This window comes from Paenilisteria rustica, assembly GCF_013820765.1.
GTDB classification, from domain to species: Bacteria; Bacillota; Bacilli; order Lactobacillales; family Listeriaceae; genus Listeria_A; species Listeria_A rustica.
Window position 1 is genome coordinate 115,344 of sequence record NZ_JABJVM010000005.1, and the last position, 111,295, is coordinate 226,638.

Annotated in this window: 103 protein-coding genes, 1 tRNA gene, 2 pseudogenes and 1 riboswitch (1 of these 107 running past the window's edge); of the genes and pseudogenes, 36 read left to right on the forward strand and 70 right to left on the reverse strand. The window is 42.2% G+C overall.

What is annotated here, in order from left to right; genetic code table 11:
- From HPK16_RS06750 to HPK16_RS06780, 7 genes are all read right to left on the reverse strand, one after another.
- On the reverse strand, positions 1-1,397 hold the 5' portion of the coding sequence (locus HPK16_RS06750; RefSeq protein ID WP_181676246.1) for a glycosyltransferase family protein. 754 nt of this gene lie to the left of the window's left edge; only the first 1,397 of its 2,151 coding nucleotides appear in the window; the start codon lies at positions 1,395-1,397; its stop codon lies off the left edge, out of view.
- Entirely contained in the window at positions 1,394-2,524 is a 1,131-nt protein-coding gene (locus HPK16_RS06755; RefSeq protein WP_181676247.1) for a phage tail tape measure protein, read from the reverse strand. Before HPK16_RS06755 ends, HPK16_RS06750 begins: the two co-directional genes overlap by 4 nt.
- On the reverse strand, positions 2,521-3,816 hold the full coding sequence (locus HPK16_RS06760) for a glycosyltransferase (RefSeq protein WP_181676248.1): 1,296 nt from the start codon (positions 3,814-3,816) through the stop codon (positions 2,521-2,523). Before HPK16_RS06760 ends, HPK16_RS06755 begins: the two co-directional genes overlap by 4 nt.
- A gap of 10 nt (positions 3,817-3,826) precedes the next feature.
- The gene (locus HPK16_RS06765) at positions 3,827-5,026 is read right to left on the reverse strand and encodes a glycosyltransferase family 4 protein (RefSeq protein WP_181676249.1); all 1,200 of its coding nucleotides are present in this window, start codon (positions 5,024-5,026) and stop codon (positions 3,827-3,829) included.
- 51 nt (positions 5,027-5,077) lie between these two features.
- Positions 5,078-6,361 (reverse strand): nucleotide sugar dehydrogenase, encoded by a 1,284-nt coding sequence (locus HPK16_RS06770; protein ID WP_181676250.1) that lies wholly within the window; start codon positions 6,359-6,361, stop codon positions 5,078-5,080.
- A 36-nt stretch (positions 6,362-6,397) separates the two neighbouring features.
- The gene (locus HPK16_RS06775) at positions 6,398-6,868 is read right to left on the reverse strand and encodes a DUF4352 domain-containing protein (RefSeq protein ID WP_181676251.1); all 471 of its coding nucleotides are present in this window, start codon (positions 6,866-6,868) and stop codon (positions 6,398-6,400) included.
- A gap of 91 nt (positions 6,869-6,959) precedes the next feature.
- Positions 6,960-12,062, reverse strand: a complete 5,103-nt coding sequence (locus HPK16_RS06780; protein ID WP_181676252.1) for an immunoglobulin-like domain-containing protein — start codon at positions 12,060-12,062, stop codon at positions 6,960-6,962.
- A gap of 1,185 nt (positions 12,063-13,247) precedes the next feature.
- Here HPK16_RS06780 and HPK16_RS06785 point away from each other — a divergent pair.
- The gene (locus HPK16_RS06785) at positions 13,248-14,717 is read left to right on the forward strand and encodes an AcpB/EbpR/MafR family transcriptional regulator (RefSeq protein ID WP_181676253.1); all 1,470 of its coding nucleotides are present in this window, start codon (positions 13,248-13,250) and stop codon (positions 14,715-14,717) included.
- Between the two features lie 90 nt (positions 14,718-14,807).
- Here HPK16_RS06785 and HPK16_RS06790 read toward each other — a convergent pair whose 3' ends face one another.
- Positions 14,808-15,539, reverse strand: a complete 732-nt coding sequence (locus tag HPK16_RS06790) for a WxL domain-containing protein (RefSeq protein ID WP_181676254.1) — start codon at positions 15,537-15,539, stop codon at positions 14,808-14,810.
- A gap of 120 nt (positions 15,540-15,659) precedes the next feature.
- Entirely contained in the window at positions 15,660-16,523 is an 864-nt protein-coding gene (locus HPK16_RS06795; protein ID WP_181676255.1) for a GRP family sugar transporter, read from the reverse strand.
- A gap of 353 nt (positions 16,524-16,876) precedes the next feature.
- Between HPK16_RS06795 and HPK16_RS06800 the strand changes: the two genes are divergently transcribed.
- Both HPK16_RS06800 and HPK16_RS06805 read left to right on the forward strand, forming a co-directional pair.
- Positions 16,877-18,598 carry an ABC transporter ATP-binding protein gene (locus HPK16_RS06800; protein WP_181676256.1) on the forward strand — a complete coding sequence of 574 codons (1,722 nt, stop codon included), beginning with the start codon at positions 16,877-16,879 and terminating at the stop codon, positions 18,596-18,598.
- Positions 18,598-20,370 carry an ABC transporter ATP-binding protein gene (locus HPK16_RS06805; protein ID WP_181676257.1) on the forward strand — a complete coding sequence of 591 codons (1,773 nt, stop codon included), beginning with the start codon at positions 18,598-18,600 and terminating at the stop codon, positions 20,368-20,370. Before HPK16_RS06800 ends, HPK16_RS06805 begins: the two co-directional genes overlap by 1 nt.
- A gap of 42 nt (positions 20,371-20,412) precedes the next feature.
- Here the strand turns inward: HPK16_RS06805 and HPK16_RS06810 are convergent, their stop codons facing one another.
- A complete protein-coding gene (locus tag HPK16_RS06810) occupies positions 20,413-21,405 on the reverse strand; it encodes a YeiH family protein (RefSeq protein WP_181676258.1) in 993 nt (330 codons plus the stop codon).
- A 79-nt stretch (positions 21,406-21,484) separates the two neighbouring features.
- On the opposite strand from HPK16_RS06810, the gene HPK16_RS06815 reads away from it, so the two are divergent.
- From HPK16_RS06815 to HPK16_RS06835, 5 genes are all read left to right on the forward strand, one after another.
- Positions 21,485-22,303 (forward strand): LysR family transcriptional regulator, encoded by an 819-nt coding sequence (locus tag HPK16_RS06815; RefSeq protein ID WP_181676259.1) that lies wholly within the window; start codon positions 21,485-21,487, stop codon positions 22,301-22,303.
- A 98-nt stretch (positions 22,304-22,401) separates the two neighbouring features.
- Complete coding sequence (locus HPK16_RS06820; protein WP_181676260.1) at positions 22,402-22,656, forward strand: hypothetical protein; 255 nt, start codon at positions 22,402-22,404, stop codon at positions 22,654-22,656.
- A gap of 19 nt (positions 22,657-22,675) precedes the next feature.
- Positions 22,676-23,119, forward strand: a complete 444-nt coding sequence (locus HPK16_RS06825) for a DUF4240 domain-containing protein (protein ID WP_343064805.1) — start codon at positions 22,676-22,678, stop codon at positions 23,117-23,119.
- A 2-nt stretch (positions 23,120-23,121) separates the two neighbouring features.
- Complete coding sequence (locus HPK16_RS06830) at positions 23,122-23,451, forward strand: hypothetical protein (protein WP_181676262.1); 330 nt, start codon at positions 23,122-23,124, stop codon at positions 23,449-23,451.
- Between the two features lie 206 nt (positions 23,452-23,657).
- Complete coding sequence (locus HPK16_RS06835; RefSeq protein ID WP_181676263.1) at positions 23,658-24,677, forward strand: DUF4236 domain-containing protein; 1,020 nt, start codon at positions 23,658-23,660, stop codon at positions 24,675-24,677.
- Positions 24,678-24,774: 97 nt separating this feature from the next.
- On the opposite strand, the gene HPK16_RS06840 is transcribed toward HPK16_RS06835, so the two are convergent.
- The 6 genes from HPK16_RS06840 to HPK16_RS06865 form a co-directional block, all read right to left on the reverse strand.
- On the reverse strand, positions 24,775-25,245 hold the full coding sequence (locus HPK16_RS06840; RefSeq protein ID WP_181676264.1) for an SMI1/KNR4 family protein: 471 nt from the start codon (positions 25,243-25,245) through the stop codon (positions 24,775-24,777).
- 12 nt (positions 25,246-25,257) lie between these two features.
- A complete protein-coding gene (locus tag HPK16_RS06845; RefSeq protein WP_181676265.1) occupies positions 25,258-25,599 on the reverse strand; it encodes an SMI1/KNR4 family protein in 342 nt (113 codons plus the stop codon).
- A complete protein-coding gene (locus tag HPK16_RS06850) occupies positions 25,600-26,046 on the reverse strand; it encodes an SMI1/KNR4 family protein (protein WP_181676266.1) in 447 nt (148 codons plus the stop codon). It lies immediately after the preceding gene.
- An 18-nt stretch (positions 26,047-26,064) separates the two neighbouring features.
- Complete coding sequence (locus HPK16_RS06855) at positions 26,065-27,534, reverse strand: T7SS effector LXG polymorphic toxin (RefSeq protein WP_181676267.1); 1,470 nt, start codon at positions 27,532-27,534, stop codon at positions 26,065-26,067.
- A gap of 65 nt (positions 27,535-27,599) precedes the next feature.
- The gene (locus HPK16_RS06860) at positions 27,600-27,833 is read right to left on the reverse strand and encodes a hypothetical protein (protein ID WP_181676268.1); all 234 of its coding nucleotides are present in this window, start codon (positions 27,831-27,833) and stop codon (positions 27,600-27,602) included.
- A gap of 19 nt (positions 27,834-27,852) precedes the next feature.
- Entirely contained in the window at positions 27,853-28,149 is a 297-nt protein-coding gene (locus HPK16_RS06865; protein WP_181676269.1) for a DUF3130 family protein, read from the reverse strand.
- A gap of 134 nt (positions 28,150-28,283) precedes the next feature.
- On the opposite strand from HPK16_RS06865, the pseudogene HPK16_RS17090 reads away from it, so the two are divergent.
- Positions 28,284-28,463 (forward strand): annotated as a pseudogene (locus HPK16_RS17090) (site-specific integrase); the annotation flags it as partial.
- A 136-nt stretch (positions 28,464-28,599) separates the two neighbouring features.
- Here the strand turns inward: HPK16_RS17090 and HPK16_RS06870 are convergent.
- Together HPK16_RS06870 and HPK16_RS06875 are read right to left on the reverse strand one after the other, a co-directional pair.
- Positions 28,600-28,689: transfer RNA gene (locus HPK16_RS06870), tRNA-Ser, on the reverse strand.
- 108 nt (positions 28,690-28,797) lie between these two features.
- A complete protein-coding gene (locus HPK16_RS06875; RefSeq protein ID WP_181676270.1) occupies positions 28,798-29,961 on the reverse strand; it encodes a GNAT family N-acetyltransferase in 1,164 nt (387 codons plus the stop codon).
- A gap of 173 nt (positions 29,962-30,134) precedes the next feature.
- Here HPK16_RS06875 and HPK16_RS06880 point away from each other — a divergent pair, with 173 nt between their 5' ends.
- The gene (locus tag HPK16_RS06880; protein ID WP_181676271.1) at positions 30,135-30,761 is read left to right on the forward strand and encodes an FMN-dependent NADH-azoreductase; all 627 of its coding nucleotides are present in this window, start codon (positions 30,135-30,137) and stop codon (positions 30,759-30,761) included.
- A gap of 56 nt (positions 30,762-30,817) precedes the next feature.
- On the opposite strand, the gene HPK16_RS06885 is transcribed toward HPK16_RS06880, so the two are convergent.
- Both HPK16_RS06885 and HPK16_RS06890 read right to left on the reverse strand, forming a co-directional pair.
- Positions 30,818-31,276 carry an SRPBCC family protein gene (locus HPK16_RS06885; RefSeq protein ID WP_181676272.1) on the reverse strand — a complete coding sequence of 153 codons (459 nt, stop codon included), beginning with the start codon at positions 31,274-31,276 and terminating at the stop codon, positions 30,818-30,820.
- Between the two features lie 3 nt (positions 31,277-31,279).
- The gene (locus HPK16_RS06890; protein ID WP_181676273.1) at positions 31,280-31,612 is read right to left on the reverse strand and encodes a MerR family transcriptional regulator; all 333 of its coding nucleotides are present in this window, start codon (positions 31,610-31,612) and stop codon (positions 31,280-31,282) included.
- Positions 31,613-31,776: 164 nt separating this feature from the next.
- Between HPK16_RS06890 and HPK16_RS06895 the strand changes: the two genes are divergently transcribed.
- The 6 genes from HPK16_RS06895 to HPK16_RS06920 all read left to right on the forward strand — a co-directional run bounded on the left by HPK16_RS06895 (position 31,777) and on the right by HPK16_RS06920 (position 35,601).
- On the forward strand, positions 31,777-32,082 hold the full coding sequence (locus HPK16_RS06895) for an NfeD family protein (protein WP_036059156.1): 306 nt from the start codon (positions 31,777-31,779) through the stop codon (positions 32,080-32,082).
- Complete coding sequence (gene floA / locus HPK16_RS06900; RefSeq protein ID WP_036059155.1) at positions 32,079-33,014, forward strand: flotillin-like protein FloA; 936 nt, start codon at positions 32,079-32,081, stop codon at positions 33,012-33,014. Before HPK16_RS06895 ends, floA begins: the two co-directional genes overlap by 4 nt.
- A gap of 123 nt (positions 33,015-33,137) precedes the next feature.
- Positions 33,138-33,515, forward strand: a complete 378-nt coding sequence (locus tag HPK16_RS06905) for a hypothetical protein (RefSeq protein ID WP_181676274.1) — start codon at positions 33,138-33,140, stop codon at positions 33,513-33,515.
- A gap of 227 nt (positions 33,516-33,742) precedes the next feature.
- Positions 33,743-33,952: a LapA family protein gene (locus HPK16_RS06910; protein ID WP_051492796.1), complete on the forward strand. Its 210-nt coding sequence runs from the start codon at positions 33,743-33,745 to the stop codon at positions 33,950-33,952.
- Between the two features lie 26 nt (positions 33,953-33,978).
- Positions 33,979-35,196, forward strand: a complete 1,218-nt coding sequence (locus tag HPK16_RS06915; RefSeq protein ID WP_181676275.1) for a chloride channel protein — start codon at positions 33,979-33,981, stop codon at positions 35,194-35,196.
- A 24-nt stretch (positions 35,197-35,220) separates the two neighbouring features.
- Positions 35,221-35,601: a PH domain-containing protein gene (locus tag HPK16_RS06920; protein ID WP_036059151.1), complete on the forward strand. Its 381-nt coding sequence runs from the start codon at positions 35,221-35,223 to the stop codon at positions 35,599-35,601.
- A 64-nt stretch (positions 35,602-35,665) separates the two neighbouring features.
- Here the strand turns inward: HPK16_RS06920 and HPK16_RS06925 are convergent, their stop codons facing one another.
- The 8 genes from HPK16_RS06925 to HPK16_RS06960 form a co-directional block, all read right to left on the reverse strand.
- Positions 35,666-36,316 carry a MarR family winged helix-turn-helix transcriptional regulator gene (locus HPK16_RS06925; RefSeq protein ID WP_181676276.1) on the reverse strand — a complete coding sequence of 217 codons (651 nt, stop codon included), beginning with the start codon at positions 36,314-36,316 and terminating at the stop codon, positions 35,666-35,668.
- A gap of 99 nt (positions 36,317-36,415) precedes the next feature.
- Positions 36,416-38,056, reverse strand: coding sequence for a M6 family metalloprotease domain-containing protein (locus HPK16_RS06930; RefSeq protein ID WP_181676277.1), 1,641 nt, complete (start codon positions 38,054-38,056; stop codon positions 36,416-36,418).
- A gap of 136 nt (positions 38,057-38,192) precedes the next feature.
- Complete coding sequence (locus HPK16_RS06935) at positions 38,193-38,873, reverse strand: L,D-transpeptidase family protein (protein ID WP_181676278.1); 681 nt, start codon at positions 38,871-38,873, stop codon at positions 38,193-38,195.
- 245 nt (positions 38,874-39,118) lie between these two features.
- Positions 39,119-39,655, reverse strand: coding sequence for an AAA family ATPase (locus HPK16_RS06940; RefSeq protein ID WP_181676335.1), 537 nt, complete (start codon positions 39,653-39,655; stop codon positions 39,119-39,121).
- Between the two features lie 436 nt (positions 39,656-40,091).
- Positions 40,092-41,933: an ABC transporter ATP-binding protein gene (locus HPK16_RS06945; RefSeq protein ID WP_181676279.1), complete on the reverse strand. Its 1,842-nt coding sequence runs from the start codon at positions 41,931-41,933 to the stop codon at positions 40,092-40,094.
- Positions 41,930-43,654, reverse strand: coding sequence for an ABC transporter ATP-binding protein (locus tag HPK16_RS06950; protein ID WP_181676280.1), 1,725 nt, complete (start codon positions 43,652-43,654; stop codon positions 41,930-41,932). Before HPK16_RS06950 ends, HPK16_RS06945 begins: the two co-directional genes overlap by 4 nt.
- An 8-nt stretch (positions 43,655-43,662) precedes the next feature.
- Positions 43,663-44,130: a MarR family transcriptional regulator gene (locus HPK16_RS06955; protein WP_181676281.1), complete on the reverse strand. Its 468-nt coding sequence runs from the start codon at positions 44,128-44,130 to the stop codon at positions 43,663-43,665.
- A gap of 127 nt (positions 44,131-44,257) precedes the next feature.
- Positions 44,258-45,019: an SDR family oxidoreductase gene (locus tag HPK16_RS06960; protein WP_181676282.1), complete on the reverse strand. Its 762-nt coding sequence runs from the start codon at positions 45,017-45,019 to the stop codon at positions 44,258-44,260.
- A gap of 169 nt (positions 45,020-45,188) precedes the next feature.
- Here HPK16_RS06960 and HPK16_RS06965 point away from each other — a divergent pair, with 169 nt between their 5' ends.
- From HPK16_RS06965 to HPK16_RS06985, 5 genes are all read left to right on the forward strand, one after another.
- Complete coding sequence (locus HPK16_RS06965) at positions 45,189-45,767, forward strand: TetR/AcrR family transcriptional regulator (protein ID WP_181676283.1); 579 nt, start codon at positions 45,189-45,191, stop codon at positions 45,765-45,767.
- Positions 45,768-45,900: 133 nt separating this feature from the next.
- Entirely contained in the window at positions 45,901-47,241 is a 1,341-nt protein-coding gene (locus HPK16_RS06970; protein ID WP_181676284.1) for an MATE family efflux transporter, read from the forward strand.
- A 565-nt stretch (positions 47,242-47,806) separates the two neighbouring features.
- On the forward strand, positions 47,807-48,157 hold the full coding sequence (locus tag HPK16_RS06975) for a magnetosome magnetite crystal formation protein family (RefSeq protein WP_181676285.1): 351 nt from the start codon (positions 47,807-47,809) through the stop codon (positions 48,155-48,157).
- A 78-nt stretch (positions 48,158-48,235) separates the two neighbouring features.
- On the forward strand, positions 48,236-48,637 hold the full coding sequence (locus HPK16_RS06980) for a hypothetical protein (protein ID WP_181676286.1): 402 nt from the start codon (positions 48,236-48,238) through the stop codon (positions 48,635-48,637).
- Between the two features lie 124 nt (positions 48,638-48,761).
- On the forward strand, positions 48,762-49,448 hold the full coding sequence (locus tag HPK16_RS06985) for a Crp/Fnr family transcriptional regulator (RefSeq protein ID WP_181676287.1): 687 nt from the start codon (positions 48,762-48,764) through the stop codon (positions 49,446-49,448).
- Between the two features lie 108 nt (positions 49,449-49,556).
- Here HPK16_RS06985 and HPK16_RS06990 read toward each other — a convergent pair whose 3' ends face one another.
- The 5 genes from HPK16_RS06990 to HPK16_RS07010 all read right to left on the reverse strand — a co-directional run bounded on the left by HPK16_RS06990 (position 49,557) and on the right by HPK16_RS07010 (position 52,668).
- Entirely contained in the window at positions 49,557-50,057 is a 501-nt protein-coding gene (locus tag HPK16_RS06990) for a GNAT family N-acetyltransferase (RefSeq protein ID WP_181676288.1), read from the reverse strand.
- A 70-nt stretch (positions 50,058-50,127) separates the two neighbouring features.
- A complete protein-coding gene (locus tag HPK16_RS06995; protein WP_181676289.1) occupies positions 50,128-50,691 on the reverse strand; it encodes a hypothetical protein in 564 nt (187 codons plus the stop codon).
- A gap of 52 nt (positions 50,692-50,743) precedes the next feature.
- A complete protein-coding gene (locus HPK16_RS07000; RefSeq protein ID WP_181676290.1) occupies positions 50,744-51,772 on the reverse strand; it encodes a DUF4097 family beta strand repeat-containing protein in 1,029 nt (342 codons plus the stop codon).
- Entirely contained in the window at positions 51,765-52,343 is a 579-nt protein-coding gene (locus HPK16_RS07005) for a DUF1700 domain-containing protein (protein WP_181676291.1), read from the reverse strand. The genes HPK16_RS07000 and HPK16_RS07005 overlap by 8 nt, the downstream gene beginning before the upstream one ends.
- Positions 52,336-52,668, reverse strand: a complete 333-nt coding sequence (locus HPK16_RS07010; protein WP_036066286.1) for a PadR family transcriptional regulator — start codon at positions 52,666-52,668, stop codon at positions 52,336-52,338. Before HPK16_RS07010 ends, HPK16_RS07005 begins: the two co-directional genes overlap by 8 nt.
- Positions 52,669-52,846: 178 nt before the next feature.
- Between HPK16_RS07010 and HPK16_RS07015 the strand changes: the two genes are divergently transcribed.
- The 3 genes from HPK16_RS07015 to HPK16_RS07025 all read left to right on the forward strand — a co-directional run bounded on the left by HPK16_RS07015 (position 52,847) and on the right by HPK16_RS07025 (position 55,738).
- Positions 52,847-53,386 carry a biotin transporter BioY gene (locus tag HPK16_RS07015; RefSeq protein WP_181676292.1) on the forward strand — a complete coding sequence of 180 codons (540 nt, stop codon included), beginning with the start codon at positions 52,847-52,849 and terminating at the stop codon, positions 53,384-53,386.
- 88 nt (positions 53,387-53,474) lie between these two features.
- Positions 53,475-54,200, forward strand: a complete 726-nt coding sequence (locus HPK16_RS07020; RefSeq protein ID WP_181676293.1) for a Crp/Fnr family transcriptional regulator — start codon at positions 53,475-53,477, stop codon at positions 54,198-54,200.
- 161 nt (positions 54,201-54,361) lie between these two features.
- A complete protein-coding gene (locus HPK16_RS07025) occupies positions 54,362-55,738 on the forward strand; it encodes an Ig-like domain-containing protein (protein ID WP_181676336.1) in 1,377 nt (458 codons plus the stop codon).
- Positions 55,739-55,799: 61 nt separating this feature from the next.
- On the opposite strand, the gene HPK16_RS07030 is transcribed toward HPK16_RS07025, so the two are convergent.
- Entirely contained in the window at positions 55,800-56,327 is a 528-nt protein-coding gene (locus HPK16_RS07030) for an HdeD family acid-resistance protein (RefSeq protein WP_181676294.1), read from the reverse strand.
- Between the two features lie 310 nt (positions 56,328-56,637).
- Positions 56,638-56,738: riboswitch (SAM riboswitch) on the forward strand.
- Positions 56,739-56,858: 120 nt separating this feature from the next.
- Between HPK16_RS07030 and metX the strand changes: the two genes are divergently transcribed.
- On the forward strand, positions 56,859-57,968 hold the full coding sequence (gene metX / locus HPK16_RS07035; protein WP_181676295.1) for a homoserine O-acetyltransferase MetX: 1,110 nt from the start codon (positions 56,859-56,861) through the stop codon (positions 57,966-57,968).
- 16 nt (positions 57,969-57,984) lie between these two features.
- Here the strand turns inward: metX and HPK16_RS07040 are convergent, their stop codons facing one another.
- The 3 genes from HPK16_RS07040 to HPK16_RS07050 form a co-directional block, all read right to left on the reverse strand.
- Positions 57,985-58,473 (reverse strand): GyrI-like domain-containing protein, encoded by a 489-nt coding sequence (locus HPK16_RS07040; RefSeq protein WP_181676296.1) that lies wholly within the window; start codon positions 58,471-58,473, stop codon positions 57,985-57,987.
- Positions 58,474-58,603: 130 nt separating this feature from the next.
- Positions 58,604-59,404 carry a formate/nitrite transporter family protein gene (locus HPK16_RS07045; protein ID WP_181676297.1) on the reverse strand — a complete coding sequence of 267 codons (801 nt, stop codon included), beginning with the start codon at positions 59,402-59,404 and terminating at the stop codon, positions 58,604-58,606.
- A gap of 441 nt (positions 59,405-59,845) precedes the next feature.
- Positions 59,846-60,778, reverse strand: a complete 933-nt coding sequence (locus tag HPK16_RS07050) for a helix-turn-helix transcriptional regulator (RefSeq protein WP_181676298.1) — start codon at positions 60,776-60,778, stop codon at positions 59,846-59,848.
- Positions 60,779-60,815: 37 nt separating this feature from the next.
- Between HPK16_RS07050 and HPK16_RS07055 the strand changes: the two genes are divergently transcribed.
- A complete protein-coding gene (locus HPK16_RS07055; RefSeq protein WP_220132271.1) occupies positions 60,816-62,288 on the forward strand; it encodes a sugar porter family MFS transporter in 1,473 nt (490 codons plus the stop codon).
- Positions 62,289-62,377: 89 nt separating this feature from the next.
- Here the strand turns inward: HPK16_RS07055 and arcC are convergent, their stop codons facing one another.
- The 9 genes and pseudogenes from arcC to allC all read right to left on the reverse strand — a co-directional run bounded on the left by arcC (position 62,378) and on the right by allC (position 72,734).
- On the reverse strand, positions 62,378-63,337 hold the full coding sequence (gene arcC, locus HPK16_RS16770) for a carbamate kinase (protein ID WP_246369320.1): 960 nt from the start codon (positions 63,335-63,337) through the stop codon (positions 62,378-62,380).
- 30 nt (positions 63,338-63,367) lie between these two features.
- A pseudogene (locus HPK16_RS16775) lies at positions 63,368-64,138 on the reverse strand (oxamate carbamoyltransferase subunit AllH family protein); the annotation flags it as partial.
- Positions 64,139-64,155: 17 nt separating this feature from the next.
- Entirely contained in the window at positions 64,156-65,424 is a 1,269-nt protein-coding gene (locus HPK16_RS07065) for a YlbE family protein (protein ID WP_181676300.1), read from the reverse strand.
- Positions 65,425-65,446: 22 nt separating this feature from the next.
- Positions 65,447-67,219 carry an acyl-CoA synthetase FdrA gene (gene fdrA / locus HPK16_RS07070; protein WP_181676301.1) on the reverse strand — a complete coding sequence of 591 codons (1,773 nt, stop codon included), beginning with the start codon at positions 67,217-67,219 and terminating at the stop codon, positions 65,447-65,449.
- A gap of 15 nt (positions 67,220-67,234) precedes the next feature.
- Positions 67,235-68,284 carry an ureidoglycolate dehydrogenase gene (allD, locus tag HPK16_RS07075; protein WP_181676302.1) on the reverse strand — a complete coding sequence of 350 codons (1,050 nt, stop codon included), beginning with the start codon at positions 68,282-68,284 and terminating at the stop codon, positions 67,235-67,237.
- Between the two features lie 15 nt (positions 68,285-68,299).
- Complete coding sequence (allD, locus tag HPK16_RS07080) at positions 68,300-69,355, reverse strand: ureidoglycolate dehydrogenase (RefSeq protein WP_181676338.1); 1,056 nt, start codon at positions 69,353-69,355, stop codon at positions 68,300-68,302.
- 35 nt (positions 69,356-69,390) lie between these two features.
- Complete coding sequence (gene allE, locus HPK16_RS07085; protein WP_181676303.1) at positions 69,391-70,179, reverse strand: (S)-ureidoglycine aminohydrolase; 789 nt, start codon at positions 70,177-70,179, stop codon at positions 69,391-69,393.
- Between the two features lie 68 nt (positions 70,180-70,247).
- Positions 70,248-71,486, reverse strand: coding sequence for an MFS transporter (locus HPK16_RS07090; RefSeq protein WP_181676304.1), 1,239 nt, complete (start codon positions 71,484-71,486; stop codon positions 70,248-70,250).
- Between the two features lie 18 nt (positions 71,487-71,504).
- Positions 71,505-72,734 carry an allantoate deiminase gene (gene allC / locus HPK16_RS07095; protein WP_181676339.1) on the reverse strand — a complete coding sequence of 410 codons (1,230 nt, stop codon included), beginning with the start codon at positions 72,732-72,734 and terminating at the stop codon, positions 71,505-71,507.
- A gap of 252 nt (positions 72,735-72,986) precedes the next feature.
- On the opposite strand from allC, the gene HPK16_RS07100 reads away from it, so the two are divergent.
- Positions 72,987-73,832, forward strand: coding sequence for an alpha/beta hydrolase (locus tag HPK16_RS07100; protein WP_181676305.1), 846 nt, complete (start codon positions 72,987-72,989; stop codon positions 73,830-73,832).
- 51 nt (positions 73,833-73,883) lie between these two features.
- Here HPK16_RS07100 and HPK16_RS07105 read toward each other — a convergent pair whose 3' ends face one another.
- Both HPK16_RS07105 and HPK16_RS07110 read right to left on the reverse strand, forming a co-directional pair.
- The gene (locus tag HPK16_RS07105; RefSeq protein ID WP_181676306.1) at positions 73,884-74,303 is read right to left on the reverse strand and encodes a universal stress protein; all 420 of its coding nucleotides are present in this window, start codon (positions 74,301-74,303) and stop codon (positions 73,884-73,886) included.
- Between the two features lie 13 nt (positions 74,304-74,316).
- On the reverse strand, positions 74,317-75,516 hold the full coding sequence (locus HPK16_RS07110; RefSeq protein ID WP_181676307.1) for an MFS transporter: 1,200 nt from the start codon (positions 75,514-75,516) through the stop codon (positions 74,317-74,319).
- Positions 75,517-75,666: 150 nt separating this feature from the next.
- Here HPK16_RS07110 and HPK16_RS07115 point away from each other — a divergent pair, with 150 nt between their 5' ends.
- Positions 75,667-76,212 carry a PadR family transcriptional regulator gene (locus tag HPK16_RS07115; RefSeq protein ID WP_181676308.1) on the forward strand — a complete coding sequence of 182 codons (546 nt, stop codon included), beginning with the start codon at positions 75,667-75,669 and terminating at the stop codon, positions 76,210-76,212.
- 294 nt (positions 76,213-76,506) lie between these two features.
- Here the strand turns inward: HPK16_RS07115 and HPK16_RS07120 are convergent, their stop codons facing one another.
- From HPK16_RS07120 to HPK16_RS07155, 8 genes are all read right to left on the reverse strand, one after another.
- The gene (locus HPK16_RS07120) at positions 76,507-76,830 is read right to left on the reverse strand and encodes an Imm59 family immunity protein (RefSeq protein ID WP_181676309.1); all 324 of its coding nucleotides are present in this window, start codon (positions 76,828-76,830) and stop codon (positions 76,507-76,509) included.
- Between the two features lies 1 nt (position 76,831).
- Positions 76,832-78,340 carry a TNT domain-containing protein gene (locus HPK16_RS16780; RefSeq protein WP_246369303.1) on the reverse strand — a complete coding sequence of 503 codons (1,509 nt, stop codon included), beginning with the start codon at positions 78,338-78,340 and terminating at the stop codon, positions 76,832-76,834.
- Positions 78,340-78,630 (reverse strand): hypothetical protein, encoded by a 291-nt coding sequence (locus tag HPK16_RS07130; protein ID WP_181676310.1) that lies wholly within the window; start codon positions 78,628-78,630, stop codon positions 78,340-78,342. The genes HPK16_RS16780 and HPK16_RS07130 overlap by 1 nt, the downstream gene beginning before the upstream one ends.
- Before the next feature lie 380 nt (positions 78,631-79,010).
- Positions 79,011-79,553 carry a hypothetical protein gene (locus HPK16_RS07135; protein ID WP_181676311.1) on the reverse strand — a complete coding sequence of 181 codons (543 nt, stop codon included), beginning with the start codon at positions 79,551-79,553 and terminating at the stop codon, positions 79,011-79,013.
- 24 nt (positions 79,554-79,577) lie between these two features.
- Positions 79,578-80,567 (reverse strand): Kiwa anti-phage protein KwaB-like domain-containing protein, encoded by a 990-nt coding sequence (locus HPK16_RS07140; protein WP_181676312.1) that lies wholly within the window; start codon positions 80,565-80,567, stop codon positions 79,578-79,580.
- 121 nt (positions 80,568-80,688) lie between these two features.
- Positions 80,689-82,080, reverse strand: a complete 1,392-nt coding sequence (bcaP, locus tag HPK16_RS07145) for a branched-chain amino acid transporter BcaP (RefSeq protein WP_181676313.1) — start codon at positions 82,078-82,080, stop codon at positions 80,689-80,691.
- A gap of 101 nt (positions 82,081-82,181) precedes the next feature.
- Positions 82,182-82,508, reverse strand: coding sequence for a hypothetical protein (locus HPK16_RS07150; protein WP_181676314.1), 327 nt, complete (start codon positions 82,506-82,508; stop codon positions 82,182-82,184).
- Between the two features lie 31 nt (positions 82,509-82,539).
- Complete coding sequence (locus HPK16_RS07155) at positions 82,540-83,577, reverse strand: hypothetical protein (RefSeq protein WP_181676315.1); 1,038 nt, start codon at positions 83,575-83,577, stop codon at positions 82,540-82,542.
- A 137-nt stretch (positions 83,578-83,714) separates the two neighbouring features.
- On the opposite strand from HPK16_RS07155, the gene HPK16_RS07160 reads away from it, so the two are divergent.
- The gene (locus tag HPK16_RS07160) at positions 83,715-85,448 is read left to right on the forward strand and encodes a pyruvate oxidase (RefSeq protein WP_181676316.1); all 1,734 of its coding nucleotides are present in this window, start codon (positions 83,715-83,717) and stop codon (positions 85,446-85,448) included.
- A gap of 110 nt (positions 85,449-85,558) precedes the next feature.
- Here HPK16_RS07160 and HPK16_RS07165 read toward each other — a convergent pair whose 3' ends face one another.
- From HPK16_RS07165 to HPK16_RS07175, 3 genes are all read right to left on the reverse strand, one after another.
- On the reverse strand, positions 85,559-86,038 hold the full coding sequence (locus HPK16_RS07165; RefSeq protein ID WP_181676317.1) for a DUF2716 domain-containing protein: 480 nt from the start codon (positions 86,036-86,038) through the stop codon (positions 85,559-85,561).
- A gap of 14 nt (positions 86,039-86,052) precedes the next feature.
- Entirely contained in the window at positions 86,053-86,307 is a 255-nt protein-coding gene (locus HPK16_RS07170) for a hypothetical protein (protein WP_181676318.1), read from the reverse strand.
- A gap of 70 nt (positions 86,308-86,377) precedes the next feature.
- Positions 86,378-91,645: an FN3 associated domain-containing protein gene (locus HPK16_RS07175; RefSeq protein ID WP_181676319.1), complete on the reverse strand. Its 5,268-nt coding sequence runs from the start codon at positions 91,643-91,645 to the stop codon at positions 86,378-86,380.
- Positions 91,646-92,119: 474 nt separating this feature from the next.
- Between HPK16_RS07175 and HPK16_RS16785 the strand changes: the two genes are divergently transcribed.
- Both HPK16_RS16785 and HPK16_RS17095 read left to right on the forward strand, forming a co-directional pair.
- The gene (locus HPK16_RS16785; RefSeq protein ID WP_246369305.1) at positions 92,120-92,308 is read left to right on the forward strand and encodes a maltose acetyltransferase domain-containing protein; all 189 of its coding nucleotides are present in this window, start codon (positions 92,120-92,122) and stop codon (positions 92,306-92,308) included.
- The gene (locus HPK16_RS17095) at positions 92,305-92,727 is read left to right on the forward strand and encodes a sugar O-acetyltransferase (RefSeq protein ID WP_343064803.1); all 423 of its coding nucleotides are present in this window, start codon (positions 92,305-92,307) and stop codon (positions 92,725-92,727) included. Before HPK16_RS16785 ends, HPK16_RS17095 begins: the two co-directional genes overlap by 4 nt.
- 255 nt (positions 92,728-92,982) lie before the next feature.
- Here HPK16_RS17095 and HPK16_RS07185 read toward each other — a convergent pair whose 3' ends face one another.
- On the reverse strand, positions 92,983-94,149 hold the full coding sequence (locus HPK16_RS07185; protein WP_181676320.1) for an AI-2E family transporter: 1,167 nt from the start codon (positions 94,147-94,149) through the stop codon (positions 92,983-92,985).
- 82 nt (positions 94,150-94,231) lie between these two features.
- On the reverse strand, positions 94,232-96,550 hold the full coding sequence (secA2, locus tag HPK16_RS07190; protein ID WP_181676321.1) for an accessory Sec system translocase SecA2: 2,319 nt from the start codon (positions 96,548-96,550) through the stop codon (positions 94,232-94,234).
- A 429-nt stretch (positions 96,551-96,979) separates the two neighbouring features.
- Between secA2 and HPK16_RS07195 the strand changes: the two genes are divergently transcribed.
- Positions 96,980-98,800 (forward strand): LysM peptidoglycan-binding domain-containing protein, encoded by a 1,821-nt coding sequence (locus HPK16_RS07195; RefSeq protein WP_181676322.1) that lies wholly within the window; start codon positions 96,980-96,982, stop codon positions 98,798-98,800.
- A 78-nt stretch (positions 98,801-98,878) separates the two neighbouring features.
- Here HPK16_RS07195 and HPK16_RS07200 read toward each other — a convergent pair whose 3' ends face one another.
- The gene (locus HPK16_RS07200; RefSeq protein WP_181676323.1) at positions 98,879-101,329 is read right to left on the reverse strand and encodes a right-handed parallel beta-helix repeat-containing protein; all 2,451 of its coding nucleotides are present in this window, start codon (positions 101,327-101,329) and stop codon (positions 98,879-98,881) included.
- A 229-nt stretch (positions 101,330-101,558) separates the two neighbouring features.
- Between HPK16_RS07200 and HPK16_RS07205 the strand changes: the two genes are divergently transcribed.
- Positions 101,559-102,749 (forward strand): class I SAM-dependent methyltransferase, encoded by a 1,191-nt coding sequence (locus tag HPK16_RS07205; RefSeq protein ID WP_181676341.1) that lies wholly within the window; start codon positions 101,559-101,561, stop codon positions 102,747-102,749.
- 53 nt (positions 102,750-102,802) lie between these two features.
- Here HPK16_RS07205 and HPK16_RS07210 read toward each other — a convergent pair whose 3' ends face one another.
- Positions 102,803-103,195: a hypothetical protein gene (locus HPK16_RS07210; RefSeq protein WP_181676324.1), complete on the reverse strand. Its 393-nt coding sequence runs from the start codon at positions 103,193-103,195 to the stop codon at positions 102,803-102,805.
- Between the two features lie 166 nt (positions 103,196-103,361).
- Complete coding sequence (locus HPK16_RS07215; protein ID WP_181676325.1) at positions 103,362-104,138, reverse strand: hypothetical protein; 777 nt, start codon at positions 104,136-104,138, stop codon at positions 103,362-103,364.
- 284 nt (positions 104,139-104,422) lie between these two features.
- On the opposite strand from HPK16_RS07215, the gene HPK16_RS07220 reads away from it, so the two are divergent.
- Positions 104,423-105,673, forward strand: a complete 1,251-nt coding sequence (locus HPK16_RS07220) for a hypothetical protein (RefSeq protein WP_181676326.1) — start codon at positions 104,423-104,425, stop codon at positions 105,671-105,673.
- A 9-nt stretch (positions 105,674-105,682) separates the two neighbouring features.
- Here HPK16_RS07220 and HPK16_RS07225 read toward each other — a convergent pair whose 3' ends face one another.
- Positions 105,683-106,717 carry an SDR family oxidoreductase gene (locus tag HPK16_RS07225; protein WP_181676327.1) on the reverse strand — a complete coding sequence of 345 codons (1,035 nt, stop codon included), beginning with the start codon at positions 106,715-106,717 and terminating at the stop codon, positions 105,683-105,685.
- A 125-nt stretch (positions 106,718-106,842) separates the two neighbouring features.
- Here HPK16_RS07225 and HPK16_RS07230 point away from each other — a divergent pair, with 125 nt between their 5' ends.
- Positions 106,843-107,277: a MerR family transcriptional regulator gene (locus HPK16_RS07230; RefSeq protein WP_181676328.1), complete on the forward strand. Its 435-nt coding sequence runs from the start codon at positions 106,843-106,845 to the stop codon at positions 107,275-107,277.
- Positions 107,278-107,340: 63 nt separating this feature from the next.
- Here HPK16_RS07230 and HPK16_RS07235 read toward each other — a convergent pair whose 3' ends face one another.
- The 5 genes from HPK16_RS07235 to HPK16_RS07255 are packed head-to-tail and all read right to left on the reverse strand — an operon-like array spanning position 107,341 to position 109,980.
- On the reverse strand, positions 107,341-107,751 hold the full coding sequence (locus tag HPK16_RS07235; RefSeq protein WP_181676329.1) for a VOC family protein: 411 nt from the start codon (positions 107,749-107,751) through the stop codon (positions 107,341-107,343).
- A 16-nt stretch (positions 107,752-107,767) separates the two neighbouring features.
- On the reverse strand, positions 107,768-108,082 hold the full coding sequence (locus HPK16_RS07240; protein WP_181676330.1) for a hypothetical protein: 315 nt from the start codon (positions 108,080-108,082) through the stop codon (positions 107,768-107,770).
- A gap of 59 nt (positions 108,083-108,141) precedes the next feature.
- Positions 108,142-109,068: an NADP-dependent oxidoreductase gene (locus tag HPK16_RS07245; RefSeq protein WP_181676331.1), complete on the reverse strand. Its 927-nt coding sequence runs from the start codon at positions 109,066-109,068 to the stop codon at positions 108,142-108,144.
- A gap of 22 nt (positions 109,069-109,090) precedes the next feature.
- Entirely contained in the window at positions 109,091-109,756 is a 666-nt protein-coding gene (locus HPK16_RS07250) for an alpha/beta hydrolase (protein ID WP_181676332.1), read from the reverse strand.
- 14 nt (positions 109,757-109,770) lie between these two features.
- A complete protein-coding gene (locus HPK16_RS07255) occupies positions 109,771-109,980 on the reverse strand; it encodes a YdbC family protein (RefSeq protein ID WP_036060774.1) in 210 nt (69 codons plus the stop codon).
- A 170-nt stretch (positions 109,981-110,150) separates the two neighbouring features.
- On the opposite strand from HPK16_RS07255, the gene HPK16_RS07260 reads away from it, so the two are divergent.
- Positions 110,151-110,903 carry a threonine/serine exporter family protein gene (locus tag HPK16_RS07260; protein WP_181676333.1) on the forward strand — a complete coding sequence of 251 codons (753 nt, stop codon included), beginning with the start codon at positions 110,151-110,153 and terminating at the stop codon, positions 110,901-110,903.
- Positions 110,904-111,295 lie beyond the last annotated feature (392 nt).

Consider the following 111,295-nt stretch of genomic DNA (forward strand, 5'->3'; position numbering starts at 1 on the left):
GCATCTTCTGTTTCCGCAATCAGCACCAGGTCCCCAAACATTCGCTTGATTCCCTTCGAATAACTACTGATAATCGGCGTTCCACAAGCCAAACCTTCAAACACACGGCGTGAAAACATCGTCGGTGATTCCTTAATACTGTTAATATTCAACATATATTTGTAACCTTTATAAGCAATATCCATATCGTTGTACGCCAAACTTCCAAGCACACTCGGCAAAAACCGCTCTGGAAACTGGAAATCTGGGGAGTGACGATCAAAGTTTCGATCATAAATCGCTAATCCATACTGCTGCGTTACATCTAAAATTTGATCCATATCCCGGCGACGATCCTCATGTCGATTCGCATAATACGAACCAGCAAAACACATCTTGTCAATCCGCTTCTTATACAATTTAATCGGATTATGCATCTCCGGCTGTACTGCAAAACTTTGTGCAAATACATTCTCATGCCCTGCTGCCTTCTTGTACTTCGGAATCATGTCCGCGTCCGTTGTGTAAATATAGTTAAACAATTTCGCCGTATCAATAAATTTGTCGTAATGAATTGGATCCTCTTTATTCCAGAAAATTGTCGGTACATCGTTCTGCTTACACCATTCAAGAAGTCCCAATAACGCGCTTCTATCCTGGTTCGCATACCGACCAATCTTATATTCCCAGGCCTTATGATTCCCGTGCCATGCCGACTCCACCATTAAAATATGTGGTTGCTCACGTTCCAGCACCTCTTGCCAATTCTCTGGTGTAAATGTAATCAAGTTTACTTCCTTGTCGTAACATGTTCGTGTAAACTCATCAAAAATGCAGGCCACACGTAAATCTGACGTCTTCTTAATTGCTTTCAATCCAGCTCTTACTTCCGATACCGTCGTCGCGTTTTTCGTCACTTTTGCTGCATCAAATGTTCGCACAAATTCGCAACCTTTAATCGTGATGACACTCTTGCTCGGCACCCGTAAAGCGATACGTAGACGCGTTGTTTCTTGCCCTACCTTAAGATGATTCTTCTTGTTCGGATCAACCAATGTTGATTTCAGTTGTTTCTTGTTACCGTACTCGATAATGGCAATTTTACATTCTTGTTTTCCAATCATTTCAATATCGAACTGGAACTCGAACTTTTCTCCTGGAACCGTTTCGATGATATGCATCGGATAACGGCTAAACAAAAGGTTCGTCTCCAAGTAGGAAAAGTAAATATATTTATCGCTGCTATTTGTAGCCATGACCGCTTCGCCTTGTTGCTCGAATGCCAAATCATCATTTGAACTATGCCAATTCTCTGCGTTTGTGAAATCCTTCGAAGCAATCACTTCAGGCTGAATATTGCTTAAAATCTTCTTTTGTAAATACTCAATTTCATGATATAAATTCTCAATCTTTTTCACGTTTCATTCCTCAATCTTTGGCTTTTTTTTAGCTTCCAATACTTCCGCATCATCCGAATAACTTTCGTGCTGTTCAAACGGTCGTATTTCTCCGTCATTTGGCTTAATTTTCTAGTTAAAGTCGCATTCTCTTTCTTCAAGCTTTTGATTTCTTTCGCTTGCTGCGCATCTCGTTTTTTCATTGTCAGCAATACAGGTTTCTCATCTTCCAGTAAGCTGAAAATATGTTTATTAAGATCGGTATTAACTGCTCTTTCTGCATTCAAGGCGTCCGACATTTGCTGTACAAGTTGTTTCGCCTCATTTGTAGTTTGTTGGTGTTGTCTCACCTTCTCGGTTTGTTCCTTACCTTGTTGCACCCATGTTTCTTCGATGGCGCGATATTTCTCTTCCAAAACGATCACTTTCTTGTCTTGTTTGGCTTGGATAAGAGCGAGTTCTTCATCGTATTCCTGCTTCATTCGTTCGATTTGGCGCTTATACGTATCCAGTCGTTCTAATATTTTTTCTTCAATCTCGTGATCCTCTACAGGTTCTGGCGCAGCTTCTTGGAAAGTATACACTGCGTTATTCCCATTTTGTTGTCTTAGCTGATATTGCGTTTTCTCTAAAAGTAAAGCTATTTCTGCAAAATTCGCACTATCCGTTTCTAACCAAAGAATCGGCTTCACTTCTTGTAACTGTTTTGTTAACCATTCCAATACACCCGCTTCAAGCACTCGCGCAGTTGCATGAATAACGTGTGGCGCAATCATATCTGCTTGGACAGACTTGCCTTTTTCTACCCTCACAAAACGATCTCTACTCCAATCAGGTTTCAAACATTCAATCTGTGGAAACTTGTTCCGTGTTGCATCATTTCGCGCATCTCGCAATTTCGCCGCGTTACTCTCAAAAAAGTAAACCTTGCTTGCATCACGATACTTCGAAAAGTAAATCGCATGACTCACCAATCGGCTATCCATCTCATAGATGACCGCTCTCATTGGGATAAATGCCGCAAATTCCGCTAAGATAGCTTTTTGATAGTAGTCTTTTGTTTGTACCATCTCTGCTGTGACCGCATCATTATTCTTATTCAATTTCACATTATCACTTAGTTTCAAAAGGGCATTATTCTTTGTCATGTTCCATCCTCTAATTCCTTATAGATTTCTAGAAAAATCGCTTTTTCACGTTCCCAATTATATATTTCTCTTGCCTGAAAACAGTTTTGGCGTAGTGTTTCATGCAATTCCAGATTAGCAAGTAACGTATTCACACCTGCTGCAATCGACGCTGGATCGTGCGAATCAACCACAATTCCAACTTGCTCTCCTTGTACAATCTTCCGTATCTCCGGAAAATCACTGCCAATCACTGGTACACCGCTCATCACATACTCGAACAACTTATTCGACGATGCGGAGTAATGATTAAAACAAACATTATTCAAAATTTGAAATCCTAGATAGGCATTTTTCGTGTAAGCCAGTAAATCCTGCAACGGCACTTTCGGTAAAAACTTGATTTTTTGTTCCAAATTTTCACTTGCAACACGTGCTTGTAATTCAGCTTTGATCCGACCGTCACCGATAATTACGACCACACCTCGATCAAAAAGCGCTGTTGCTTCGACAAGTTTATCCAATCCGCGTCCAGTTTGAACGCCACCCTGATAGAGTAAAATCGGTTCGGCTTCTGGAATGTCTAGCAAAGCATGCAAGTCCTTACCAGCTTTTTTCTCTGGGTATACTTTATTTGGGTAATTGTGTACCACTTTTGGATAGAAATGATACCTTTTTTCAATATAAGCGGCTCGCGTATCATTTTCATGGATGCAGATGTCGGTGAAGTGGAGCAGGAATTTCTCACTGATGCCATACATCGGATTGTTGTAACCTGTTCTACTTGTTTGTACTTCGTGGGAGTCATAAACGAGTCTTTTTTTGCGAAATACTTTGGCACAAATAGTGGCTTGTGGCAATGTATTCAAGTCGTTAGCGTGGTAGATATCGTAGCGTTTAGCAAGTCCTTGACGCACCATTCTTGCAAAAATCAGGCTGCGTCGGACGACTGTCTGCACTTTTTTGAGGAAAACAAGGGCTACCATCAGACTAACGATAAGCGTTGGGAGGGGGAAAAACAGGAGTAATAATAGAAAGATAAAGCCTATAAGTAGCAGGCTTGGTTTGCTTCGTTTCATAAATCGGATGCCGTTCATAAGCGGCTTTAGAAAATCGGGATAACCCGTCTTCACACGATAAATGGTAAAATTTTCAGCGGGGGATTCTTTTAGAGGAAGTTCTGGTTGTTTGACATCATGGATAGCAATTAGGTCAACATGATACCCCGCTTCTTGTAAGGCGGTGCATTCTCGCATCACCCGTGCATCATTTGTAAAGTAATTCCATACGAACACAGCGATTTTTTTTGACATGCTTCCTACCTCATTCAAATTCGGATATCAACGTTTCGATCCGTTTAAAATTTTCTTGCCAATTGTAGTTTGCTTTTGCATACTGTAAGCCGTTTTGTCTCAACTTACCTCGAAGTTCGTGGTCTTGAATCAAGTGCTTTAAACCACTGTACATTGCTTGTTCTTCATCATGCCCGTAAATAAAGCCTGTATTAGAAGCATAAATAACATCTTTACAGTAGCCCGAAACCATACCGATAATTGGTAATCCAATGCCCATGTAGTCAACGATTTTACCAGGAATGACCGTTTCAAAAACAGGATGTGGCACGAGGCTAACGAAAGCAACGTCTGCTGCGGCTAGCTTTATGAGTACATTACTCCGTGTATCTGGTGGGTTCACGATGATGTTAGCTAGTTCCTGTTCTTTCACCGAATCAATCAGTTTTTGATAATTCGCGCCATAACCAATCATTTTGAATTGAACACCTGTGTCCTTTTCAAAATAGGCGGCCATGCGGATAAAGCTTGCTAATTCTTGTGCCAGACCGATATTCCCAGTGTAAATAACTGTGATAGGTTCATTTATAATCGGTCGTTTGGTGCTTCCTAACTCCAATTCTTCCGGTGTTAGAGCGTTTGGAACGAAGGTAATCTTCTTTGGATCAATGCCTTTCTCCGTGATGTAGTCTGCAAATCGTTCACTGTTGACGACAATTTGATCCGCCTGCTTATAAATCCGATTTTCAAATTTATAAGCAATCCATAGAATGATTGGTGAATTGAATTTCCCTACTCCTTTGAGCGATTCTGGCCATAAGTCGCGAATATCGACAATCAGTTTTGCTTTAAATTTCCGTTTCGCTATTAGCCCTGCGAGTGCAATTGAAATAGGTGGACTCGATACATAGACAACATCAAAAGATTCTTTAGCTCTTAAAATTTTCAAAATAAAGCGGCACAGTGTTTCCAAATAGAGAAGAAAGCGAAAAATCATCTTCGTTTCATATTTGCTTGTCCGCGTTTTTACACGCACAATTTTTTCCTCAGTGAGGTCTGCATCCCAAAATTTTTCCTGCTCGTAAATGTCGCGGTTCGGATATTGCGGTTCTGTCGTATACAAGGTTGTATCGTAGCTTTTTCCGAACAGTCGAAAGAGTTGCTTCATTCGATTCGCGGCACTTCCGATTTCAGGATAGAAATTTTGCGATATTAAAAGTATCTTTTTCATTCATCATCCACATTTCTAATTTTGATCACATGCTTTTAGCGAATTGTTGTATTAAACAGTTACGCCAACTTCTTTTAGTTCACCAATTTTCGAAAGAGTTCCAAGATTGAAATACTTATCCATATCTGCACATTGTGTCGCAATATTTTTCGCATCTAGAACGGCTATTTCGCGCATGTTTTTCAAGCTTTGAGGCGTAATGTCACGGAATTCCGAATGGTCCACTAACACTAATACAAGATCAGCATCTGCTGTTGCAACCGCCATGTCATGTTCTACAAATCCAGCATCTACGTGCGGATCATATGCTACCACATCGTATTGTCCCATTGCTTCCAATTCATGATAGATTTCTAAGGCTGGGCTTTCGCGAATGTCATCGATGTCACCTTTATATGTCAGTCCGAAAACCGCGATTTTTCTGCCTTGCAATTTGTTCATTAAAGCTACTGTGTTTTCTACAATGAAGTTTGGCATCGTCGAGTTGATGTGACGTGAGCGCTGAATTAAGTGGGATTCTGTTGGTGCTGCTGCTGCGATGAAGTAAGGATCAACTGCTAAACAGTGTCCGCCAACGCCTGGACCTGGTTGATGTAAGTTTACGCGTGGGTGTTTGTTTGCCATACTGATGACGTCGAGTGCATTGATACCAAGTTTTGCTGAGATGTGTACGAGTTCGTTTGCTAGTGCGATATTCACGTCGCGGTATGTGTTTTCCATTAGTTTGGACATTTCAGCTGTTGATGCCGCTGATTCGATTAATTCACCTTGTACAAAAACGCTGTAGATTTTCTTTCCAGCTTCGGTACATGCTGGTGTTACGCCGCCAATGATGCGGTTGTTGTAGATTAACTCATGAATAATTTGGCCTGGTAAAACGCGCTCCGGGCAATGAACGAGGAATACATCTTCACCTACTATTAAGCCAGTACTTTCAACGAGTGGTAGAATGTGATCTTCGGTGGAGCGGGGAGCGATAGTGGATTCAATAATGATGGTGTTTCCTTTTTCAAGGACTGGTAAAATGTTTGTTACTGCGGATAAAACGTAGCTTAGATCACATGATTTTAAGGCGTCATTTTTGTTTGGTGTAGGAACAGATACGATGAATGCATCTGCCTGCTCTACAACCAAACCTGCCTTAAATTTATTATTTTGGATAGCTCTATCAAGTTCCGCTTGCAATCCTGGCTCTTCGATGTGAATCTTACCCGTATTTAATTCTTTAATGACTTTCTCGTTCACATCGATTCCTAGTACATCTTGGTCGTGATTGGCGAACATGATTGCGGTTGGAAGTCCAATATATCCTAATCCCATAACAACTAATTTCAATTTATGACAACCCTTTCTGGTTTGGTTTTTAATTTCTTACTTAGCTTCTGGAATAGTGATAGACCAGCTTGCTTGTTCTTTGCCCATTGGTGCGTATACAAGTGTGCCTTTTTTAACGCTTGTTGGTAATTCGAAATAAGCTTTTCCTTCTAGTTTTTCGTTTGGTTTGAACTCATCACCAAAGTTATTTCCTTGTGGGAAAACTTCATACGTTTTGTCGCCTGATTTAATTTTGAAATCGCCTGCGCCCACGCCTACTGGTGCGTTATCATTGTTTAAGAATGACATTGCGATGCTGACCATGTTTTTGTCTTTTTTCGTGCTTTCTGTTGTCTTGATTTCACCGATTTTCATGTCGATGTTGTTGACTGTTTTTGTTTTGAATTCTTGTTTTGCGGTTTGCTCTGTTTTAGTTGTTTTGTCTTTGTCATTGTCTGCTGTATTGCCACATGCGCCTAAAAATACAAGTGTTAGGGCTGTTATTCCTGCGATTAAAACTTTTTTCATTTGTTTAGTACACCTCATTCATTTAATACATAAAGGGGAATAGTCTTATTCCCCTTTATGCTTTGTTACACCTTTTAGTGCTTCTGTTATATTATTGTGTGATTGTTACTGGAGTTGTATTGATTTGTCCACCACGGTTATCAAGTCCGATTACTTCTACAACGTCTGTTGGTTGTAGGTTAAGGGCTTTGATGTAGTATTTGTAAGTTCCGTCTGGTTGAACAAAGGCAACACTTGTTTGAACTGTTCCGTTTACGCTTAGCGTTACTTTGTAAACGTCACCTGTAGCTGTTCCGTAAAGGTAGCCATCGCCAACTTTTACTGCGTCAGCGACAACTGTTCCTGTTGCTACGTTGATTGTTACTGGTTTGCTGTCTAGTAATTTACCTGCTGCGTCATATACGTTTACTTTTACAACGTCTGCTCCGTCAGCGATTAGAGATCCTGCATAGTAACGAATTGCGCCACCAGTTGCTGGGATTGGGCTGTATTCTGTGCCATTTACTTCTAATGCTACTTTTGCAACGTCGCCAGTGTAAGATCCTTCAACGTATGTGTTTGTTCCAATTTTGTAAGCATTTGGTGTTACAGTTCCTTTTGTTACGTTAGCTGCTGGTTTGCTTACTTGTACAGTAGCTGTGTTAAGAACTGCACCAGTTGCTTCATACGCAATAACTTCTACTACGTCTGTGTCTGCAGTGATTAGAGCTTTTGCATAGTATTGGTATGATCCTGCTGTTGCTGGAATAGCTGCTTTAACTACGCCATTCACTTTAAGAGCGACTTTCGTTACGTCACCAGTTAGTGTTCCTGTTACATAAGCATCTGTTCCGATAACGAATGGATTAGCTGTTACAGTACCATCAGTTGTGCTGATTACTACTGTTTTTGAGCTAACTAATACGCCTGCTGAGTTGTAACCGTTAAGTTTTACTACATCTGTTGCAGAAAGGATCTGTGGTTTCGCATAATATTTCACTGTTCCACCAGTTACATTGATTTTTTGTAGCTCAGTTCCATTAACTTCTAGAGCAACTTTCACTACGTCACCAGTGTATGAACCTGTTACATAGCTGTCTTTACCAAGTTTGTAGCTGTCAGCAAGTACTGTTCCTGCTTGACCTTTATCTGTTGTTACGGTTACTGTTTTCGTGTCTAAAACTTTACCTGTCGCATCATATGCTGTTACTGTTACGATATCTGTAACGTTCTTGATGTTAGCTTTTGCGTAGTATTGGAATGGTGATGTTGGTGTGTTGATTGTTTGGTAAACTGTTCCGTTAACTGTTAGGCTAACTTTTGCTACATCGCCAGTGAATGTTCCTTTTACATACGTGTCTGTTCCTAGAACAAATTTATCTGGTGTGATTGTCCCTGCTGTTACTGTTGCTGCTTTTACGTTTACTTGTGTTCTTTGTAGGACTTTACCTGTTGCGTCATAACCAATGATATAAACTTGATCTGTTGGTTTCGTGATGTTGTTTTTAGCGTAGTATTGGTACGTGCTACCTGATACGTTGATTGTTGTTAATTGCGTACCGTTAACTTCTAATGCTGCTCTTGTTACGTCGCCTGTTAGAGCTCCTTTAACGTAGTTGTCTTTACCGATTGTGAAGTCATCTGCTGAGATTGTTCCTGCTGTTGCTGCAATAACGTTTACTTTTGTTCTTTGTAGTTCTTTACCTGTTGCGTCATAACCAATGATGTAAACATCGTCTGTTGCTTTTGTAATATTGTTTTTAGCGTAGTATTGGTATGAAGAACCTGATACGTTAATTGTTGTTAATTTAGTTCCGTTAACTTCTAGTGCTGCTCTTGTTACGTCACCTGTTAGGGCGCCTTTCACATAGCTGTCTGCACCAATTGTGAAGTCATTAGCTGTGATTGTTCCTGCTGTTGCTTTTGCGTTCACTTTTACTTCTGTTTTTTGTAGTACTTTACCGTTTGCATCAAGTGCTACGATGAATACTTTGTCTGCTGGATCTAAGATGTTGTTTTTAGCGTAGTATTGGTATGAAGAACCTGCTACGTTGATTGTTGTTAACTGTGTTCCGTTAACTTCCAAGTATGCTTTAGCAACGTCGCCTGTTAAAGCGCCTTTAACGTAGTTGTCTGTACCAATTGTGAATTCGCCAGCTGTGATTGTTCCTGCTGTTGCTGCGATAACTTTGATTGATACGGATAATTCTGTTGTGTTACCGTCTTTGTCTGTTACTGTATAAACGACTGTGTAGTTACCTACTTTAGTCATGTCTACGTTGCTGCTCTTCACTTTTACGTCTGCTGTTAAGTCGCCATCTTCTTTATCTTTTGCTGTTACATCTGCTAATGGGTTAAATGTATCTCCCACGCGGAATGTTTGATCGTCAGCTGTGATAACTGGTTTTTCATTTGATGCTACGATAACAATACCTGGGTTACCTTCAAGCCCATTGTCACCTTTTTGTGTTACAGAAATAACTGCGCCTTCTTTTTGTGCTGGAATTGTGATTGAGAAGTCGCCGTTAGCATCTGTTGTACCAGTTACTTTTGAACCGTCTGGAAGTGTTACTGTGATGTCTTTGTTTGGCTCACCTTTACCAGTAAGGACTGTGTCGCCTGCTTTGATAGAGTTAACATCTGGAGTTCCTGGTACTGATAGATCTTGTTGTACTTTTGTTGTTACGTTTGCACTGTCGTTTACACCGTTTGTTTGGTAGGTAACTACAGATTGATCTTTAGCAAGGTTAACACCTGCTGGTACGTCTACTGTCCAAGTACCATCTGGGGCAACTGTTGCTTTTGCAGTTGTTCCGTTAGGGAATGTTACAATAACGTCGTTTCCTGGAGTACCAGTACCGGTTACTGTCTTCGCGCCAACATAGATTGGTTTAACTACTGGACGATCGATAGCACTTGAACCTTCAGTTGAAAGACGTGTGTAGTCGAATAGGCTAAATCCGTCTATTCCTGTTGCTGGACCACCATAGTAGTTTGTTGTAACGGTGCCGTTTTTGTATGCTAATGTTACACGACCTGCTTCAACATCCGTCCATGCAGTATTTGATGCTTTAGACCAGTCAGTTCCGTGGTTCCATGCCATTAGATTTTTTACGTTGTTGATTTCTACGCGTGTTTGGTTCGCTACTGTTGTAGAGCCATAACCTTTAACAATGTGGCCAGTTTTAGATGTTGCATTGTTGTTATTTTGACGGAAATCGATGAATTTAGGGCTATTAAGCACTAATTTCGAGTTCACTCCACCGCTTAAGTCGAATACTGATGTCGTTGTTGATGGGTAAAGTGATTCTACATACGCCATTGTGTCTTTGTTGAATGTTACTACACCATTTGCTTTTATTGCTGGTTTTGCTGTTTTTGAAGCAGCGCGGATGTTAGCTTTTGAACCGTTAGCGAACGTTACAGAACCGTATGTGTAGATACCATAGTCTGCTGCTGCAATTTTCAATGTTGAGTTTGTTCCTACGTTAAGTGCGGATGCTGCTGTTGCTTCTTGTCTAATTCCGTCTGTTCCAGATAGGTCGAAGCTTGAGTTAGCGCCAATATTAACTGCTGAACCGTAGAATGTGTGGATGGCATGGCTGTTTAGTGCTTTAATTACGACTGTATTATTTTCTCCGAAGTTCGTGTTTTTGTATGTGTAGATACCGTCATGATTATTAGCTACGATGTTCATGCTAACGTTTTTACCAGTTGTTAAGCCTTCACCGCTTGTATTTGTTGTGTTGATACCGTCTACATAAGCTTTGATATCCACTATTGAATCGTCACCGAATACTACGCCACCAGCATCAATACCTTTACCTGCTGAAGATGAGATTGTATTTTTTGTGTTCGAACCAAAGTTGATGCGTGAGTTTCCAGCTGCATAAATGGCTCCAGCTTTGGCTTTTACGTTAACTTCTGTATCATCACCGAAGATAACTGGTCCGCCAGAGTAGATACCATAGTCGATACCAGAATCGATATCAATTTTTACGCGATCTGCTGGTGCTTTTGGTTGATTAGATACTGTACCGAAGCGAATTGTTGCTGCTCCTGCTGAGTAAATACCTTTATATTGTGTTCTTAATTTTAGGGATGAACCGTCACCGAATGTGATGGATGCATTACCATAGATACCATGACCGTTATCACTTACGATATCGATATTAGCATTTTTACCTACAACGATTGCTGCTCCTGTGTTGTATGCATAAACGGCTGTACCAGTACCAGTTGCTTTAAGGTTTACGTTATCGCCGATTGTAATGTTTCCTGATACGTAGATACCGTTACCGACATCACCAGATGCTAGCGTTAAATCAGCGCCATTTTTGACAACTAATGTTGCTGCTTTTACAGTTCCGTATTTTGATGATGATTTCAATACTGTGTTTTCACCAACAACAAGGGCACTATTTGATACGTCAAATGCGTAACCTTTGCTTGAGTTCATGTTGATATAAGCATTATCGCCAATACCTACATTACCTGATGAACGAACTTTAACTGCTGTGTTTAAAGCTGATAATTCTTCGATACGTGTGTTGTCTTCGATCGTTAGTTCATCAACGTCCATACCGTATTGATCTGGGCTGACGATTTTATTGTTTGTTCCACCGATAGATAGGGAAAGTTTACCCGATCCACCCATGATCATTCCCCATACTTGTACGTTGTTCGTCAAGTTAACTGTTGGTGCTGCTGTTGAGTTATAACCTGTGAATACACCTTTTGTTCCAATGTTTGTGATGCTCAAGTCTTGTACATCGACGATTGAAGTCGAACGCATAATCATTTGGTAATTACCAGCAGTTATCGCATATCCGTTACCTTCAATGCGGATGTTGCTGTTGATTGCTACGTTACTTGTGAATTGGAAGTTACCAGTGATTTCAATAACGTTGATTGTTGTAGATTCTGCTGCTGCTTTAAACTCTGCAAATGTTGAAACTTGTGCACGTTTCTCTGTTACCCCATTGTCTAGAGCTAATGACATCGGTGCAATTGCAATTTTGCTTGCCGCTTGGTCTGCAGTTGGTAATGTTGGTGTTGTTATATCTTGCCCTGTTGCTTCTGCTGCGAATGACCCAGCTGGTAATACTGTAAATACTTGACTTGCAATAACTGTAGCTACTAAAAGTGATTTTGCAGCTTTCATGACCGACGCCTTAGATAGTACGTTAATTGGTCCCTTTTGTTCATTTTTCATGTTTATTTTTCTCCTTCTTCCTTAAACTGTTTATTTGTCTGTTTTCTCTGCGTGAACTGTGTTGCCTTCACATAATAAACACCCCCTAAGTTGCAACAGAAACTGTATTCTCATTTATATTTATTAAAAATATAGAATCATCTTAAGTAGTGTTTCCTTATGTTCTGGAATAAGTCCCTGCAGTCATTTGTTCAAAGTAAAATTCATTACTTCACTCGTGCTGATTGGATTATATCATAGTATTTTAGAGTCACTTGGCGATGTTTTTTTCTGTAAATCGCCAGTTTCTTCTAAAAAGAAATGTAGTTGGACGATATATCCATTTTAATTTGTAAACTATTATACTTTTATAGTGCGTGGGTGAAACCTTTGTTAAATCTAACAAAATTAGAGTTTGACTGTTTTAAAAATTCTGATTAATATTGATAGAAACTCTGGTGTTGCTTTAATTAATCTTGTTTATACTAGATATTACTAAGTTATGATGCATTTTTATCTTTTAGTAATGTGGTGTAAAATAAATATTTTCTTGCTTTTATTGCTTCATTTTGCGGTCTTTGTTGTACTTCTCTTTATTTTTGCTACTTTTTGGCTCAAAATGATGTCCATTTTTTTGGTAACAAATTTCACTTATTTTAGGGTATTTTTCTTGCTATACTCTAAATTTGCAGATTTATCACATTTTTGATGTAACTTATCTTGCTTGCCGTTTGAATTGTCATACATCACTAACAGTTCATTCTAGATGTTGTGTCGCCGTGGGTAGCCTCACCTCCTTTGATGTGTTTTTCGAGAGGATCCATTATTGTTCACCAATAATAGATTGCCATTATTTTTAGATTCTTTCTATATTTGCGTGTATTGGGTTGGTTTGTGAAGATTGTTTCTGGGGAACTTGTGAAGAGATAGTATGACTGCGAGATGCAGCCGGTTTTCTTAGGTTGGTCGGGGGATGACCAGAAGAAGAATTTTTCGTTAGGTACCTGAGATTTGCTTATACTGCCTGTTCTCGGTGCCTCTTACAGTTATAAGAATACTACATAAAAATACGAAAATGCGATTATTATCAAAAAGTTCTTCAATCGAGAAACTTTTGACTTTGCTTAGTGAAAAAAAATGACAAATCGCCATTATGGTGCTATATTGAGCGTAATAGAAAGTCGTGCTTTAGGAGCGTGTTTTAGTATGAAAAATCTTGTCATTGCTTCGGAATATCGGAAGCTAAGACTGCTGCACATCTTGTTTACAGCAGAACAGAACTATACGAAGAAAGAACTTGCGGGATTGCTACATTGTTCTATTAAGACGCTAGATAGCGATATAAAAAGTTTGCAAGAAATTTTTGATCCAGCGATTGCCTATGTTCATGAAGATGAGTACCATGTGCTATTTGATGTGGGAGAGCAAGTGAATTTCTCCTATTTATATGCCATGACCGTCAGCAATTCGTATATGTATTTAATTTCTAAAGATATCTTTGCGGGGAAACGGCAAAACTTAACCGATTGGGCAGAAGAGAATTTCAGTAGTTTGCCAACGATGTATCGCCGCGTTCGCCAGATTGATACCTATCTTGCCGAGAGCCGCCTTGTTTTGGAGACGACACCTCTTGATATTAAAGGGACGGAGATTCGCTTGCGTTTTTATTATTTTCAGATTTATAGCCGTTCTTATCCTTATACGAAGTGGCCGTTCCCGGAAATACCGTATGCGCGTGTGAATGACTTTATTAAGACGGTGGAGAGTTGTTTTGGGATTTATTTTTCGCTATCTGCTCGGATAAATTATGCGCTTGCGATTGCCGTTTGTTTGGAGCGTGTGAAGCAAGGTTACCACTATACGATGACGCAGGCTGATCTTCACTCTTGGAAAAGCATTGCTGAGGCGCAGCGTGAGTTTCATCCGGTTGATTATTCGATTTTGGAGGATATTGTTGGATTTGAGATGTCGAAGGATGAGCATTATGTGAATGTTTTGATGTGTTTTTGGACGAATTTCTCTTATGTTGATGAAAGACAGGCAGAAGTACGAGTAAAAAATAGTCAGCTTGTTAATCCTCATAAGCATGAATTAGCCCAGGATTTGGTAAAACTTTTAGAGGTGTATCATATTCATAATACGACACATATTTTAGCGGAGACGATTGATTTTCTAACGCGCTTCCTCTTTATTGATAAAATGAATACCCTGCCCGAGGTACCATATACGCACGTAGCTCCTGATAAACATGAACTAAGCCAAAAGATTAGAACGGTATTGAATAGCTTTGAAACGAATCCAAATCACCGTTATATTCGCTCTAACAAGGCCATGATAATCCACTATCTAACGGATTTCTACAACATTGTGATACAACAAGAACAACAATACCGGATACTTCATGTGAAAATTGTTTCAGAGAACGGTTATTTTTGGGAAGAATACCTGCGCACAGAATTACGGAAGCGATATTCAGAAGAGCAACTTATCATTTGCGATGAATTGCATTCCCACGAACACATGCAACACATCGATCTCATCATCAGCGACTTCCCCTTCTATGAAGAAATTGGTATTACAGCAGACACCCTTGTCTGGAACATGCCCCCTGTAAAAAAAGACTTTGAACAACTAGATGTCTTTTTAAACAAAAAGAACGAGCGTTTTACTAAATAAAAAACGCCCCACCCATATTAGGTAGGACGAAAGACTATGCTTTACACAAATCGAGCGATTGCCGCCGATTTATTTAGCGTAGGTGCTTATTTAAGCTGGTGTGTCTGTTAGTTCCCAAGTAAGTGTTGCTTCATACTGACCTGGAATTTTTGAAGTTTTACCTGGTACGCTTAGTTTAATGCTGTCTGCGGCTTCTGTCGCGTCCTCTCCAAACATTTCAACCCACGTTCCCATACCTTGGTCTTCTTCTGCACTCATAACATCCGATGACGTTCCAGCTGGGTCAAGCGAGAAGCCTGTTGCTGTTGGTGCGTCACTTTCTGATGCGGAGTTCAATGTTGGGTTTTCAAAACTTAATACGGCACCTACTAATTCGGATGTACCATTAACAAATTGGCCGTCTTGTTTTACTGTTAAATGCCAACCAGCGTTAGATCCACGGTTATCTGTGATTTGGATATAGTTAGGAATATCTTTAATCGTTTCTGATGCGCCTACTTTAATTTGATCAAGTTGCGCGGAATAAACTTCATTATTACCAGATATTTTTTGATCCCCGAAGTGAATATTAGAGATATAATCGATGCTTAAAGGACCTGCTGTGCCTGCTGGATGATCTGGGTCAACTGGTACTACCACTTCTGGATTTCCTGGATCTGTTGGATCAACTGGATTTGTGATTGTATCATTAGGAATAAAGTTTACATCTGCTTTGGAGCCCAATGTTCCACCGTCTGCTGCATGAGCCATTGTTCCTGTACCTGTTCCTACTAAGGTTGCCACTGTTACCATACCTACGATCGCGAATTTCGTTAATTTCATATTATCAATTCCTTCTCTCGTTTTTTATTGTGTCCCTTACATACATAAGATTACTACACAAAAGACGAAATTCAGGAGTTATGTCAAAAAATATCGAAACCTAGAAAAAAATGAAAACGACTAGGCTTTTGTAGCACCTATCATTATTCCTCCGACAACTACTAAAACAACACCGATAATGACAAAAATAATTTCTTTTCGCGTTTTGCGTTCGTTCAATAGAAGAATCGCGCCGAGGGTTGAAATAACGACACCGAGTTGCGATAGAGAGAATCCAGTTGCAACACCAACAAGACTGTTCGCATAGATCATCGCCACATTTCCAATCGCCCAAATCATACCAGGAATCACAAGCCAAGCTGTCTTTTTAATGAAGCGGCTTTCTTTGTCGTCCTTACTACGCGCCGTCATAATCAGCGCCGCTATCACCATCCCAATCGCTTGTGGCAAAATAGCATCCAGTCCATTGATGGAAAATCCTTGAATAATAACAACGTAGCTAATATAACCCGCCGACGAAATAGCTAGTGCTAGCAGTCCGCGATTCAATGTCGCTTGCCCCGCCTCTTCTTTTTCCGCGTAGGATGTCATAAAAATACCGATGACAATTAGCGCCAACGCAATGAATCCAAACACGATTCGGAATGTCGTATCCCATTCGTGAAATAGTAGCACCCCACAAAGCGTCGTTCCAACAAGCTGCATCCCTGTTGAAATCGGCATCGCTTTTGAAACACCAATTAGCTTAAATGACTTCAATTGGAACATCTGTCCGACACTCCACAAACAGCCCGTAATAAAGCTAATAATCACCGTTTCCATTGTATAAACTGGATCTGTAAATAGGAACGCAATACATGCAAAAATAAGCGCCCCAAATGTGATACCTGTCGTTTGCTGCCTTGTTGTACCGCCAATCTTTGTAATAATTAGCGGCATAAATCCCCATAGTAAAGCCGGTATAAGCGCTATCAAAATATTCATCTGTCCCTTTTCCTCCCTAATTATCAAACCTAATTATGTACTATAATCCCTTAAAAATTGATTATCCCACATTACATTTGATATGTCGATATTGCTCCTTCTTATTATACGAAATGAAAGCCGTTTCATAGCAAGCTTTTTTATGCACCTTTTAGTAATTTTTGTATCCAATCATCCAAAACGCATGTGCGAGCTAATGCTACAGGCGCACGTGTTTTGCTCCATTTTGTGAACATTTTATGACAAGTACTATTTACTAGAATAAAGTTTCATTTTTCACTTGCATATACCCGCGATTTGGTTTAGAATATATGTTCGTGCTGGTTTTTAACGCATATACAAGGAGGTATATAATGAAAGTTTTATTTCAACATTTGAAGAAATACAAGCTTCAAACCACGCTCTCCACTTTGTTCATCGTCGTCATGGTTATCTCACAATTATGGCAGCCGAAATTATTACAACAAGTACTGGAAGCAATTATTAATGATAAGATGGACGAAATTACAAGAATTGGTATTTTACTTATTGTCATTGCCATTGTCGGACTTATCGCAGGTATCCTTAACACCATCCTCTCCGCAAAAGTGGCACAAGGTGTAGGGGCCGACATTCGTGAAACTAGTTTCCGCAAAATTCAAACATTCTCATTCAGCAATATCGAGAGACTTTCTACAGGAAATCTAGTTGTTCGTCAAACGAATGATATTACGCAAGTTCAAAACTTAGTGATGATGTCTTTACAATCCATCACTCGAATTCCGATTATGTTTATTGGTAGTTTTATTTTAGCGATGTATACCCTGCCTGAACTTTGGTGGATTATTATCGTGCTCGTTGTCCTTGTTCTCCTCATTGTTTTCTTGATTTTTGGAAGAATGGGCAAACACTTTGGTAAAATCCAAGGCTTCATCGATCGCGTTAATGCGATTGCAAAAGAAAACTTGGCTGGTATGCGTGTTGTGAAATCGTTCGTTCAAGAAGACAATGAATTAGAACGCTTCACAAAAACAAGTGATAAATTAACGCATCACACCATCGTAGTTGGACAACTTTTCTCTGTTATGATTCCAGCATTCATGCTCGTTTCAAACATGGCGGTTGTCGCGGCGATTTATTTTGCTGGGGATTTAGTGAAAGACAATCCTGAAGTTATCGGTGCGATTGCGTCATTTATGAACTACTTGATGCAAATTATGATGGCGATTATTATCGGTGGTATGATGATGATGATGGCTTCTCGTGCGATGATCTCGCTGAAACGTATTGGCGAAGTGCTCGACACAGAGCCTGATATTACGTATGACGAAAATGCGCCAAAACAAGATTTAATTGGTAGCGTGGAGTTCCGTGATGTTAGCTTCCAATATGAAGGCGACGAAACAAAAGCGCTGAAACATATTTCATTCGAAGCAAAACCTGGTGAAATGATCGGTATCGTCGGCGCAACTGGATCGGGTAAATCAACTCTAGCTCAACTGATTCCACGATTATACGACCCAACTGAGGGTGAAATTTTGATCGGTGGAACGGACTTGAAGAAAATGAGTAAACAAACGTTACGCGACACAGTTTCGCTTGTGCTGCAACGCGCGATTCTCTTCTCAGGTACGATTTCCGAGAATTTACGTCACGGGAAGAAGGATGCGACGACGGACGATATGGAGAAAGCAACACGTATTGCGCAGGCGAAAGAGTTTATCGAACGCCAAGCGGATGTATATGATGCGCCAATCGTTGAGCGTGGAAATAACTTCTCTGGTGGGCAAAAACAACGCCTTTCCATCTCACGCGGTATTATCGGTGAACCAAAAATCTTGATTCTTGATGACTCCACAAGTGCCCTCGATGCGCGTAGTGAGAAGCTCGTAAAAGAAGCTTTAAACAACGAACTTGGTGACACAACAACATTCATTATCGCTCAAAAAATCTCGTCTGTTATTCATGCTGACAAGATTCTCGTGCTTGATGCTGGCGAACTTGTTGGCGTTGGGACACATAAAGAGCTCGTTGAAACAAGTGCCACTTACAGAGAAATCTATGACACACAAAAGGGAAAGGAGGTTGACGCGTAATGACTGAATTTAAACGTATCTGCCGCTTTTTCTGGCACTATCTCAAAGCTTACAAGTTGCAACTGACCGTGATTATTATCGCGATTATCGGTGCTACTTATTTACAAGTCAAGGCTCCTGAGTATATCGGGAAAGCCATTCAAGAACTGGCAACGTATGCGCAACGCCTCTTCACAACTGGTGTGGATGACAAAACAGATTTCGTTCATATTATTTGGATGCTTATCCTGTTTTACGTCTTGCTTGCCGCAGCAACATTTATTCAAACCATCTTGATGGCTGGTGTTTCTGGTCGTGCGACAAACCGGATGCGTATCGGATTGTTCCGCAAAATGGAGAAATTATCGATTCGTTTCTTCGACGGACATAAAGATGGCGAAATGCTTAGCCGTTTTACAAGTGATTTGGATAACATCTCAAACACGCTGAACCAAGCGCTCGTACAAGTTTTGTCGAACGTTGCGTTAATGATTGGTGTTATTATCATGATGTATCAACAAAACGTGAAACTCGCAACTGTAACGCTGCTAATGGCCCCAATTGCGATCATCATTGCCGCGTTGATTATCCGCAAAGCTCGTAAATATGTCGATATGCAACAAGATCGTCTTGGCGAACTAAACGGTTATATCGATGAAAAAATTTCTGGTCAAAAAATCGTCATCACAAATGGCTTGGAAGAAGAAACAATTGAAGGCTTCGTGAAACATAACAACATCGTGAAAGACGCAACCTTTAAAGGCCAAGTTTACTCCGGTTTACTTTTCCCAATGATGCAAGGTATTTCACTGATTAATACGGCTGTCGTTATTTTCTTCGGTGGTTATCTAGCTCTTGATGGTAGTATCGAACGTGCCGCAGCTCTAGGTTTGATCGTTATGTTCGTACAGTATTCACAACAATTCTATATGCCACTGACACAAATCTCGTCCCAGTACAGCATGCTTCAACTTGCCATCACTGGTGCACGTCGTGTTAGTGAAATTTTTGACGAAGAAGAAGAAGTGGAACGTAAAGATTTGAAAACAATCGATGGCGTTCATCAAAGCGTGAAGCTGCAAAATGTGGATTTCGCGTATACACCTGAAAAACCAGTCCTCAAAAATGTTTCAATTGACGTTGAAAAAGGTAAAATGGTCGCTCTCGTTGGTCCAACTGGTTCTGGTAAAACAACCGTCATGAACTTGCTAAATCGTTTCTACAATGTAGATAACGGCGCGATTTTGTTTGACGATGTGGATATTCGCGACATCAAACTCGCTTCCCTTCGTAAACAAGTTGGTATCGTGTTGCAAGATTCTGTCCTTTTCTCTGGTACAATCCGCGATAATATCGTGTTTGGTAACCCAGAAGCAACAGATGCCGAAGTTACAGATGCCGCAAAACAAGCGAACATTCACGACTTTATCATGACGCTTGAAAATGGTTATGAAACAGAAATCACGGATGAGAACAACATTTTCAGTGTTGGTCAAAAACAATTGATTAGTATCGCGCGTACGATCATTACGAACCCGTCCCTGCTTATTCTGGATGAGGCGACAAGTAATGTCGATACCGTAACCGAGAGCCGCATCCAAAAAGCGATGGATAACGTTATCTCGGGCCGTACTAGTTTCGTCATTGCCCACCGTTTGAAAACGATTCTTGATGCCGATCATATTGTGGTCTTACATCAAGGTGAAGTTATCGAACAAGGTACGCATGAATCATTACTGAAAGAAGAAGGTTTCTACTCAGAGTTGTATCATAATCAGTTTGTGATCGAATAAGAAACAGCGCATCCTTTCACGGGATGCGCTGTTTTTCTGCGGTTAAAAGAATAATTTGCTTGCCGTAATTGATAATGCGAGTAGCGCTACCGAACCAATTGTAGCCGCGAGAAAGACACGTCCACCACGACGAATAATCACTTGAAAATTCACGCTCATTCCAAGCCCTGCCATCGCCATTCCGAGGCAAAGGTACGCCAGTGAAACAAGGCCATCTAATAAACTTGCTGGCATCGCGATAAACGTGCCGATTGCGCTTGTTAATAAGAATCCACCCATAAACCACGGAATCGGTAATTTCGCCTTTTCATCTGATGTTCCTCGTGTTTTGCGTTGCGCGATGATTCCAACAATCAAAGCAACTGGTGCGAGTAATAAGACACGAGATAATTTCATGATAATCGAAGCATCAAGCGCCTCCGTTCCGCCTGCCCCGCCTGCTGCAACTGCATGTGCAATTTCATGGAGCGATGAACCTGTCATGACACCAAATTGGGTCGGCGTCATGCCAAGTACAGGTTTTAAAGCCACTTCGATTAGCGTAAATACCGTCCCCAAAATCGCGACAACCGCAACTGCCAGTACCGCGTCATCGTTCTTCGCCTTCAATTGCGGCGACACTCCCATGACCGCAGCCGCTCCGCAAATCCCACAACCACAAGCCGTGAGCATGCCGAGCGTACTCTCTACTTTCAGCCATTTGCAGAGGAAATATACCGTTACAATCGTGAACGCGACGACAACAATCGCGAGGACAATCGTTTTTATCCCCGAATCCGCCAACGCCTCTAAATTCAAGCGAAACCCGAGCAAAATAATTCCCAATCGTAAAAATTTATTTGATATAAAACTTGTTCCCGGTTGTGCGCTAACGACAAGTTGCCCGCTCACTTGCACCAACATGCCTAGAACCAGCGCCAAAACAAGTGCTCCAACCAATTGCAAGCCTGGTAATAGCGCCAAATATTTACCCGCTAATGAGCACCCCAGCGTCACGCCAACCCCAATCCAAAAACCTTTTTCTTTCCATTTCATTCTCCATTCATCTCCTATTTTTCGTCCTAATATAGTATACTTAAATTATCATCACTTTAGTAAAGGAGGCACGCATCACATGTTCCAATGGCTCCAAACCTTTATGGCCGTTTTTGAAGTGAAAAATTTCACCAAAGCCGCCGAAAAGCTGTTTATCTCCCAGCCGACCGTTTCCTTACATATTCAAAAATTAGAAGAACTCACCGGTTCAGACCTGTTTTTTCGCAATGGCCGCAATCATGCAATACCAACCGAAAGCGCCAAACTGCTCTACTTGCGCGCAAAGCAACTCAATTCACTATGGGAAACTAGCTTGAATGATATAAAACAACTCCAAGGTAACACCCGCATTACTTATCATATCGGCGCGTCTCAAACGATTGGCGTGTATTTGCTACCTCAAGTTTTACCACCACTGCAAAAAGCTTTTCCAAATCACGATTTTGTCGTTCATATCGCTAATTCGACGATTATTTTTAATAAGGTGGAAACGCGTGACTACCAAGTCGGGCTCGTCGAATCACCAATGATTGCACCACTAATTGAACGCGCTGTGTTCTCCTATGATTCGCTTGTTTTAGCGGGTAATCAGGATAGTGAGTTGTGGCTACTGCGTGAATCGGGTTCGGGAATTCGCGCCTATACGGAACAGTTTTTTCAACAAGAAAATATTATTCCGGAGCAAAAGATGGAAATCGCGAGCAATGAGGCCATTTTGAATATGTTACAACAAGGATTCGGCAAAACGCTTTTATCCAATTTGAGCATCCGCGATACGGTCATTTTCCCAACACCCGAACCGATTAAGCGCGCACTTTTCCAAATTCATCATTCTGAATTTCCGCAAGATGAGGTCCAAATCGCTATGTATGAACTTTTGTTGGATACGTTTCGTTAATCTCTACTCTTAGAATACAGATATTTGAGCAATAAGTAAAATAGATATTTTAAATACTTAACATTATATAAATAAATATTAAAAAAGAGCTATTGTCAATGAACTTACAGCTATCAACGAAGGATTTAATTTTTCCAGGGGTGTTAGTAGTACTTTTATTTCTGTTATTTAAAACGCCGGATATGGCTCAGGGCATGACCTACAACCATTTCAACTGGGCGTTGGAAGATGGGGTCAATCCTACAGAGTATGCACAGAGGCTTTGGATGACGTTTATTTCTACAGCTGCGATTATACTTGTACTTTGTGTAGCCACCATTGTTATATGGAAGGAAGCTGGTAAAAATGAATAAGCAAAGATTTTGAAAGATTATTGATACATGTATGAAGCGCTCTCAAGGTGATTTTGAACTGTATAAGGAGCAATTGGAGAAGCATTTGAGTCAGCTAAGCATCGAAAATTTGGTGAAATGGCAGCTGATTTTTGACGAATATCTGGAAGTTTCTAATACAGAACGATTATGGGCGGCAGCTTACTTGTTGAACGATGGAGTCAGCGAGGATATGGACGCTTTAGATGAAGAATCTTTGGCGGAGTTCGAAGAGATTATGTACGTCGCAGGCTACGTCTATGCTGAAAAAATTGGAGATGACGATGATAAGCGATTTTTTGTAGCTTGTGAGGAATTTGCGCTGACGGAAGTCGAAAAGCAGGAAATATTGCGAAATATCAGGCTTCCGGATGATTCAGACTGGGATGAAGAGGATAACTTGATGCCAATTTTCCCTAATATTACAGCGTTTAAAGGATACTGAAAATGAATAAAACACTTGAACCTATGCAAAAGAACGATGAACCTATCCTTCAAAATTTGGTTCAACTGTATAATTATGAGTTTAGTGTGTATGCGGATACCATTAAAGTGAACACGGATGGTCTCTTTAAGCTGATGGATCTGACAAATTATTGGACGGATGCTGAATACCATGCTTTTTTCATTAAATCCGATGGCGCGTTTTGCAGATCAAGAATAATTATCCCGCGCAAGCTTTTTGGTGGAAAGTTATTTCGGGGTACACTGGTGACCAGTATTTTAAGAAGTATGATGCGAGGGATGATCGAAGTTCAGTACAGGAGTTTGATATGAAAAAAAGTGTTTCTAGAATAATAAATACCGTTCCACTATTACGGTGGCAAAAAATCTTATTTCATTTTTATCTATTAATTTCAAAATAATTTGGAAATACACAGATTTTTTTGCACCAAAGTCCATATGTGTTGTGTTATAATTATTAAGTGAAATCTTTAACATTATTAAACTACACATATCATTGATTATAAAGGAGAATTATTATGGGATTCAGATCTAGAAAAAGTATTAACTTAGGCGGAGGATTTAGGGTTAATGTAAGCAAAAGTGGCGTTGGTTATAGCTGGGGAGGGAAGGGGTATAGAGTAACAAAAACGGCTAGAGGTGGCACGAGAACGACCTTTTCAATTCCAGGAACAGGCATCTCACATGTAAGTGAGACTAGGAAAAATAATGAATCCAATCACACAAAGAATCCTAATTTCTATGTAGAAGACGGTCAAAGTACAGAGACTATTAATGTACAAGATTACCAGCCAGCAGAATACAAAGACCTACTCGACAATATCAAGAAAGTCCAAAATCTCAATTTGCTCAGCATCATTTTAATATGCACCCTTGTGTTAGCTGCAACAATGCCTGTATTTATCCTTACGAGTATAGCAGGAATTGTTTTAAAAATCTATGTACATACAAAATTAGCAATTACACTAGATTACACATTTGATGAAGAAGCTAAGAAATCCTATAGTAGTTTGTGTGAAATATGGATGAGTTTAAATGAAAATAAAAAATTTTGGCAAACGATTTCAGAAAATCAGCTTAACCAAAAAATAAGCGGCGGGGCTTCACGTGGTGTGAGCAGGATTCCCTCAAAAGCCATTACGAAAACGCCGTATTTTATCAAAACAAATATTAAACTTTTTGGCCTACAATTACGTAAACAGAAGTTATTCTTCCTACCAGATAAACTACTAGTTGTCTCCGGTAGGAAAGTCGGTGCTTTAAATTATTCAGATATTCGAATGGCATTAGGAACAACCAATTTTGTTGAAACTGACCCAGTTCCGAAAGATGCACATATCCTTGGGAATACGTGGCTAAAAGTTAATAAAAATGGCTCCCCTGATAAAAGATTCAAAGATAATCGGCAAGTACCTGTATGCGAGTACGGAGCTGTTCAAATCGAATCAGGAAATGCTTTACATGTCGAATTATTATGTTCCAACTCTACTACAATCAAAAAAATGGAAAACCTGGCTCTAAAAGTATTTAGCAAATAAATTAAGCTGTCTAGTGTGCCACATTATTGGTAATAAATTAACAAGGCATTAAGCGAAAATACAGCTCAATGTCTTGTTAATTCGGTATCTCAGCAACCTATTCTAGACGGTTGATAAGCTCTTCAAAACTGTTTGCCACAAAATATACTACTGGATCTAATTCTCCAGATTCTTCATGATTCCAAACGCATAATTTGGGTGCATCTACTGATTCTCTATAATCCAAACATAGGTAATCTCCTGCAAATAATATCGCGATTGGTAACAAGTCTACACCTACTAAGTCCTCATTATCTGTTAGCCTCTCTTCGATTCTTGTGAGCGTAACATCTATATCATATTCTCCTAGATTATTACCCTCAGTATCCTCCAATACACATAAAAATCGGTCAATTGCATATGAATGATTATTAGCCACAAATGATTTTTCGATTGGGATTCCGCCATTATTTTCAATTAACAAAGCTTTGTATTTTATTGGAAGTTTAATCCCCCACATATTTTCCTCGTTGCTTACTATGTCTTCTGTAGGTAATGGTAATACGACTGAACCTTTTTCTATGCGCATTTTATACTCCACTCACTTTTTCTTGCTTGCATCTTTTTTATACTTCTCAATTAACTTGCAACCACTTATATCCTTACAGATTTCATTCCCAGCAGGATCGTCAGCAATAGAAATGAAACCATCTGGTATTTCACCCTCCAATATTTCAAATGTCTCACCTAGATCCCCTGATTCTTCTCCAATACCGTAAAATTTATTGACTAAGCTAACGCCTTCATCGTCTGATATTATAAAATTAGATTTTTCAGGGTATCCACCATTAAATTCAAGCAAGAAAGCCTTATATTGTGGTGGTAATTGTAACTTATATTTAGTCTCGAATAATTCAATGTCATTACTGGTTATTTTATTCATTTACTTTTCATCATCTTCATATAAATTATCCAAAAACGAATTAAAATCAGGACTTAATAAAAACATATTATCCATTTCTAACTCCAACTCCATGTCATGTACCCAAAAATAAACTTGACCTTCATACTCACTATTCTTAGTACCTAGGCAAATTTCGTTTCCCGCTGGATCGTATCCTATAGAAATAAATCCGTCTGGGATTTCGCCATCTAAATTGTCAATAACTCTATCTAGATTGCCTTGCATATCACCAATACCATAAAATTTATTAACTAGACTGTTACCATTCTCAGAGGATATGTTAAATACAGCTTGCTTAGAGTATCCACCATTATATTTTAACAAAAAATCAATATAATCCTTTGGCAACCCAATATTATGTCTTTTTTCAAATGCTAGAATATCTTGTTCCGTGCTTTTGCCATTCGGGCTTATCATTTCAAACATTTTTAATCTACTCCTTCATTACTTTTTCCATTGATTTTTCCCATTTATAGTCGATTGACCACCTATATGTTTAAATTGTTGATGAACATCAAAATCAACAAGAATCATTGTTGTACCGTCTTCATGATGATGCCAAGTGTACCCTTCCGGAGCTCTGGACAGAGTTGGTACAGGTGGATTTGAATCTTTGTTTAGTCCTGCCAATTCATTAGCTGCTTTAAAATCAGCTTGTGGATTTTTAGGACTCATTACTTTTATTTGAACAGGCTTGATACTCGGGTGACTATAATCCGTAAAATCAGGATAACCATCTGGGTATCTCACCGTCTGACCGTTCTTGTTGGTATAACTCCATGTGCCCTTACTATCGATAGCAATACTGCCACCTTTTTTAATCCATTTCTCTGGTACTGGCGAGTTCATTGGCTTCGTCGCCATGATTTTCTTACTAATATTTTTCATTTCTAAATCTTTGGTTGCTTTGATTTTCAAGTCACTTTGTATCTTGCTGAAACTACTCTTCGGAACTTTAATACCTCTGCCTTTCATTGCAACAGCACCGAGCAGCACTGCCGATATGATAGAAAAGCTTTGCGCCTTAGTGATTGGTTCTCCTGTAAGTAGATTGTAACCTTCCATTGCAGCTAGCATGTATTCTGTTTCAAAATCGATATCCGCGTCTTCCACTTCGCGCTTAATTGTACCATCTTTTAAGCCGTCATTATAGGCGATTGTTGCTCTTGCAGATTCTTGATCTGTCACGCCATTCTTGCTTAAAATCCAGTAACAACCCTCTAATGTCTTCGTGTAGTCATCGAAATTATACGTTTTCTTCGGCTTCTTCTCTGGTACTAGATGATTCAGCCAACCTAATTGCATTTTGCTGGAATCATAGGTGTGCGTCGTGCCGTTGAACGCTTTTCCAGCTAGGATTTCATTCACGCCAGTCTTGACCTGATACATCCGCGTCAAGACGTCATCCATCATATTCATGTGACTATGCTCAAAATCCAGATACCTCTCTAAAATCTTGATTTCTTCTTTGATTTGCATCATCGACGTTTCCAGTCCCAGCTTCATGCCTATCTGTTGTCCGAGGTTCAAATTGCCCGTCATCGAATCTATCGCATACGTGAAGTCATCCAACAGATTTTCTGACCGCCTAATTTCAGCGTACAGCGCGTCCAATTTATCCGAATCCAATCGCGAGTCAAACGCATCATCCACCTGCGATTCAAAATCCTGCACATACTTCTTCAAAATCCGATCTGCCTCGCTCAAACACTCAATCGTCGTGTCTACGATAGGATAATGCACCGTTTCATAATAGCTTTTCGCACTATCAACAAACTCGCCCTTAATCTCACCGTCCGCCACTAATTTCGCGACGGCTTTTCGATAATCGTCTAGTGCATCCCGTAATCGCTCGCTTTCTCGTAAAAATTGCCCCACGAAATAGCGTACTTCTCCAATCTCAATCCGTGGCATGCGCATCAGCCTCCTTCGATGCAAACTTGGCTCGTTGGTGCGCTCGACGTGATTCCTGTATCGCATCATCCACGGCGTACATCTGTTTTTTCCGCTTCTGCCATTCTTCTGTCATGGTCTCTTCGACAAGTCCTAATCGGCTGCCGTGACTGGTTTCCCTGCCACGCATCCTGAAAAGTATGCAAAACATTCTCTTGCGCCCGTTTCGCTTTTGAAAACAATTGCTCCAACTCTTCAAACTGCCGCTCTTTCTTGATTTGTTCTTTCCAAACCTCTTCTTCTCGTTGTCTTGGCTGCATTTCTATGTATCCCCTTTATCTATTTTTTACTTCCCACCCATTCAATTCCTTGGTGTAGCATATCGCCCAGCGCTTTTTCTGAGGCAACAAATGCTTTCTCCACATTTTTCAAATTCGCTGTATCTTTTTGAAACGCGGCGGGAGCGGATGCTGTCATTTGCGCAAAATCCATCGCACCTTCTACCAATTGCCGCGCGCTGCCTGTGGAATACGAAACGTTTGGCTTAGGCTGTAACTTCAACGTATTTGTTGTCGCTTGGATCGCAGTCGCATGCTCCGCTATTCGACCGCTTGGTAATTGTATTTTTTTCGCCATGCTCATATCCATCCTTTCATTATTTTTTCTTAAAAAGCTTCCTCTCATTTTTCAAGCACCTTTATTATACAATTTCTAGCATAGACCGGCAAACTCAATTTACCGGAGTCGCTTCTAATTCGGTAATAAAGTTCCTCCATGCATCTCTATTGCTATATAAAGGAATCAACATAAAATATATATCTAGGCGACTTGGTCATAAAAAAATCATCACAACACTCCAAACTTATAGCCACATAATAGATGAATTAGAGCAAAAAGAATCCCGTCAAGTAGATGATATTATGAACGATGTATACGCCAATATTGTTTAATTTTTTGTGGCAAATCTGTGGCAAAAAGTCTTATTTCTATGTTTTTCTTTCATTTTCCCTCAAACAAAAAAACACCACAAATCGTATCATATCAACGATTTACAGTGTCTTTTCTCTTTCCTTCATTTCCTGAAAACGGAGAAACGGGGATTCGAACCCCGGCGCGGCCTGAACCGCCTAACAGATTTCGAGTCTGTCCCCTTCAGCCGGACTTGGGTATTTCCCCAACATGCAGATGCTTGCCAAAATACGCTCTAAAAGCTGTACCCTGAGCAATCACAAGTTCCATTCTAATGCATTTTTTCGTAAAAATCCAGCGTTTTCTCTCCATTTTTTAAAAAGCGTCGTAAAAATCGCTCCGAACATGTGGAATCGCTTTTTCCCAGGTCGCAATTGTTACCTCACTCGCCGTCGCTTTCCCGTAATACACGAGGTCGCGCGGTCGCACAAAGCCCATCACCATCTGCCCTAATGCTTGAATCGTGATCGCCAAAACAGGCTCGCTGGTCTGTTCTAACCGCCTCACAATGCTGCCTCGAATTTCAAAAATCCCGTCATTCCACGGCGCGGTCTCATCTTCCACTTGGAGGTATAGCGTATTTTCCGTTCGCGCAAATCGATATTTCCCCAAAAAGGCTTCCACATCCACGATTCGCATCATGAAGTCCAAAATCTCACGTTTCTCGAAATCTGGTGACGGAAAAGCAAGCGCGATATCCCGCAAACTGCCCACATTTTTTGCGACAACGCGGTCCACCATCATGCCATGCGTCCCAACGAATCGCCATAAACCTTTTTCGGCCTCGTAATCCAGCGCGACCATCTCGTGTACCTTAAATACTTCTGAATCAAGCGTGAACAACATATACCCCATCGTCACGCCGTTCATATCGCAGTAAACCGCAATTTCCTTCGTATAACCACGGCGCGCCAGTCGTAACCACCACGCATCATCGCGCATCATCATCCCACTTTTTTTGGTCAGCGCAAATCGATTATACAGCTCGCGAACGACCGAAATCCCCGTCCCATCTTCACTCGAAAAGCGCATCACACGACCAGGTACAGTTCCCATATCCGGCAACGCATGGCTCGGAATTTCCACCTCTATTTTTTCCGTGAATACTTCATACCCGAATTTCCGATAAAACGGGATCGAAAACGGGCTCAAATAGGAAACCAACTGTCCAGCTTCCTTCATTTTAACAAGCGATTCCTCCATCAAGCGGCGAATCAAGCCAGCATTCCGATACTCCGGATAACTCGCCACATACGCAATGCCACCCATCGAAAATCGTTCGCCCAAAATCGAAACGCTGAGCGGATATGTCAAAACCTGTGCTAGTAAATGCTCGCCGTAAAACAACCCCAGACGTCGTGCATTTTCTGCCCAATAATTAAAATCTGCTTCTCCACCAGATGCAGGAACTCGAAACGCATAATCGCGCAATTCCTTCACTTTTCCAATCTCTGAGTCCTTAATTTCCCTCATTTCCATGCCGACACCCCCATTCTCCTTTATTTTAGCACAAAATGCGCCTAATTGTTCACGAAAACGTTTTCACTTACTTTTTACAACAAGCTAATTTTTTGTAAGCATATTACTTGAAGTGTAGCGTGCAATATTATACACTGTAAAAGTAATCAAAACATATTGGAGGAATTTATAAAATGGCTAATGTATTATTTATTAAAGCAAACGGTTTACCAGCGGAACGTTCCGTGAGTGTGAAATTATACGAAGAATTCTTAAAAAACTATACGGCAAGCAATGCAGGGGATACAATCACTGAACTTGATTTGTTCCAAGCAGACCTTCCTTATTATGACGCAACGATGATGAGCGGTCTTTACAAAGAGTCAATCGGCGAAACATTAACGCAAGACGAAGCTCGCCTAGCAAAAGTTGCAAACAGCTACCTAGAACAATTTTTAGCAGCTGACAAAGTTGTGATGGCATTCCCATTGTGGAATTTCAGCATCCCAGCACAATTCCTAACTTACCTATTCTACTTAAACCAAGCTGGTAAAACATTCAAATACACATCAGAAGGCCCAGTTGGTCTTGTAACAAATAAAGAAGTTGTACTATTAAACGCACGCGGCGGCGTATACTCAGACGGCCCAATGGCAAACTGGGAAATGTCTCTTAACTACGTGAAAAACATCTTAACTCACTTCGGGATCACGAATCCACAAACCGTTATCGTAGAAGGCCACAACGCAGCACCAGACCAAGCACAAGATTTAATTGCAGCAGGCGTAGAAAAAGCAGCTGCTTTGGCTAATAAGTTCTAATTTAAATGTATAAAAAATAAGTCTAGCTACTCGTCAAAAAGTGGCTAGACTTATTTTTATACTATATCCTTCAAAGCCTCCGATTCCACACGCTTCATGAAATCATCCACAACCTTATCATTGTTCTTCGATCCGCCAAGCTTCATCAACGTTTTCCCAAGAAAGTTAACGCCTTGATTCGAGCCATAATAAATGAACCGCGTCGTATCCTCATCTATTTTTTCTAGCGTAATCGACGTCTCAATTTTGAAAGCTTTCGCTAACACAAAACCGCTCGTATTATGCTTACGATCCGGCGTATCCTCATGCTCCAAATCCTCGACAATATACGTCTCCACACGCTTACCTTCCTGATATTTCTGCCGATAAGTCGAGCCAACGATACCTTCTTTCCTCTCAATCACTTCATTTTCAACGACTTGAGGCATCACTCGCTGCATATTTTCAAGCGCAAATAAGTTCCAAACCACCTCGATATTCGCCTTAATCGCCATTTCCTCATGCCACTTCATCATGTTTCATTCCTCCATTTCCAAAAATCCATCAATCTCACTAATAATCGCCTCCGTGTCCGCAATTCGCTGACGCAAAGCCACCTTCTTCTCCCTCAAAATTTCCTCCAGCTCATCCAGCGAACGCTCATGGACTACCGTCAACATTTCCTGAATCGAAAAATCAAATCGGCGCAAATAAACGAGCAATCTCGCCACCAAAAACGAGTTGTTATCATAATAACTATATTTATTCCGAGGTTCCACAAACACAGGCACTAGCAACTCTATCTGCGCATAATATCGCAAAGTTTCCTTCGTAAGCCCAGTCATCTCTGCAAACTCTCCAATTCGATACATGCTTCCCCCTCCTCATATCCAGTATAAACCATGTAGCGCACCACGGTGTCAATATCGAACTTTCGTGAAAAATTTCATACTATTTCCACATTCCTCCCCACACCTAACGTAAAATAGGTTATACTAGAGGTAAGCAATCTATTATCAAGAGGATGGTGAGCATAATGTCGCGAGAATATACCGAAGATGATCTTGTATACGGCGAATCTTGGGGACTTGTACATCGTGGTTTCTTAGCGGATAGTGAAATCGAACGAATGAAAGCGCTACGAGATAAAGTGATGGACAAGCACGGAACAGCCGGAACAACTTTGAAACCGATTGGCAGAGTTATCATTGATGGTGAATGGTATGACGCTAGGCTAAAAGACGGCTATTTAGATATAGGAACTCCTATCGTTGTTGTCGGCATTGATATTGGCTATGTATTAGTAAACGAAGACCTAAAAAGAGAGGAAGATAATTCATGATTGGACCAATTATTATCGCAGTTTTAGTACTTGTAGTTTTGATTATATTTTTCACATTAGTACCAGTAGGCCTATGGATCAGCGCCATTTCCGCGCAAGTTCGCGTAGGACTAGGAACACTTGTCGGCATGCGTTTGCGCCGGGTAACTCCTTCCCGCGTTGTCAAACCATTAATTAAGGCCGTAAAAGCTGGGCTTGACCTAGAAGTAAACCAACTGGAAAGCCATTACTTAGCTGGTGGGGACGTCGATAAAACCGTCGATGCTCTAATTGCCGCGCACCGTGCCAATATTCAACTTGATTTTAGCCGTGCCGCAGCGATTGACCTTGCAGGACGTGACGTTTTAGAAGCCGTTCAAACTTCCGTTACACCAAAAGTTATCCGCACACCTGAATTTACCGGTGTTGCTCAAAACGGTGTTGAAGTAAAAGTTATCACACAAATTACCGTGCAATCCAATATCGACCGTATCGTCGGTGGTGCCGGTGAAGATACCGTTATCGCGCGTGTCGGTGAAGCCGTAGTCTCAACAGTCGGTGAAACTCGCGAGCATACCGATGTACTCGAAAACCCAAACAGCATTTCGAAAAAAGTACAAGAACAAGGTCTGGGCGATGGCACAGCCTACACGATTCTATCGATTGATATTGCCGAAATGCGTATTGGCGATAACATCAAAGCCAAACTAGACATCGAAAAAGCCAACGCAGACATGGAAGTTGCTCAAGCAGCCGCATCCAAACGTAAAGCAGAAGCGATCGCACTAGAACAAGAAAACCGTGCAGTCGTAGTTGCCGCCGAAGCCGAAGTTCCAAGAGCCCTTGCAAAAGCACTTGAAAAAGGTAACCTTGGTGCAATGGATATTTACCGTATGGATAATGTTCAGGCAGATACGACAATGAGAGAAGCTATTGCGAAAGAGGACAAATAAGTTTGGTGAGCATTGTCGTTGTTTAGCGGGTAGGATGTTCACTTTGTTCACATCCATATTGATGCTGTAACTCATTTTATTCGAACAATTCCCACCGTAGTTCAGAAAGAAGGTGTAACGAAAATGGATAGTATTTTTGATAATATTGGTGATTGGTTTGGTACTGCTGTCGTTATTATCGGGATTCTTTTCGGGCTCATCAGCTATTTCAAGAAAGCCGAAACCGAGAAGGAGGAAGAGGAGAAATCCAACCTTCCAAAAGTCCCAAAGCAACGTTCTCAAACCCGCTCCAACACTAAAAAAACACCTGCCAAAAAACCGCAACCATCGGGATACAAAGATACTGTAATTAAAGATGCGATCACGAGCACCGATACAAACGTAACTCACATGCACCATCACCATACCGTTACGAAAAAACGCGTTCGTGGTAAGATGCAGGATGCTATCATCATGAAGGAAATTCTAGATAAGCCTGTTTCTCTAAGACAGGAGAAATAAGGTCAAGCCAGTAAGTGTTGCGTCTTCTCGCGCATTTACTGGTTTTTTCGATTTCATTTTTATGTTTAGTAATAAATTCAACAAAAAAAACACATAATATTTCCGCTCCGCTAATTTCTAATGTAAAATAAGGTTATCAATGGCTTATCCAAGCTGTATCTAAGTTTAACCTAAATCATTCTAGGGAATTGTTATTTACTTAAGTTTTAAGATAAGGAGGGTTTCACATGGCCAATAAAAAAATATCCGTCAAAGCTATTATCGGGATTATCATTGCTATTCTATTTATTATTTTCGCCTTTGCCAACTGGGATAGCGTTCGTGTTAGCATCGTATTTATGCACTTCAATGCACCACTTGTTTTCATCATCCTCGGCTCCGCTATTATGGGTTCGTTAATCACGCTAGCCTTTAAAAAGTTCAGGAAAAATAAATAAAGCAGCACCATGGGGGTATGGAAAACATGAAACTTCGATTACAACTAGTTCTAACTTTATACGGAATTATTCTAGGCACGCTCGTAGCCGTTATCGCCTTCTTATTCCTTCGATTGGTAAATTTCCTGATCTATCTTGTCTGGGATGCAGGAGCTTCGTTATTCGGTGATCCCGTATTTTGGCCAATCTTGATATGTACATTAGGTGGCGTATTTGTCGGTCTATCGCGAAAACACATTGGGCCATACCCGCGTGAAATGAATGAAATCATGGGCGAATTCCATGCAAATGGTCGCGTTTCCTATCAAGGAAAACTCTGGCGAAACCTTGTAGCCGCTCTGATCGTATTAATGTTTGGCGCAAGTCTTGGTCCGGAGGCCGCTTTAGTGAGTATCTGCGCAGGGCTTGTAACATGGGTCGGCGATAAACTCCATTTTACATACCAGCAACGCGACGCACTCATCGAATTCGGAATCGGCGCATTGCTATCCATCATCTTTGCCTCGCCATTATTCGGAATTGCTTCTACACAAGAAGGAGAAGCTAACAACATAAGTAAAAAGTTACATATCCAAAAAATAATTATTTACTTCTTCTCCGTATCTGCAGGATTTCTGGTTTTCTACTATCTACTGCAACTTAATGACGGCCCAAGCCCATTTGCAAATCTAGGCTCTGCTACCATCTCTTGGCCAGAATTGCTCTTACTAATTCCACTCTTACTCGCAGGCAAATATTTTGGTAAAGTGTATGGCATTTTCGAAACCGGCATTACCTTTGCAACTCGTAAAATTCAATCCAAACCCATCATGCTTGCCGTAAGTGGTGGCTTGATTTTAGGTGTTTTCGCGTTCTTCCTGCCTAACATGCTCTACTCTGGTGAACACGGTGTCGGTGAAATCGCGAAAGAATACGATTCAATGTCTATCTATCTTTTACTCGCAATTGGTTTTGCCAAGTTATTCGTAACAAGAATATGCCTTGGCACAGGTTGGCGCGGTGGTCACATTTTTCCAATCATTTTTGCCAGTATTGCCGTAGGTTTTGCCTTGACGAAAATACTTCCCGCTGATCCAATATTCATCGTCGCCATTTTTGCAACAGCCTCTTGCGCTGTGATTCTGAAGAAACCGCTAGCCGCTGCTTTTTTACTAGCCTTATTTTTCCCGTTCCAATTATGGCTATTTATCGTAGTCGCAGCGTACCTGGCCGTTTATAAACCTAAACGCGTGTCAGCATCATAAACATCATTCAAGGAGGAGATTCAGTTGGGATTCTTAGACAAAATTATGGGAAATGCATCTACAACAGACTTAGAGGAAGTTCAAAAGGAGCTAGTGGATGTCCTTATTCCCGATGAAGAAATTATTGCGGGCTATAAAATCATCCGTAACTCCCTAGCCTTCACAAATAAACGCCTGATCTTAGTTGATAAGCAAGGCGTGACAGGGAAAAAAACCGAATATAAAACCATTCCTTATAAAAGCATCAGTCGATTCAGTGTCGAAACAACCGGCCATTTTGACTTAGATGTGGAATTAAAAATCTGGATCTCTAGCGAATCAGACCCTTCCACAAGTATCAATTTTTCAAAAGGCGCACCTGTTGTAGAGATACAAAAAATCTTAGCACAGGCCATCCTCTCATAAAAAAAACAAGCGCGGTATAGAATCTCGGGTTATATTCCCAGTTCTATACCGCGCTTTTATGTGCTTATTTTTGATTTTCAAAATCTTGATGTCCGAAATGATCTACGTCGCGCATAGCACCGAAATCTGGATATCCGCCACGAGAAAATCTTGGATCGCTGTGATGACCGCGGTGACCGTGACCGCCAGGATGTGGTCTGCCGCCGCCAAAGCCTGGGAAACCGCCTCTACCTTGCATCCGTGGATCTTCGAAAGCTTCATCGCCGGCAATGTCGCCTAACTCTTTCTCAAGTTCATCTGTAATTCGGTGCATATAATCGTGCAAATTAGCCTTTTCTTCATCATTTAGCACGTCGAAAATCTTGTTATAGTCGGTTTGGTTATCTTTACTTTGCTCCGCTGCCTCGGCACCAGCCTCTGTCAACTTCACATTCATCACGCGACGGTCTGCTTCTGATGGTTCGCGTGTGATGTATTCGCTTTTTTCCAATTTCGTCAATAACTCGCCCAGTGACTGGTTACGCATATCAAGCAAATATGCCAATTCTTTCTGCGTGATCTCTGGTTTCATTTTCAAAATGGATAGCACCCGACCTTGACCTCGATACGGATTGCCGAATGGTCCTGCACTTCGTAAATTGTGGATTTGGTAATGGTGTAACATCCGGTTAAATTGGATAAATTGTTTCATTAAATTGTTTTCTGTTTCGCTCATTTGTAATTCCTCCATTTGATTGTTTTTCGTCATAAGACATAATTAAAAGGTACCTTTGTTTTATATTATAAAGGCACCTTTCTAATTTGTCAAGCTGATTTAATTTGTTACTTTAATGAGCACGGTATCTTTTTTAGAACCGTCTAACGTTCGTGCTGTGATTGTAGCTGTACCAACTGCTTTCCCGGTTATCTTACCTTTTGCATCTACTGTCGCGATTTTTGCATTCGAGGTTGTCCACGCGATTCCTTTATTCGATGCGTTGGTTGGTGCGATGGTTGCGCTCATCTGGAAGGAGGTATTCTTTTTGATGTAAACACCGCTACGATTAAGTGCGACCGCTGTCACTGGATAGGCTGGACCAATCGTGACGGACATCGCCGTTCCTGGTTTTGAATTCACTTTGAATGAGAAATTCGGATAGGCCCCGTTGCTGAGACGATTCGATGGATTTGAGCGATTATTCAAATAGATTTGTTGCGCTTTTCCTCGAGATCCCGTGCCAACGTAGTAGAAAGCATCAGACATTGCTGTACTGCCACTATTTAGTTGAGAAAAGCCTGCAATACCTTGATTCGCTTCTTTCAGGGTTACAAGTTGCTTGCCGACCGTTTGATTGCTACCATAATTCGTATTCACATGATAGATAGCAATGCCGCCTTTGTATACTTTGCCAATCAGCGCGCGGTCAAAACCAATAAATTGCCGATTCTCAATTAAAAAATACTCTTTTGGGGAACTCGTGTTGACTCGCAAAATCGTCGTACCTGCATAAACTGTTTGGGCGGAAGACGTTGTTGTGCTCACAACTCGCGGTGTCACAGTGCCAATTTTGACTTTGGAGTAGGCGTCTAGAAGTACTGGCGTTTGGCCTGGATAACTATCGCCAGACTGTGTTCCCCATGCACCTTTTGCCATCAAACTGTAAGTGCCAAGCCCGCTTCCTGAACCACTCGTGTTATAGAGATCTAGCAAGCCTAAATCGTGGCCGAGTTCATGCGCGATAACACCGATTGTCGCCATATGCGTACCATGCATCTCGCCAAATTGCGTGTATGTGAAGAATGTTTTGCCATCCAACTTGGGCGTAATAGTCGAATTCATGCCCCACATATGTCCCCAAACCGAGAGTACCGTATTCGTGTAAGCCCGCTCCTGCCCAGCTATAATCGTCATCACATGCAATTCCCCAGCATCGATGCGACCATTTTTATTCGTATCGTATTGTGCAAAATTAACAAAACCATTCGCTGCAATAAGCGCATCCCGAACAATATATTGGTTACGCGTATCAATCGCCGCACCGGTCCGAGGATGGTTAAGATTCAGTTTCACTCGAACCACGCCATTATTAACCGTACCCGACGTCTCGCTCGCTGGAACAAGATTAATTTTGGCATTGGTTGCTTGTGTATAATAAAGTTTTACTGATTTACTCGTCGTACTAAAAACCTTCTGATTCCAACTTGCTTCGCTCTGCTTGATCGCCGCGTCTTTGAAACTCACTAAAATCACTAGTACGCGGTTTGTCGTTGGCATAGCGCTAACTTTTGGAATCGCCGTCGTTGGTGCTTGCGCTGGTAGAGATGATGCGCTCGGATATTTACTTACCGTAACGGGGGTCGTTTTTTGATTTGCTGCCTGTAAGGAATCTGCGGAACTTGCTTGTGCTATCGTTGCGGTACATATCGATAGAACCATCATGACTATCAGCGCCATCCATTTCAGAATAGGCCGCATGATTTGTTCCTCCTTTAATTTCGGCAAAACTCACCGCTTCTTGATTGGTAATTAATACCCGTATTTAAAAAAGGTTAAACGATGCGCATAGGTGAGCAATAAAAAAAGCCCTCCGAATTCGGAAAGCTCCCTTCGTTTAGTATCTACTCAATTCCGTTCTCGGCGATTGAATAATTACCGGTTTTTTCTTCGGATCGAGCCATTTCAGAATTTTGATGACGTTTGCTTGGCTTGTTCCTGTGCAACCCATCGTGTAACTGCTTGATACATGGAAAAAGATTGCTGAGCCCCAGCCTGGTTTTCTCAGCGGATTATAGTTAATCACGAACGCATAATTATACGCTGGCTGATACAATTTTTCTGCAGATTTCCAGCGATTGTTGACCGGAAGTACTTGCCACGAATTGTAAAGCTTCGACTTGCCATCATCCACCCAAACATCGCGCGTACTCGTTTTGCGGTAAGGCATCTTCGTCCCCGGATTAGCGTAGCGACCAAACGCCGTGCCTAGCGTGAACTTCCCGCGTGGACTTTGAACAACCGTTTCCCTCATTGTCGTCGCAAAACCATCCCGCCCGATAAAACCATACATCAACGCCTTGCGCTGCCAAACGCCCTTACTGTCCCGCTCAAACATCTGAATCGTTGCCTTATTGGACTTGTAGCCCGGCGTCGTCACCAAAATCAGCTGCTTATTTGCCCCAACTGACTTGAATCGCTGTGCATCATTCGTCGCCGCATCCGCCTTGCCTCCAACTGCAAAAACAATCCCAAACGCTAGAAAAACAACAGCCATACTCCAAAATACTTTTTTCACAACAAAATCCCCCCTACTATCTTTATATGGTTCCACGTTTTCAGATGTTCAAACATGAAGTAGAGAGAAACAGCCTCGCACAAATGGAACACTAAAAAAGTCGAGAACGAGCGAAATTTCTCGCAAACCGACTTTAACAAAGCAAAAAAAGAACACGCCCAACTACCATCAAAATCCAAAGATAAAGCACTACATTAAAGACTATAGAAAGCATCCGCAAAAAATGGATGCGCTCTATAGTCTTTTTACTTTGATTGAAGCTCAGTCAAAACCAGCTCCACTTCTTCCACCACAGTCATATCCCCAGTAATTCGTAACACAGGGCATTCCAACCTTTGAAACCAAGTCTCATGCAATTTCTTGCTCCGAACATCCACGTCCCCGTCCTCATACCTCGATGCCCACGCAACAAATTCCAGATGCTCCTGATGCCTACTTCCTCCCGGCAAAATCGCCTCGCCATACCGCATCCGTTCCCGATTCACCAAGCGTTCCAATCGCACATCCCGCGGCACCTCCAAGAATACGACCACATCAAAAAACGGTTCCAGCGGCGTTCCCCAATTAGAAAGCGCTCCCGACAACACCCAATCCTCACGCGCCATAAAATCCCGCTCCATCATCTCCAGCCGCCTCTCAATCGCCCTTTTGACAGAAAACTTCTCCTCCCAATAATAATCATCCGTATCAAAAAAAGCCACCCCAAGCCTATCAGCCAGCGCCTTACCAAGCGTCGACGTCCCAGCCCCCGACGCCCCCACCACATGAATCCTCACAACAATCACTCCTCATAAAAGTATCTTCCCCACAAAAAAGCACCACCAACCAAAAAATACAGCGTGACGACAAACACTCATTTTCGTCGTTAAAAGCTCCGTTCCAGTGCTCACGTACTCTAGTACGCTCCGCCCTGGTACTCACTTTTGCCTTGAAACTAAGTATTTATCGTCACGCTGAAGTTTGGAGATACATCATGTAACGCGGTTTTTCTGCAGTCTTAATCTCTTAATCTCTTAATCTCTTAATCTCTTAATCTCTTCACGCCCAGCGTTGAAGTCACCGCCACACCTCAGGCGGACGACAAATGCTTAGATGCTAGGCAAAGCCGAGCAACGGAGCGGAGCATACTAGAGTATGTGAGCACCGTAGCACAGGCTTTAACGACGCAGATGAGCATTTGTCGTTCGCCTGAACATTTGTCGTCCGACTGAGAGAGACTTAGACGGCTTGATCGTTTGCAAACTGACTATTATAAAGATCCGCATAGAAACCATTTTCAGCAAGTAATTCTTTATGCGTTCCTTGCTCAATAACATTCCCGTGATTCATAACCAGAATCAAGTCCGCGTCACGAATCGTCGACAATCTATGCGCAATCACAAAGCTTGTACGGCCTTCCATCAAATTCCCCATTGCAAGCTGGATGTTAAGCTCTGTCCGCGTATCAACACTTGACGTCGCCTCATCCAGAATCAAGATGCTCGGATCAGAAAGAATCGCGCGCGCAATCGTCAATAATTGTTTTTGCCCTTGCGAAATATTCGAACCTTCTTCATTCAGAATGGTGTCATAACCGTCCGGCAAACGTCTGATAAACTCATCCGCATAAGCCGCTTCTGCCGCCGCGATAACTTCTTCCGTCGTCGCGTCATCTCGTCCATAGGCAATATTATCCGCGATTGTACCGTTAAATAACCATGTATCCTGAAGCACCATTCCGAATTTATCACGCACATCATTTTTCGTCATATCGCGCGTATCGACACCGCCAAGACGAATACCTCCGCCTTCCACATCGTAAAAGCGCATCAGCAAGTTAATAATCGTTGTTTTACCCGCACCAGTCGGACCAACAATCGCCACCATCTGGCCTTCTTTGACATCAATATTCAAATCGTGCATCAATGGTTTATCTGGCGTATAACCAAATTTCACGTGATCGAAAACAATCCGATCCGATTCTCCCGCACGATGTTCTACGTTTTCTGGAATAATATCCTCTTCTTCTTGTTCATCCAACACTTCAAAAATACGTTCCGCCGAAGCCATCGTGGATTGAATGACATTCGAGATGTTGGCTACACTTGAAATCGGTTGTGAAAATAGTTGTACATATTGTGTAAACGCCTGGATATTACCAACTGTCAGCGTACCATTCGTTACAAAAATACCACCACCAACACAGACCGCCACATAACCAAGATTACCTACAAATTGCATTAACGGCATCATGATACCCGAGATGAATTGCGCTTTTTTCGCAGCGACGTAGTAATCTTTATTCACCACATCAAATTTGCCAAGCGTTTTCTTCTCTTGACCAAATGCCTTCACAACCGTATGTCCACCAAAAGTTTCCTCTACGTGATCGTTTAGCACACCAAGGTTTTTCTGTTGCGCGCCGAAATACTTTTGCGAACGGCTAGCGACAATGGCTACGAGTAACACACTAAGTGGAACGGTCGCAACAACAATCAGCGTCATCTGCCAACTAATCGTCAACATCATAATCAGAACGCCGACAATTTGTACAATCGCCGTAATCGCCTGCGTCAATGCCTGTTGCAACGTATTCGCGATGTTATCCATGTCATTCACAGAACGACTTAAAATATCACCATTCGAACGCGTATCAAAATAGCGCAGTGGTAAACGGCCCAATTTCGCCTTCAATTCTTTACGCATGTCATACACCGTGCGTTGCGCTACACTCGACATCACATATTGTTGCAGGAAGCTAAAGAGCGAGCTACCTAAATAAAGCATCAGTACGACAAACAAGACATCAAAAATCTTATCATAGTTAATCCCAGCCGGCGTCATTACACCAGCAAATATCTCCGTCGTCGCCTTCCCAAGTTCTTTCGGGCTAATAACGTTGAAAATGGTTGACAGTATCGCGAGTAAAAGCACTACAATGAGTGAGATAGCACGCGGTTTCATATATCCTAATAAGCGAAACAAGGACTTTTTAAATTCCTTAGGCTTGGCTGTTGGCATCACGGTTCTTCCGCCACCTGGGCCGCCGCCATGTCCACCTGATCCTGGTCCTGGACTCATGCTATCTCCTCCTCTGATAATTGTGATCTCATAATTTCTTGGTAAATTTGATTCGATTCTTTCAGTTCTTCATGTGTTCCAATTCCAGCAACTTTACCTTCGTTGACCACGATAATTTGATCCGAATCAACAACCGACGTAATCCGTTGCGCCACAATAATCGTGATTGATTCACGCGTTTCCGGTTTTAAGGCCGCACGCAACAACGAATCCGTTTTAAAATCGAGCGCTGAAAAACTATCATCAAAAATATAAATCTGCGGTTTCCGAATCAACGCACGCGCAATTGCCAAACGTTGCTTTTGACCACCGGAGAAGTTATTTCCGCCTTGTTCGACGCGACTATTTAAGCCATCCGATAATTTCGAAACAAAGTCTTCCGCTTGAGCCGTCCGCAAACCAGCCCAGATTTCTTCTTCCGTCGCCGTTTCATTACCATAGCGCATGTTTTCCTCGATATCACCAGTAAACAACATCGCTTTTTGAGGCACTAGACCGACCTTCATCCGCAAATCTTCCTGCGTCATTTCTTTCACATCAAGACCATTCACGCGAACAGATCCCTCTGCCACATCATAAAAACGCGGAATCATATTGATAATCGTAGACTTCCCAGCCCCCGTACTACCGATAATCGCGATCGTCTCGCCAGCTTTAGCCTTAAAGGTGATACCCTCAATAACTGGCTTTTCAGCACCTGTATAGCGGAAAGTAACGTTATCAAATTCCAATGAAACTGGAGCCATTGCATTTTTCGCATCTTTAGGATCATGAATTTCCGTATCCATTTCCAGTACTTCATTAATACGCTCTGCCGAAGCTGCCGCACGTGGAATCATGATAAATACAGCTGAAACCATCATAAACGCGATCATAATTTGCGTCGCATATTGAATGAATGCCATCAAATCCCCAACTTGCATGCTGCCATCACCGACAAATTTCGCGCCTATCCAAATAATCGCGATTGTCGTCAAGTTCATAATCAGCATCATCATCGGACTCATCAAGGAAAGCAGCCTATTAACGCCAACCGCCGTTTTCGCGTAGTCCTCATTGGAAACATCGAATTTCTTCAATTCATCATCGCCGCGATTAAACGCACGAATCACTCGAATCCCCGTCAAACCTTCGCGAATAACTTGGTTCAATTTGTCCATTTTCTTTTGTAGCGATTTAAACATCGGCATCGCTTTTCCACCGATAAGTACAACCAACACAAGTAAAATTGGCAATACTACCACAAAAATAAGCGACAGTTTGGCATCTTTACCAACTGCCATAATCACGCCACCAATCAACATAATCGGCGCCATTACCATCATTCGCAACATCATGTACAACACGTTTTGAATTTGTACCACATCATTCGTTGAGCGCGTAATCAAAGACGCCGTCCCAACTTTGTCAAACTCCTGCAATGAAAAATTCTCTACCCGGCCAAAAATGTTATCCCGCAAATCACGTCCAAATCCCATCGAAATTTTGGATGCATAGTACACAATAACAACGGAAAGCCCTCCTGAAAGTGCAGAAATGCCTAACATCTGCAAACCTACTTTCCATATGTAGGCCGTGTCACCTTTTGCAACACCTTTGTCAATAATGTCTGCCATCAGCGTCGGTAAATACAGCTGACCAAGCACTTGCAGAAATGTTAGTACTAAAACTAGTACAATACCCCATTTATAGGCGCCCATTCGCTTCATTAATCTCATCATAACGTTGCTTATACCTCCTCGTTCTCAGCTTTTTTGTTGAGATACTCTGTTAATTTATCCAGTAGCGAAATTAATCTCTCCATTTCTTGTTTACCCAAAAACAAGGTCATATCCTCAAAATTCTTGTGAAAAGTTGAAATAATTTGTTCTACTACCTCTTTGCCCTTTTCCGTAAGTTGAATATACGCGGCTCGTTTGTCCACTGGATCCTGGCTTCGAACGATTAGCTTCTTCTCCTCGAGCGCATTGATTTGCTGCGTCACGCTAGGTTTAGATACCCTAAGAATCGCTGTCGCATCCGATACTTTCATGCCTTGTTCGTGAACTGAATGTTGTAAACCTTGATGTAACATAAACAAGAACCGTGTTTCGGACCGCTTTAAACCAGGAACCTTAAAGTTTTGCAGCTCGGCCCGCTTGAAGTTCATAAAAGCTTTCACAACGGATTGGCCTAAATCTTCCTCCGAATTATTCACTCTCTTGCATCCCCTTTTTATTTAGTTTACTTAACTAAGTATATTACTCTTATGTAGAAAGTCAAGCATAAACCATTGCAAAAAAACTCCCAGCAATGAAGCTAGGAGCCGTTCTTCGTTCTCTTATTTAATACGCCGTCCAGCCTGCATCGGCGGTCACGACGGTACCATTTACAAAGCTAGAATCATCCGATGCTAAGAATAACGCGACTTTTGCTATTTCTGATGCTTGCCCAACCCGCGGATTCGTTCCCATACCAATCATCGCGCGCGCTTGACCAAATTCATCTGGCGCATAAAGCGTTGTTCCGATATTCGTCTCTACCGCACCCGGCGCAATCGCATTACACCGAATATTCTTAGTGGCATATTGGAAGCCGACATTTTTTGTAAAACCGACAACCGCGTGTTTCGAAGCTGTATAAGCCGCACCTGCACGTGAGCCAAATAGACCGCCCGCTGATGCAATATTCACAATGACACCACTTTCTTTCGGCTCAAAAATGGACAATGCTTTTCTCGTAGCACGCATCACGCCCGTTGTATTAATCGCAAAAACCCGATCCCAAAGGTCATCCGTCATGTCGCCAGCAGGAACAAAATTATCCATGATTCCCGCATTATTAACGAGTATATCCAACGTGCCGTAAGCTTCGACCGCTTTATCAATCATTGCTTGCACGTCCTCTTCCTTCATTACATTAGCAACCACCGCCAAAGCTTCCCCATTGATAGCCTTGATTTCAGTCACCGTCTCCTCCGCCGCTTCCAAATGTATATCCGCAACGACTACTTTCGCGCCCTCTTTTGCATAAAGTAAAGCAATTTGACGTCCCATTCCTGATGCCGCACCAGTTACTAACGCTACTTTTCCAGCTAATTTACCCATGATTATTCCTCCTCGAATTTAAATTGCGCCAGAGTTTCAAAAACAACTCCGTACATTCAGTATAGCCCTGTTAGGCGCCCAACTTCAATAGGTAATGAAAGCGGTTTTTGTTGCTTTGGCGACACTTTTGCGGTATATGTATACTAACAACGAAAAAGGACGTGAAAAAATGACCGCAAAACCTGACCGCCGCATCCGAAAAACGAAAGCCGCCTTCGCCAATGCTCTCCTGACACTTCTAAATGAGAAAGCCTTCAAGAAAATCACCGTCACCGATATCGTCACGTTTGCTGATGTCAATCGCGGAACGTTCTACAAACATTATCAAGAAAAAGAAGATTTGCTAGATGAAGTCATCGCGGACGTACTGACCGACCTCGAAGTCGCCTACCGAGATCCCTATGAAAAAATGACGCCGTTCTCCGTGGAAAGAATGACACCAGCGATGGTCAAGATTTTCGATCATGTTTACGCCCATAAATTATTCTACAAACAAGCCATCGATGATAAATTACGACCAGGTTTTCAAAACCAATTATGCGACGCGATAAAACGCATTGCTCTTCGCGATTTTGCGGACGTTTTAAAACATTCGAACGCCAATCCCGAACTCCATGCAAGCTATCAAGCCCACGCCATTTTTGGATTAATTGTCTATTGGGCACAATCTAATTTCGACTATTCACCCGCTTATATGTCCGAGCAATTGCTCCAAATCGTGCATCCCGACACTTCCTTTACTACTTAGTAATTGTTACAGTTCGTTATCATTTTCTGATTAGTCTATACTTTAATCACGACCTGCCTTATAATAGGGAGATATTGTTGTGAGCGTGATAACATTCACTTAACGCCTAGGTTTATCGAAAGGAGCAGGTCGCATGGATAAAAGTCAAACCGCATCAAAATTAAGCTTATTCTCCCTCGCATGGCCTATCTTTATTGAGCAATTCTTGCGAGTCATGATTAGCTACGTCACCGTCTTTATGTTAGGGCACTATTCCGATGACGCCGTCGCAGCAACCGGTGTCGCGAATCAGATTCTCGTGCTTTCCGTCATCATGTTCGCTTTTATCAGCGTCGGCGTGCAAATCCTTGTCGCACAAATGATTGGCGCAAAAAAACACCGACTCATCGAACAAGTCATCACAAACGGCATCGTGTTTTCCGTCGTAATCGGCGCCATTGTCAGCCTTATTTTCCTGCTGCTATCCGCGCAATTTCTAACATGGATGGGCCTTGATCCACACCTAGTCGAAATCGGCACACCGTTCCTCGAAATCATCGGGGGCGTTTCTATCCTAACCGCGATTCCCTATTCGATCATGCCAATTTTGCGGACACATGGTTACGTTCGCCAAGCTATGTACATTCCCGTTGTCGCTGGAATTATCACAGTCATAGGAAACTTCCTCGTTTTATACGGACCACTTTCCTATTTAGATTTAGGCGTTACAGGCGTGGCACTAGCAACGGTTTTCGGCAACTTTATCGCCGTTTTCCTATCCATCTGGCTTCTGCATCGTCACGTCGAATACCGCTTCAAATGGCATAAATTCAAAGAACTATCGCGGCGAACGATGTATTCCATTTTGCGACTCGGCTTACCTTCCGCTGGTGAAAATATGTCCTACGCAGGTTCACAGCTCGTCGTCACAGCCATCATCGCACTCATGGGCACCGACGCCCTGACGACCAAAGTGTACGCCTCAACGGTCAGCCAATTCGTTGCCCTGTTTGCCATCTCAATTGGCCAGGCATCGCAAATCATCATCGGACGCGCAGTTGGAGCAAAAGAAGTAGACCGCGCCTACAAACAAGGCTTACGAAGCTGGAAAATTGGGCTCGCCATTGCCGTTTGTCTCAGCGTTCTCATCTACTTCTTCTCAGAACCAATCATGCATCTATTCACGTCCAACGAAGAAATTATCGCGATGACTAAACAACTATTCTTCCTGTCCATCTTTCTCGAAATCGCGCGTTCCACCAACATCATTATCATCAGCAGTCTCAACTCAACAGGTGACGTCCGCTTCCCATTCATCGTCGGCATTATCGTGATGTGGATAGTCAGCCTCCCATTCTCCTATATCCTTGGAATCACCGCAGGAATGGGACTAGTCGGCGTCTGGCTCGCTTATATCATCGACGAAGGAATCCGCGGGGGCTTGATGGTATACCGCTGGCGCTCCAAAGTCTGGTCCTTGAAATCTGTTCTATAGGCCTAGTAAATCGGCGGCAAGCGTTCGCATTGTTGGGGTTGTTCGAAATGAAATGAGTTACAACCCCAATATGCATGAGAGCAGCGCGAGCATGTAATCCTCCCCGGTTGTTCGAAATGAAATGAGTTACAACCCCAATATGCCTATGAGCATCGCGAATAGGCGTTCCTCCAGGAGATTTAGAACAAGGATGCGGTACATCTTTGTGGTTCTGCTACACAAGAGCAGTTACGCTTAACTTCTCGCATGGTCGAGAAAACTACTCTCTCCCTACTTTTGTTGTGGTTCTTTGAAGCGAATTAGAACCTCAATATGCAGAGGAACGCAGTGAGTCTGTCTTCCTCATTCTCACCAAACACCTTGAATACAAACGCTTTCGCTCGATTTGTGTAGAGCCGGATTTATGTCTTACCCAACGACATAGTTCGCGATGTCTTGTGTCAGGACTTTTCTGTACTTACAAAAATGTAATGTCAGCGTCCCAAATTGTCACCTAATGAAATGGTTCTAGCGTACCGATCTATCGTATAATAAAGACATCAAGTTACGAAAGGACGTTATCATTATGAACGATCAAAAAATATTAAATGCACTCAGCTATTTCAGCTTATTCTTCGCACCATTTATCGTACCGATTGCCATCTGGATTTTTAGTGGTACAGAAAATACGAAACATCATGCAAAAGTGGCTTTATTCACACATATCCTACCAACAATTGGAGCGATCTTTACAACACTCAGCATCGGACTTGTCGGATTTAGCACCAATAGTTCGAATGTCACCGGTTTTATCGGGCTCGGTTTAGTCGTTGTAGTTGGCCTTATGACCATTGTCCTCGCACTATTCAATATTGTCCGAGGTATCCAAGCGTTGACGGCAAAAGAAGATAATCCACGTTTTAACTCCATCAATTAATTCATATAAAAGCTAGCTGAGAACAAGATTCCAGCTAGCTTTTGTGATATAATATGGGATGAAATGGGGGAATGCATCATGCGTTTTATCTTTGCTTACTTAACTGTATTTATATTGGGGATCTTTTCTGTTATTGGAATGGAAGCCATTATGTACGGTGAAATAACGTATCAGCTCGTGTTTGCAGCAATTCTGTTCGCTGCACCGCTCATACTCGTTGGCACGACTATCGCCGAAATGTTCTACGGCTTCAGCAAAAATGCGACGGCGAAACGCTTCATCATTTGGGGCTTTCTTTTCGGAGTGATCGCAACCGTAGTCATCACCAGCATCCTACAGCTCATCAGCGCGATAATGGTCATCTTGATTTCACTGCTCGGCGGTGTACTCTGCGCGATTCTAGCATGGATCTTTTTTGCGATTCGCGGCGGTCAAAAAGCAAGTGGAAAAGCGGCAACCAGCACAAAAAGCAACACCTAACGTCAAATAGCGATGAAATCCAATTTTCATCGCTATTTTTGTATTCGCATTGAAGGTTAACTTTCCAAATAATTGGGTATATACAACGGATACCTATATTTATATCAGAAGGGAGTAATTTACTATGTCTCCAAATAATATTGCAGAAGACACAGCATCACACATCCTCACGTTGCTTAAAAAAGACGCAGACTTCCATAACCATTGTACACAAGAAGTCTTAAAAACTGGATCTACAATACCGTTATCCGGTCTAAATAATAACTTATATCTAATAGAAAACGGTTTTTTGAGCTGTTTACGAGATATTGGTTTAGACGAACACTTACATATGCTCCTACAACCTGGCGATTTTTCAAGTCTTCCATCTGATTCAGAAGAAATTCCTGAAATAACAGAATGCAAAGCACTAACAGAAGTTACCTATTGGAAGATCGATACTGCTTTCTTTAAAAAAAGGATGTCCCGCGAAGATCCTGATGGCGAGATTTTTGCCAAATATGCCACTCAGTCTAGAAAAAATATCGAGGAGCATTTCCTAATGGACCGCATGCATCCCGAGGAACGGATTTATTTCAGCCTACGCCTCATGATGCAACTTTCTTCGCCAATAAGCACCAACGTTACACAGCTCCCATCTTTCGTCACCAATGAAACGATAGCCGAATATGCGCTTACCCCGGCCAACTATACCTTGAATATTTTGCAAAAATTACAAGAAGAACAGATTCTTTCTATCGGTGTAGATCACTGGCTAATAATCGATGTTGCAGCATTCCATACTATTTTACAAGCGAAGAACATTCTATAATCGCCGTCACCTTCAAAAACAGAAAAGCAGGGACCTGTGTATAGCGCCATTCTAGAAAATGGTGTATACATAGATTCCTGCTTATTTTTCATTCTAGAAACGCTTGTATCAAACCTCTTCTTCCACATGCTGAATCAACTGCAAACGCACCGTCTCCAACTTATGTCCGTAGAAGTCTTCCTCAAATTTATCCCAATCCACAAATCCGCGTGCCTTATAAAAAGCAATCGCATTTGTATTTTCCAGTTCCACATTCACAAATAATGGCAATGGCAACGCGAACAACTTGATACCTTCATCAAGCAACATCGTTCCATATCCCATATTCTTCACACCCGGCAACAAATAAAAAGCCGCGAGTTCACTCTTACGTTTCTCAAGCTCGATAAAATTAGCAAAACCAATCACATTAGCATCCTGCTCCAACACCGCAAATGGCGTCGCAGAAACACGCGTTTTCAGCGTTTCCAAATTATAAAACATGTCTAAAAATCGATCTTGCACCGCGCGTGGAATAATATCCTCATACGTGTCATGCCAAGATTTTTCCGCGATATTTTGAATAGCCTCGATATCTTCTAGCGTTCCTTTTCGAATTTGAACTGTCATCTGTGATTTCCCCTTTCATCTTTTGAGATGTAGCGTTATCACTTAGTATACCCTTTCATTGGTATTTTAGTCACGCCAAAGCACACGACACCAATTCCTGATTTTCTGTTTCAAACTGCTCTAAATAACGCGACATCGCCCCGCAGAACTCGATTTCCATCACGCCTTCATACAAAAAATCACATGGCTGCAGAAAATTCAACGCGCGATTCCCTACAACCGATACCTCGCTAAGTTCCAAAATGTGCCCCACAAACTGCGAGCAGAAAAACTCATTTTTCCCCGACAAATCTAAACGTAATACTAAACCTAAAATTCCCCAAAAATTGTAGCGATAATTATCCGCCGTCAGCAAAAACCAATCCAGCTCTTTTTGAATACGCATCTGCTGCTCCGCCGTGATATCATAACTAAGAATCGCAGTCGCGGCATTTTCAAGCACCCCGCTGCGCATATCTTCCTTAATAAAACCACCATTCAACGGATTACGTTTCCCAATCCGCCCAAAACTATAAACCTCCGTCAAATCCTCGGTCAAACTAATCGATACATGATTAAACGGTTTTCGCGTGTATTTTTGAATAACCCGCCCTGGAATTGTCGCTGTTTTTGTCAAAATGACGTATACCTTCATAACCAAATTCCCCCATAAAATAAAGAAGTGAGCGCGAGAGCCCACCTCTAAATTATTGCTCTACTTTAATATTTCCAGATCCTGTGCGTACCTTGATAACTTGGTTTCCGCTTGTTTTGATGTTAGGTGATTTAATATCGCCAGAATTGCTTCGTAGGTCTAAGAAACCATTGAATGCCCCCGGAATCTCGATAGTAACATCTCCTGAATCCGCGTCTACCGTCACATCTTTCGTCACATCATGAAACGATAGATCAACTTCACCAGATCCACTCGTAACACTCGTCGCGTTATCTAATCCAGACAACTCCACATCGCCAGAATTATTGTCGACTTTCACCGCGCCACTCACTTGTTCTCCGTCAATACTACCCGAACCATTTTTCAGCGTCGTTGTTTTCGCCGCAATTTGGTTCACTTCGATATCACCAGAACTCGAGGTTGCACGAAGCGTGTCGCCAGTCATTCCCTGCACTGAATTCTCACCAGAACCATTGATGACTTCTAGATTGGATGTCACATTTTTCAAATCGATATCGCCAGAACTATTTTTAACAGTTGTCGTGTCCGCCGTTAGATTCGACGCTTCAATTTCGCCAGAACCACTCTCAAGCGTAATCGTTTTCGCCGTCGCATCACGCACGACCAAATCACTCGAACTCATATCGCTCGCCAGCTGCCCCAATTTCGCGCCTTTTGCCACGTGAATTGTCACCGTCTGCTCGCCATAAATTTGAAACTCTAAAAACTGGAACCATTCCTGCTCATTTTCCACATTAATGGTCAAACTATCCTGATTGGCCTTTACGCTCTTATCCAAGCGATTAATCACCTCTTGCGACAAATGTCCGCTCATCGTAACGTAATTTTTTCCAGTCGTACTTTCCGCCACATTCACGCGCAAATCCTGATCACCCATCAATTTAATCACCGAAATGTCACCGTCCGCCAGCTGCCACTCCCGGTGGTAAGCCTCGCCACGATCCACATTATTATTATCAAAAGTCAGTCCAAAACCAATACCACCAACGACTAGAAGAGCCGCGCCGATAATTAGCAGTTTTAATTTATTTTTAAACATGTTTGCTCTCTCCCTTCATCAAATGAATATTGAATTTCGTATAACCCACTGTAGCCATAATCATCGCTTTCGCCATCCAAATTGTAACGACGAAGAAAATGAAGCCCAGACCAACAATACCAATCGTTCCAAATAATTTATACCATTCAAAAGCTTGATTCAGCACCGCGTCCAAAATAAAGCCGAACGGAGTTAAGAAAAATCCCACAGTCGATCCGATGAAACCCGCGACTACACCCCAAAAAGATAGAAGCAAGGAGTAAACGACCAAATTCGGAATCAACATTGCTAAAAATACGCCCACTTTGAAGCCTGCCCCACGTTTTTTAGGCTGACTCGGTCTTGGCACATAATACGGATCCTCTGGTAATGATTCACCGCGCTCCGCCAAAATATCACGCGCAATTTCATCGGGAGTTCCAAGATCAAACACAATTTCCTGCTCCGATTTCCCACTCGTTTCACCTGCTGCAAAATGCTCCATATAATCCGCTAATATCTCTTTTCTTTCCTCAGGATCCAGTCCCGCCAATTTTAGCGCTAGCTCATTTAGAAATTCTGTTTTATCCAATTTGCTCTCCCCCTTCTACAAATAATCGATTCACATTCGACACAAAATCTTTCCATTCAAACATTAATTCCGTCATATACATCTCACCCTTAACCGTTAGTTGATAATATTTCCGCGACGGGCCTTCAGTCGACTCCTTCAAATACGTGTCGCAATAACCCTCTTTCACCAAACGCCGCAATACCGGGTAAATCGCACCCTCCGCAACTTCCACATACTGTGAAACATGTTGCGCCAGCTCATAGCCATATTGATCCTTCTTATGAATCAGGAAAAGGCAGCATAACTCAAGCACACCTTTTTTAAACTGCACATTCACTTCCATGCCGAACCCTCCATTTCTTATTACCAAAATTCCAGTACTGAACATTAATCACTACTTGTTATACATACTATACCACGCACTACTAATTAATGCAAGGTAGTGAATAAAAAAAATAGTATTGTCAATTCCACATTTTAATGTTAACCTAATATCATATCAAGTTAACAAAGGAGAAATTATGAGAGATAAAAAATTAAAACAATTGATTATTAATGCCCTATTTGCTGTTATTATCGCTATTCTTGCCCAAATCACTATTCCAATCGGGCCTATCCCACTAACAGGACAAACCTTCGCAGTCGGTCTTGCCGCAACGATTCTTGGTGCCCGCAATGCCACTATCTCCGTCGCCGTTTACATCGTCCTTGGCGCCATTGGAGTTCCCGTTTTCGCTGGTATGACAGCTGGACTAGGCATCATTTTTGGCCCAACAGGTGGTTTTTTAATTGGCTTCCTATTCAACGCTTACATTACAGGCTACCTCATCGAAAAAACGAATTTCAGCATGGCCTACGCTATTTTCGCTAATATTATCGGAGCCTTCGTAACGCTATTATTCGGTGCCTTCTGGTTGAAAATCAGTGGTGACCTATCATGGGGCACAGCTTTCACAGCCGGTGTTATCCCATTCATCATCCCAGGAATCCTAAAAGCAACATTTGCCGCACTAGTCGGAATCAGCATCCGCAAGCGCCTTGTCTTTGGTAAATTGATCTAAATTTTCCGAATTCAAGGGAAAACGTTATACAAACCCACTTTCCTTCGATATAATAAAAAGGACAATCTGTATGAAAAGGGGACATAATATGACGCTATACGATTACAACAATCTAAAAGAAAGTTTCGATACCGACAAAATGCTTGCCACCTTGATGAAATCAAACGAAGACACACCACCTTATACGGAACTTACTTACCGGCGAAATGAGGTTATCATGAAAGAAGGTTCCGCCAATCGGCACTTCTACGTTGTCAAAAAAGGAATGGTCGCGATGTCAAAAGGAACTGCGCGGGATGATTCCATTCTGACATTTTGCGGTCCAGATGATATTTTAGGATTCTTAAGTGTCCTAGAAAATGCTGTATCGCCCATTTCCTACACCGCTATTAGTGAAGTCACATTGCTCCGATTCGAGCGCCAGTACGTTATCGACAAAATTACCTTTAGCCAAGAAAGCTTCTGGTACGCGTATTTCTTCTATCTAAACTTTACGCACCCGATTCTCGTTCGTGAATCACTTTCTAATCTACCGTCCGACAAAAAAATTCTAGCAGGTCTTGTTATCGTAGCCGAACGTTTCGGTCGCGCTGAACCAGATGGCTCTTATCTTATTCCGTATTATTTCACACAAAAAGTAATTGGCAAGTATCTAAATTTGGCGCGAGCCTATGTCGCCACTAATCTACGTAAATTAGAACAAGACGGTCTCATTTCCCTTTCACCAAAGCCATGGAAAATACATGATATGGCAGCGGTTAAAGAGATGTTGGACATGAAGTATACGGATCTCTATTCCCTAACAAAAGAATAAATAGTATGCCAGTGATGATCCTATCACTGGTTTTTTATTACATAGATGTGACAAGTTTTTGACGGAATACGCTTTCTTTTGGAAACCGTTACAAATATTTAGTGACGATTAGACTAAACTTTAGTATAATAGCCTTATTACACAAAAAGGGAGAGAATTGAATGTCAAAATCAACAAAATTAGCATGCGGACTACTCGCTTGCGGACTAACTTTTTCACTTGCAGCACCAGTATTCGCGGAGGAAGAGGTACAAGTTCCAGCAGTAACCGCAGAAACACCTACACCAGCTCCAGAGGCTAAAGAGATTACAGAAACAGCCCCTGATGCTACAGAAGAAACACCAGAAGCGAAATTGCAAGTTGCAGCCGTGGCTGCGACTCAAAAAGCAGACGTATCTTTTATTAAAGATGCTACGACAACACCTGCCGATTTCGTAACGGTAGCAGACGCAAGCACGACACTTACTTACAAAGCGGGAACAGAGCCAAAAACATCGGTTGCGGGAACATTCTCAACAACCATCGTTGCAACATTAGCTGACACAACAACTCAAGAATTCGTTGTAAGCTACAAAGTAACAGAACCAGCGAAAGCTCCTGTAAAAGCGGCGGCTCTTGCTACTGCAAAAACAAATGTAACAACAGAAATCAATGTAGCAGTGAAAGATCCAAGCAAATTCGTTACAGCAACATCTGGCGTAACACTATCATTCGTGAAAGCACCAGTTGTGAATCGCTTAGGCGCACAAACAGTTACTGTTGCCGCTACAAATGGTACGACGACTGAAAACATCGTAGCTAACTACACGGTTGTTGATACAACGAAACCAGTAATTGATGTTTATGAAGATGATTTTTATGTATCTCAAGGGGAAGATTGGGCGGCTGAAGAACTAGTTGACGCAACAGATAACTCAGGTTTCGTGAAACTTTACTTTGCAAACGGTCAAGCATACTTGGATACATCTAAAGAAGGCACGCAAACAGTTGAAATCATTGCAGAAGACGCAAGTGGTAATACTTCTAGTGTTACATTGACGTATACAGTCGTTGGAGAAGATTTCTATTTCTTTGATGCACCAGTTGTTAATGTAGCAAAAACAACTGCAACTGACGTCTACGGTACTGCGGAACCATTAACGACAGTTCTAGTTATCTCAGAAGATGGCGAAGAATTGTTAGGTATGGCTGATGCTGATGAAAATGGTAATTTCCATATCAAATTGGATACACCACTTGTTAATGGTCAAACAGTATTCTTAGGAAGCATGGATATGGATACAGGTGAGTTTAGTGACTTAGCTGAGTTCACATTCCAAGGTGGGACATTGAAGGTTGATCCAGTCGATACAACGAAGAAACCTTCTATCACACAAGTAGCGAAGCAAACTCCTGCTAAAGCGGCTCCTGTTGCACCAACTAAAACAACAAACCTTAAAGAACTACCAAAAACAGGGGACAATAGTTCTGCTGGCTTGGTATTCGCAGGATTCCTTGTTTCTGGACTTGCTGTAGCACTTCTTAGAAAACGTGGCTAATATAAGCAAAACGCCTAGAAATCTGTAACTAGATTTCTAGGCGTTTTTTTGTATCATTTAGTTATTTTAATTTACCTACAAAGAAGAATGTTGCAATACAGTTAATCCCTTGGACGATGAAGAATGTACCGACCATAACAACGATACCGATTGCGGCTACGATTGGGTTGAACAGCGAGATAAATCCTAGAATAATTCCTAGAATACCAAGTGTTAAAATCCAACCCCAACCTTGTACGCCTTCATTTTTAGCAGCGAAGGCTCCGATTGTACGCATAATTCCTGCAAACAGAACCCACATACCGAAGACAAGAACGAGTGTAACTGTTCCTTCTAATTGATCGGCAAGTAGTAGGATTCCTAGTAGGACAGATAAGATTCCCTCGGCTAAAATCCAGCCGGAGACTTTTTGTCCGCCGCGGTTTGAGAAATACTGAATGATTTGGAATACCCCAAGAATTAGCATTAGGATTCCGATAAATAATGTGAATGATAGTAAAGAAATACCTGGGTGGAACACAAACCAGATTCCTAAACAGATCATTGCGATACCAGCCAACAAGACCAATATACGTGTGAATGTTTTCATGATATGTAACACTTCCTTTTTTATGATTAGAATTTTTAGGCTCTGTTGCTTATTTTACCCTATTTTACTTTATTAAAACACTAATTGTATTGAGTAATATTTTATAAATTTCGTTTTTAGTCACAATTAGGCTACTGACCGGGAATGCACACGCTTTTTTGTTGTTATTTACGACCTTTAAAGCATTAATTCCAAGAAATAGGCTGAAAAAGTTCATAATTTAAATTAGATGCCATTCTTTAGAAAAATCTGTCTACTTTTCTTGACAAAGGTGGCTAACTAATTGTATGATAGAACCAATTTAATACGCTTCTTATCAAGAAAGGTGGAGGGACTGGCCCTTTGAAACCTTAGCAACCGGATGTTTTTAATCACGGTGCTAATTCCAGCAATTTTTTGCGAAGATAAGCTGTTGACTACAAAAATCGTTGGTCGTTCAACCTTTTCTAGTGACGCTTATTGGGCGCTTGCTGGAGGAGGTTTTTTGTTTTGCTGAAACTTACTATAAAATAGAGAGAATGGGTGAATGGCATGGGGACGCTTAAGCAGATGGAACTTTTTAAGGAAATACCGTTGAAGTTGGAAAACGGGGAAACAATTGGACCGATTGTGGTTGGTTTTGAGACGTATGGTGAGCTTTCTTTAGCAAAGGATAATTGTATTTTGTTGGAACATGCATTGACTGGAACGGCTCACGCGGCAAAGCATTTTGAAGAGGATGTGGCTGGTTGGTGGGATGATTTTATTGGGGCAGGAAAAACGATTGATCCGGCTGATTATTTCATTGTTTGTACGAATGTTTTTGGTGGGTGTAGTGGGACGACTGGGCCTTCTTCGGTGGATGCGCAGACTGGCGAGGAATACCGATTGCATTTTCCTGGGTTTACGATTAGGGATATTATTAAGGTGCAAAAAGCGTTGCTGGATGCGCTCGGTGTGGTGCATGTGGTGTCGGTAATTGGCGGCTCAATGGGAGGTATGCAGGCAACGCAGTGGGCGATTGATTACCCAGAAATAACGGGAAGTGTGATTAATCTGGCGTCCCCTCTTGCGGCAAGTCCTGAGGCGATTGGTTATAATCTGATTATGCGGATGGCCATTTTGAATGATCCTGATTTTAATGGTGGGGATTATGTTGGGCAGCCTGAGGGGGGGCTCGCTACAGCGCGGATGGTTGGGATGATGACGTATCGCACGAGTGAACTGTTTTCGAAGCGGTTTGAGCGGTTTACGGTGGCTGATTCTTCTCCTGGTGCTTTTTCTAAGGAGCATTTCCAAGTCGAGTCGTATTTGCAATATCAAGGGGATTCGTTTGTGGAGCGGTTTGATGCAAATAGTTACCTGTATTTGACGAAAGCGATTGATCTGTTTGATGTGACGGTGAATGGTCGCGATGAAAAACCGCTTTTTACTGGGATTCAGATTCCGTATTTATTGGTTGGCGTGACGAGTGATCAGCTGTTCCGGATTCATGATTTGCGTCGGGATTATGAGCTTTTGAAGGAATGGGATGTTCCCGTAACCTATTATGAGGTCGATTCAGACTATGGACATGATGCCTTTTTAGTCGAAGTTGAAAAATTTCATCCACTGATTAGTACTTTTTTGACGCAACATTCGCGAATTGAATTGAAAAAATAAGTGCGCCGTGGCGCACTTATTTTTTCTGAACCGGTATCCAAACTTCGCACTCGTAATTAGCCGCTCGATTATCGCAAGGACCGTAAACTTCAATTTCAGGGCCTGCCGCATGCTCGTATCCGCTTGTTGGAAGCCATTCAGCATAGATTTTCTGCCATGTTTGTTGAATGGCATCTGGCATCGCACCTACGGATTGAAATACCGCCCATTGAAGCGCTGGTACTTCTAGTTTTTCCGTCCCAACTGGCGTTTCTCCGTCATAGTCCACAGCAATCCAGTAGTCCATTTCTTTTTTCGGTGCTTGTTCTTTAGAAACATTACAAATCCCCATATAACGCGAAACCGCCCCATTTTTCAGTTCTTCTAAACGCTCCATTGTACCGTCCGACCACACTTCTCCCCAAAATTTCGGAATCTCCACTAAATTCTGACCCGCGTCGAATGAAAAGACTTTTTTGACCCCTACAACTTGAAATTTTTCATGTTCTACTATTTTGTAATCCATGTTTCTCCCCCTTTCAAGATAGTTTTCTACGCTTACAGTATACCTTTTTTAGATATATATTTCTTCTCATAGCATAAAAATACGGATAAACAGTCTGGAGAAAACTCCGAAACTGGTTATCCGCATTTTTTTAATCTTTATAAATCGATTTCGTTTTATTGAGCCATGCATAGCCAAGTCCAATAACGAGGCCACCACCGACGTAGTTACCAAGAAACGCCAAGGAAAGGTTTGTTGTTACGCTGCTCCATGTCATTGCGTCTAAGTGACCGCCTGAGGCAAAGAATGCCAGTGAGAATGACGAGAAGTTAGCGATAACGTGCTCGAAGCCTAGGAATGCAAAGATGAAAATAATGAAGACCATCGCGAAAACTTTTCCTGCATCGTCTTTCATCCGCATTGTACAAATAACCGCCGTATTCACAACGATATTCGCAAAAATTGCTTCAATAAAAATCTGTAATGGTTCTTTTTCCAATTTTCCTGTCACGGCTGTGAACAAGAAGTGGTCGGCTGGTAAAGCATGGAAAGCCGATGTGAGTGACATCAAATAACCTGCAAGAATACCACCGATTAAATTACAAAATACACAAAGTAATAAGATACCTAAAGCTTTACCGGGTTTAATAATTTTTTGGTAGACGCCTGTTGTCATGTACATCATGTTACTTGTACCAAGCTCGGCATTCATATAAATAATCATTACAAGTGACCAGCTGAACATGAATGCATAAACGATTTTACCAAGTCCGTGCGCAAAGTGATCTACCTTGTCGCCAATCATAACCGCAACCGCCGTTCCCAATGTTAAAAATAAACAAGCTAGGAGGGCACGGAAAATATAGCGGATAACGCTATTGTGTACAAGATCAATCTTCTTTCGCGTGCTGTAATCAATTTTCTGCATTAATGTACTATTTTCTGAGTCCAAATTCTTCATCTCCAATTAATCAGTTTTCATAACTCCACAACTTTACTATTGTAGCATGAAATAAGCGCTTTGAAAATAATAAATTTTACATCATTGAAACTTTTTTTCATATTTTTTATATAATACTGAAACATTTTGTGAAAATAAGATTCTAGACTACCATTCCCATTGTATTTGGTGGTTAAACATGCATAACCTGATAATATGGTTCTAATCGCTAAACCTCTCAAATAGAAAATCAGACTATTTTTTCAGCTACTTTATTCCTATTTACCCAAAACAGCAAGATAGTCTATTAATGAGGACAAAATCATGTATGAAAAAGCAAAATAAAAATGATAAAATACAGTTTATAGTGGTTAAGTAAGCGCTAACTTTAATAGATGAGTAAAAATTGCGATTTAATTAAGCGCAACATTGTAGTTTTACTTACCTTTAAAATCAGAGTGTGAATAACTGATTGATTTTCTCAAGGCTTTGATTTTTTGAGAACACATATTGTTTATTCGTTACATCTTGTTTTAACATGTTCACTTGGTTTTGGCAATTTTGATTTTGCTTTCGAAAATATTTTGGACTTACGCCGTAAAAGCGTTTAAAGGCACTATTTAAATAGCGCAAATCGGAAAAACCGCAAACACCGCAAATGGTTAAGAGTGTATTTTCTGTATGAATTAATAAATATTTCGCCTTTTCACATCGGAGAAGATTGACATATTCTTGGAACGTTACACCAAAGTTTTCATGAAAAAAGTGAGATAAATAAGTAAATGAGAGCGCTTCTTTTTTTGCGATATCAGAAAGTAAGAGTTTTTCTTGATAATGTTTGGAAATGTAATCGCTTATTCTCTTGATTCTCTCAAGCTTTAATAACAACTGGTCCTTCTTTTCTTCCTTCATTTGTTTGTGCGGGACAAGTTTCATTAAATCAAACATAATAATGGAGGAAAAACCATGGCATAGCAGTGAAAAATGTTCTTCTTCTTTAAAATATGCTTGGCTCGCTGCTACTATATTTTCTAACAAACGTCGGCCAGTTTCAGAAGCTTCTAATGCAATCGGTATTGTGTCGAAATAAACTTCATTAATCTGAGGAAAAAAAGCTTCGAAAATTTTGGGGGAAAATTGAAAAATTAATAATAACGCAGAATTTTTTGAATGTAATTCGTGCAATTGACAGGAATTTAGGAGAATAAAGTCGCCTTTTTCCAGTGAAATTTTATTGTTATTTGTCACAATATTTAAAGAACCGCTAAGTAGATATACCACTTCCATGTCCATATGTAAATGCATGCTGCGATAATGCATCTCGATCAGAAAAACGTGAATGTCTTGTACTTTACTATGTTCAATCAGTTCGAATTCATTTGTCATGTTCCTTCCCTCCTCAATATTTCTACTATAAGGGAAATTGAAAGCGGAAGCAATATATAAATTTGTATCATCAAAGGAGGACACGAATAACGCAATCATTGTTTATACTACTAAAAATGGGGGATATTTTATGAGACTATCAAAGAATTTAATTTACTTTTTCGGCGCTTTAGGAGGATTATTATTTGGTTATGATACAGGCGTCATTGCTGGGGCACAGATCTTTATTCAGGATGAGCTTCAATTAAGTAATGGCGAGATTGGATTTGTCGTTAGTTGTATTTTGATTGGGGCGGTTGTCGGGGCAGTCTTAATTTCACCGTTATCTGATAGATATGGCCGTAAGAAAATGGTTATTTTGACGGCTTTTATTTTCTTTGTGGGGGCTTTGGGTAGTGCCTTGTCGCCGGATGTCACGGCCTTAATTATTTCGCGAATGTTCTTAGGAATAGCGGTTGGTGGGGCTAGTGCGCTTGTTCCGATGTATTTGGCCGAATTGGCGCCAGCGAATCAGCGTGGAAGCCTGTCTTCTTTGAATCAGTTGATGATTATGATTGGTATGTTGCTCGCTTACATTGCGAATTATGTTTGGCGTGATTCATCGATTGGCTGGGAATTGATGTTAGGTTTTGCTGCGGTTCCAGCACTTATTCTGTTTATTGGTGGAATTTTATTACCGGAATCGCCACGTTACTTGGTGAAAGTCGGCAAACGAGCAGAAGCGGAAGCGATCTTACTCAACATTCGAAGCAAGTCTGAGGCCGAAGCTGAAATTCTGGAAATTGAGGAGCAGAGCCATATCGAAAAAGGTCGTTTGAAAGATGTCTTTTCAAAATGGGTGCGTCCATCCGTGATTGCGGCTTTTGGTTTGGCTATTTTGCAGCAGTGGATGGGTTGTAATACGGTCTTTTATTATGCGCCGCGTATTTTAATGAGTGGTGGGACAGATGCTACTTCGGCGATTCAGACGCAAATTTTTCTAGGTATTTTTTATGTTATTGTAACTGCAGTAGCCGTGTCGTTGATGGATCGGTTTGACCGGAGAAAAGTTCTGATGGTTGGGGCTTTAGCGATGGGAGTTTCGTTCTTTGCTTTGTCTGCTGCGTTCCATTTAGAAGCGGACAAATCAGGATTCCATCTGTTCACCTTTATTTTCCTAGCTACTTATATTTCAAGTTTTTGTGCGACGTGGGGACCGGTGATGTGGGTTATGATCGGTGAAATTTTCCCATTGCAAATTCGTGGTTTAGCTGTTGGTATCGCGTCATTGGTGAACTGGGTAGCTAACTGGACCGTTTCTGTTAGTTTTCCGGTTTTAGAAGAAACGATAGGAAATGTGACGCTGTTTATTATTTTCGGACTGGTTTGCGTCGCTGCGGTATTCTTTGTTAGAAGCTTTGTATTCGAGACGCGAGGCTATACGCTCGAGGAGATTGAAGAAGCCTTAGTGAAAAATGAGACGAAAGCATTGAATAATAAAAATAAGACTTCTGTTGCAAAAACTATATAGAGAAGTCTCCTAGGCGAAAAAATACGTATCAAAAATCTAATGTCAGATTTTTGATACGTATTTTCTATTTTCGTCAACCTATTCCTATTTTAAGCGTTTACCGTGCTTTTTTCTGGCAAAATACGTGTTCCTGCGCGGCCTGCTAATGCTTCCACTGCAGCGTCTAATGAGCAAATGATGGCTTCTTTTCCAGATTCAGCAAAGGCAATCGCTGCCTCCATTTTCGGACCCATACTGCCGTCTGCGAAATGGCCTTCTGTCATGTACTCTTTCGCTTCTTTGACTGGAACGCCTTCAAGTTTTTGTTGATTTGGTTCGCCGAAATGTAAGTACACGTTTGTTACGTCGGTTAGAATCATGAAAACGTCGGCTTCGACTTGTTCAGATAGGCGTAACGCGGAACGGTCTTTGTCGATGACTGCTTCGACGCCTTTTAGGTCGCCTTCTTCGTTTTGTACGACGGGGATTCCGCCTCCGCCTGTGGAAATAACGACGGTATCCGTGGCTACGAGTTGCTTAATCGCTTCGACGCCATGGATTTTTTGTGGTTGTGGAGATGGAACAACGCGGCGGTATCCTCGGCCTGCGTCTTCTGCCATTTCCCAGCCTTTTTCAGCGGAAAGTTCGACAGCTTCTTCGCGTGTATAGAAAACACCGATTGGTTTCGTCGGACTTTGGAATGCTGGGTCGCTCGCGCTAACTTCGGTTTGTGTTAAAAGCGTGATGACATTAGTTGGTAGTTTTTTGCGTGCGAGTTCGTTTTTTAGTGATTGTTCCATCATGTAGCCGATGAAACCTTGTGATTCTGCGCTACACGCATCGATTGGAAGCGCTGGAACGTACTCTTTTGCCTCTTCATTTTGGCGTAAAATATTGCCGACTTGCGGGCCATTTCCGTGTGTGACAATGACTTTGTGCCCTGCTTCTGTGATTTCTGCGATTTTGGCGCAGCTGTCTTCTACGTTTTTTAATTGGTTTTCAAATGTTGCTTCTTGATTCGGTTGCAAGATTGCATTGCCGCCAAGCGCGATAACTACGCGTTTTCCCATTGAAAATTCCTCCTTTATTGCGAGTGCGACACCTGCTATCGTGTCTATTCCCGACGTATGTCCATTTTGATACACTCGTTCGATGATGTCCTTCGTTTCTGCGCCTGTCTGGAACGCTTCGTAAAGGGCGAGTAATGTGTCGCTAAATTGGTCTTGTAATGCGTATTTTAAGTAGGTTTGGCTGATATCTGTGGTCAATAACTCGGTCTGGATTAACTTGGAAAGAACTTCTTTAAACGTTGTGCTTTCCTGTCCTACGAGCAAAATGCCGAGCAGGATATCGTCTCCGGATGGCGTCAAGCCGTTGCCACGACCAATGAAATAACGCAAAGTTTGTTCGATAAATGTCGAATCCGCGCTATTTATTGCTTTCGCGAGATTACTAGCTTTGGGTTGTGTTAGCCATTCTTGGATGGAAACATCGAGCCCCGTCTGCCTCTCGCTTTGGACTATATGGGTCAAAAAGCTTGGATTCGGATGGATTTCGGTTTTTTCACGTTTGCTGGTGTATTGGGTGGCACCAGTGAGCGTGAGTTGGAATTGTTGATGAAAAAGGATGCCGCCTTCGTATTGAATGGTTTGATTGACTTGGATGGCAGCGGTAAGCTTATTCGTATCACTCTTTGTTAGCTGAATCGCAAATGGTAATTGGCCGTTTTTAGCGGTACCAATGAAAATACGTTCGTCTTTGTTTTCCAAGTTGAAACCGTTTGTGAAAACACTGTGAACGCGCCATGTTTCACGCTCAACTAGCAAATTCGCGACATTTTGAGCCATACGCTGTGCTTCGATAATCAGCATCCTTTTTCACCTCCTATTTATACGGTTAAGCCTAATTTTTCTGCGTAGGCTGTGATTGCTTTTTCAAAACAGGCAACTGGTGGATTTACGGTTCCAGCGCCGATTTGGCCGATTCCTGCTTTTTTATGGGCGATTCCGGTGTTTATGACTGGTGTAATGCCGGTTTCGACCACTTTACGCGCGTCAATGCCGAGACAAATTCCTTGGAAATCCCATGTTGGAACGGTGAAATTCGGATTTTGGTCAATCACGATTTCAAGCATTTCGTTACTTGTTTTCAGCGCGTCGCCAAATCCGCCTGTACCGACAAAACGTGTCACGGCTGGTGCTGCGATCATTGCCATACCGCCAACGCCAAATGTTTCTGTAATCGCGCTGTCCCCGATATCTGGGTTTGCATCTTCGCCGGAATAGCCCGTGAAATAAAGGCCTTGTGGTGTGTTGACGGGAGCTGTAAACCACTCGTCTCCCATGCCGCTGATGCGAATTCCGAAGTTTTCTCCGTTACGACACATCGCCGTTACAATTGTACCTTCTTCAATCATCCGCGCGCCGTCCATCACTGCTTTTGCAGAGGCCATCATGATATTTAGGAAGAATTGGTCTGTATCTGCGAGGAACTTGATAACTTCTTGACGTTCTTTTTCGTCGATATCAAGACTCACGATAATCGGGCTCACTTCTTTCAAAAATACGAGGGAAGCCGCGATATTACGTTGGTGGAACTCGTCTCCCATCGCGATTGCTTTTGCGACGATAACGTTTAAATTCATGCCTTCATCGAGCGTTTGAAGCGCTTTGCTGAGCACTGGACCAAGTACGTCACGCATCCAACGCAAACGATTCACAACTTCTTCGGAATAAGCACCGAAACGTAGTACCGCGCCAATTCCTTCGTTCATCGTACAGTAAGCGCGATTGCCGTCTGTGCGGTTTTCCACGACAACAACTGGCATGTTCGCTGAAGTAATACCGCCCATTGGCCCAACTGCGTCCACATGATGGCAAGGAATAAACGTGACATCTCCGCGGTCAAGCATCGCCCGCGCGTCGTCTTCATTGTCCGCCCATTCTTCAAATAATGCCGCGCCAACACACGAACCTTGCATCGGGCTCGTCATATTTTCCCATTTGATTGGAGGGCCCGCGTGAAGTAAAACACGCCCTTCATTTAACTCGGCGATCACAGATTTAGCAGGAACCACGTCCAGTAAAAATGGTGCCGAAGCGACGATTTTGTCCGCCACTGCGCGGTTTGCCTCATCGATTGTCTGGTAGTTTGTCATTATTTTTTCCTCCTTCAAAAATTTATTTCACGTCCGCCGTTTCAGCACGGTAACTATTTAAGAATTGTAGTACTTTTTGCAGCTCAGGATTTCCACCAGCAACTGGGCGCCAGTCAAATTGAACGACGCGTCCTCCCGTTTCGGTAATCGCCTCAGCAAAACTTTTTAGTCCGACGTTGATGACACGTGGTTGTTTTGCCAGTAAATCTAACATCGCATCGGATGCTTCTAAAATTGGCGCTTCGACTCCTGTTGCGACTTCTTGAATCGCTTTATCAGCCTCTTCCACCTTATGACCAACGATGGCAAGTCCCGTTCTAACCGCCTCGTTATTGCTGTCTTTCACGATGACACCAGCAGCTTCCAACGTTTGGCGCTGTTCATTGTAGTCTTGCGGATCTTGAAGCGTTCCACAAACCGTTCCAATAACAGCCAATTCGCGTCCGGCCGTTTTTGCTTTTGCAATCACGTCTTTAATCGCTGGCGCGAGTTGCCCCGCCATGTCTTCATGTGAGCCATAACCAAGCACCACATCTAGCAAAATAACCGCTGTTTCCGGATCATTCGCCGCATCTTCAATGAACGCAATCCGTTTTTCAGGGTCGATCATAGGATGCGGTTTTCCTTGCGTATAAATGTCATCTCCAAGATCGATAACCTCGTGGCCTTCTGTTTTCAAAATATAGCCGTCTTGCTTAATAAGACCTTCTTTTAATTGTAAGGCATCCGCAATCAGCATCGCCGCCTCAGACGCTAAAGTTCCGCCAGAATAGTAGCCTTTGATATGTTTTTGCTCCGGAGTTAAGCTGATTTCAGGTTTCACGATTTGCGTTTCCACAGCTGTCACCGCTTCTCCTTTTGCAAGTGCGACCGCAATACGCGCCGTTTCTTCGAGCGTGTAAGCATGATATAAATTCGCCTCGTGATACGTCGGTTTTTCACCTAAAAAGATCGTCACGGCTGGTTTCGTAATCGTACGTAATAATGCCAAAACTTTATCGCGAATCGCTTTTGCAGGTGGCTTCGAAATAACGACAATCACGTCTGTGTCTGCCTGCTTTTCAAGTGCCGCGATCGCGTCCAACATCGTGATTCCACCAACTGTTTCAGATAAGTCACGACCACCCGTTCCAATCGCATTCGTCACGCCGCCGCCAAGACGGTCAATAATCGTTGAAACTTCTTGAATTCCCGTTCCAGATGCACCGACAATGCCGATGTTTCCAGGTTTCACAACGTTTGTAAACGCCATCGGAACGCCATTCACAATTCCCGTTCCACAATCCGGCCCCATCACAAGAAGTCCCTTGTCATGCGCTTTTTGCTTCAAACGCAGCTCTTCTTCAATCGGCATATTATCGCTAAAAATAAAGGCGTGCAAACCTTCATCCAATGCCCGATCCGCTTCCGCCGCAGCATATGTACCTGGAATCGAGATCAAAGCCATGTTCGCATCCGAATCCAACTTCATCGCCTTATCCCATGTCCGCGCCGTTTCCGTCGTATTGCTGCTTTCCTTCGTTGCTTGACTTGCTAAGAACGCATCCACTTCCGCCAGAATTTCATCAATTTTAGAAGCATCTTCTGTGTCCACAACAATCGCCATATCGTTCGCCGACGCCGCTTCCAGTTCTTCTGTACGCAAGCCCGATGTTCCGAAAATATCTTTATTCGCAGGCGTTCCCATCATGATCGATACCCGGTTTACCCCATCAATCGTCGAAACCTTATTCGTAAGTAGCATCAAAACAACCGAATCTTGATACGCATTTTCCTTAATAATCGTGTGTAACATCGTGCTCACCTCTCCTTATTCCGCAAATTTATTTTTTCCATCATAATTATCAAAATGAATCGCATCTGAAATCAAATACTCATAAATATCATCCACGATTTCGATGCCCTGTTCCGCGTATGCCTTCTCACGCAACTGTCCACGTTCACCAGGATAATACACCCGATCCACGCCCGGCGCAGGAGCAACCGCCGTTACCTCATCCAAAACTTCTGACATGTTCGCCTTAAACGCCTCGATATCCGTAAAGAACGCTGGATTAATCACGATATGCAGCTGTCCCAAATCGCGCCCCTTCGAAAGATCCGCGTACATCGAGCTCACATGCTTCCCAAATGGCAGTCCTAGCAAAATTCCCGACAACACGTCCACCATCATCATCAAGCCATACCCTTTTGGCCCAGCGATTGGCAATAATGCGTTGACCTTCGCAGGATCCGTCGTCGGCGCTCCGTCCGCATCCACCGCCCAAGTCGGCGGAATCGATTCCCCGCGCGACCTCGCATGAAGCACCTTGCCCCAAGCCTGAACCGTCGTCGCCATGTCAAACGTCAACATTCTCCCGTCATCGGTCGGCGCTGCAAACGCAATCGGGTTCGTCCCGAAATAATCTTCCGCACCACCAAACGGCACCACCATCGGATCCGACTGGCAAACAGAAAGCGCTACAAAATCACAACTCGCCGCTTGTTCCACAAAATAAGCCAAGGCACCGCTGTGCGACATATTTTTCACGCCCACAACCGCGACACCATTTTTGCCAGCAATCCGGATCGCCTCATCCATCGCCCGTTTCGCCGCCACGTGTCCAGAACCATTATCCCCGTGGAAAATCCCACTCGTTGGTCCCGTCTGCTCAAACCGGAAATCCGGTCGATTCGTAATGCCACCTTTGGCAATCCGCTCCGAATAATACTCAACACGAACCGCACCATGCGAATGAATCCCACGCGCATCCGCAAACGCCAATACATCAGCAACAATATCGGCATGTTCTTCCGTCAAACCAGCCCGCTCTATTTTTGTTTGAATCAGCTGGTGCAAATCTTCCTTTGAAACTCGCATTCTGTCTACCTCCTTCTAGTCTTGCTCCGCGAATAACCCCGCGTGATCGTACTGATCATAATGAACCGTATCGCTAATCAAATAATCATACACATCTTTCACAATCGGAATTCCTGCCTCCGCATAATCCGTCTCAACAATTTCTGCTAACTCGCCTGGATACAACACTTGACTGAATCCTGGTGCCGCTTTCGTCGCATGCAATTCATCGACCATTTGTGCAATATTTTGCTTAAACTCCTTCAAAGACGTGAAGAAAGCCGGGTTAATCACGATATGCAATTGCCCCAAGTTACGCCCTTTCGTCAAGTCCGTGTACATCGAAGACACCCGTTTTCCGAATGGCAATCCTAGCAAAATTCCCGATAAAATATCGACCATCATCATCAGGCCATATCCTTTTGGTCCTGCAACTGGGAGCAACGCATTCACTTGATGCGGATTCGTCGTTGGTTCACCATTCGCATCTACAGCCCATGTTGGTGGAATATCTGCACCTTTAGAACGCGCATCTAAAATTTTCCCCCATGCTTGAACTGTTGTCGCCATATCAAAAATAATTGGCTCCCCGTCCATACGCGGCGCTGCAAACGCGATTGGATTTGTTCCAAAATAAGGCTCAGCCCCACCAAACGGTACCACCATCGGGTCCGACTGACAAACAGAAATCGCTACCATATCCTTATCCGCTGCCTGTTTCACAAAGTAAGCGAGCGCGCCACTGTGTCCCATTTCGTGCACGCCGACAATCCCGACACCCGTTTCCTGCGCCAAACCAATCGCTTCATCCATCGCCTTGCGTGCCGCCACGTGTCCAACACCATTATCCGCCTCAAAAACTCCTGAACTCGGTCCCGTTTTATTAAACCGGAAATTCGGTGCAAGCGTCGTGCCACCTTTAGCAATTCGTTCCGCATAATAGTCCACGCGAACCGCACCATGTGAGTGAATCCCACGCGCGTCAGCAAATGCAAGCGATTCCGCCACACCATCCGCATGCTCCTCTGAAAGTCCGGCTGCTTCTAATTTTTTTTGAATTAAATCATGTAAATCATGTTTCCTTACTCGAATCATTTGTGGCTCTTTCACACCAATTCCCTACTTTCTTATAATTGTGGATCGCGATTACAGTCTTTCGAATACAAATAACTGAATGCTTCGCCGCGTCCTACCGCATACGTCGCTTGTGGCACATACGCACCCATGAATAAATAATCACCTTTTTTCACTGGCACCCATTCGTTGTCCAAATTATATACACCTTCGCCAGACAACATATACGCGCCATGCTCTTGATAATGCGTTTCAATATAACCGTGACAAGCACCAGGTTCAAAGCTCAAAATGTGGAAATTCATATCAAAACCAAGATCTGCTGGCAATAGGTTTTGCAAAATCACATCTTCCATGCCTTCATACGCGATTTTCTCAAGGTCCGCCACATTATTCACAATGACATGCGCCTCGTAACCAGCCACCGCCTCATATTTCTTCTTATAAAGGAAGGCCTCACTAGTTGCGCCACCATTATCATTTTCAAACTTCAAAATCACGCCTGCTGGGCAATAAACGTAGCCACCAGCCTCAAGCGTATGTTTCGCGTCATCTGCCCAAACCGTGATTTTCCCCTCCAAACAATAGAAGAAAGTCTCCACGCCAGGTGCGCCGAAACCAGCCTTATTTTGGCCGCCATCTAGCAACGTGATAATATAATCAACGAAAGAAGCACCCAATTTAGGCGTTGCTAAAATCGACAATTCGCAGTTCTCAAAGCCCGGAATCGAATTATTCACCAAACCATTCGGCGGAATAATCGCGTAGTTGCCACGCTTTATCACCGATCTCGAAGCGAGAATATCACTCACATAACCCGTATTCTTATTTCTGTAACCCATCTCAAAAACCTCTCTTTTCCAAATTATAATTGGAATCAGCGCTCGAAAACACTGATTCCCTATTCAAATCATGCTATTTTCTTGCTCTTAATATTCGCAATCAAGAATACAATTGCTCCAATAACGAGAATAATCGCCGAAATATAGAAGCCCATTACTTTTGATCCTGTCGAGTCGGAGATAACACCTGTCAAAAATGGTGCGATAACGGATGAACTCATTCCGAAGAAGTTGAACACGCCAAATGATGTTCCGTAGCCTTTTTTCGGTGCGCTATCTGCCACGTAAGAGATTAGAATTGGCTCTACTGCAAGCTTTCCTAACAAGCCGTATAAGATTAAGCCGACTAGCAAGATGCCTGATGTCGGTGCCAAAACTGTTAGCATTAACATTAATGCCGCAGCGACGGTCAAACTAACGATGAAGCGAACTTTTTTCGTGCTGAATTTATCTGACATTCTACTGAAAAATAATGCCCCTGGAATCGCGGAAAAAGCGACAAGTGCAGCGGAAAATCCGATTGCTACGCCCTCAAATCCACGTTCTTGTTGTAGAAATGATGGCAACCACGTCACGACCATATAGTAACCGTAACATGTTGCAAAATAAAGAATATATGACGCAATCATCCGACCTGTAAACAAGTTTTTGATTGGCGCTTTCTCTTTTGGTGCCGCCTTCTCTTTCGCCATTGTGGCACGATCTACTTTTGGCGAACTTCTAATGACACTCGCAAAAACAAAGATCATCACAACAATCAAACCAGCGATAATGAAAAGCATGATTTGCCAGTTCATACCGACTGATTTTACAAGTAAACTCGAAGCAATCAAGCCAATACCCATACCGAGCGCAGAACCACTATTGATGATAGCCGTTGATAGACCACGTTTTTCTGGCGGAATATTCTCAGATGACAGCGAGTAAGCTGCACCGTAGTAGGATCCACAACCAAGTCCGGCAAGTAAACTACCAAGATAAATCATTTCTAAACTTTGCGCGGTACCAATCACAAGTGCTGCGATGGCGAATAGCGAGAAACCAGGAATCAGAACAACTTTCTTCCCAAATTTATCGACTAAAATCCCCGCTGGAATCTGCATCCCTGTGTAAGCAAAGAAGTAAAAACTAGCAATCAAGCCCATTTGCGCATCGGAATGCTGTCCAATCGTTTGCTGAATTTCTGGAAAAATTGGTGTTAAGACACTGCGGTAAATCCAGATAACTACCCAACCTAAACATAAAATAATAATAATTTGCTGCCAATACTGGAGCCCCTTTTTCATTGTTGCCGTTTCGTTTTCCATTTTTGATTCACTCCCTGTTTATTTATATGCTAATTCGTATAATGCCTCAGTCAATGCTTTAACGCCTTCAACCAGGTCTTCCGTTTTTGTATCCTCTGCCGGATTGTGGCTAATACCGCCGATACTTGGCACGAAGAACATCGCTGTTGGTACGCGTGGTGCAAAAATTTGAGAATCATGACCTGCGCCACTATGCATCACGCGGTAATTGAGTCCTTCTTTTTTACAAACGCCTTCTAATACGGACACGATATGTGGATCCATCGGCACTGGCGCTTCGTCCATCCACAAATCAATCGAGATATCGATGCCCATTTCTGCACAAATTGTTTTCATATCTTGCTCAATTTCTGCCGTGAAACTGTGTAATTCTGCCTCATCTGTATGACGACAATCCATCGTGAATAGCGTCTCACCAGGAACCACATTCACCGTATTTGGCTTCGGCTCTACTTTTCCGAAAGTAAGCACGAGTGGATCGCCAATTTTTTTCGCTTTATCAATGGATTGCGTCACGATTTTACTAAACGCATAAACCGTGTCTTTCCGATAGCTCATTGGCGTTGTTCCTGCGTGATTTGATTCGCCATTTAGCACAATCGTATAACGTCTTTGACCAGCGATACTATTCACCACGGCAACCGCCTTGCCCTCATTTTCCAGCACTTTACCTTGCTCGATATGAATCTCAACAAACGCCTTAATATCATCACGCAGCGGCTTCGTTTCATCGCGGAAATCAAAACCAGCGCCATGCATTGCATCCACGAATTTCACACCTTCAAAATCGGCAACGTCCGCCATCTCATCCTTATTAGCAAGTCCAAAGAAGTTCTTGCTTCCCCAGAAAACGTATGGAAAGCGGCTGCCTTCTTCTTCCGCCATCGAAATAACTTCCAAATTCCGCAGCGGTTGGCCATGTTTCTCCTTCAAATATTTAATTGCCAGATACGCAGCTAAGACACCGAACTGACCGTCCAATTTCCCGCCGTTGACTACCGTATCAATATGAGAACCCGACATAATCGTCTCATCCTTGTATGTAGACCCTTCCACGCGACCAAAAAGATTGCCGATATCATCAAAATACGTCGTAAAACCCGCATCGTCCATTTTTTTCTTCACGCCCTGCTGCGCCTCCACCCAATAATCCGAGTAAAGCAACCGCGTCGTTCCCCCAGTTGGATCTGCGCCAATCCCCGAAAGCCAAGCCACATTGTCCGCTACATCTTGAAAAATTTTGTCCATCGTTAAAAGTCCACCCTTCATCTGATTTATCCTTCTTGTTCTCTACTCTTTAAAGTGTAAGCGTTTCAAGTTCTGAATGCATCGTTTAAAAGCGATAAAAACCTTGTCCGCCTTTTGTTCATTATGACTAATTGAGGGGGCTAAATTGTTGATAGTGATTATATAGATTCCACGTACCCAATCATAAATCATTGAGCTCACGGGAAATCTAGTGTATGCTGTCTTTGAAGAATAACAAAGGAGATGACCCAATTGCAAACAATTATTTTTGCCGAAAAAAATGGCTTGGCGCTAAAAGGTGATTTCTATCCAAGTCCGCGTCCTGATGCAGCTAAAACGATTATTTATTTTCATGGTGGTGGCCTCATTTGGGGACTTCGCAATGATCTTCCAGAAACGTACCGCAACCTTTTTCTCGAAGCCGGGTATCATTTTTTCGCGGTTGATTATCGGTTGGCACCAGAAACAAAGCTTCCCGCGATTTACGAAGATGTGCAAGATGCTATTTTCTGGTTTGAAGCCAATGCTCGCGCGGAGTTTGGTGTTGCGAACGCGTTCATCCTATTTGGGCGTTCCGCTGGCGCTTACCTTGCCCTACAAGCCGCAGCCGACGCGACGCTTCCAAATGCCGATGCTGTGTTGTCCTTCTACGGCTACGCCTCACTCGGCGGTTCCTGGTATCAAAATCCGAATCCGCATTATGCAAAACTGCCAACGATTCCAGCCGATTTAAAAACCGCTTTAACGGGCAAAATGGAACTCGCAGAAGGATTCATCGAAAAGCGCTACGCCTTGTACATATATTGCCGCCAAACCGGGCAGTGGCTCGATGAAGTTTTCGGTCCACATCAAGACGCCGATATCGACGCATTTTCCCTTGAAGACATGCGCGATTTCAGCTTTTTACCACCAGTATTCATCGCGCACAGTACGACTGACAAAGATGTGCCATACACCGAAGCTGAAAAAATCGCAAAGACTACTTTCCAAAATGAGCTTTTCACCATACAGAATTTGGAGCATGATTTTGATGCCAACATCGACGACGGCTTGCCGGCCTACAAACAAGCGTTACGTTTTTTAGAAGAATATAAATAAAAAAGCTAGTAGGAAAATCACGACAGTCATACGTGAGCTTCCTACTAGCTTTTATTTAATCAATAATACTGGACATTCTGCGTGCTGGACGACTTTTTTCGCGACGCTACCAATCGTCATTTTCTGAACGATCGACAAATCATGATGACCCATAACCAACATATCCAGCCCTACTTCGCCTGCATATTTCGTCACTTCTTTTGCTGGGAAACCGCTCAAGATTGCCGTTTTATAAACCAGTCCTGCCTCACCAAACATCGCGCCTTTTTCCGCAAGCATTTTCTGCGCATCTTCCTCTAAACTTTCCGATACGTCCACGCCAACTTCCACATCTTCCGCGATCGCTTTGTCATTCACGACATGAATCAGCGTGATTTCTGGCGCTTCTGCAAACTCTTGACACAGCGCCACCGTTTTTGTCACGATTTTTTTAGACAGTTGATCGTCTGCAATTAATACCGCTAATTTCATCTTAATCCCTCCATTAATCAAGTGCTGCCAACGCTTTTCTTCCTACAAGCAAAATAATAATCCCGATGAGTACGGCGAATCCTGCGACATAAAACGTCACGTGTGGGTTGAACCAAACGGCCAAACTTCCAGCCAACCACGGCGCGATTGCACCACCCGTAAACCGAATAAAGCTGTAAGCCGAGGACGCCGTCGCACGTTCCACCGGCGAAACGACCATCACCGCCGACGTAATCAACGTATTATTAATCCCTTGGAAAAACCCAGCAATCACGATGCACACAGAAATAACCGTACTGTCATTCGCGCCAACTCCCATCACGACTAAGACAATCGCAAAAAACGCCAGTGCGCCCATCATCACCAATTTTGTCCCCCATATTTCTTCCAATCGAGGTGCTACAAAAACCGAAGAAATCGCGAGCATCAGACCCCAGCCAAAGAATACCAATCCGACTTGAATCGCGCTATATCCAACCATCAAAAATGGCGAATAAGCGAGCAACGTAAAGAATCCGAAATTATAAAATAGCGCTGTTAAACCTGTGACAAGTAAGCCTTTGTGACGCAAAGCTCGGAGTGAATCCCAGAATTTCGATTTCACTTTTGGCTTTGGTATCGGATCGAGCAACATGATAATTGCCACAAATCCAATCGCCATTAAAGTCGCTACACCAAAAAATGGCGCACGCCACGTGATGCTCCCAAGCAAACCACCAACCAGCGGACCGACCGACATACCAAGTCCCATCGCCGCTTCATACATGATAATCGCTTTTTCCGTCGCGCCTGAACTAACCGCAATAATTGTTGCCAGCGCCGTCGAAATAAAGAGTGCATTCCCGAGTCCCCAACCAGCCCGGAGCCCAACTAACTGCCCAACGGATTGCGATAATCCACCGAGTCCTGCAAAAATAATAATAATGACGAGCCCGATAAGCAATGTCTTTTTTGCCCCGATTCGGCTCGATATAAATCCAGTAAACAGCATCACAATACCTGTTACCAGCATATAACTCGTAAATAATAACGATGTTTGTGCCGGCGTCGCATGTAGCTGCTCCGAAATGGATTTTAAGATAGGATCGACAAGTCCGATTCCCATAAAGGCGACCACACATGAAAAAGCTACCGCTAACGCCGATTTAGGCTGATGCAGCAAACTTTTCAAAACACCATCTTCTTTTTTTAATGCAACTTTTCCTTCTACCACGTTTACCACTCCTGTTTGATTATTAACCTATTTTAAAGTATACTCCTAATTCGATAATTATGTCAATATTGACATGTTTATTTTTACATTAAATTTCAGAATAGGATATGGTATACTAAACGAATAAACGTTGCGTTGGAGGGGTTCGAATTGAATACATTAAGTTACGTTCTGCTATGCATGCTCGCCCGCAAATCCTGCACGGGCTATGAATTAAAGCAATATATGGAATTATTCTGGCAAGCACATCACAGCCAAATTTACACCGTTCTCGGTAAAATGGAAACAGAAGGCTACGTCCACTTTGAGGCTGATCCTGATACCACAAAGAAAATCTATTCCCTAACTGAAAAAGGCATCCTGGCCGTCAGCGAATGGGTGCTAGAAGAAACCGCCGAGCCAATTAGCCGTGATGAATTCCTAGCCAAAATTTACGTCATCGCACTAATGGAAAAAAGCACTGTCGCCCAACTCTTCAACGACCGCCGCAGACACTACAAAAAAAGAGCAGCGATTAATAAACCGAAGCTCGAGGAACTGGAAACTTTGCAAAATGACCCGACACGAAAAGAAGAATGGCGCAATTCATTTGGCCGCTATTTAATTGTAAAACGCCGTGATGATCTTTGTACCCAGGAACTCGCATGGTGTGACTGGGCCGAGGATTTGTATCATAGTTCGTTCGATAAGATATGAAAAAAGCGATTGAGCGACTAGTTCCAAGTCATTCAATCGCTTTGGGTTTGTCAAGAAAAGTGTGTAATTAAGAAATAGAGTTCCTACTGCCAAGCCTGTAGTGGACTTTCACCACCTAGCATTTGCGCATGCTGGGCGCACGAAAAACTGTGTAAATAATGAACCTAGGATTCATTATTTACACAGTTTATTTTACACTCCCATCGCTTTCATCTGTTAGCCATTATCCTTATAGCTTAACAAATACTTGCTGCTCAATGTTTAAGCTCATATCCTCGGCGGCGCTCCATCCTCCTATTTATCCCATAAAGGTGATGAATACACTGGTCGTTCTCCCTCTTCTACAGATTCTTGGTTTGATAGAACCATTAGTTTTAATAACCTTATAAATTTATTCCTCGCATCCTCAAAATTTTCAAATGAGTACTTGCCCGTAACAGATGCTCTATCTCTTGTTGTGTAGACCTCAAAGCCATCTTGGACACACTCTATTCTAACTTGGTACTCTTGCCTATTAACATCCTCACCAGCAAATATTGAATACCTCATCTGTTCATATCCTAGTAATTTTATATCTTCTTCTAGCAAAGTTCTGTCCTCTATCTTATTGTTTTTCAATTTATTTTACCTCCTTCAATAATCCCAGTTTCTCATACCAGTGAACAGCGGTGCCAAATTTAATTTGTGTGCCACCACCAGCACCAAAAACTTCTGCAACTTTCCCAGCTTGAGGGTTCGCTATATCTTCAAGCGTAAATGCATATTGTTCCATGTCTACGTCTAGTTTAGTTTTCAGAGAATCATCAAGTTTATTGTATGCATTTTGTACATTTTTTAAATTAATATTCTCTATCACTTCATATTTATAATACGGTTTCACACTCTCTGGATACGGCAGGCCTCTGGTATCATAATCTAACGGCTTACCGTTTTTCATTGGACTCACAAATGTACCCCCAGAATCTCCGTACCTATCAATAATTTGTCCCGCCTTCAAATCAGCATTTATTGTAATCGCTTTTCCAGCTTTATCAACCATAAATCCGTTTGCTTCTGGCCATTTTATTTCCCCTGACTCATCTAGGTACTTAGGTGAGCGAACAAGGACTCCCCATTTGGATTCATATGCTATTTCACCATTTTCTAAAACGATTTTCTTTGGCGTGAAGGTCTTTAAAACTGCCCTAACTTCCTCATCTAACACATTAACCTCAGAGCTGGCACTGACTTCTTTCACGTTTTTTATCTTGCTGAAATCATTAATTCCTTTCGTAATTCCGAACATACTAGTCAAAAATATAGTAGTGCTGGCCAATCCATAGGCATCGCCCTTTTTATAGGGCTCTAAATAGCTAGATACGATACCGTCCCAAAACATTCCCATTGTTCCTGATGGATCACTTTTTAAATTTTTCATCAACATGGCGATACTTTCAAGTTGTTTCTCCGGATGTTTCAAACTTTCTATCGCCCTTTTTCCAAATCCGAAAATAGAATCTCTCGTCGAAGCACCGATTTGTCGTACTTTATTTCGATCATATTGGCGGTAATCTTCCTCTATTTTAGAGGCATGTGCGCGATCCATTTCCATGAGCCGTCGCATATCTTGGCTAATCCGGTGCATCGCTTCACCTTCATTTTGCTGTAATTGCGTTAACTTTCGCCTTAAATAATCATCTAAATCTTCCATCAATCCTTGGTTATGCCGCATGACCCAAAGTGCGTCTGGATCATCTGGTATTCGCTCAATGCTTGGCTGTGACACGCGGAATACCTCGCTTTTGGCATCATCTAAAGCGTATCCCTGCATTTCAGCCGCTTTTTGAAGGCCACGCGCATCAATGAGCATATCCTGATTGCGATAGGTTGGGCTATCTATGTCTTTCAAATCATTCACATAGTTTTCTAAATACGTAAACAGTTTTGTTACCGTTCCTTGTTGTCGAGAAATGTCGTCTCGATGGGCGCCAAATTCCATTGTCAACGCTTCGGTTAATTTCCCTTGTTGTTGAGCGATGGCATTTTGTACGTTAACTAACACACGGTCTAACGTTTCTAAGCTCGATTTCATTTTATGGAGCGATGTCAATACATCTTCCAATTCTCCCATGTTTAGTTTAAAATCCATTAGCCTTCGCCTCCTAGCTTTGCATCCGTTTCGATAAATGCATGTACCGCTAGTTGGCTATCCACAAAAGCCTGTTTTAATTTCGTAAATTGATCCGCTTTTATTTCTGTCACTAATCCTTCTTTCACTTCAATATAACGTGTCATAAAATCAGGGGAAACTTGCTTATTCAATCTGTCCATGGTGTGTTGAATCTTTGTGGCTTCGGCTTTAAAATCTGATACGGCTTGTTCGCCCTTTTTTAATTGTTTCAAAACCCAAGCTGTGTCAATATCAATTTGCGTTGACATATCATATCTCCCTCCGTAAAGCATTTTCTGTCTGCTCACAGTGAGAAAGCATGTCTTTGGCTTCCGATTCGACTTGATTAAGCCTATGTATCATTTTTTCCTCTGCTTCGTGGTTTTCATCTTGAATCCCGTTTTTTCTATTTTTTATACAGTCTATGATGCTCTCTAAAGTATGCTTTCTAGCAGATATCGCATGTCGAACTTGTTCGTAATGTGGCATAGGACACTTCCTCTCGTGTTAGTATCTTCCAATATTTATTATACCAAATGCAAAGAAATTTAAAAAGCCTTTAAAAAATTTCAAAGACTCTTTAATAGTATCATGAACTATAAAATTCGACCTAATCTGGGTATTCTTACGATTAGAATATGCCCATTCTTTACTTAGGCTTGATTTTTTTATATACAAAGACATCATTAGCTAAACGAAATGAACCTATCTCTATTTCCTTCTCCTTCATAATCTCTAATACCGTTAACTTCACTCTTGTAATAACATACTTATCTGATTTAGTTCTGTATACATAGAACCCTGCCAAGGAAAGAAACGGATTTAAATATATAAGATCGTACTTTGTGTATATTAATCCTATCATGAGGAACAAAAAAAGATTAGCAATCATATTCCAGACATTATCTAAATCAATTGACAGCAATGGGATTAGATATGTCATGATATAACTAATCAAATTATCATCAAGTTTTTCATAACTGCTTATCATGACTGTCCTTTCTGGTTTTTTCACAAATATATATAGCAGAGCTCCTACCGATATAATAAAAAGTACACCTATAGTTCCTAGAAAACCAACTGTGATAATTGAAAAATTATCTTTAAGATCGATAATCTTTGGAATATTAATTATTGTAATCAAGAAGTATAAAGGCAAGTATGAAGATATAAACATCATCCATTTAAACATGGCACATCCCACCTTCGTTTTAAATTAGCGCGCTCTATCTAGTCTTTTTTTCTTTCCAATAATACTTTCGTATGGTGCATCGCATAGTAGCGTTAAAAACTTATCAATTGACCCCGAAGTAATCGTAATCGTGTTAGATTCTTTGTCATACTCTATGCTTGAAAATTCATCTTTAAACTCTTTGCTCTCAAGAACTAACCAAACAGCCTCAATATTTTCAAACAAAGCATTAATTAATCCTTCTTCTTTGTTGACCTTAGCTAGTCTCTTATTTATTCTTTTGTTTGCTTTTGCTGCGACTAAAATTTTCTCTATATTTCTTATATGAACGATATCTTTTTCAGAAAATTTTTCACTAATTTCTTTTAAGTTTTTGAAAGTTGTTGCCGCTTTCTTTTCAATAACCACATCAATATCGAATAAAGTCTCAAATAGTTGTGGTTTTATAATTAAAACATTATCAGTATCTACAATAATACCTACCTCCGAATTAAAACCAACTACGTCATCTCTCTCTAGCCTCTTCAATTTATGATCTGACAAATTCGCAAGAAAGCCTGTTCTCTTAATTTTTGCCAGACTACTAACTTCGGAACCAAAAATATAAGTTCTTCCTTTCAATTTAACTTTTACTAAATAAGCTTTTACATTTTTCAAATTTATATCTGTTAAATCCTTCATAATTGAAGATTCATCAGTCTCATTTGTATAATCACAGATTATTTTGCATACATTACTAACCTCATCATAATCATTTTCCTCACCGCTAAGTGCCAATGTATAGTGAATACCATTTACCGATATTAAATCGTACGGTTGCTGATCAACTTGTTTAGTTTTTAAGCGCCTCAATGACTGCATAACCATTTCAAACACTTCTTCTTGTACACTACCCGTATCAACAAAATAGTACACTCGTTTACCACTGTCATTTTCCATTAAATAAAGCTCAACATGCCCAATAATATCCTCTCTGATACTATCAATACTGCTATAAATCTCATTAATGTCCATCTTCCCTACCACCCTTTTTATTTTCACTATAGCAGGAAAAAACAACCTATTCAAATAAAATAGGCTAATAAATAGATTTTAATATCAGAAAAACCCTCTTTCAAGGGTTCTTTGACTGTTTTTATTTAGCGTTCAAATTAGAATGCCGTTTTCCATAAACAAAGTACACTGCCAATCCAACTACGAACCAGATCGCAAAGGAAATCCATGTAATCGCGGAAAGATTTAAGATCAAGTACACACACAATAGGAATGATAACGCTGGTACAACTGGGTAAAATGGTGTTTTAAAACCAGTTGTTGGTAAATCTTTATTTTTGCGTAAGAAGAAAATTCCTAGTGAAACCATCGAAAATGCGAACAATGTTCCGATGTTAATTAGTTCCGCCAGTTGCGCCAATGGTACCACACCAGACACAAGGCCCATTGCAATCGCAAAAATAAGTGTGTTCCGAACTGGCGTATTACGTTTTCCTAATTTAGAAAAACTTGCTGGCAACAATCCGTCACGTCCCATTGCGAACAACAAACGTGTTCCACCGTACGACATAACGAGTATAACTGTTGTCATCCCTACAATCGCACCAAGTGATAAGAGACCTGCGAACCAATTTTGCCCGATAGCTTGAAGTGCAAATGCTACAGGAGCACTAATGCCTTCTAAATCAGCGTAAGGCACGATTCCTGTCAAAACACCTGATAGCAAAATGTACAATATCGTACAGATCGCGAGCGAAGAAATAATCCCGATTGGCATATTGCGTTGTGGATTCTTCACTTCCTCCGATGCTGTTGAGACTGCATCAAAACCGATATAAGCAAAGAATACCATCGATGCTCCCGTGATAACACCGCTAAATCCGAACGGCAAGAACGGTGTCCAATTATCTGGTTTTACATAGAAAACACCTACGACAATAAATAGGACAACCACGGCAACCTTGATAAGCACCATGATATTATTGACACGCGTAGATTCTTTAATTCCTAAACTCAGTAAAATACCAATAACAATGATAATAATGAATGCCAACAAATCAAAATAAGTACCGTTATCTGGATTGTAAGAACCCGATATAGCGGTTGGAATATGAAGACTAAATCCGGCCAGCAAGCTTTTCACATAAGCCGCCCAACCACTTGCAACAGCTGCCACCGCAAGTCCGTATTCTAGTAGTAGCGACCATCCTAGTATCCATGCGATTCCTTCGCCGAACACATGGTAACTATATGTATACGCACTACCCGCAATCGGTAATTTAGAAGCAAATTCCGAATAACAAAGTGCTGCCAAACAACAAGCTAATCCTGCAATAATAAATGAAATAATGATTCCTGGTCCTGCAGTGATAGACGCAATTTGACCTGGCAAAATAAAAATACCTGCCCCAACCACAGCCCCAACGCCTAACATCGTTAAATCAAATGCTCCGAGAGTCTTGTTCAAATGATGTTCTCCGCTCGTTTCTAAATGAAATTTCTTTTTTCTGAAAAATGAATTAGTGTTTTTCATCAAACTCCTCCGTTCCTATACACGATTTTAGCATAATTTTCGGACTACTTCAACCTTAGTTGGTAGAAAATTACCCAACTAATTCCCCTTGTCATTAATCCCTAAATCAATTTAGCAATAAAAGCATTCGTTCCTAAATAAATCCCTCCAAAAATAAACATCAAAGCGATGCTCCCACCATCTGTCGTGAAATAAACAATCGCCAACAATATAAAAGCCACAAACTGTACAATCACCGCAAGCTTCATTTTAAAAAGTCTCGCCGGCTCCACTTTTTCTGCACGAAGGTACGCTTTCGTTTTCTTCAAAAAAATCACATCATCTATTTTCGCAGGCCTCCCAGTCACACAAAAATAACCCACCATACTCCCATAATATCCAAAAACTAACGTAAAAAAAGCAATAATCGCCACTAAAATAATATCCATATCCCTTGCTCCCCTATTCTTTCTATCTATTTTATTCCAAGCAAATCGCGACTTGCCCATCCAGAGCCAGTACCACGCATTTACCACCCTTATTCAATTCAAAAACCGGATAATAATAAGACGTCAGCAATTTATTCCAAAAACTCTGATTCTGCTTCTTTTCATAGCTCACATTCGGCACGCTACCATAAAATAAATAGGATGTATCCGTCAAACTTTCATTATGGCACTTTGATAATACCGACTTCCGCTTCGCCTCTGGAATCGCACTAGATACCAGCCAACCATTCTGCTTTTGAAACGGAATCTTCTCCTTTTTGAAAAAATCATCCAAATCTTCCGTCGTAATGACTTGTACTAATTCGTCCTCATAGATAGCATCGATCTCATCACGTGCTCGCGATGTCTTAATGATTGATGCATCAGATAACAACTGCCCAGTCACATTATTAAATTGGGATGCTGGTGGTAGCTTTAAATCCACCAGAAGTTCATCCGGAATTTCTAGCGTCGCAGCCTCCTCAATCCTTTCAATTAAAGGCACTCGTTCCCCTGCCATGCGTTTTTTCAGAACCTCTATAAAGTTCTTAGCCGTATCATCATCCTGCGCACAAACAAGTGCTACACGCTGATCATCCATCAAGAATAACGAAACCGCATCGTCCTGCAAGTGATATTCAGGATGCCACTCCATCTTCTTTTTCCGCTGAACTTTAGCCAATTTAGGCTGACATTCCTTCATCAGAAATACCGACATATGCTCAACACCCTTGTTTACATAAAAACCTTCTATCAAAAAGCTTGCATCGCGCAAACTCGGAAACGGCACAAAAATTTGATACCCAATAAAATGATACGGCGTCCCACGTTCTTTTAACACTTCCTCCAAATGCTTATCGGAGTCCATAATAATCGTCGCTACATCATTCCCACAAATAGCCAATAAATCTTCCGGCCCATCCTCACTATACTCCCAATCAAAAGTAACCTCATACACCGATTTCGCATTCGGAATCACGTCAAACTCTAACTCATCTGCTAACTTCTCAATTCCTTCTATTTTCCCCATATGCCTCTCCTTTTAAAAATATTATAACCTCCATCATACCTAGTTTTCCAAATATCTTCAATAGTAAAAAAAAGTTTTCCTCCGCACAAGTAGGGTAGACAACACTATACGGCCAATTTATGAAGGAGGACGAAGAAATGTCAAAAATTAAAGCAAGTACTGCTCTCGTAAACACACTAAAAAATTGGGATATCGATCATGTCTATGGGATTCCGGGTGACTCGATCGATACGATTGTTGATGCGCTCCGTGCCGAGCAAGAAGCCATCCAGTTCATCCATGTTCGCCATGAAGAAGTCGCCACGCTCGCCGCTTCCTCTTACAGCAAACTTACTGGAAAAATCGGCGTTGCGCTGTCTATCGGTGGTCCCGGCGCAATTCACATGTTGAATGGTATGTATGATGCCAAAATGGATAACGTGCCGATGCTCGTTCTAGCCGGTCAAGTCCCAACCAGCGTCGCTAACACAAAATATTTCCAAGAAGTCGACTTACCAACGCTTTTTGCTGATGTCGCCGTTTTCAACAAACAAATCGAAAGCGCGGAGACCCTGCCAGACATCGTGGACGAAGCCATTCGTACCGCTTACGAGAAAAAAGGAGTCGCCGTTCTAACGATTCCAAACAACATTCCACTGACTGAAATCAAAAATACCGTCAAACCAAAACATGAAATTTACCAACAAACAAAACCGGAAATCGCGCCAGAAACCATTGCTCGTGCTGCAGATCTCATCAACTCCGCGAAAAATCCGATTATCCTAGCCGGCGTTGGCACCAAACATGCCAAAGAAACGCTCATCCAATTTTCCGAGCATACGAAAACGCCGGTCATTATCTCCCTGCCAGCCAAAGGAATCATGCCAGACACGCATCCGAATTTTCTCGGTAACCTTGGTAAAATCGGCACGAAACCAGCCTATGAAGCCATGCAAGAAGCGGATTTACTACTCATGATTGGCAATGACTATCCATATACAGACTACTTGCCGCAACATGATGTGACATGCATTCAAATTGATATCGATCCATCCAAAATTGGCCATCGTTACCCCGCAACGGTTGGCATTGTTGGTGACGCCAAAGAAGCACTAACCGCTCTAATCGAAACGACAGATTACATAGCGAAACGCGAATTTCTCGAAGCCTCTCAGGAAAACATGGCCAACTGGTGGAAATGGCTCCGCGAAGATCAAGCAAAAACTGGCACACCAATCGCTCCCGAAGCAGTCATGGCTGCTATTCAAAAAATCGCCGAAAAGGACGCAATCTTCTCTATCGATGTCGGCACGTCAACCGTTTGGAGCACTCGCTATTTGCAACTCGATCACCACAACGATTTTCTTATTTCCGCGTGGCTCGGAACAATGGGCTGCGCGCTACCAGGAGCCATTGCTGCAAAATACGCTTTCCCAGATCGTCAAGTCATCGCGCTTGCCGGAGACGGCGGTTTTTCGATGGTAATGCAAGATTTTGTCACAGCCGTGCATTACAAGCTCCCAATGATTATCGTCGTGCTGAACAACAAAGAACTTTCCTTTATCAAATACGAGCAACAATCCGCTGGCGAGCTGAATTATGCGATTGACCTTCCCGATATCAACTACGCCGATTTTGCCAAAAGTTGCGGTGGGCTCGGCTTTCGTGTAGAAGAATTTGAAGACCTCGATCTCGCCTTCGAAGCTGCTCGTACCGCCAATCGTCCAGCGATAATCGACGTAGTAGTAGACAGTAACGCCGCGCCACTTCCTGGAAAAATTGTAATGGACGAAGCACTCGGCTACACAAAATTCGAAATCCGTTCTGTCCTAGAAGACCATCGTTTCAGCAAAATGCCTCCTTTAAAAACCATCATTCGTAGATTCTTTTAAAACGTGGCGAATAAGCTAAATAAATCTGCAACCAGCATAATCTTTGTCTACCCATATTCATTGGGTAGGCGATTTTGTCTAGTTTATATCTCTGTCTCAGCATCCTATTTTCAATCTAAAAACGGGCAACCATTTCCCTCAATGTACGCCACCAGTTCTGCACCAACAACAGTCACCGTCTTCCGCCATGGATGCCCCAGCCAAGCCAAACTCATGTCCATATTCAGAAAGAAATAATAGTCTCCATCTGGTAAATACGGTACGTACCAGTCCCCATATTCACTACGCGGATATTCGGTATCTACCAGAAAGCGATAACACGGATGGTACCAATCCAGCGCATACATTTCCTCCCCGAAAAAGCGTAAAAATAGATTTTTTGTCCACTCCTCCCCCTCAAAATAGGCTTTTTCCAAATCATCATTTTCCGTATATCTATTTGCAGCAATCTTATACTCCTTAAAAACCACACTCGGATCCCGCGGTTCAATCGCCTTCGCAAAAATCGAGCTCGACGGTTGAAAAGCATATCGCGCATGAAATTTATCATCCACCGCTCGCCAATGTTCGATTTCATACCATTCCATCATCCAAAGCCTCCTACTCAAGCGAACCAGCTAGTCACAATCACACTTGCTGCAATCAAAATCACCGCGCTAGCAAAAAGACTGCCAAAAATATAATGTTTTGCCTTCAAATTAGACACCGAGACAAATAAGAAACAAACACCAAGTATGATTTGAATCCAAACCGGAAATGCCAGCCCAGCTTTTGTCTGCACCATATAATAAATAATATTAACCAAAATCACCGCATAGATCACACCTACAACACCAACTATCATTTTTCCAGCACTCATTTTTAAATCTCCTAACGTAAAAAGCCATTTACCTCACAGTATACATGAGATAAATGGCTTTTCCAATCTATTATTTCGTTATTGGTCCCCAATTGTTCGTTGTAAAAGCGCGTACAGTCAATTTGGCATTCGTATCCAGTGTTGTTCCTGCTTCGTATTTCGTAGCAGTACTTGAAACAACGCCATTCGCGCCCATTGGATCGCTGCCGTCTGTTGTGTAGTAAACGTCGGTTCCAGCGTTAGGATTTTCTAACACCACACCCGCACCGTTTGCCACGATTTTCACACCTTGCAACGTATGCGCCATGCCATATTTCGCCCACATTTCGAGCGAATATTTCACGCGATCTGCGGTTTGGTTTTGCACTTTGACTTGCACATTCAACCAGTCTTTATACATCGTACTTCTCGCGCCCATGTAAGCTGCATCCAGTTTGTAGGCCGCGTCGATTTCTTTCTGGTTATCCGCGATCAGTTGCTTCACATTTGCCACCGACAATGGGGCTCCTGCTGCACCCGCGAAATCACCGCTTGCTGAACCAATTTGTGCTAAAACTTGATCTTTCACGAGCGTTTTGAATTCTAAATTTCCAGCGGTTGCTGTTTGGCTATCGCCAGAGAAATTCCCGAAGAAATCACCAGCGCCGCGTCTTGATGTCACGTCAATCCACTTAAAGCGATACGTTCCACCGCCACCCGCCAGCGCGGAATAACTTGTTCCAGTACCACCATTATTGTAGAAAGCACCGTCCGTATCATTGATATTGAATTTCATTTTGACACCATTTCCATTCAAAATATCATTCGAAACAACGGCATCCACTTCGCGCTCTGTATCCACGAACATGAATAGAATCTGCATTTTTATCATGTCTTCCACATCGACATAATTCTTAAATTCTTGGAAGTTTTTCGCTGCAGCAACAGCTTTTACTTTTGTCAAAATCGCCGTATTTCCATCGCCAGCCTCGACAATTCCCGGTACAAAATAGCCATCTTGGAAGCGAATTTTCGTATAATCATCATCGCTACCGCCGAAATATTCTTCAAACATATTTTGACCAAAGTCTTCACGCATCGTTTTCACACCCATGTATTTTCCGTTATAGAAATAATGCACGTATCTTGCGTGTAGTGAAATCTTATTCATTTGTTGCGCCAACGTGTTGGTTACTTTTTCGTCGTAACGGTTGTAGCCAAGATTGTAGATGTCATTTTGCGGGCCGTCCTGACCTTCTTTTAGTTCCAGTTTGCTGAATTTGCCTACAACTGGGAATGCTTCGCCTGGTGTTGCATCAAAGAAGTTGTATTTTGCTTTTTTCGCGTTGTAATCACGATGGAATTTCACCGCAACGCCTGAATTGTATTGCCCAGAGCTGACTTGTCCGAATTTTTTCCCACCTGCATAGCTGACGTAATTCGTTCCGCCTTTATTCATATGTGTGTCTAAATATTCAAATGTTCCAGGTACGTAGGTCGTCGCGTTCAGATTCGCCGCGCTTCCTGTCTCGGAAACAATCGGGAAATCGTCTATTGCTTGGGCGTATTCATCACTTGTTATCGTGTTTTTATACTGCCATTGATATCCGGATGTCACTTCATTTTTGTAGTTGTCCCGCAGAACGTAGGTGCTTGAAATCACGCCTGTATTGCCGTCCGCATCATACGCGTACACTTTGACAACGGATGTTTTACTAATCGTGATAGGTCCTGTGTAGACCGTTCCTTTTGTCGCGCTCGGATCTGTGATGCCGTCCAGCGTATATTTGATGGTCGTTCCAGCTTTTGAAGACAAACTCAATTCAAAACCGGTATCATAAACGCCGCGTTCTTTGCTAAATTGCACAGTATAATTTTCTTGCCCATCATTGTTCGTTTTCGCGAATGTTTCGGAGCTGAATACCGTCAAATTCTTACTCGCATCTGGCTTGCGTCCGAATGTTTGGTTGTACGCTTGTTTCGTATACTTGATTGAATCTATCATTTTCATCGTTGTACCGACTTTTGCGGATAAAATCACATCGCCACTGCCGCCGATTTCGAAACTCAAATGGTTATTTCCAAGCTCGGTCGCCTTATCAGAATACAGAATCCGGTAGCCTTTTGCAGGAATCAGGAAGTTGGAGAATTCGAATTTATCGAGCGTCTTCGTTTTGTCCGTCAAGTACATTCCCTTATCCAAAATAACTGGTACATCATTGTCGTTGTATAGCTCAATCCATGCTGCTTTTGAGCTCGCGGTACCTTCTGATGATAGCTCGTTGATGTAGACGTTTTGAATTTTGTCTGGTGTAGTCAGTGCGCCAGCGATTCCTGGGCCTTTCCCATTGTTTTTATATGTCACAACTAGTCTAGCTGCTTGGGCATAACCACCTTGATAAACACTACCGATATAATTATCGCCATCTATGCGAAACGCCATCGCTTGACCATCTTTCCAGCCTGCTAAACGATTTTCGTCGATGATTTCTTTCAAGTTTGCGGTACGAACAATCTGATTGCTCGCCGTGAATGCTGGTTGACTATATTTCACTGCCAAATTGCTATATTCACGCGCGGTGATGTTTCCGGCTACCGCTTTGTATGTTTCAGGATTGCCGAGCTCAGAACGGATCTCCATGTTAGAACTCACTTTTGCCGCATTGGTGTTATAAGTCGTGAATTCCATGTAAGCATCTTCAATCTCGGCTGTTTCTGGGATCGCAACATTGGTAAATCGCAAAGCTGTCGTTTCTTTGTAAGCCGGAGTTAGGTTCGTTGAGTAGTACCCGCCGATTTCTAACGCAGAGCCTAAATCGATTGCTTTTGCGGTGCCGTATTCTTCCGCATCATCGGATGTAGTCGCGACTTTACCAGTGAAATCGCCATAACCTGAGTAATATTCGACAACTAATTTCGGCGCCATCGCAGCGTTTGATTCGTAAGCGCGTGCGAGATAAGAGCCTGTTTTATCCCCGTCTATTTTGAAAACGAGATTCGTCACGTCGGGATTGCCAGCACGCATTTCTTCCATTACTGGCGCTAAATCTTCTGTGTTTACGAGATCATTCACGGCTACCTTGGCAGGAGTCGTTGTTTTTACGGTATTCGTTGTCAGTGGTCGATTGGTGAAAGTTGTGACTGCCGAGCTGAATGCACTGCCATTTCCAACTTCTCCCGATATCGTCAAATTCGTCGGCAAGCTAGATGCATCACGCGTTGTGAATGTGATATACGCTTTGCTAATAACCGCATCGTCTGGAAGAGCTACATCTGTAAAACGCACAAAAGTTGATTGTGGTACTGCGCCAACGAGACCGTGCAAATCGAGGCCTGTGCTCGTTAAATTGACGGCTGTCGCGCTTACTTCTGCATCATCCGTGCCAGTTTTGACGCTGAATTCTTTTTTAGCGAGTGGTACGTTTTCCGCATCTTCACGAATCGAATAGACGTACGTTTGGACGCCGCTATTTTGTTTCGCATTGTATGCATAGGCCTTTACCGTCATTGTTTTATCAATCGGTATTGGACCAGTGTATAGAATGCCGTTCGTTTCACTAGGCGCCGTGCCATCTAGTGTATATTTAATCGTGTTGACGCTATCTGATGTCAGCGTTAACTCAAAGCCAGTTTTGTACATACCTGGTTTTTGATTCAGCGCAATAGCCACAAGTGGTTTCGCGTCGTTATTCGTGCTTTCATACGTTCCCGGTTTATAAGAAACAACATTCGAATCCCCATCATTGAAACGTCCCATTGTTTCGCCAAACGCCATCTTCTTCACGTCGAACGTATCTATTTTGTGGAAGCTATCGTCATATTTTGTTGCTAAATAAAGCGTTGTGTCACGATCCCCCAAGGTGAAGTTCGCCGATGCATTATTTGTCGTCCCATCCGCTTTCACGATTCGGTACCCTTTTGCAGGTATATAGAGGTTTTTCAGCTCTGATTTTCCTAAAGCACTCGCCTCATCGGAGATAAAAACATCTTTTTCAAAAAAGACAGGCGAGTCGTTGTTATTAAAAATCTCAACCCATCCGTCTTTCTGAGCGTCTGTGCCCATGCTTGCTACTTCGTTGATATAAATATTTTTGAGCTTGGCCGGGTCTTTTTCGACATCCTCACCAACTGCGCCGTTTTCGCTATAGCTGTATTTGATAACTAATTTCGGTTGGTAGGCAGCGGCTGAACCACCTTGATAAACGCTACCAATATAGTTATCGCCGTCGACTTTAAACGCCAAAGCATCCCCATTTTGCCAGCCCATCAAGCGCGTTTCATCGATAATGCTCTTGAGGTTCGGCGTTCGGACGACTTGCCTCGCTGTTGTGAAGGAAGCTTGTTCGTATTTCACACTAGAACCGGTGTAGTTACGGCCACTAATATTTCCTGCTACACTCGTGTAAGCTGCTGGATTGCCCAGTTCTGATGAAATAGACATATTGGAAACCCGATTTGCGACCGTAGCGTAAGTCGTGAATTCTAGATAAGCATCTTCAATTTTTGCATTTTCTGGCAATGCCACATTGGCAAATCGAAAACCGGAAATTTCTTTATACGCTGGCGTTAGCGTCGCTGAATAATATCCGCCTATTTCCATCCCCGAGTTCAAATCCATCGTTTTATTGACGCCATATTCCTCTGCGTCATCTGATGTACTCGCGATATTCGCTTTGTATTCGCCTGATGCTGATGTATATTCAAGCACCAATTTTGGGGCCATTGCTGCGTTTGATTCATAAGAACGCATCACGAACGAGCCAATTCCGCTACCCGTTACTTTAAATACGTAGTCTCTGATGTCCGATGTATTCGCGCGCATTTCGTTTACAATAGAAGAAACATCACTCGTATTAAAAACCGTGTTGACTGCCACAACCGGCGTATTCATTTTCACTGCTGCCTCTGTAAATTGGCGGCTTGTAAAAGAGGCAACTGTACTTGCAAAAGCCGCCTGCGTGCCAAGTTCCCCGGTTATGTTAATTGTCGTAGCATTCGCTACTGATGATGCGTCGCGCGCTGTGAATGAAATATACGCATTTGAAATCTTCGCATCACTTGGTAAAACAACATCTGCGAACCGTAAGTAAGTGGCCTGTGTTGCTCCTGCTAAACCGTGTAAATCAAGCCCTGTGCTCGTTAGATTTACCGCCGTACTCATAACTTCTGCATCATCTGTTCCCTTTTGTATCGGGTATTCCGTTTTATGGCTAAACGTTTTTTCGCTCGCCTGCTCCGTCCTCACAGCTACTCCTGTCTCCGCCGATGTTGCGATATTCCCAATCGAACTCGGTACCATCAAAGCAACGATCATAGCCGCTGATAAAATTTTCAAGCCAAACTTTTCTCTCTTTTTCATGATTAAATTCACAACTATTTATACATAGATTTTCATGCAAAATAGTCATATCCTCCTTTTCTTTTGTGATGTATCACACATTCTGTAGCATCAGTGTTGCATCATTATACTGTGGTAGGCTTTTCTCTCTCGCCTATCTATCCTTCAAAAAAATTAACCCCACGACGCTGAATACGCCTACTCCCAAGTAATATATCCCCACCTCCATAGTCTTTATTTTCAATAGGCTCTTGTTCGTATATTTTACTCTGTCCCTATTCATACCTTATCGTCATTCCAGCTGATATGTCATTTAATTTCCAACTATTTTTCTCATATTAATAGCTCCTGTTCACAGATTGGACAACATCATTCATAGCTATAAAAACGCTTCATTTATACATCTTAATGTATTTTTATTCATAATAAGATATATTAAATTTAACACGCCCTCATCAGTGTGATAGGATTTAGATAATAATATCGTTAAGGAGGATGGCAATGAATTTAGAAGAACAGTTAGAACAAATGGTAGCGGGTTCTATGTATAACGATGTAACACAGGAATTGAATACGGCGAGGCGTGAATCTGTTATGTTGACTAGAGAATACAATGAGACTTGGGGAAATCACAAGAAGTTCGGGAAAGCATTCTTCAGAAAATACTTGGTTCGTTTGGGGTGAATCCACATTTTGAACCTGACTTCCGCTGTGAGTTTGGCCGAAATATCTCTGTGGGGGATTATTTTTATGCGAATTTTGATTGTATTACGCTGGATGGTGGAAAAATTACGATTGGGGATTATGTTCTGTTTGGACCGCGGGTTGGTATTTTTACGACGAATCATGCGATGGATGCTTTGGAACGGCAACATGGAGCGTGTTATGCTAAGCCTGTCACGATTGGGAATAATGTGTGGCTAGGGGCGAATGTCACGGTGAATCAGGGTGTAACAATTGGGGATAATACGATTATTGGTTCTGGGAGTGTGGTGAGGAAGAGTATTCCTGCTAATGTGGTTGCTGTTGGGGTTCCTTGTAGGGTTTTGAGGGAGATTACGGATAAGGACCTGACCGGGTATATGACGTCGGGGTTGGTTTGATTGATTTAGAGATTTAGTGCATGGATTAACTTCTCACTTCGTTCGTCCTTATATTGGTACTGTAAGTCACTTCGTTCCAACAGTACCAACAACAAAAAAACCGACCAGCTAGGGGGGGCTGGTCGGAAAAAAGGAGTTTAAAGGATCGGTAGTTAGAAAAAGGGGGGAAACTAACTGCTGTCCTTGTTTACATTCTCTATATTACAGGGGTTCGATGAAATTTTCTTGTGTTCTTCATGAGAATTTCATTGGATTTTATTTTGTTGGCTTGTCTTCTTCTAAATAGTTGCTTTCTGGTTGTTCGCCGTATAGTCCGGATACGCGTTTAAACCACGTGAACATGTGGGTCACGATGACTTTAAGTACGGCGTAACCTGGTACCGCAAAAATGACGCCTAGTATGCCGAATAGTTTTCCGGATACTAAAATCACGAATAGTATCGTAATCGGATGTACTTTTAGCGTTTTACCCATAACTTGTGGGGAGATGAATTTCCCTTCTAATAATTGTACGACTACCCAAACGATAATCAGTTTTAAAAGTAACCATGGTGATGTCACGATTGCTATAATAATCGCTGGTGTAATCGCAATAACGGGCCCTAAGTATGGCACAATGCTCGTACATGCAGCGATGATTGCGAGGGTCAGCGCGTACGGTAATCCGATGATAATGTACCCAATGAATAGCAAAATACCGATGCAAAAACTAACAATAATCTGGCCGCGGATATATGAACTGATTTGGCCATTAGATTCGTGTAAAACTTGGCGTGTATGCGCGCGTGAGTTAACTGGTAGCATTTTTAATAAGTAATCTGGTAGTTTCTTGCCGTCTTTTAGTAGATAGAACAGGACTAGCGGTGTTGTTACGATTGCCAGTACAACTTCGGTAACCGTCCCGACAACGTTTCCGATGCTATCGACCGCGCTACTTACAACACTTCCGCCTTTTTCAGAGATTGTTTTGGTAATCTCGCTCAGATTTCCTTGTACCTTGTCTTTTACTTGATCGAACAGCGGTGATTCTGAGAATTCATTGAACTTCGCGACGACTTTATCCCAGTAAGAAGGGAAAGTTTTCACCAAGCTCACGATTTGATCTTTCACAGCTGGCACGATAAAACTGAAAATCAATACGATAATCCCAGCGATAATAACGTACAGCAAGGCAATCGACCAACCGCGTTTCCAGCCCTTGCCCTCCAGCCAATCGATCAGCGGATTAAATAGATAGTAGGCGATTCCGGCCAAAATAATTGGTGCTGCAATCGTTGCTATAATGACCATAATCGGGTCAAAAATAAATGATATCTTCGTTAATACATAAATGTCCAGCGCTACTAATAAGAAAATTAGCAGACCGAGTACAAATTTATTTTCTGTAATAAACTGTTTGAATTTTGAAATGGACTCTTTCATTCTCCCAACCTTCTTTCCCTTTATTTTCATCTCGTTGGGGACTATTATACAAGTAATCCCTTGAGATATCACGCATTTCTGTTTAGCCTAGTACGAGCCCTTCTGGATCCAGTTCCAATAAGGCGTGTGCAAAATAGAAATGGTAGCGGTCTTGGAAATTTGTAAATAGCTCTGCGCCTTCTTTCTGATACATCACGAGTGGGTCTTGTTGCCCGTAAGCGCGTAAATGGATTCCTTCGCGGAGTTGCACCATTTGATCCAAGTGCATCACCCACATTTGATCCAGCAAATTCAGATAAACCTCTTTTTCAATTTGATTAATCGTCCCAGTTGGGAATTTCGTTCGTTGTTTACGATGCCAGAAAATGAGGGCTTCCACGGCTTCTTCTTGTGACATCAACGTGACTTGGTCAAATGAATGTGGAAATTTCGTCCCGCCGAGTAACTCCCCCATTTTTGCGTAACCCGCATCTAAATCTGGTTCGCGTTCTGAGAAGACATCTTCTGCCACTTCCCGCAAAATTCGTTCGGAAAAAGCGCCCAATTTATCGATGCCAAGCAGGCGGTCGCGCTCTTCGTATACCTTTTTGCGTTGGATATCGATAACCTCATCATAGGCGAGCAGGTCCTTTCGAATATCGTAGTTCGAGCCTTCCAAACGTTTCTGCGCCTCAATCACCAACTGATGTACTTTTCGCGAATGCACAGGCTTATCATCAAAATTATATTTACGCTTCATACGACGAACATAGCTTTCCCAACGTTTGTTATCGAAATGATCCACCAATTCATCGTCCAGCGATAAAATAAACTTACTAAAACCAGGGTCACCACGGCGGCCAGAGCGTCCCATCAACTGCAAATCAATACGCCGACTTTCATGGCGCTCCGTCCCAATCACAGCAAGCCCGCCCAACGTATAGACGCCTTTATCAAGCTTAATATCCGTTCCGCGTCCCGCCATATTCGTTGCCAGCGTTACCATGCCACGTTTACCTGCACGTGCAATGATTTCCGCCTCTTGTTCATGATTTTTAGCGTTCAGCACTTGATGCGGAATTCCAGCTTTCGTAAGCAGCTCACTGACCCACTCATTACTCTTAATCGAAGACGTCCCAATCAAAATCGGCTGCCCTCGTTCATAACGCCACGAAACTTCATATACAATCGCTTCTCCTTTTTGCTCCCGCGTATAGAAAACTTCATCCTCGTTATCCACCCGGTTCACCCGCAAATGCGTCGGAATCACCACAACATCCATATTATAAATATGACGGAACTCCTCTTCCTCCGTTTTTGCCGTCCCCGTCATGCCCGAAAGCTTCTTATACATCCGAAAATAATTCTGAATCGTAATCGTCGCTAGCGTCCGTGATTCCTCGCGAACCTCCACGCCTTCTTTTGCCTCAATCGCTTGGTGCAAGCCATCATTAAAACGCCGTCCTGGTAGCGCCCGTCCTGTATGCGGATCAATAATCAAAACTTCCCCGTCCAGCACGACATAATCCTTATCCTTATGCATCAAAAAATGCGCCCGTAAAAGTAGCGTCGTAATCCGATGGAGCGGCTGATGTTCCTCCGCATACAACGAATCAATACCCCAAAAACGTTGAGCCTTCTCGATTCCAGCGTCATGCAACCACACGAATCGCTTCTTCTCCTCGACCTCATAATCATCCGTCAGCATCGTCCGAACAAGCGTATCCGCAACACCGTACAGCGTCAAATCCTCTTCTTTGCGATCCGAAATCAAAAGCGGCGTCCGCGCCTCGTCAATCAAAATCGAATCCGCCTCATCAATCAGCACGAAATCAAGACTCGTCTGCACTTTGTCCTCCGACTGACGCACCATATTGTCCCGCAAATAATCAAAGCCGAACTCAGCCGCCGTTCCGTAAATAACGTCCGCCTTATAGATCGCCTGTTTCTGCTCCTTCTCAAGCCCCGAAATATTCAATCCGACAGATAAACCTAGGTACTCCAACACGCGCCCAATTTCCTCGCGGTCACGTTTAGCCAAATACTCATTCGCCGTCACAAGATGCACCTTATTCCCCCGCAAAACCTCTATGTACATGACAAACAAAGAAACGAGCGTCTTTCCTTCCCCCGTCTTCATTTCCGCGATTTTCCCATCACCGAGCACGAAAGCCCCGATTAACTGTACCATCACAGCTTCCAGACCGACCGTACGCCTCGCAGCCTCTCTCACAAGCGCAAAAATATAAATTCGATCCCGCTCCGTAATCTCCCGTTCCTGAAACTTTTGCAGCCAATGTTGCGTCTGTTCCTGCAAGGCCGACTGATCCATCAATCTATATAAATCTTCTCGCTTCACTACCTCACGAGCCAAATCCCGATATGCTTTTACTATTTTTCGATCATCATATGTTTGTGCCATTTTTTATGCCTCCTAATCCTCCCCTATTATAACCTAGAAAGCCTTGCAAAACCAAGAAATTCACGGATTAATTTTCACATTAGGTCATGATTAGTAGAAACAACTCGAATTCAATTGTTACAGTTTGATTAAATTTTTCTGTTGCCGATTACCAATAGGTTTCGTGTCACGCAACTCTATTAAAGCTATTGTATATCGATATGTCTCGCTGTTTCCCAAGCTCATGCGCTCTCTGATTCGATAAAACATGCGTTCTGATTTCTCTTCTTTACAACCATGTTACAGAAACGACCGCGTGTTCATGAAATAGCTCCAAATCCTGATTTCTCCATTTGTAATTTAATTTAATTCCCCGTAGAATGGGTATTACATGAGTATGTATATAAAGAAAAAACCTAGAACCAAAAGTAAGAGAGGAGTTTTAAAAATATGAAAAAGGCGGCAATCGCAACGGCAACTGCAGGAATCGCAGTAACAGCCTTCGCAGCACCAACTATCGCATCAGCAAGCACGGTCATCGTACAAGCAGGTGACACACTATGGGGAATCGCTCAAAAAGCAGGTACAGACGTTGATTCTATAAAAAAAGCCAATAATCTAACTTCAGATACAATCCATCCTGGCCAAAAATTAGAAGTCAATAAGGTTACCGAAGAAACAAAGAAAGCAGTCAACGCAACCTGGTTAAACGTTCGCCAAGGTCCAAGCGCTGACAACAATATTATTACTTCCATTAAAGGTGGCACGCAAGTCACTGTTGAAACAACCGAAGCAAACGGCTGGAACAAAGTCGTATACGCAGACGGCAAATCAGGTTATGTCAATGGCAAATACCTATCTGATGTCACTGCTGTAGCCGCTGTTGTCGAAACAGAAGCGCCAAGCACACCTGTACAAGAAGAAGAAGTAACTGAACCACAAACCGAAACACCAGTCGCGCCAAAAGCCGAGGCAGAAGTAACACAACCTGCTGTAGAGCAAGAAGTAGTAGCAGACGCGACAACACATAAAGTAAAAAGCGGCGACACACTTTGGGCATTATCAACCAAATATGGCGTATCCGTTCAAAACTTGATCGCATGGAATAACCTATCTTCCTCTTCCATCTACGTTGGTCAAACACTTGCAGTGGATCAAAGTGAAGCACAAGCTCCTGCTGCACCCGTTAAAGAAGAAGTAACAGCTCCTGTTGTGAAAGAAGAAGCACCGGAAACCGTTACAGAAACTGCACCACCAACGAAAGAAGAAGTCAAAGAAGAGGTTAAAGAAGAAACTCCTGCTCCAGTTGCACCACCGAAATTGGAACAAAACGAAGCTCCAGTCGTTCAAGTAGATACAAACGCATCTACATACACCGTTCAATCTGGCGACTCGCTTTCTAAAATTGCAACACTTTTTAGCACAAGCGTAGCAAACTTACAAGCAATCAACAGCCTAACTGACGATAACATTGTTGTCGGCGACGTTTTAAAAGTGAAAGGTTCAGCACCAGTGAAAGAAACGGTGGATAAACCTGACACTGAAAAACCAGCCGTAACACCAGAAGTATCGAAACCAGATACTAACACGACAACTAATGTAAGCAAACCAAGCAAGCCGAATAAGCCAGTTGTACAATCTTCTAATACGTCTAAATACACTGTCCAAAGTGGCGATTCTTACTTCACAATCGCGCAAAAATTTGGCACAACCGTAGCTAACTTGAAAGCACTAAACAATGCGTCAAGCGACAGCCTACAAGTTGGAGATGTATTGAAGGTAAAAGGAACAGCTTCAAACGTCAACAAACCATCCACTTCAAACAATAATAGCAGCAATTCAAATGCAAACACCAATACTGGTAACTCCAATAACAATTCCAATAGCAATTCATCATCTAGCAGTGCAAGTTTCAGCGCACTCATGAACGAAGCGCAGAAGCATCTTGGAAAACCTTATTCTTGGGGCGGTAATGGACCATCCACATTCGATTGCTCTGGTTATACGAAATATGTTTTCGCAAAACTTGGTATTTCGATTCCACGTACATCTGGATCACAATACGCAGCTTCCACAAAAATCAGCGCGAGCCAAGCACAACCTGGCGACCTTGTATTCTTTGATTATGGTAGCGGTATTGCACACGTTGGTATCTACATCGGCGGCGGTCAAATGATCGACGCACAAGATAACGGCGTGAAAATCGATAATATCACATCTGGTTACTGGGCTAGATATCTTGTAGGATACGGCAAAGTTGCTAATTTCTAAACAATAAACGAAGCAGAATAATCATCCACGCCTGGAAAACGGGTTTGGACGACTATTCTGCTTCTTTATTTTGACAGACTAATTCGCTATTCTAAAATCAACTCGAACAATCTCTCTAAAGAACTGGTCCACACCGACTAATTCATACGTGCTCCCATCCTTTTGAACGACGTCACCTAAGCCTTTTAATACGTAGGTTTTGGCGAACACATCCGCATCCGCTTGCTTCACGGCGACATTATTTTTCAATAATCGAACTCGCGAGATTGGACCATCAAATTCTCCTCGATTCTCCATTGTTCCGAGCGTATATGGATTAGGCGTCAAGCTCACCTGCAGCGCATTGACCTGTAAATCGATTCGAACCACTTCTTTATAACCCGTGTCCAAACCGACCACTTCATATTGGCTGCCATCCTTCGCTACGATGCTCTCCAAACCTCTCATTTTGTAACTATCCGCTACAATATCCGCCTGCTTCACGATTTTACCATCTTTAGAAAGCCGCACGAAACAGATATTATCTTGAAATTTCCCCGTCAATTCCTGATCACCAACCGTATATTCTGGCACAGCTAAAATCGACCGCATTTCCAGTGGGATACGAACAACCTCTTGATAGTTTTTATCCACGCCAATAATGGTATAACTGCTGCCATCATTGCGAATCAGACTCCTCATTTCCTTGAAGTTATAATTCGACCCAACCGTGTCCGCTTGCTTCAACACCTGATTATTTTTCAAAAGTCGAACCTTCGTGACAGCGCCTCCAAAACCACCTTGATAGCCATCAGTACCAATGATATATGCTGGGGTATCTAGTATTGGCAGCACTTTCAGCGGAATTCGCAACACCTCTTTGTACGCCTTATCCACACCGAGAAGTTCATACGATGCCCCGTCCTCTTTCACAAATCCGTCCACGCCTCGGAATGTGTAGCTTTTGGTCGCCTCATCTGTCTCCGCTTGCTTGATAACCACACCATCTTTCACTAACCTAACCTTCCAAACTGGTTCCCGATACTGTCCCGTATACAAATTTGTGCTAGTGTAGAGCGGCTTATCCTGTAAATAATACGTGTCATCCAGCGATTCAATATTCCCCCGAACCGCTTTTACGGTATCGCCATTCCACGTATTCAAAACCGTTCCGAGATCTGTTAGCTTCACTTTTTCCCCATTGTATTCCTTGTCACTCACCGAAACAAGATAATCTAGTCGCGTCGCCATCTCGATTTTATTCCCAATCAGAAGCAGTTTTTCCGTCGTCGAACTGACTGTGAAAAATGCGAAATAGCCGTTATCCACCAGCTTTCCGTCCACCGCGAATTGATTATTTGTAAAGGCTATCCCAGCCGTGTCCCCTTCAAAAATCCGAACAGGATAGCGAATATTGCCCTCTGCCCGAAATGTATTTTGCTCCAGCCGAATATTGCTCGGCTTCGTCACAATCGGCGCCCCGTCCTTCTCTTTCTCGCGGCTATTAATGTAAACCAATGTGAAAATATCGCGCCCCTTCAAATCGACCTCGTTTCCCGTCGCGACAACATCCTTAACACCACACAGCCGAATTCCCGTGAAAAAAATGACATGTTCTTTATAAATTTCCTCCCCGTAATCCGCTAGAATCTTCGTATTATTCGGATTGTAACTATTGACCCTGCCCGCCGTCAAAACATTATTTTTGATGATCAAATTCTCGTTTTTCGGACCATAACTATCAATCCCAGCATCATTCATCACATCAACCGGAATCCCCGCCTCATATTTCGTCTTGAAATGCTCATAACCATAGCGCTGCATCCAATTCGTAATCCGGTTATTCTCAATCAAAATCGGCTCGTTCTTCCCGCCATTAAAGCGATACATCTGAATCCCCGAACGCCCAAGATCCGTCAAATCGTTATCCTCAATCCGGACATTCTTGCAAAACTCCAGCCCAATCCCGTTCTGTAAACCCGAGTTCTGAATCGTATTCCCGCTGATCGTTGCATTTTTCAGCCGGCCAAGATAAAGCGCGGAACTCCCCTTCTTCTTCGCATCGATGATACAATTCTCGATTGTAAGCCCATCCATGACCTGATAATCATCATAATTCGCCTCATCATACGCCTCCCCAAAACTCACAAGACTCGACGCCTTCTGATCCACCGCATCATCCGCATACGTCATTTTCAAATTTTCCAGCCGAATCGCATTCGCCGAAAGACGATTCGTTATTCCCGTCACCACTTTTGTGAAAATAAAAGTCGTATCGTGGCTTCCCGCCCCAACAATTGTAACGTTTGACGGAATCGCCAGCGTTTGACTAAAATAAAAATTCCCTTTTGGCACATAGATTGTCGTAGGTTTAGCCTTATCCAAATTACGCATCACATCATTCCAATTATAAGCATTCTGATCAGCAAACTCCTTGTTGTTAGCGGTTACATATTTATTCATATCCAATTCGTTCGTTTCTGCCTGAATCCCCTGATGTCCAACAGCACAAAAAACAACAACCATCAATATAAACAGTAACTTCTTCAAACAAAACATCCTCCCTATTTTTTGGATACTATGCCCTCTCCTGAAAATCCGTGCCTCACCCTGCCCTCCCTTCTAAAATAGCCCTTCAACTAAAATCATAGCACAACCAACTAATTAAAAAGTTAAATATTTCCGCTTAAATCCAGATACATATGAACGTTCTGTCACAATTTCGTTTCCGATTGTTTTGTGATATAGTGGAGGTACTACTTTATAAATGAGGATGAAAATTGTGAATGAAATAACCGTTAAAATAAAGAAAAAATCAGCTCAAAGCTACATAAAAGGCTATCCCTTACTGACAAAAGAAGCGCTCGTGACTTTCCCAGATATGGAAGAAGGCGTGATCCTGCGATTAGTCGATGAATCGGGCCGCTTTCTCGCAAAAGGCTATCACGGCAACCAGAATAAGGGCATTGGCTGGATATTAAGCTACGATGAAAAACAAGCACTTGATCAAGACTTTTTTGTCACACTTTTTGAAGATGCTTTTGCGAAACGTCAAGTCTTTTTCAATGATGACGCTACAACCGCATTTCGAATTTTTAATGGCGAAGGCGATGGCTTAGGCGGTTTAACCATCGATTATTACGACGGCTTTCTCGTCTTGCAATGGTATAGCCACGGGATTTATCAGTGGAAGTCGACGATCCTTGCCGCTATCAAAACCGCGATTACAACGCGCGGCATCTACGAAAAACGACGCTTCGATGCAAAAGGTCAGTATTTAGAAAGCGATGATTTTTTAGAGGGTGATACCGCCCCAGAACCACTTATCGTGAAGGAGAACGGTATCAATTACGCGGTTTACTTAAATGACGGCGCGATGACCGGTATTTTCCTCGATCAACGCGATGTTCGTAAAACGATTTGCGACACCTACGCCGCGGGACGAACCGTTTTGAATACCTTCTCCTACACCGGCGCATTTTCTGTTGCCGCTGCATTTGGAGGCGCGGCGCATACAACAAATGTCGACGTCGCCAATCGTAGCATCCCGAAAACCCGCGAGCAATTCACCGTGAACGAACTCGATCCAGCAGCACACACCATCATGGCCGAAGACGTTTTTCAGTATTTCAAATACGCGAATCGCAAAGAATTGGCATTCGATATGGTCATTCTAGACCCACCAAGCTTCGCCCGCACGAAAAAAACAACATTCAGCGTCGCGAAAGATTACGGAAAGTTGCTGGAAGAAAGCATCGCGATTACGAATCCAAATGGGATCATCGTCGCATCAACGAATTACGCTGGATATGGCATGGATAAATTCAAACAGGTTGTGCAAGAAGCGTTTAAGAATCAAGGTCGGGAATATCGAATTGTCGAGCAATTTACACTACCCGCAGATTTCGTGACACGCAACAGTTTTAAAGAAGGCGATTATTTGAAGGTATTATTTTTGGAAGTAAGATAGAAAAGAACCTCCGATTAAGGCGTTTAGAAATGCCTTGATCGGAGGTTCTTATTTTACGCGGAAGTGCTTTGATTCGAGCACTCCTGATTAAATGTTTTGTTTGCTAGTATTTGAAATACGATTGCTATAGCGATAATGGCTAGGAAAACCGAACTGAGCCAAAGAGACCAATTCCAAAAATTTGTCCCCACAAGCCAGATGAGCATAACCAAGATTCCAATCATTGAGAAAATATAGGACGTAAACAAAAGGCGTTGCACCTTAGAACTCAAAACAGTCACCGTATTCTTATCCTTAATGTGACGCCATATTCGACCACTCACCATACGATGTACCAAGTAATTGTCCAGCTGCCCTTTTTTGATTCTTTGAGCGCCGATAATGCTCATTGGAATTATGGATAGTATAGTGATTGTTAGCACGATAACGATAAATAGATTCCACATGTGTTGTTCCTCCTCTGCTTTCCATCTATGACTTCATCATACCCCAAAAATCAGCTGTAGTAAATATCTTTCTCAATACCTTATTTTAAAAAATAAATCATATAAAGAAGCCAGCAGTTATACTGACTTCTCATTGTGTAAAATAATCTATAAATTAGCCACTTGCTTATTCTCTAACAAAACCCATAACATATTCCTCATCATCTTCTCGCGAACCGTATATGCTTCCTTCTGTTATTTTATACACATCTCCTTTTTTAATTTTAACAGGTGTATTTTTTATATTGAATGTAGCGACTTGCATCCCTGTATATAATATATCGGAGCCCATAATGTTCTCATCAAAGTATGGGTAGGTATTTTCCGCTATTAATTGTCCATTTACATACAGCGAAAACCTAACCGAAGACCCATAAAAAACATAGCGCGAAGCTCGGACTCTGACCATATCCTTAGACACCTTGACTGGTAACTCTACTTTTATTTGGTGATACGTATCCGATTGAAAGAAATTAGGATCGTCAACACGAACTTCCCCACGCAAATTCCCCTCAATACCTCTCACAGTTGATAGAGCATCGAGATGATCTTTTACCACTATAGTAAACGCGTCTGTTCCTATTAATTTCGTGTGTAGCCTTAAATCAAACCTCCCCTCATCCGTCTCGGTTATCGCTGTGCTAATTAATTGCCCGCCAGAAGCGTATAAATGTACATAGAATCCCTTTCTATCTTCGCCATAGTTAGCGGAAACATAACCAGTAATATTCGTACTGTTCTCGGTTACTGGATCGTCCAAGTGAACATAAGACCCCATTGGCACATATCCCATACTTTTCTCTACCCAAGGTCCTTCATCAGCAGACACAACATTCCCTTTTACAATAAGCATCATAAACAACATACTTGCAAAAAATAAAACTACCTTAACTTTTCTTCCCATCTAACATCCCTCATTCATTCCATATTTTGAAAAAAATATCTTAGGCTTGGTTACTATGATATTTTCAAATCAACATCTATATACTTGTTTGTTAATTTTATAACAATATATTATCATACATTTGTTGTTATGTAAAACGTTTTCATAACATGTTTATATACCTACTAAAAATACGTATCATCTCTCACATTTAAACTATTGCAAATTTAAAGTAATAATGTTAACCTTTAAAAAAATACATTAACAATATCTTAAAGTACCTTCCTTAGAAAGGGGAGTGCATCATGTACGATATAATCATCATCGGCGCAGGTGTTAGCAGTATCTTCACAATGCTAAAACTAGATGCCAATCAAAATATCCTCGCAATCGACGCAGGCCCCAGCATGGGAGAACGACTTAAAACCCCATCCACCACTGGTTTTGGCGGATTAGGATTATCGGAAGGAAAATATAATTTCTCCCCTGATTTGGGTAGTAATTTGAGTGAAAAAATCGGAGAAAAGCCAGTGCTCCAATATTTATCAGAGGTAGAGAATATAACCAATACATTCGGCGGAGAATCTGCATTAACCTATCAATCCCACGCAGATATCCAGAATGATTCCTCCATCCAATTCTTAAACTGCCCGACCAAGCATCTCGGCACAGAGCTTTCGAAAAAAGTGTACAACAATATATTTGCATGTTTATCTACTCAAATAGAATTCCTATTTAACAACGCAGTGACCAAAATAGCTAAAACCAATGGCATATTTCACATCACAACTTCAGAAAATAAGATTTTACACTCCAAAAAAGTCATCATTGCCACCGGTTCAAAAAAGAATCCTCTCCTGAACAAAAGTTTCGAGGAATTAGGACTCACATACGAGCGAAAAAGAATCGACATCGGTTTCCGCATCGAAATGTTAAGCGAGACATTCGATCCTATTCTCAAAAATAATTTGGAAGTCAAAATGCGAAGTGGCAGCATGTACAGCTATTGCATGAACAAATTTGGACGGGTGATCAAAAGAAACCTACATGGTCGAACAACGCCGGAGGGCCAGAACTCTAGAGAATGCACACCCAGCAAGAATTTAAATTTCACGCTTTTCCGTCCTTATTATTTTGATAGCGAAGCAGAAATGAACGCCTATCTCGATTCGCTCTTCTCCCAAATCAATCAAAATCGAGACAGAATCATCGGCTATCCACTTTACTCCCTATCATCCGAATTCGAGCCCGTCAAAGAAATCCAAGGTACACTGCCTTACGAATCAGATTTCTCAGCGAACATCCTTTTGACCGACTTATTGGACGAAACCATCGCATTTTTCCAGCATCTAGAACAGCATACAACAGCTAAAATAGATGGAAATACCTTATTATATTGCTACGATACGAAAGATTTCGGACCAGAAATACACACTAATAATCGTTTTGAGTCGAATGTCCCTAATCTCTTTTTCATCGGTGATTGTTCAGGCGTTACGCATTCCTTGTCACACGCCGCCTCTAGTGGATTATACCTCGGCGACGCGCTACGCTAAATACAGGACTTACTCGCCAATAATCCCGTGCACCACCATATTATCCACCGTAGCCAAAATAGTTTCCTCATTAGTTCCAATCGGCTCCCAGCCAAGCATTTCCTTCGCTTTTTCATTACTCACATTCCGATTCATCCGCAAAAGTAGCGATCCTTCACGCGCCTCTCTGTTAAATAAAGCGGCAAAACGAAGCAACCAATTTGGCATCGTTTTTGTGGATACCTTTGTTGCAAGGCGCGGACGCTTACTTCTTAAAAGTGCCGCCATTTCTGGCATTGATATTTGACCGTCTGCTGAAGCTATGAATCGCTCTCCATTGGCGCTAGGCGTTTCCATCGCGCGAATATGCAGATCGGCAACATCACGGACATCCACGATATTAAGCGGTATATTAGGAATAGATTTCATCGAACCGTTGAGTATATTCTCCACGATAACGAAGCTTCCAGAAATATGCGAACTCAGAGATGGCCCCAAAATGGCGACAGGATTGATGGTCGCAAATTCTAATTCCCCGCCTTGCGTCTTCACGAAATCCCATGCAGCCTTTTCTGCGAGTAATTTTGATTTTTCATATACGGATAGCCCTTTTTCATCGGGATTTGTCCAGTTTTCCTCCGTTGTGACCGTACTCAAATCCTGGTTGCTAAACCCAACAGCTCCAAAATTGGAAGTCATAATGACGCGTTTTACACCAGCGTCTCGTGCTGCTTTTAACACGCGAATAATTCCCTCCACAGCCGGTCGTATCATCTCTTCCTCGTTTTTTGGAATCGTGAAAAAGACTGGGGACGCAACACTTAGGACATATTCACACCCACGCATCGCATCCTTCCAATTGTCATCTTTTGATAAATCCGCCTCCACAAAAGTAAGCTTATCAAGCGTTGTAATACCGTTAGCTCCTAGCGTTTCCAACACTTTGTCTTTACTTTTCAGGGAACGTACCGTTGTTTTGACATTGTACCCTTTTTGTAATAATTGAAGAATCATTTGTGTACCAAGAAAACCAGTACCACCAGTCACTAAAACACTTTTTTTCATATTCCTTACCTCCATCGTATCTATTTTCCACTTGCTAATCAAGCAGATATGAACTATATTAAGAATAAAACCTAGAGTAGTGTCTAGGTCAAGCATTTTATTATTTATTTCGAGAGGAGATTGACATGACCTATTCCATCAAAGAAGTATCCGAGCTGTTCGGGCTATCCATCTACACGATCCGTTTCTACGATAAACAAGGCCTATTGCCATTTGTTTCAAAGAATGAATCCGGTCACAGAGAATTTACCCCCTCAGATTTGGCTTTTATTCAGACCATTTGTTGCTTGAAAAATACAGGTATGCAGATTAAAGATATCCGGAAATACATTGATTTTTGCATGGAGGGAACGAGTACAATTGATTCACGAAATGCGCTTCTTTCCGAACATCGTCAAACAATCCTTGAGCAGATAACCACATTAAATGATAATCTCAAGGAAATAGATGCCAAAATTGATGTATATAGTTCCCCAGATGCCATCGAAATTATCAATGCTCAAAGAAATTACGTCGCTAATGAAAAATCAGAACATCGCTTAACAAATCCTTTCGCATAAATCAAAAAAGGTAGTATCATTCATGGCTTTTAGCTCCACGAATGATACTACCTTTTCATCTATTTACGCTGCTTGAAAATTCAGCTTCCAGTTCACCCCAAAACGATCCGTCACCTCAGCGTAACTAGCGCCCCAACCAGTTTCTTGAATTTCCAGTTTTACAGTTCCGAGTACAGCTAAACTAGCAAATGCCGTTTCAAACTCTGCTTTTGTATCCGCAAAATAAGTAACAGACACTTGATCTCCGCTTGTAACGTCACCAACCGGTATATCACTTACGTAAAAGAACTCCACATCATCCTTTGCCAAACGAGCATGCGCCACCTTTTTCCCCTGTATTTCATCCCCAGAAAAGTTGGGTAACATGCTATACAAGTTTTTCATCGTTACTTCCAAATCAAACACACCTTGATAAAATGCGATTGCCTCATTTGCATCCCCATTAAACGTTAAGTACGAGATTGTTTTTGCCATTGTTTCTGCCTCCTCCTTATTTTACATCTGTTTTTTTGCCGTTTGCTACCACTTGATTTCGATGACTTTTCTTAAAAGCTACCCAGTCTTTATTTAGGACAACGATATCCTTCTGATCCGTTAAATCAAATAATGGCACCGTTTTACGCGTCATATTAAATAAATACCAACCGACCACCGTCGCAACAATAATAAGAAGCGGCCACCAGGTTTTCAAAATTATCAGCGCTAACAATGACAAAATAATAATCGCGCTCGTACTAAAAAAGACGACTAACAAGGCTTTCGTTGCCTGCTGAGAGTATTTATGTTGTTCATCTAATGTATTCATTTTCAACCTCCCCATTTCTTCCATAAAAAAGCACCCAATTTCTCAGGCGCCTCCTTATCTTACTTCAAAATCAACTTCCCAGCCACTTGCTTCTTATCAATCAACTGATGCGCGCCGATCACGCCACGTAAGTCGAATGTCAGCACTTCCGCTGTTTTTAGTTGCAATTTATGCGAACGGTATAAATCAGCCAAGTATCCCAAAGCCTCTTTATCCTTCATGTCTTTCGAACGCTTCATACGGATCGCCTTCACTTTCTTCTCGTCCGCATTTTCTGGCAAACTTGTTAGCGAAACGTAACGTCCGCCTCTTTTCACGTAGTGTAGCCCTTCCGCTGCACCTTTACCACCAAAACTCATGTCTAACACAACATTCGCTTTATTGTGCAACACTTGGGATAAATCATCGCGATCATAGGAGAAAACGTGGTCAGCGCCTAATGCACTCACGTAATCCGCATTTTTACTGCTCGCTACGCCAATCACTTTATGGCCTTGTTCTTTCGCGATTTGGACAGCTATCGAACCAACTGCTCCTGACGCACCAAGAATGATCAATTTTTCGCCTTTTTTCAGTTTGGCAACTTGAAGTGCATAGTAGGCTGTAATTCCGACTGATGCTAGTCCTGCCGCTTCCTCAATGCTCATCTCTTTCGGTTTTTTCACGACATTGTAGCTTGGAGTCGCGACATATTCGCCGTAACCGCCAATTGCTGGATGCCCAATAACAACATCTCCGACCGCGTAATTCTTCACTTTAGAACCGACCTCGGTAATTTTGCCGACAATGTCACTTCCTGGAACAATCGGGAACTCGAGTGGGCGCATTTTTTGCATCGCACCCGATCTTAGTAAGCCATCGTAAGGATTGACTCCTGCCGCTAAAACTTTGATTACTAAGCCTTTTTCACTTGCTTTTGGTTTCGGTAACTCTAATTCTTCAAATACTTCTGGCTCGCCAAATTTTGTAAAACCTAATGCTTTCATCCTGTAAAACCTCCATGTTTGTTTAACTATTTTCCTTTTTCGCCGCTGGATTATCAACTTCGACTCTCGTAAACCAATCTAGAACAATCTCTGCTTCCTCTGCCGTAACATTATGCACCACATCAAAAGTCTGATATGTCACATCATTCGTCAAGCTTTCAAAGTATTTTGCCGTCCGCTCGCCTTCCGTGACTGGGAACACAGGATCTTTGGTGCCATGTCCTATAAAAATACGTTTTGACTTCAATAGTAAATTTTTCGGTCCTTCTTCTAAAAAGGAAGGTAATTTTGTGCTTAGGAAAACACCACCGTGATACATACCACCATTTTTCGCAAACTCCGTCATGGCAACAATTCCGCCTTGATCAAAGCCAAACAGATACATTTTTTTGCGGTCAATCGATGGGTACTGTTTCAAAATAGTCTCCACAAATTCGTGAACGTTGTTTGCTGCATATGAAATCGTCTTTTCACTAGGTTCACCGTCTAACACCGGTTGGTAGTAGGAATACCCTGGGCCTTGTTGCACGCTACCTCGAATGCTGACAATGACAAAACGATCCATTATCGACTCTAATATCCCCGGCATATCTAGTTCGTCCGCTCCAATTCCGTGAAGTGTAAAGATAGTTGGAAACGTATCCTCTACCTTCCGATCAATTGGTTCATAAATATCATATGCAAACATAAACAATTCCCCCGTTACTTCGCTAATTCAGCGATTTTTTTAAACTCTTCCTCCGTGAGCGTAATACCTTTGCCCATTTTCTCATTACCTGGTGACCAATCACGAATATCATATTTGGGCGCGCGGCCGTTCCAACTAATTAGATTGACCTCTCTTCGCCATCCCTTCGAATTCTCCGACAAAACACCAATATGCTCTACAATTTCATATTCAATACTGCTCATCTGCCAAAACTCCTTTATTAAGTAATGCTCCATAGTTCATACTAACAGATATTTACCCTCAAATCGCCTCTTAGAATCGCATTTTATGAAAATCTTTTTATTTTAACTAGAAATATCGTCGTAGTTGCGTTAGGATGGGATTAGAGACTAGATAGAACGGAGGTTGAATGATGGAAGAAACTCCTCAAGATTTTTTGCTAGATACGTGTTTATTGGCGGGAAAAATTATGATGGAAAGCGGCGCGGAGATGTATCGCGTGGAAGATACAATGAGTCGAATTGCAGAAGCTGGTTCCGCGGCAAAGGGAATTAGTTTTGTGACGCCGACCGGTATTTTTATGGCTTTGCAAGGTGGTTCAGCGGTCAAAATGGAACAGATTCCGACGCGGACGATTGATTTAGAAAAGGTTTCTATAGTGAATGATTTATCACGCGAGTTCACGATGAAACAGATTTCATTAGGGCAATTTTATACACGATTGCGTTCGCTGGACAAAGAAGTGAAATTCTTCCCCATTTGGTTACAGATTGTTGCGGCTGCCGTTGTTAGTGGGACACTGATGATGATTTTCGGCGGGGTCTGGAAGGACTTATTGACCACTTGCATTATTGGCGCCATCGGATTTGTAATTTTTTATTACGGAACAGAATTTTTCAAAGTGAAATTTTTAGCAGAGTTTTTAGCTGCATTCTCGGTCGGGTTGTTAGCAGTTTTGGCGATTTCAATCGGTTGGGGCGTTAGTTTAGACAAGATGATTATCGGTGGCGTGATGCCGCTAGTCCCAGGCGTTCCGATTACAAATGCCGTGCGCGATTTACTTGCGGGACATCTGTTGTCAGGAATGGCACGCGGAACAGAAGCATTGATTACAGCCGGAACAATTGGAATTGGAATCGCCGTGGTATTTCGATTTTTTGGTTAATAGAAGTGCTGAAAGAGCCCGATAGCCTCGACAGAAATTGTTAGAGGGCGCAGGGAAAACCCGCCCTTGGTTTTTTCGGAGGCCACGAAATTTCCGAGAGGCTGGCTCTTGAAGCCGGATCAAGAGAAGTGCTGAAACGGCCCGATTATGTTGATGAACTTTCAAACCGTCGTTTGGTTTGATTTAGTGAATCAATAGGCAGTTGAACAAAGTGAAACTGACAACCTTTTAATTGTTAGAGGGCGCAGGGAAAACCCGTCCTTGTTTTTTTCGGAGGCCACGAAATTTCCGAGAGGCTGGCTCTTGAAGCCGGATCAAGAGAAGTGCTGAAACGGCCCGATTATGTTGATGAACTTTCAAACCGTCGTTTGGTTTGATTTAGTGAATCAATA

Excerpts from the sequence above, each read along its gene's own strand:
- HPK16_RS06755 (WP_181676247.1), bottom strand. The coding sequence starts at position 2,524 with ATGACAAAGAATAATGCCCTTTTGAAACTAAGTGATAATGTGAAATTG.
- HPK16_RS06760 (WP_181676248.1), bottom strand. The coding sequence starts at position 3,816 with ATGTCAAAAAAAATCGCTGTGTTCGTATGGAATTACTTTACAAATGAT.
- HPK16_RS06765 (WP_181676249.1), bottom strand. The coding sequence starts at position 5,026 with ATGAAAAAGATACTTTTAATATCGCAAAATTTCTATCCTGAAATCGGA.
- HPK16_RS06775 (WP_181676251.1), bottom strand. The coding sequence starts at position 6,868 with ATGAAAAAAGTTTTAATCGCAGGAATAACAGCCCTAACACTTGTATTT.
- HPK16_RS06780 (WP_181676252.1), bottom strand. The coding sequence starts at position 12,062 with ATGAAAAATGAACAAAAGGGACCAATTAACGTACTATCTAAGGCGTCG.
- HPK16_RS06785 (WP_181676253.1), top strand. The coding sequence starts at position 13,248 with ATGAAAAATCTTGTCATTGCTTCGGAATATCGGAAGCTAAGACTGCTG.
- HPK16_RS06790 (WP_181676254.1), bottom strand. The coding sequence starts at position 15,539 with ATGAAATTAACGAAATTCGCGATCGTAGGTATGGTAACAGTGGCAACC.
- HPK16_RS06795 (WP_181676255.1), bottom strand. The coding sequence starts at position 16,523 with ATGAATATTTTGATAGCGCTTATACCGGCTTTACTATGGGGATTTATG.
- HPK16_RS06800 (WP_181676256.1), top strand. The coding sequence starts at position 16,877 with ATGAAAGTTTTATTTCAACATTTGAAGAAATACAAGCTTCAAACCACG.
- HPK16_RS06805 (WP_181676257.1), top strand. The coding sequence starts at position 18,598 with ATGACTGAATTTAAACGTATCTGCCGCTTTTTCTGGCACTATCTCAAA.
- HPK16_RS06810 (WP_181676258.1), bottom strand. The coding sequence starts at position 21,405 with ATGAAATGGAAAGAAAAAGGTTTTTGGATTGGGGTTGGCGTGACGCTG.
- HPK16_RS06815 (WP_181676259.1), top strand. The coding sequence starts at position 21,485 with ATGTTCCAATGGCTCCAAACCTTTATGGCCGTTTTTGAAGTGAAAAAT.
- HPK16_RS06820 (WP_181676260.1), top strand. The coding sequence starts at position 22,402 with ATGAACTTACAGCTATCAACGAAGGATTTAATTTTTCCAGGGGTGTTA.
- HPK16_RS06830 (WP_181676262.1), top strand. The coding sequence starts at position 23,122 with ATGAATAAAACACTTGAACCTATGCAAAAGAACGATGAACCTATCCTT.
- HPK16_RS06835 (WP_181676263.1), top strand. The coding sequence starts at position 23,658 with ATGGGATTCAGATCTAGAAAAAGTATTAACTTAGGCGGAGGATTTAGG.
- HPK16_RS06840 (WP_181676264.1), bottom strand. The coding sequence starts at position 25,245 with ATGCGCATAGAAAAAGGTTCAGTCGTATTACCATTACCTACAGAAGAC.
- HPK16_RS06845 (WP_181676265.1), bottom strand. The coding sequence starts at position 25,599 with ATGAATAAAATAACCAGTAATGACATTGAATTATTCGAGACTAAATAT.
- HPK16_RS06850 (WP_181676266.1), bottom strand. The coding sequence starts at position 26,046 with ATGTTTGAAATGATAAGCCCGAATGGCAAAAGCACGGAACAAGATATT.
- HPK16_RS06855 (WP_181676267.1), bottom strand. The coding sequence starts at position 27,534 with ATGCCACGGATTGAGATTGGAGAAGTACGCTATTTCGTGGGGCAATTT.
- HPK16_RS06860 (WP_181676268.1), bottom strand. The coding sequence starts at position 27,833 with ATGCAGCCAAGACAACGAGAAGAAGAGGTTTGGAAAGAACAAATCAAG.
- HPK16_RS06865 (WP_181676269.1), bottom strand. The coding sequence starts at position 28,149 with ATGGCGAAAAAAATACAATTACCAAGCGGTCGAATAGCGGAGCATGCG.
- HPK16_RS06875 (WP_181676270.1), bottom strand. The coding sequence starts at position 29,961 with ATGGAAATGAGGGAAATTAAGGACTCAGAGATTGGAAAAGTGAAGGAA.
- HPK16_RS06880 (WP_181676271.1), top strand. The coding sequence starts at position 30,135 with ATGGCTAATGTATTATTTATTAAAGCAAACGGTTTACCAGCGGAACGT.
- HPK16_RS06885 (WP_181676272.1), bottom strand. The coding sequence starts at position 31,276 with ATGATGAAGTGGCATGAGGAAATGGCGATTAAGGCGAATATCGAGGTG.
- HPK16_RS06890 (WP_181676273.1), bottom strand. The coding sequence starts at position 31,612 with ATGTATCGAATTGGAGAGTTTGCAGAGATGACTGGGCTTACGAAGGAA.
- HPK16_RS06895 (WP_036059156.1), top strand. The coding sequence starts at position 31,777 with ATGTCGCGAGAATATACCGAAGATGATCTTGTATACGGCGAATCTTGG.
- floA (WP_036059155.1), top strand. The coding sequence starts at position 32,079 with ATGATTGGACCAATTATTATCGCAGTTTTAGTACTTGTAGTTTTGATT.
- HPK16_RS06905 (WP_181676274.1), top strand. The coding sequence starts at position 33,138 with ATGGATAGTATTTTTGATAATATTGGTGATTGGTTTGGTACTGCTGTC.
- HPK16_RS06910 (WP_051492796.1), top strand. The coding sequence starts at position 33,743 with ATGGCCAATAAAAAAATATCCGTCAAAGCTATTATCGGGATTATCATT.
- HPK16_RS06915 (WP_181676275.1), top strand. The coding sequence starts at position 33,979 with ATGAAACTTCGATTACAACTAGTTCTAACTTTATACGGAATTATTCTA.
- HPK16_RS06925 (WP_181676276.1), bottom strand. The coding sequence starts at position 36,316 with ATGAGCGAAACAGAAAACAATTTAATGAAACAATTTATCCAATTTAAC.
- HPK16_RS06930 (WP_181676277.1), bottom strand. The coding sequence starts at position 38,056 with ATGCGGCCTATTCTGAAATGGATGGCGCTGATAGTCATGATGGTTCTA.
- HPK16_RS06945 (WP_181676279.1), bottom strand. The coding sequence starts at position 41,933 with ATGAGTCCAGGACCAGGATCAGGTGGACATGGCGGCGGCCCAGGTGGC.
- HPK16_RS06950 (WP_181676280.1), bottom strand. The coding sequence starts at position 43,654 with ATGATGAGATTAATGAAGCGAATGGGCGCCTATAAATGGGGTATTGTA.
- HPK16_RS06960 (WP_181676282.1), bottom strand. The coding sequence starts at position 45,019 with ATGGGTAAATTAGCTGGAAAAGTAGCGTTAGTAACTGGTGCGGCATCA.
- HPK16_RS06965 (WP_181676283.1), top strand. The coding sequence starts at position 45,189 with ATGACCGCAAAACCTGACCGCCGCATCCGAAAAACGAAAGCCGCCTTC.
- HPK16_RS06970 (WP_181676284.1), top strand. The coding sequence starts at position 45,901 with ATGGATAAAAGTCAAACCGCATCAAAATTAAGCTTATTCTCCCTCGCA.
- HPK16_RS06975 (WP_181676285.1), top strand. The coding sequence starts at position 47,807 with ATGAACGATCAAAAAATATTAAATGCACTCAGCTATTTCAGCTTATTC.
- HPK16_RS06980 (WP_181676286.1), top strand. The coding sequence starts at position 48,236 with ATGCGTTTTATCTTTGCTTACTTAACTGTATTTATATTGGGGATCTTT.
- HPK16_RS06985 (WP_181676287.1), top strand. The coding sequence starts at position 48,762 with ATGTCTCCAAATAATATTGCAGAAGACACAGCATCACACATCCTCACG.
- HPK16_RS06990 (WP_181676288.1), bottom strand. The coding sequence starts at position 50,057 with ATGACAGTTCAAATTCGAAAAGGAACGCTAGAAGATATCGAGGCTATT.
- HPK16_RS06995 (WP_181676289.1), bottom strand. The coding sequence starts at position 50,691 with ATGAAGGTATACGTCATTTTGACAAAAACAGCGACAATTCCAGGGCGG.
- HPK16_RS07000 (WP_181676290.1), bottom strand. The coding sequence starts at position 51,772 with ATGTTTAAAAATAAATTAAAACTGCTAATTATCGGCGCGGCTCTTCTA.
- HPK16_RS07010 (WP_036066286.1), bottom strand. The coding sequence starts at position 52,668 with ATGGAAGTGAATGTGCAGTTTAAAAAAGGTGTGCTTGAGTTATGCTGC.
- HPK16_RS07015 (WP_181676292.1), top strand. The coding sequence starts at position 52,847 with ATGAGAGATAAAAAATTAAAACAATTGATTATTAATGCCCTATTTGCT.
- HPK16_RS07020 (WP_181676293.1), top strand. The coding sequence starts at position 53,475 with ATGACGCTATACGATTACAACAATCTAAAAGAAAGTTTCGATACCGAC.
- HPK16_RS07025 (WP_181676336.1), top strand. The coding sequence starts at position 54,362 with ATGTCAAAATCAACAAAATTAGCATGCGGACTACTCGCTTGCGGACTA.
- HPK16_RS07030 (WP_181676294.1), bottom strand. The coding sequence starts at position 56,327 with ATGAAAACATTCACACGTATATTGGTCTTGTTGGCTGGTATCGCAATG.
- metX (WP_181676295.1), top strand. The coding sequence starts at position 56,859 with ATGGGGACGCTTAAGCAGATGGAACTTTTTAAGGAAATACCGTTGAAG.
- HPK16_RS07040 (WP_181676296.1), bottom strand. The coding sequence starts at position 58,473 with ATGGATTACAAAATAGTAGAACATGAAAAATTTCAAGTTGTAGGGGTC.
- HPK16_RS07050 (WP_181676298.1), bottom strand. The coding sequence starts at position 60,778 with ATGACAAATGAATTCGAACTGATTGAACATAGTAAAGTACAAGACATT.
- arcC (WP_246369320.1), bottom strand. The coding sequence starts at position 63,337 with ATGGGAAAACGCGTAGTTATCGCGCTTGGCGGCAATGCAATCTTGCAA.
- HPK16_RS07065 (WP_181676300.1), bottom strand. The coding sequence starts at position 65,424 with ATGACAAACTACCAGACAATCGATGAGGCAAACCGCGCAGTGGCGGAC.
- fdrA (WP_181676301.1), bottom strand. The coding sequence starts at position 67,219 with ATGTTACACACGATTATTAAGGAAAATGCGTATCAAGATTCGGTTGTT.
- allD (WP_181676302.1), bottom strand. The coding sequence starts at position 68,284 with ATGCGAGTTTCAAAGGAAGATTTGCACCAGCTGATTCAAACAAAAATA.
- allE (WP_181676303.1), bottom strand. The coding sequence starts at position 70,179 with ATGGGTTACAGAAATAAGAATACGGGTTATGTGAGTGATATTCTCGCT.
- HPK16_RS07090 (WP_181676304.1), bottom strand. The coding sequence starts at position 71,486 with ATGGAAAACGAAACGGCAACAATGAAAAAGGGGCTCCAGTATTGGCAG.
- allC (WP_181676339.1), bottom strand. The coding sequence starts at position 72,734 with ATGGACAAAATTTTTCAAGATGTAGCGGACAATGTGGCTTGGCTTTCG.
- HPK16_RS07105 (WP_181676306.1), bottom strand. The coding sequence starts at position 74,303 with ATGAAATTAGCGGTATTAATTGCAGACGATCAACTGTCTAAAAAAATC.
- HPK16_RS16780 (WP_246369303.1), bottom strand. The coding sequence starts at position 78,340 with ATGGATTTTAAACTAAACATGGGAGAATTGGAAGATGTATTGACATCG.
- HPK16_RS07130 (WP_181676310.1), bottom strand. The coding sequence starts at position 78,630 with ATGTCAACGCAAATTGATATTGACACAGCTTGGGTTTTGAAACAATTA.
- HPK16_RS07135 (WP_181676311.1), bottom strand. The coding sequence starts at position 79,553 with ATGTTTAAATGGATGATGTTTATATCTTCATACTTGCCTTTATACTTC.
- HPK16_RS07140 (WP_181676312.1), bottom strand. The coding sequence starts at position 80,567 with ATGGACATTAATGAGATTTATAGCAGTATTGATAGTATCAGAGAGGAT.
- bcaP (WP_181676313.1), bottom strand. The coding sequence starts at position 82,080 with ATGAAAAACACTAATTCATTTTTCAGAAAAAAGAAATTTCATTTAGAA.
- HPK16_RS07150 (WP_181676314.1), bottom strand. The coding sequence starts at position 82,508 with ATGGATATTATTTTAGTGGCGATTATTGCTTTTTTTACGTTAGTTTTT.
- HPK16_RS07155 (WP_181676315.1), bottom strand. The coding sequence starts at position 83,577 with ATGGGGAAAATAGAAGGAATTGAGAAGTTAGCAGATGAGTTAGAGTTT.
- HPK16_RS07160 (WP_181676316.1), top strand. The coding sequence starts at position 83,715 with ATGTCAAAAATTAAAGCAAGTACTGCTCTCGTAAACACACTAAAAAAT.
- HPK16_RS07165 (WP_181676317.1), bottom strand. The coding sequence starts at position 86,038 with ATGATGGAATGGTATGAAATCGAACATTGGCGAGCGGTGGATGATAAA.
- HPK16_RS07170 (WP_181676318.1), bottom strand. The coding sequence starts at position 86,307 with ATGAGTGCTGGAAAAATGATAGTTGGTGTTGTAGGTGTGATCTATGCG.
- HPK16_RS07175 (WP_181676319.1), bottom strand. The coding sequence starts at position 91,645 with ATGAAAAAGAGAGAAAAGTTTGGCTTGAAAATTTTATCAGCGGCTATG.
- HPK16_RS16785 (WP_246369305.1), top strand. The coding sequence starts at position 92,120 with ATGGCAATGAATTTAGAAGAACAGTTAGAACAAATGGTAGCGGGTTCT.
- HPK16_RS07185 (WP_181676320.1), bottom strand. The coding sequence starts at position 94,149 with ATGAAAGAGTCCATTTCAAAATTCAAACAGTTTATTACAGAAAATAAA.
- secA2 (WP_181676321.1), bottom strand. The coding sequence starts at position 96,550 with ATGGCACAAACATATGATGATCGAAAAATAGTAAAAGCATATCGGGAT.
- HPK16_RS07195 (WP_181676322.1), top strand. The coding sequence starts at position 96,980 with ATGAAAAAGGCGGCAATCGCAACGGCAACTGCAGGAATCGCAGTAACA.
- HPK16_RS07210 (WP_181676324.1), bottom strand. The coding sequence starts at position 103,195 with ATGTGGAATCTATTTATCGTTATCGTGCTAACAATCACTATACTATCC.
- HPK16_RS07215 (WP_181676325.1), bottom strand. The coding sequence starts at position 104,138 with ATGGGAAGAAAAGTTAAGGTAGTTTTATTTTTTGCAAGTATGTTGTTT.
- HPK16_RS07220 (WP_181676326.1), top strand. The coding sequence starts at position 104,423 with ATGTACGATATAATCATCATCGGCGCAGGTGTTAGCAGTATCTTCACA.
- HPK16_RS07225 (WP_181676327.1), bottom strand. The coding sequence starts at position 106,717 with ATGAAAAAAAGTGTTTTAGTGACTGGTGGTACTGGTTTTCTTGGTACA.
- HPK16_RS07230 (WP_181676328.1), top strand. The coding sequence starts at position 106,843 with ATGACCTATTCCATCAAAGAAGTATCCGAGCTGTTCGGGCTATCCATC.
- HPK16_RS07235 (WP_181676329.1), bottom strand. The coding sequence starts at position 107,751 with ATGGCAAAAACAATCTCGTACTTAACGTTTAATGGGGATGCAAATGAG.
- HPK16_RS07240 (WP_181676330.1), bottom strand. The coding sequence starts at position 108,082 with ATGAATACATTAGATGAACAACATAAATACTCTCAGCAGGCAACGAAA.
- HPK16_RS07245 (WP_181676331.1), bottom strand. The coding sequence starts at position 109,068 with ATGAAAGCATTAGGTTTTACAAAATTTGGCGAGCCAGAAGTATTTGAA.
- HPK16_RS07250 (WP_181676332.1), bottom strand. The coding sequence starts at position 109,756 with ATGTTTGCATATGATATTTATGAACCAATTGATCGGAAGGTAGAGGAT.
- HPK16_RS07255 (WP_036060774.1), bottom strand. The coding sequence starts at position 109,980 with ATGAGCAGTATTGAATATGAAATTGTAGAGCATATTGGTGTTTTGTCG.
- HPK16_RS07260 (WP_181676333.1), top strand. The coding sequence starts at position 110,151 with ATGGAAGAAACTCCTCAAGATTTTTTGCTAGATACGTGTTTATTGGCG.